Annotated in this window: 102 protein-coding genes, 1 tRNA gene and 1 other RNA gene (1 of these 104 running past the window's edge); 32 read left to right on the top strand and 72 right to left on the bottom strand. The window is 36.4% G+C overall.

Translation table 11 applies throughout. The annotated features are described in order from the left end of the window. The 12 genes from BUA76_RS12625 to BUA76_RS12570 all read right to left on the bottom strand — a co-directional run. Positions 1-331 carry the 5' portion of a nucleotide sugar dehydrogenase gene (locus BUA76_RS12625; RefSeq protein WP_072885160.1) on the bottom strand. It extends 962 nt beyond the left edge of the window, so 331 of the gene's 1,293 nt are visible here — the first part of the coding sequence; it begins with the start codon at positions 329-331; its stop codon lies off the left edge, out of view. After that, positions 328-2,727, bottom strand: a complete 2,400-nt coding sequence (locus BUA76_RS12620) for a GumC family protein (protein WP_072885159.1) — start codon at positions 2,725-2,727, stop codon at positions 328-330. The genes BUA76_RS12625 and BUA76_RS12620 overlap by 4 nt, the downstream gene beginning before the upstream one ends. Positions 2,728-2,732: 5 nt before the next feature. Beyond that, positions 2,733-3,551 carry a polysaccharide biosynthesis/export family protein gene (locus BUA76_RS12615; RefSeq protein WP_072885158.1) on the bottom strand — a complete coding sequence of 273 codons (819 nt, stop codon included), beginning with the start codon at positions 3,549-3,551 and terminating at the stop codon, positions 2,733-2,735. Positions 3,552-3,592: 41 nt separating this feature from the next. After that, positions 3,593-5,521 carry a nucleoside-diphosphate sugar epimerase/dehydratase gene (locus BUA76_RS12610; protein ID WP_072885157.1) on the bottom strand — a complete coding sequence of 643 codons (1,929 nt, stop codon included), beginning with the start codon at positions 5,519-5,521 and terminating at the stop codon, positions 3,593-3,595. 322 nt (positions 5,522-5,843) lie between these two features. Continuing rightward, positions 5,844-6,302, bottom strand: a complete 459-nt coding sequence (locus BUA76_RS12605) for a regulatory protein RecX (protein ID WP_083573230.1) — start codon at positions 6,300-6,302, stop codon at positions 5,844-5,846. A gap of 56 nt (positions 6,303-6,358) precedes the next feature. Next, a complete protein-coding gene (gene glyA / locus BUA76_RS12600; RefSeq protein ID WP_072885156.1) occupies positions 6,359-7,624 on the bottom strand; it encodes a serine hydroxymethyltransferase in 1,266 nt (421 codons plus the stop codon). 208 nt (positions 7,625-7,832) lie between these two features. Then, on the bottom strand, positions 7,833-8,732 hold the full coding sequence (locus BUA76_RS12595; protein ID WP_072885155.1) for an NAD(P)/FAD-dependent oxidoreductase: 900 nt from the start codon (positions 8,730-8,732) through the stop codon (positions 7,833-7,835). A gap of 204 nt (positions 8,733-8,936) precedes the next feature. Further along, entirely contained in the window at positions 8,937-10,133 is a 1,197-nt protein-coding gene (locus BUA76_RS12590; protein WP_072885154.1) for an efflux RND transporter periplasmic adaptor subunit, read from the bottom strand. A 42-nt stretch (positions 10,134-10,175) separates the two neighbouring features. Then, on the bottom strand, positions 10,176-11,447 hold the full coding sequence (locus tag BUA76_RS12585) for an ABC transporter permease (RefSeq protein ID WP_072885153.1): 1,272 nt from the start codon (positions 11,445-11,447) through the stop codon (positions 10,176-10,178). Positions 11,448-11,552: 105 nt separating this feature from the next. Continuing rightward, positions 11,553-12,782 carry an ABC transporter permease gene (locus BUA76_RS12580; RefSeq protein ID WP_072885152.1) on the bottom strand — a complete coding sequence of 410 codons (1,230 nt, stop codon included), beginning with the start codon at positions 12,780-12,782 and terminating at the stop codon, positions 11,553-11,555. A 123-nt stretch (positions 12,783-12,905) separates the two neighbouring features. Next, positions 12,906-13,262 (bottom strand): four helix bundle protein, encoded by a 357-nt coding sequence (locus tag BUA76_RS12575; RefSeq protein ID WP_072885151.1) that lies wholly within the window; start codon positions 13,260-13,262, stop codon positions 12,906-12,908. A gap of 124 nt (positions 13,263-13,386) precedes the next feature. Then, positions 13,387-14,076: an ABC transporter ATP-binding protein gene (locus BUA76_RS12570; RefSeq protein WP_072885150.1), complete on the bottom strand. Its 690-nt coding sequence runs from the start codon at positions 14,074-14,076 to the stop codon at positions 13,387-13,389. A gap of 421 nt (positions 14,077-14,497) precedes the next feature. Here BUA76_RS12570 and BUA76_RS12565 point away from each other — a divergent pair, with 421 nt between their 5' ends. The 4 genes from BUA76_RS12565 (at position 14,498) to BUA76_RS12550 (ending at position 18,946) form a co-directional block, all read left to right on the top strand. Next, positions 14,498-15,472, top strand: a complete 975-nt coding sequence (locus BUA76_RS12565; protein WP_072885149.1) for a ribonucleotide-diphosphate reductase subunit beta — start codon at positions 14,498-14,500, stop codon at positions 15,470-15,472. A 416-nt stretch (positions 15,473-15,888) separates the two neighbouring features. Then, positions 15,889-17,547, top strand: coding sequence for a ribonucleoside-diphosphate reductase subunit alpha (locus BUA76_RS12560; RefSeq protein ID WP_072885148.1), 1,659 nt, complete (start codon positions 15,889-15,891; stop codon positions 17,545-17,547). A gap of 103 nt (positions 17,548-17,650) precedes the next feature. Then, the gene (locus BUA76_RS12555; protein WP_072885147.1) at positions 17,651-18,541 is read left to right on the top strand and encodes a DUF72 domain-containing protein; all 891 of its coding nucleotides are present in this window, start codon (positions 17,651-17,653) and stop codon (positions 18,539-18,541) included. 174 nt (positions 18,542-18,715) lie between these two features. Further along, positions 18,716-18,946: a hypothetical protein gene (locus BUA76_RS12550; RefSeq protein WP_072885146.1), complete on the top strand. Its 231-nt coding sequence runs from the start codon at positions 18,716-18,718 to the stop codon at positions 18,944-18,946. A 53-nt stretch (positions 18,947-18,999) separates the two neighbouring features. Here BUA76_RS12550 and BUA76_RS12545 read toward each other — a convergent pair whose 3' ends face one another. The 7 genes from BUA76_RS12545 to BUA76_RS12515 form a co-directional block, all read right to left on the bottom strand. Next, a complete protein-coding gene (locus BUA76_RS12545) occupies positions 19,000-19,593 on the bottom strand; it encodes a hypothetical protein (RefSeq protein WP_083573229.1) in 594 nt (197 codons plus the stop codon). Between the two features lie 40 nt (positions 19,594-19,633). Continuing rightward, entirely contained in the window at positions 19,634-20,278 is a 645-nt protein-coding gene (locus tag BUA76_RS12540; protein ID WP_072885145.1) for an HD domain-containing protein, read from the bottom strand. Further along, a complete protein-coding gene (locus BUA76_RS12535; RefSeq protein ID WP_072885144.1) occupies positions 20,278-21,117 on the bottom strand; it encodes an alpha/beta hydrolase family protein in 840 nt (279 codons plus the stop codon). Before BUA76_RS12535 ends, BUA76_RS12540 begins: the two co-directional genes overlap by 1 nt. Positions 21,118-21,203: 86 nt before the next feature. Beyond that, a complete protein-coding gene (locus tag BUA76_RS12530; protein WP_072885143.1) occupies positions 21,204-22,094 on the bottom strand; it encodes a ribokinase in 891 nt (296 codons plus the stop codon). A 57-nt stretch (positions 22,095-22,151) separates the two neighbouring features. Beyond that, on the bottom strand, positions 22,152-22,787 hold the full coding sequence (locus BUA76_RS12525) for a DUF4241 domain-containing protein (RefSeq protein ID WP_072885142.1): 636 nt from the start codon (positions 22,785-22,787) through the stop codon (positions 22,152-22,154). 15 nt (positions 22,788-22,802) lie between these two features. Continuing rightward, positions 22,803-23,180 carry a GIY-YIG nuclease family protein gene (locus BUA76_RS12520; protein ID WP_072885141.1) on the bottom strand — a complete coding sequence of 126 codons (378 nt, stop codon included), beginning with the start codon at positions 23,178-23,180 and terminating at the stop codon, positions 22,803-22,805. A 95-nt stretch (positions 23,181-23,275) separates the two neighbouring features. After that, positions 23,276-25,891, bottom strand: a complete 2,616-nt coding sequence (locus BUA76_RS12515; RefSeq protein ID WP_072885140.1) for a valine--tRNA ligase — start codon at positions 25,889-25,891, stop codon at positions 23,276-23,278. Between the two features lie 128 nt (positions 25,892-26,019). Here BUA76_RS12515 and BUA76_RS12510 point away from each other — a divergent pair, with 128 nt between their 5' ends. After that, positions 26,020-26,487, top strand: coding sequence for a DUF1573 domain-containing protein (locus BUA76_RS12510; RefSeq protein ID WP_072885139.1), 468 nt, complete (start codon positions 26,020-26,022; stop codon positions 26,485-26,487). A 124-nt stretch (positions 26,488-26,611) separates the two neighbouring features. Then, positions 26,612-27,490 (top strand): polyphosphate kinase 2 family protein, encoded by an 879-nt coding sequence (locus BUA76_RS12505; protein WP_072885138.1) that lies wholly within the window; start codon positions 26,612-26,614, stop codon positions 27,488-27,490. An 85-nt stretch (positions 27,491-27,575) separates the two neighbouring features. On the opposite strand, the gene rnpB is transcribed toward BUA76_RS12505, so the two are convergent. Continuing rightward, positions 27,576-27,899, bottom strand: an RNA gene (gene rnpB, locus BUA76_RS12500) — RNase P RNA component class A. Positions 27,900-28,087: 188 nt separating this feature from the next. Between rnpB and BUA76_RS12495 the strand changes: the two genes are divergently transcribed. Together BUA76_RS12495 and BUA76_RS12490 are read left to right on the top strand one after the other, a co-directional pair. Beyond that, complete coding sequence (locus BUA76_RS12495) at positions 28,088-28,579, top strand: RNA polymerase sigma factor (RefSeq protein WP_029294680.1); 492 nt, start codon at positions 28,088-28,090, stop codon at positions 28,577-28,579. After that, complete coding sequence (locus tag BUA76_RS12490) at positions 28,572-29,246, top strand: beta-carotene 15,15'-monooxygenase (RefSeq protein WP_072885137.1); 675 nt, start codon at positions 28,572-28,574, stop codon at positions 29,244-29,246. The genes BUA76_RS12495 and BUA76_RS12490 overlap by 8 nt, the downstream gene beginning before the upstream one ends. A 60-nt stretch (positions 29,247-29,306) precedes the next feature. On the opposite strand, the gene rpoN is transcribed toward BUA76_RS12490, so the two are convergent. The 5 genes from rpoN to BUA76_RS12465 all read right to left on the bottom strand — a co-directional run bounded on the left by rpoN (position 29,307) and on the right by BUA76_RS12465 (position 34,301). Then, on the bottom strand, positions 29,307-30,770 hold the full coding sequence (rpoN, locus tag BUA76_RS12485; RefSeq protein ID WP_072885136.1) for an RNA polymerase factor sigma-54: 1,464 nt from the start codon (positions 30,768-30,770) through the stop codon (positions 29,307-29,309). A gap of 535 nt (positions 30,771-31,305) precedes the next feature. Further along, positions 31,306-31,425 (bottom strand): DUF2683 family protein, encoded by a 120-nt coding sequence (locus BUA76_RS19550; protein WP_394332944.1) that lies wholly within the window; start codon positions 31,423-31,425, stop codon positions 31,306-31,308. 77 nt (positions 31,426-31,502) lie between these two features. Next, positions 31,503-32,951 (bottom strand): asparagine--tRNA ligase, encoded by a 1,449-nt coding sequence (asnS, locus tag BUA76_RS12475; protein ID WP_072885135.1) that lies wholly within the window; start codon positions 32,949-32,951, stop codon positions 31,503-31,505. A 93-nt stretch (positions 32,952-33,044) separates the two neighbouring features. Further along, entirely contained in the window at positions 33,045-33,689 is a 645-nt protein-coding gene (locus BUA76_RS12470; RefSeq protein ID WP_228408488.1) for a hypothetical protein, read from the bottom strand. 12 nt (positions 33,690-33,701) lie between these two features. Then, positions 33,702-34,301: a CDP-alcohol phosphatidyltransferase family protein gene (locus BUA76_RS12465; RefSeq protein WP_072885134.1), complete on the bottom strand. Its 600-nt coding sequence runs from the start codon at positions 34,299-34,301 to the stop codon at positions 33,702-33,704. A 107-nt stretch (positions 34,302-34,408) separates the two neighbouring features. On the opposite strand from BUA76_RS12465, the gene BUA76_RS12460 reads away from it, so the two are divergent. Both BUA76_RS12460 and BUA76_RS12455 read left to right on the top strand, forming a co-directional pair. After that, entirely contained in the window at positions 34,409-35,335 is a 927-nt protein-coding gene (locus tag BUA76_RS12460) for a helix-turn-helix domain-containing protein (RefSeq protein ID WP_072885133.1), read from the top strand. A 35-nt stretch (positions 35,336-35,370) separates the two neighbouring features. Further along, on the top strand, positions 35,371-38,445 hold the full coding sequence (locus BUA76_RS12455) for an Eco57I restriction-modification methylase domain-containing protein (RefSeq protein WP_072885132.1): 3,075 nt from the start codon (positions 35,371-35,373) through the stop codon (positions 38,443-38,445). A gap of 43 nt (positions 38,446-38,488) precedes the next feature. On the opposite strand, the gene rimM is transcribed toward BUA76_RS12455, so the two are convergent. The 5 genes from rimM to BUA76_RS12430 all read right to left on the bottom strand — a co-directional run bounded on the left by rimM (position 38,489) and on the right by BUA76_RS12430 (position 41,626). Then, complete coding sequence (rimM, locus tag BUA76_RS12450) at positions 38,489-39,031, bottom strand: ribosome maturation factor RimM (RefSeq protein ID WP_072885131.1); 543 nt, start codon at positions 39,029-39,031, stop codon at positions 38,489-38,491. A gap of 11 nt (positions 39,032-39,042) precedes the next feature. Continuing rightward, a complete protein-coding gene (locus BUA76_RS12445) occupies positions 39,043-39,597 on the bottom strand; it encodes a 30S ribosomal protein S16 (RefSeq protein WP_072885130.1) in 555 nt (184 codons plus the stop codon). A 222-nt stretch (positions 39,598-39,819) separates the two neighbouring features. Continuing rightward, the gene (locus BUA76_RS12440; protein WP_072885129.1) at positions 39,820-40,335 is read right to left on the bottom strand and encodes a nitroreductase family protein; all 516 of its coding nucleotides are present in this window, start codon (positions 40,333-40,335) and stop codon (positions 39,820-39,822) included. Positions 40,336-40,512: 177 nt separating this feature from the next. Next, entirely contained in the window at positions 40,513-40,962 is a 450-nt protein-coding gene (locus tag BUA76_RS12435; protein ID WP_072885128.1) for a GreA/GreB family elongation factor, read from the bottom strand. A gap of 130 nt (positions 40,963-41,092) precedes the next feature. After that, entirely contained in the window at positions 41,093-41,626 is a 534-nt protein-coding gene (locus BUA76_RS12430; protein WP_072885127.1) for an SRPBCC family protein, read from the bottom strand. A gap of 204 nt (positions 41,627-41,830) precedes the next feature. On the opposite strand from BUA76_RS12430, the gene BUA76_RS12425 reads away from it, so the two are divergent. The 4 genes from BUA76_RS12425 to BUA76_RS12410 all read left to right on the top strand — a co-directional run bounded on the left by BUA76_RS12425 (position 41,831) and on the right by BUA76_RS12410 (position 46,527). Further along, positions 41,831-43,900: a M3 family metallopeptidase gene (locus tag BUA76_RS12425; RefSeq protein WP_072885126.1), complete on the top strand. Its 2,070-nt coding sequence runs from the start codon at positions 41,831-41,833 to the stop codon at positions 43,898-43,900. Positions 43,901-43,965: 65 nt separating this feature from the next. Next, positions 43,966-45,078, top strand: a complete 1,113-nt coding sequence (locus BUA76_RS12420) for an AAA family ATPase (protein ID WP_072885125.1) — start codon at positions 43,966-43,968, stop codon at positions 45,076-45,078. Continuing rightward, complete coding sequence (locus tag BUA76_RS12415) at positions 45,071-45,796, top strand: hypothetical protein (protein WP_072885124.1); 726 nt, start codon at positions 45,071-45,073, stop codon at positions 45,794-45,796. Before BUA76_RS12420 ends, BUA76_RS12415 begins: the two co-directional genes overlap by 8 nt. Before the next feature lie 125 nt (positions 45,797-45,921). Further along, positions 45,922-46,527, top strand: coding sequence for a hypothetical protein (locus tag BUA76_RS12410; RefSeq protein WP_072885123.1), 606 nt, complete (start codon positions 45,922-45,924; stop codon positions 46,525-46,527). A gap of 34 nt (positions 46,528-46,561) precedes the next feature. On the opposite strand, the gene BUA76_RS12405 is transcribed toward BUA76_RS12410, so the two are convergent. The 3 genes from BUA76_RS12405 to panD all read right to left on the bottom strand — a co-directional run bounded on the left by BUA76_RS12405 (position 46,562) and on the right by panD (position 48,699). Continuing rightward, positions 46,562-47,137: a TerD family protein gene (locus BUA76_RS12405; protein WP_072885122.1), complete on the bottom strand. Its 576-nt coding sequence runs from the start codon at positions 47,135-47,137 to the stop codon at positions 46,562-46,564. A 179-nt stretch (positions 47,138-47,316) separates the two neighbouring features. Further along, on the bottom strand, positions 47,317-48,345 hold the full coding sequence (locus tag BUA76_RS12400; RefSeq protein WP_072885121.1) for a lysylphosphatidylglycerol synthase transmembrane domain-containing protein: 1,029 nt from the start codon (positions 48,343-48,345) through the stop codon (positions 47,317-47,319). 3 nt (positions 48,346-48,348) lie between these two features. After that, the gene (gene panD, locus BUA76_RS12395; protein ID WP_066433540.1) at positions 48,349-48,699 is read right to left on the bottom strand and encodes an aspartate 1-decarboxylase; all 351 of its coding nucleotides are present in this window, start codon (positions 48,697-48,699) and stop codon (positions 48,349-48,351) included. Positions 48,700-49,099: 400 nt separating this feature from the next. Between panD and BUA76_RS12390 the strand changes: the two genes are divergently transcribed. Beyond that, on the top strand, positions 49,100-49,390 hold the full coding sequence (locus BUA76_RS12390; protein WP_029294646.1) for an HU family DNA-binding protein: 291 nt from the start codon (positions 49,100-49,102) through the stop codon (positions 49,388-49,390). Between the two features lie 175 nt (positions 49,391-49,565). Here BUA76_RS12390 and pdxH read toward each other — a convergent pair whose 3' ends face one another. Beyond that, a complete protein-coding gene (pdxH, locus tag BUA76_RS12385; protein ID WP_072885120.1) occupies positions 49,566-50,210 on the bottom strand; it encodes a pyridoxamine 5'-phosphate oxidase in 645 nt (214 codons plus the stop codon). A gap of 24 nt (positions 50,211-50,234) precedes the next feature. On the opposite strand from pdxH, the gene BUA76_RS12380 reads away from it, so the two are divergent. After that, positions 50,235-50,783 (top strand): YqgE/AlgH family protein, encoded by a 549-nt coding sequence (locus tag BUA76_RS12380; RefSeq protein ID WP_072885119.1) that lies wholly within the window; start codon positions 50,235-50,237, stop codon positions 50,781-50,783. A gap of 279 nt (positions 50,784-51,062) precedes the next feature. Here BUA76_RS12380 and BUA76_RS12375 read toward each other — a convergent pair whose 3' ends face one another. The 9 genes from BUA76_RS12375 to BUA76_RS12335 all read right to left on the bottom strand — a co-directional run bounded on the left by BUA76_RS12375 (position 51,063) and on the right by BUA76_RS12335 (position 62,198). After that, positions 51,063-51,869 carry an aminotransferase class IV gene (locus BUA76_RS12375; RefSeq protein ID WP_072885118.1) on the bottom strand — a complete coding sequence of 269 codons (807 nt, stop codon included), beginning with the start codon at positions 51,867-51,869 and terminating at the stop codon, positions 51,063-51,065. A 74-nt stretch (positions 51,870-51,943) separates the two neighbouring features. Next, positions 51,944-52,330: an START-like domain-containing protein gene (locus BUA76_RS12370; protein ID WP_066433531.1), complete on the bottom strand. Its 387-nt coding sequence runs from the start codon at positions 52,328-52,330 to the stop codon at positions 51,944-51,946. 256 nt (positions 52,331-52,586) lie between these two features. Next, positions 52,587-53,762: an aspartate aminotransferase family protein gene (locus BUA76_RS12365; RefSeq protein WP_072885230.1), complete on the bottom strand. Its 1,176-nt coding sequence runs from the start codon at positions 53,760-53,762 to the stop codon at positions 52,587-52,589. A gap of 434 nt (positions 53,763-54,196) precedes the next feature. Continuing rightward, entirely contained in the window at positions 54,197-55,960 is a 1,764-nt protein-coding gene (locus tag BUA76_RS12360) for an OstA-like protein (protein ID WP_072885117.1), read from the bottom strand. Beyond that, the gene (locus BUA76_RS12355; RefSeq protein ID WP_029294631.1) at positions 55,953-56,426 is read right to left on the bottom strand and encodes a Fur family transcriptional regulator; all 474 of its coding nucleotides are present in this window, start codon (positions 56,424-56,426) and stop codon (positions 55,953-55,955) included. The genes BUA76_RS12360 and BUA76_RS12355 overlap by 8 nt, the downstream gene beginning before the upstream one ends. Before the next feature lie 67 nt (positions 56,427-56,493). Further along, positions 56,494-58,488, bottom strand: a complete 1,995-nt coding sequence (locus BUA76_RS12350) for a KUP/HAK/KT family potassium transporter (RefSeq protein WP_072885116.1) — start codon at positions 58,486-58,488, stop codon at positions 56,494-56,496. Between the two features lie 122 nt (positions 58,489-58,610). Next, complete coding sequence (locus tag BUA76_RS12345; protein WP_072885115.1) at positions 58,611-59,591, bottom strand: pyruvate dehydrogenase complex E1 component subunit beta; 981 nt, start codon at positions 59,589-59,591, stop codon at positions 58,611-58,613. Positions 59,592-59,699: 108 nt separating this feature from the next. Beyond that, the gene (locus BUA76_RS12340) at positions 59,700-60,116 is read right to left on the bottom strand and encodes a DUF2147 domain-containing protein (protein WP_072885114.1); all 417 of its coding nucleotides are present in this window, start codon (positions 60,114-60,116) and stop codon (positions 59,700-59,702) included. Between the two features lie 150 nt (positions 60,117-60,266). Next, positions 60,267-62,198: an LTA synthase family protein gene (locus tag BUA76_RS12335; RefSeq protein WP_072885113.1), complete on the bottom strand. Its 1,932-nt coding sequence runs from the start codon at positions 62,196-62,198 to the stop codon at positions 60,267-60,269. A 130-nt stretch (positions 62,199-62,328) separates the two neighbouring features. Here BUA76_RS12335 and BUA76_RS12330 point away from each other — a divergent pair, with 130 nt between their 5' ends. The 6 genes from BUA76_RS12330 to BUA76_RS12305 all read left to right on the top strand — a co-directional run bounded on the left by BUA76_RS12330 (position 62,329) and on the right by BUA76_RS12305 (position 65,919). Further along, positions 62,329-63,042, top strand: a complete 714-nt coding sequence (locus tag BUA76_RS12330) for a CDP-alcohol phosphatidyltransferase family protein (RefSeq protein WP_072885112.1) — start codon at positions 62,329-62,331, stop codon at positions 63,040-63,042. A gap of 107 nt (positions 63,043-63,149) precedes the next feature. After that, a complete protein-coding gene (locus tag BUA76_RS12325) occupies positions 63,150-63,914 on the top strand; it encodes a 3'-5' exonuclease (RefSeq protein WP_072885111.1) in 765 nt (254 codons plus the stop codon). A 2-nt stretch (positions 63,915-63,916) separates the two neighbouring features. Further along, positions 63,917-64,315, top strand: a complete 399-nt coding sequence (locus tag BUA76_RS12320; RefSeq protein WP_072885110.1) for a putative signal transducing protein — start codon at positions 63,917-63,919, stop codon at positions 64,313-64,315. 106 nt (positions 64,316-64,421) lie between these two features. Next, complete coding sequence (locus tag BUA76_RS12315; RefSeq protein WP_072885109.1) at positions 64,422-64,754, top strand: hypothetical protein; 333 nt, start codon at positions 64,422-64,424, stop codon at positions 64,752-64,754. Positions 64,755-64,815: 61 nt separating this feature from the next. Next, complete coding sequence (locus BUA76_RS12310; RefSeq protein WP_072885108.1) at positions 64,816-65,421, top strand: fumarylacetoacetate hydrolase family protein; 606 nt, start codon at positions 64,816-64,818, stop codon at positions 65,419-65,421. A gap of 60 nt (positions 65,422-65,481) precedes the next feature. After that, positions 65,482-65,919, top strand: coding sequence for a universal stress protein (locus tag BUA76_RS12305; RefSeq protein ID WP_072885107.1), 438 nt, complete (start codon positions 65,482-65,484; stop codon positions 65,917-65,919). Between the two features lie 78 nt (positions 65,920-65,997). On the opposite strand, the gene BUA76_RS12300 is transcribed toward BUA76_RS12305, so the two are convergent. Continuing rightward, positions 65,998-66,231 carry a DUF6341 family protein gene (locus BUA76_RS12300; RefSeq protein WP_072885106.1) on the bottom strand — a complete coding sequence of 78 codons (234 nt, stop codon included), beginning with the start codon at positions 66,229-66,231 and terminating at the stop codon, positions 65,998-66,000. A gap of 42 nt (positions 66,232-66,273) precedes the next feature. Between BUA76_RS12300 and BUA76_RS12295 the strand changes: the two genes are divergently transcribed. Next, entirely contained in the window at positions 66,274-67,179 is a 906-nt protein-coding gene (locus BUA76_RS12295; protein ID WP_072885105.1) for a DUF6427 family protein, read from the top strand. A 5-nt stretch (positions 67,180-67,184) separates the two neighbouring features. Beyond that, the gene (locus BUA76_RS12290) at positions 67,185-67,769 is read left to right on the top strand and encodes a DUF3109 family protein (protein WP_072885104.1); all 585 of its coding nucleotides are present in this window, start codon (positions 67,185-67,187) and stop codon (positions 67,767-67,769) included. A gap of 159 nt (positions 67,770-67,928) precedes the next feature. On the opposite strand, the gene BUA76_RS12285 is transcribed toward BUA76_RS12290, so the two are convergent. The 13 genes from BUA76_RS12285 to BUA76_RS12225 all read right to left on the bottom strand — a co-directional run bounded on the left by BUA76_RS12285 (position 67,929) and on the right by BUA76_RS12225 (position 84,123). Then, positions 67,929-70,790: a M16 family metallopeptidase gene (locus BUA76_RS12285; protein ID WP_072885103.1), complete on the bottom strand. Its 2,862-nt coding sequence runs from the start codon at positions 70,788-70,790 to the stop codon at positions 67,929-67,931. Between the two features lie 276 nt (positions 70,791-71,066). Further along, positions 71,067-71,750, bottom strand: coding sequence for a hypothetical protein (locus BUA76_RS12280; RefSeq protein WP_072885102.1), 684 nt, complete (start codon positions 71,748-71,750; stop codon positions 71,067-71,069). A 110-nt stretch (positions 71,751-71,860) separates the two neighbouring features. Beyond that, positions 71,861-73,195 (bottom strand): trigger factor, encoded by a 1,335-nt coding sequence (locus tag BUA76_RS12275; protein ID WP_072885101.1) that lies wholly within the window; start codon positions 73,193-73,195, stop codon positions 71,861-71,863. Positions 73,196-73,333: 138 nt separating this feature from the next. Beyond that, the gene (locus tag BUA76_RS12270) at positions 73,334-73,897 is read right to left on the bottom strand and encodes a hypothetical protein (RefSeq protein ID WP_072885100.1); all 564 of its coding nucleotides are present in this window, start codon (positions 73,895-73,897) and stop codon (positions 73,334-73,336) included. A 19-nt stretch (positions 73,898-73,916) separates the two neighbouring features. After that, complete coding sequence (locus BUA76_RS12265) at positions 73,917-76,301, bottom strand: TonB-dependent receptor (RefSeq protein ID WP_072885099.1); 2,385 nt, start codon at positions 76,299-76,301, stop codon at positions 73,917-73,919. Positions 76,302-76,490: 189 nt separating this feature from the next. Then, on the bottom strand, positions 76,491-76,847 hold the full coding sequence (locus tag BUA76_RS12260) for a hypothetical protein (protein WP_072885098.1): 357 nt from the start codon (positions 76,845-76,847) through the stop codon (positions 76,491-76,493). 194 nt (positions 76,848-77,041) lie between these two features. Next, positions 77,042-78,973 (bottom strand): ABC-F family ATP-binding cassette domain-containing protein, encoded by a 1,932-nt coding sequence (locus BUA76_RS12255; protein ID WP_072885097.1) that lies wholly within the window; start codon positions 78,971-78,973, stop codon positions 77,042-77,044. Between the two features lie 187 nt (positions 78,974-79,160). Then, positions 79,161-80,504: a T6SS phospholipase effector Tle1-like catalytic domain-containing protein gene (locus BUA76_RS12250; protein ID WP_072885096.1), complete on the bottom strand. Its 1,344-nt coding sequence runs from the start codon at positions 80,502-80,504 to the stop codon at positions 79,161-79,163. Between the two features lie 136 nt (positions 80,505-80,640). After that, a complete protein-coding gene (locus BUA76_RS12245; RefSeq protein WP_072885095.1) occupies positions 80,641-81,318 on the bottom strand; it encodes a response regulator transcription factor in 678 nt (225 codons plus the stop codon). After that, on the bottom strand, positions 81,302-82,015 hold the full coding sequence (locus tag BUA76_RS12240) for a sensor histidine kinase (RefSeq protein WP_178337336.1): 714 nt from the start codon (positions 82,013-82,015) through the stop codon (positions 81,302-81,304). The genes BUA76_RS12245 and BUA76_RS12240 overlap by 17 nt, the downstream gene beginning before the upstream one ends. Positions 82,016-82,065: 50 nt before the next feature. Then, positions 82,066-82,674: a hypothetical protein gene (locus BUA76_RS12235; protein WP_083573227.1), complete on the bottom strand. Its 609-nt coding sequence runs from the start codon at positions 82,672-82,674 to the stop codon at positions 82,066-82,068. Between the two features lie 7 nt (positions 82,675-82,681). Further along, positions 82,682-83,422, bottom strand: a complete 741-nt coding sequence (locus tag BUA76_RS12230) for a hypothetical protein (protein ID WP_072885092.1) — start codon at positions 83,420-83,422, stop codon at positions 82,682-82,684. An 80-nt stretch (positions 83,423-83,502) separates the two neighbouring features. Then, a complete protein-coding gene (locus tag BUA76_RS12225) occupies positions 83,503-84,123 on the bottom strand; it encodes a DUF5715 family protein (protein ID WP_072885091.1) in 621 nt (206 codons plus the stop codon). Between the two features lie 211 nt (positions 84,124-84,334). Here BUA76_RS12225 and aqpZ point away from each other — a divergent pair, with 211 nt between their 5' ends. After that, positions 84,335-85,066 carry an aquaporin Z gene (gene aqpZ / locus BUA76_RS12220; RefSeq protein ID WP_262484275.1) on the top strand — a complete coding sequence of 244 codons (732 nt, stop codon included), beginning with the start codon at positions 84,335-84,337 and terminating at the stop codon, positions 85,064-85,066. Positions 85,067-85,112: 46 nt separating this feature from the next. Here the strand turns inward: aqpZ and BUA76_RS19545 are convergent, their stop codons facing one another. The 6 genes from BUA76_RS19545 to BUA76_RS12190 form a co-directional block, all read right to left on the bottom strand. Continuing rightward, complete coding sequence (locus BUA76_RS19545; RefSeq protein WP_072885228.1) at positions 85,113-85,202, bottom strand: IS3 family transposase; 90 nt, start codon at positions 85,200-85,202, stop codon at positions 85,113-85,115. Positions 85,203-85,208: 6 nt separating this feature from the next. After that, positions 85,209-85,754, bottom strand: coding sequence for a hypothetical protein (locus BUA76_RS12210; protein WP_072885090.1), 546 nt, complete (start codon positions 85,752-85,754; stop codon positions 85,209-85,211). Between the two features lie 207 nt (positions 85,755-85,961). Further along, positions 85,962-86,942, bottom strand: a complete 981-nt coding sequence (locus BUA76_RS12205) for a LuxE/PaaK family acyltransferase (protein WP_072885227.1) — start codon at positions 86,940-86,942, stop codon at positions 85,962-85,964. 158 nt (positions 86,943-87,100) lie between these two features. Continuing rightward, positions 87,101-87,907 (bottom strand): UDP-2,3-diacylglucosamine diphosphatase, encoded by an 807-nt coding sequence (locus BUA76_RS12200; RefSeq protein WP_072885089.1) that lies wholly within the window; start codon positions 87,905-87,907, stop codon positions 87,101-87,103. Between the two features lie 23 nt (positions 87,908-87,930). Beyond that, on the bottom strand, positions 87,931-88,377 hold the full coding sequence (locus tag BUA76_RS12195) for a 6-pyruvoyl trahydropterin synthase family protein (protein WP_066433447.1): 447 nt from the start codon (positions 88,375-88,377) through the stop codon (positions 87,931-87,933). Positions 88,378-88,424: 47 nt separating this feature from the next. Beyond that, positions 88,425-88,808: an acyl-CoA thioesterase gene (locus BUA76_RS12190; RefSeq protein WP_072885088.1), complete on the bottom strand. Its 384-nt coding sequence runs from the start codon at positions 88,806-88,808 to the stop codon at positions 88,425-88,427. A 105-nt stretch (positions 88,809-88,913) separates the two neighbouring features. On the opposite strand from BUA76_RS12190, the gene BUA76_RS12185 reads away from it, so the two are divergent. Further along, the gene (locus tag BUA76_RS12185; RefSeq protein WP_072885087.1) at positions 88,914-89,567 is read left to right on the top strand and encodes a ComF family protein; all 654 of its coding nucleotides are present in this window, start codon (positions 88,914-88,916) and stop codon (positions 89,565-89,567) included. A gap of 145 nt (positions 89,568-89,712) precedes the next feature. Continuing rightward, positions 89,713-90,402 carry an alpha/beta fold hydrolase gene (locus BUA76_RS12180; RefSeq protein WP_072885086.1) on the top strand — a complete coding sequence of 230 codons (690 nt, stop codon included), beginning with the start codon at positions 89,713-89,715 and terminating at the stop codon, positions 90,400-90,402. Here the strand turns inward: BUA76_RS12180 and upp are convergent. Both upp and der read right to left on the bottom strand, forming a co-directional pair. Further along, the gene (upp, locus tag BUA76_RS12175) at positions 90,391-91,044 is read right to left on the bottom strand and encodes a uracil phosphoribosyltransferase (RefSeq protein WP_072885085.1); all 654 of its coding nucleotides are present in this window, start codon (positions 91,042-91,044) and stop codon (positions 90,391-90,393) included. The genes BUA76_RS12180 and upp overlap by 12 nt on opposite strands. A gap of 78 nt (positions 91,045-91,122) precedes the next feature. After that, positions 91,123-92,433, bottom strand: coding sequence for a ribosome biogenesis GTPase Der (der, locus tag BUA76_RS12170; RefSeq protein WP_072885084.1), 1,311 nt, complete (start codon positions 92,431-92,433; stop codon positions 91,123-91,125). Positions 92,434-92,685: 252 nt separating this feature from the next. On the opposite strand from der, the gene BUA76_RS12165 reads away from it, so the two are divergent. Continuing rightward, positions 92,686-92,756, top strand: a tRNA-Gln gene (locus tag BUA76_RS12165). 635 nt (positions 92,757-93,391) lie between these two features. Here the strand turns inward: BUA76_RS12165 and BUA76_RS12160 are convergent. The 6 genes from BUA76_RS12160 to katG form a co-directional block, all read right to left on the bottom strand. Further along, complete coding sequence (locus BUA76_RS12160; protein ID WP_072885083.1) at positions 93,392-93,937, bottom strand: peptidoglycan-binding protein LysM; 546 nt, start codon at positions 93,935-93,937, stop codon at positions 93,392-93,394. A gap of 293 nt (positions 93,938-94,230) precedes the next feature. Beyond that, entirely contained in the window at positions 94,231-95,046 is an 816-nt protein-coding gene (locus tag BUA76_RS12155; protein ID WP_072885082.1) for a GLPGLI family protein, read from the bottom strand. A 542-nt stretch (positions 95,047-95,588) separates the two neighbouring features. Beyond that, positions 95,589-95,888, bottom strand: a complete 300-nt coding sequence (locus tag BUA76_RS12145) for a hypothetical protein (protein WP_072885080.1) — start codon at positions 95,886-95,888, stop codon at positions 95,589-95,591. Positions 95,889-96,030: 142 nt separating this feature from the next. Then, positions 96,031-106,281, bottom strand: coding sequence for a T6SS effector amidase Tae4 family protein (locus tag BUA76_RS12140; protein ID WP_083573226.1), 10,251 nt, complete (start codon positions 106,279-106,281; stop codon positions 96,031-96,033). 8 nt (positions 106,282-106,289) lie between these two features. Continuing rightward, positions 106,290-107,672, bottom strand: a complete 1,383-nt coding sequence (locus BUA76_RS12135) for a T9SS type A sorting domain-containing protein (protein ID WP_083573225.1) — start codon at positions 107,670-107,672, stop codon at positions 106,290-106,292. A gap of 453 nt (positions 107,673-108,125) precedes the next feature. Then, positions 108,126-110,405: a catalase/peroxidase HPI gene (gene katG / locus BUA76_RS12130; RefSeq protein ID WP_072885077.1), complete on the bottom strand. Its 2,280-nt coding sequence runs from the start codon at positions 110,403-110,405 to the stop codon at positions 108,126-108,128. A gap of 290 nt (positions 110,406-110,695) precedes the next feature. Here katG and BUA76_RS12125 point away from each other — a divergent pair, with 290 nt between their 5' ends. Together BUA76_RS12125 and BUA76_RS12120 are read left to right on the top strand one after the other, a co-directional pair. Then, a complete protein-coding gene (locus BUA76_RS12125) occupies positions 110,696-111,157 on the top strand; it encodes a heme-binding domain-containing protein (protein WP_072885076.1) in 462 nt (153 codons plus the stop codon). A gap of 11 nt (positions 111,158-111,168) precedes the next feature. Continuing rightward, complete coding sequence (locus BUA76_RS12120; RefSeq protein ID WP_072885075.1) at positions 111,169-111,582, top strand: thiol-disulfide oxidoreductase DCC family protein; 414 nt, start codon at positions 111,169-111,171, stop codon at positions 111,580-111,582. A gap of 47 nt (positions 111,583-111,629) precedes the next feature. Here BUA76_RS12120 and BUA76_RS12115 read toward each other — a convergent pair whose 3' ends face one another. Continuing rightward, positions 111,630-113,060: an alpha-amylase gene (locus BUA76_RS12115; RefSeq protein ID WP_072885074.1), complete on the bottom strand. Its 1,431-nt coding sequence runs from the start codon at positions 113,058-113,060 to the stop codon at positions 111,630-111,632. Between the two features lie 189 nt (positions 113,061-113,249). Between BUA76_RS12115 and BUA76_RS12110 the strand changes: the two genes are divergently transcribed. Further along, a complete protein-coding gene (locus BUA76_RS12110; RefSeq protein WP_072885073.1) occupies positions 113,250-113,918 on the top strand; it encodes a DUF4290 domain-containing protein in 669 nt (222 codons plus the stop codon). Positions 113,919-113,920: 2 nt separating this feature from the next. After that, the gene (gene murA / locus BUA76_RS12105) at positions 113,921-115,228 is read left to right on the top strand and encodes a UDP-N-acetylglucosamine 1-carboxyvinyltransferase (RefSeq protein ID WP_072885072.1); all 1,308 of its coding nucleotides are present in this window, start codon (positions 113,921-113,923) and stop codon (positions 115,226-115,228) included. Positions 115,229-115,343 lie beyond the last annotated feature (115 nt).

The raw sequence follows: 115,343 nt of genomic DNA, 5'->3' as shown, positions 1-115,343 counted from the left end.
TCGAGGCAGAAATTAAAGGATTAAGATCCGGCGCATTGTACTTGTCAATGGGAGTGGGAACTGTTACAATGTAAACATTTGACGAAGCAATATCGGATAATTCGCTCGTAGCTTTGTAACCTATTGATCCGTTTGTTTCATTGTATTTTTTTAAGCTTTCGTCGAGCTTCTTTTTATCTGCTTCCAGAGTAACATCGTTTCCCTGATTAAGCTGATCAACTCTTATAGGGTTAATATCAAATCCCAGGACAGGATAATGATTTGCAAACTCCAGAGATAGCGGTAACCCGACATATCCCTGTCCTATAACAGCTATTTCATATGATTTCATCTTTGTGTAAATTTATCTTTAATTTTTTCAAACCATGTTTTGTCATGGATATTATTATATCCATATCCGTATTTATTATTATATCCTAAATTTTCTCGGCTTACATCATTTAGTACAAAACCTACATTTTTGATCTTATTTTGTTCAATATTGTTATTGGCAAATTTCAACAAAGACTTCTCTGTGTATTTGGATCTTGAAACATAGATGGTCATATCAGCCATTTCTGCAATAAGGAAAGTATCCGTAACGAGAAGCAGCGGTGCCGTATCCAAAATAATGTAATTGTATTGATCCTTCAATGCTTCCAATAACGCTTCATAACGTCCGTTTGAAAGCAGTTCCGTAGGATTTGGAGGTATCATTCCGGAATAAATAACATCCAGATGAGGATTAAATGAGGATACATGGATGATATCTTCCAGTTTGGCATCATCGGAATAAAGATATTCCGTAAGCCCTGCAAGACCCTTTCTTGCGGGATTATATCTCTGTAACTGAGGGTTTCTGATATCTGAACCGATGATAATTGCTTTTTTCTTCGGATTGGCTAATGTTAAAGCAAGGTTAACCGAAGTGAATGTCTTTCCTTCACCTTTTACTGTAGAGGTAACAAAAATGACTTTTCCTTTATTATCCTTAGGAAGCATAAAATTCATATTGGTAATAAGAATCCTGAAAGCTTCTGCCATAGGTGTTATATCATTTACCTTTACAATTTCAGAATCGCCACTTTCAAGACTTGGCAGCTCTGCAATAACAGGTGCCTTTATTAAGATTTCCAGATCATGTTTGGTTTCAATCTTGTTATTCAGAAGTTCTTTCAGGTAAATGATAAGGAAAGGCATTAATAATCCTATAAATATTGACGCAAGAAGTACAATATTTCTGTTGGGCGAAATAGGTGCTGTAGAGGCATATGCTTTATCAATAACCCTTGCCTTGGGAGCGGTAATAGACTGTGCAATAGCTGTTTCCTCTCTTTTCTGCAAAAGAAGAAGATATAAATTTTCCTTAATTTGCTGTTGCCTTTCAATACTTCTAAACATTTTTTCTATAGAAGGAAGCTTTGAAATTTTTCCTGAAACTTTGTTTTGTTCTCCCTGATATTCATTTCTAGCCAACTCAAGTCCCGTTTTGTTTCTCTGAAGACTTTGCATGATGGAATTTCTCATGGATTGAATCTGCTGGGTAACATCAATAATAACAGGGTTATCCGGTGTTCCGGATTCTAACAGTTTATTTCTTTGTATCACTAACTGATTATAGGCCGAAATTCCTGATACAGCTTCAGTGTTATTAAGCCCGATATTTGATGGCAACACCTGATATTGACCTTGATTAGAAACAAATTTTATTAAAGAGTTCGTAAGCTCCAGCTGGGCATCTACTTCCAGTTGCTTCGCTCTTGCATCAGCAGAGCTTTCGAGGTTTATTCTTGCTTCGCTTTCAAGGTCTGTGAGATTATTTCTTGATTTAAAGCTTTCCTTTTCATTTTCTACTTCACCCAATTCTCCTGAAAGCTTTTTTACTCTATCTTCAATAAAATCCAGCGTTTTTTGGGATTCCAGGTTCTTATCCAGGATCGCTTCATTATTGTAAGCAATTACCAGATTATTCAATACATCTTCTGCTTTTGATATTTGCGGATATTTAAAATCGATCTTTAAAACAGTTGCATCTTTAGTAATTAAAGAAACATTAAGCGCAGACTGAAGATTATTAACTGTGCTTTCTAACGACGAGATTTGTAGCTCAATATTTTTTGTGTCAGCTCCTTTTACCAATGACGGATTGAATTGTTTATTCTTAGTAATAATAATATTTGCGAAAGGAAGTGATATCGTCTTTCCGTATGTTGTTACAATTGGCTTTTTTAACTTTTCTGAATTTAGTGTCAGTTTATCTCCGTCAATATTAAGTTTCAGCGTATTAGTTGATGCGTCGCTTGGTTTTTCAGAAATTATTTTCACCTCAATAGGTGAGCTTAATTTGTATAGCTCAAGCGTTCTAATCCTTCCTTTTGTTATAACAGTTGTCTGAAGGTTCTTGTTAAGAACAACCTCACGCATCAATTTTTTTGATTTAAGAATCTCTATCTCATTAGCAATGCTGTTTGTTTTCAGTCCTCCAAAACTGGTTAAGTCCGGCAATACACCAAGCTCGTTACCTACTGGAGAAACTGAGCTTTTAGCATCTTTAATTAATACGGTAGACTGCACATTATAAACAGGAACCATGAATTTCAATGCAATATATCCTATAACAAATGCAATTATTGCACTTACTATAAACCACGGCCATTTTCTCAAATAGGGTTTTATAATTTCATTTATATCAATACTATTTGATTCGTTATTTGCTTGTAAATTTCCTGTGTTATTTTGGTTATTCATCAATTTTATTTCTTAAATAAACTTACTACAACAGCAATAGCTGTGATACCGATTGAAATTGCAGTTAAATAAAGTCCTGTATTGGGGTTTTGTTTTGCCTGAATATCTTTTGCGTTGCTGGAAGCTACGATGATGGCATCTCCCTGCTTTAAATAATAATATGGCGAATTGATAAGATTAGCGTCCTGCAAATTTACTTTTCCATGAATAACCTGACCGTTTTCAGTCCTGATCACCAATATCTGATCTCTTTTTCCGTACATGGTAAGATCGCCGGCCATCCCAAGAGCATTTAGAATGGTTCCCTGTCCGTTTGATATGATATAATCTCCCTGCCTGTTTACTTCTCCTAATACCGTTACTTTAAAATTAGCTAGCCTGATATTTATAGTAGGGTTAATAACGTATTTCTGCATTTTCTCCCTTAGTTCTTCCTTCAGTTCCACCAATGTTTTTCCTTCTGTATTAATAATTCCTAAAATCGGAAAATCAATATTACCATTGGCATCTACAATATAAGTTGGACCTAAAATTGTGCTAACGCCCTGATTGGGAGTGTTACCTCCCGCAAATGAATTGTTTTGTACAAGTTCTGATGAAGAATAGTTTTGGTTGAACGGTCTTACAACATCCATATCCTTCGCTGTTATCAAAATAACAAGCTGATCTCCTTTTTGTATAGTATTATCAGAATTTCTCGCAGACGATTCAATTGCTACCTTTTCGATATTTTGCAAATAGTTCAGATCATTTTTAGCATTGGGGTTAGTTTTACAGGAAACTATTATAAATGCTGATAATATTATCAATATTTTACCTTTCATCGTTTTTTAAAAATTGTACAAATATATACATTTAAATTATTCTATTTATCCAGTACTTCATATATTGAATTATTACTTCTGAATTCCGGAACAATTATCTTCAGAAGCTTTACCACTTCAACTTTATCCATTCTTAAGGATGCTTTGGTAATAGAATTTACAAGTGTTTCAATTTCCAGAAATTCCATCGTGGGATCTTTAGAAATCATAATTTTTTCATTGTGAGTCGGTAATGTTTTGGCATCATCGCTCAAAAGTTCCTCATACAATTTTTCTCCCGGCCTTAAGCCAGTATAAATAATTTTAATATCAATGTTCGGTTCAAATCCGGAAAGCTTAATCATTCTTCTTGCCAGATCCAATATTTTAACCGGCTCCCCCATATCAAAAACAAATATTTCTCCTCCCTGTCCCATCGTTCCGGCCTGCAATACCAGTTCGCAGGCTTCTGGAATAGTCATAAAATATCTTACAATATCCGGGTGAGTAATCGTAACAGGTCCTCCGGCTTCAATCTGTCTTTTGAAATGAGGAATTACCGACCCGTTTGAACCCAAAACATTTCCGAATCTCGTAGTAATAAATTTCGTAGTATTTCCTTCTACATTCTGCAATGACTGCACAAATAATTCAGCAGCTCTCTTTGATGCGCCCATTACGTTGGTAGGGTTAACCGCCTTATCTGTAGAAATCATGACAAATCGGTTTACTTTATACTTGCTGGAGAGTGTTGCTATAATTTTGGATCCGAGTACATTTACCAGGATTCCTTCGTGAGGATTTTCCTCCACCAGCGGAACGTGTTTATAGGCCGCTGCATGGTATACCATAGAAAAGTTATACGCCTGGAACAAGGGTTCTATTCTGTGCCTATTAGAGACATCCGCCAATACAAATTTGAATCTGACATGAGGAAACTTTTCTTTCATTTCCAATTCAATATCGTACAAAGGGGTTTCTGCCTGATCCAGAACTACAATCAGTGAAGGATTAAACTGTGCAACCTGGCGCACAATTTCACTTCCTATTGAGCCTGCACCGCCTGTTACAAGGATATTCTTATTAAAATGCCTTCTCTTGATTTCTTCATTTTCAATTTTAATAGGTTTCCTGTTCAGAAGATCTTCAATCTGAAGATTACGAATGGAGCCCGCAAAATCACTGTCGCGTAGTTTTTGTACCGATGGTGCTTTAAATATATTGAGATCTTTTTCAAGAAATAAATTTACCCATGAATTCATTTCATCTTTAGACATCATTTCTTTAATGATGATTACCCCGTCAATGAGAAGTTCTTCTTTTGCGTTTTCTTCTATTTTTTCTTTTGCAAAAATAGGCTTTCCCAATAAGTATGCTCTTTTAGAGTCTGTACGCTGCGTGAGAAATCCTACTACGTGATAGGGAAGGCTCGGATTATCCAGAATTGCCCTTGCTATGGCAATAGATTGCTCATCAATCCCCAATACAAGAATTCTTTTTTTCAATGTGCTTCTTCTATATTCTCTCACTATATGAAAAAACTCTTTCACATAAAGCCTGAACAGAAAAAGTCCCATAAAGGAAATTATGAAATACAGAATAAGAAAAGGATTAATAATAAACTCTTTTCCTGTAACCCACTCACAAATGATATTGGCACTTCCTACTAAAAACAAAGTGCAGAAGCATGAAATGAGGAGTTTAAAAAGATCTATAAAAGTAGAATGTCTTATAATACCTGCATATGTTTTAAAAATATACATAAACATGACATTCGAAAATATCACTCCTGCAAATATTATAATCTTATCGTTATGATAAATAAATTCAGATCTCGTAATTTTCTCTATAATATATGTAGATAAAAACAGTGATATTATCAATATGATAATATCTATTACAAGAATTATCCACCTAGGCAGGTATCTTACATCCGAGAGATTGACAACATTATCTCCTCCGAACATTTTCTTTCTAAAAGAGTTGTACATTGTCTTTAATAATATTCATGTGTATAAAAATGTATAGTATAAACCTTCACATTCGAAAGTATTGATGCAAATTTAAAATAAAATTTCATCTATTATCAGTATTTAAAAATTAAATTTAATTTAGAGATGGTATTGTAACCGGAAATTACTTATCAGGATATTCCGCAATTGAAGAAACAACCGGGGCAAAAAATATACCACATTTTGATCTTTCCTTGTAATAGCTTCAACAATTACTGAAATCTGCAGTGAATCAAAGTGTTTTTTTGAAGTAAATTATTAATCATCAGTGTATGTAAAATCTTATTAATGTGTTTTTATTTTATTCAAAAATACCATTTATTTTTTCATATTCAAATCCCCTGCTCATTAAATATTTTATGGTTTTGGATTTGCGCTGGTATTCTTTAAGCCCTTTTTGCTTTGAATAGTAATCATCATAGATTTTGCGGATGGTTTTCTCATAATCATTTTCATCAATTTCATCAAAGCATGCATTAATTAATTTCTCGGGAATCTGCTTTTGTTTCAGGTGAATTTTAATTTTCGTTTTTCCCCAGTGTTTAATATAAAATTTACCCCGAATATAGCTTCGTGTAAACCGTTCTTCATTTAAATAATTTTCCTGCAAAAGATAAAGCATGATTTCCTCCTTCGCTTCGTCAATAAGAAGAAATTCTTTCATTTTTTGTTCAACTTCATAGTGACAGCGATCCTGGTACACACAATAGTTTACCAGCTTTTGTTTTATCTCATCAAAAGTGAACGATTTCTTTTCCATATTCCATAAAAAAGAATGAGCAGATGCCCATTCTTTATATTTTATTTTGATGTTAATTAATAGTTAAATAAAGCTTTTCCTTCCATTAATTCATTCACTTTTTTTCTTACGGAAGTAAGTACTTCTTCATTTTTAATATTATCTACTACTTCGGAAATTAATCCTGCAATGGTATCCATATCATTTTCTTTCAATCCTCTCGTAGTGATTGCCGCAGTACCCAATCTGATTCCTGAAGTTGTAAATGGTGATTTGTCATCAAAAGGAACCATGTTCTTGTTGCAGGTAATATCGGCAAGAACCAGAGCTTTTTCAGTTTCTTTACCGTTTACCCCTTTATTTCTAAGATCCACAAGCATCAGGTGATTATCCGTCCCTCCGCTTACAATATCAAAACCTCTGTCTGTCATTGCTTTTGCTAATGCCTGAGCATTGGATTTAACCTGTTTTGCATAGGTTTCAAACTGTACATCCAAAGCTTCCCCGAAAGCAACTGCCTTTCCTGCAATCACATGTTCAAGCGGACCTCCCTGAATACCCGGGAAAACAGCTCCGTCCAACACCTGGCTCATCATCTTGATTTCTCCTTTCGGCGTTTTGTGGCCATATGTATTTTCAAAATCTTTTCCCATCATGATCATTCCTCCTCTCGGACCCCTCAATGTTTTATGGGTAGTTGTCGTTACAACATGACAGTGCTCAAATGGTGAATTCAACAATCCTTTGGCTACTAAACCGGCAGGATGTGCAATATCTGCCCAAAGTGTCGCGCCGATTTCGTCTGCTACTTCTCTGAATTTGGCATAATCAAGATCACGGGAATATGCTGAAAAACCTGCAATAAGCATTTTAGGCTTTTCTCTCAGTGCAACTTCTCTCATCTGATCATAATCGATAAGACCAGTCTCCTGCTGCACGCCGTAAGAAACCACCTCATACTGAATTCCTGAAAAATTAACCGAAGAACCATGAGTAAGGTGACCTCCCATAGAAAGATCCATTCCCATAATTTTATCGCCCGGCTTTAAAACGGCAAGATAAATGGCAGCATTGGCCTGAGAACCGGAATGTGGCTGAACATTTACATAATCAACTCCGAAAAGCTGTTTTGCCCTTTCAATAGCCAACGTTTCAACCTCATCTACTACTTCACAACCTCCGTAATATCTTTTTCCGGGATATCCTTCGGCATATTTATTGGTAAGCACACTTCCCACAGCTTTCATCACATTATCAGAAACAAAGTTCTCTGATGCAATCATTTCAATTCCGTGAGTTTGTCTTTGTCTTTCTTTTTCAATCAGGTCGAAAATAATATCCATTTTACTTTTAGTTTTTGAAATTTTTCACCCCAAAATTACGAAATTTCCACCGAGATTTGGGTATATATCGATATGATTTTTGGCCTTATCATTAACAATACATCCAGAACATTAGTTCTTTAATGATATTCCGACAGTGCTTTCCAATGATTGCCATCAATTTTTTAAATAGAGAAGACTTCATCAAAATTCGGGAGAATCAAAAAATTTAAAATCCTTCGTCTGACAATTCTTTGTTGATAATGGCTCCGGTAAAGTTTCCCTGTGCAACTGCATTGGCTACCGACCTCATCATGGTGGTATTATCTCCACAGGCGAAAACCCCTTCTGTACTTGTTTTATGGAAATGGTCTATTTTAATAAAGCCATGCTCGGTAAGTTCAAGCTGAAGATCTCCGGTATCGATATTCTGCTCAAAAGGTATTTTTGCATATAACGCTTCCAGCTCCTTTTCACTGCCGTCTTCCAATATAACTTTCTGAATCTGGCCTTTCTCATGAACGATTTCTTTTATTTCGTCTTCAACAATATTGATTTTATTTTGATTGAATTTTTCACTCTGTTCCTCATCCAGTGTGGATTCTCCGTTGGTAAATAATGTGAGATCTTTAGACAAGTTAAAAACCAGTTTTGAAAATTCAAAAGCCAAATCGCCGTTGGAAAGAATTCCTGTTTTCTTATCTTTCACTTCGTAGCCGTGGCAATAAGGACAATGGATGACTGAAATTCCCCAGCATTCTGCAAATCCTTCAATATCGGGAATCTGGTCTTTCACCCCGGAGGCCAGAATTATTTTTTTAGCGGAAAATTTTTCGCCGTTATCGGTTTCCACTTCAAAACTGCCGGAATTTTTAAAGGTTTTCATTACTTTACCTTCCTGAAAGTGTACTGTTTCGTATTTTGAAACCTGATCTTTTGCTATTTCTGAGATTTCTTTTGGCGTTTTACCGTCCTGCGTGAGAAAGTTATGCGAATAGGGAGTCTGTTGGTTGCACGGTTTTCCGCTGTCGATGATTAAAACTTTTCTTAATGATCTTCCCAGAGACATTCCTGCGGATAATCCTGCATAGCTTCCCCCTATTATGATTACGTCAAAGTTATTTTCCATAAGTATTTATTTCTTGATAGTTACTACAAGTAGCGAACCGTTATTATTCAGCAAAGATAAAAATAAATTCATTAATGCAACAAAATTGCATTAATAATTACTATATCTAAAATTTAAACACAGAATACCAAGACATGAATTAAACAAAAAAATCCTGAGAAATTAATTTTCCCAGGATTACATCTGATGTATAGTGTCAGTTTACTATTTTTTTGATTTTTCTTTTAATTCTTCTTTGTCTTTATCGGAAGGATTCCAGACTTTAACATCCGCATTTTTATCAATTCCGGACATGATTTCAACATTGATTCCGTCGCTTGCTCCCAATGTTACATATGCTTTTTTAAACTTACCATCTTTCTGTTTTACCTCAACGAAAGGCACATCTTTACCGTTTTTCTTTTCATATTGAATCAGAGATTCATCAAGAAGCAATGCATTTTTCTTTGAAGTAAGAACAATTTCACCATTGGCAGAAAATCCTGCTCTGATGTATTCGTTATTTGGATTGAAAACATCCCCTTCCACCGGGAATTTGATCGTTCCGTTGTTATCTTTCCCTTTTGGAGCAATCATCGTTAATCTTCCCGGAAATGTTTTATTCTGAAGGGCTCCGATAACGATGTTCATATCCATACCCTGTTTTAGTTTTCCGGCCTGTGCTTCGTCAATTTCTCCCTGAAAAATTAATGAATTAAGATCAGCGATAGAACAAATGGTAGTTCCGGCATTGAAAGAGTTAGCTTCAATCACCTGGCTTCCCACTTTTACAGGAACTTCAAGAACCGTTCCGGCAGCTTTTGAACGGATCTGTGTGGTAGCAAGCCCCTGAAGCTCCGGAGTAGCTCCCGTTTTTGCAATCAGCAATGTTTTCTGTGCAGTTACAAGCTGCTGCTGTGCATTTTTCAGTGCCTGTTGTGTAGTGTACAGCTGCTGTTGTGCATTTAAGAATTCCTGTTTGGAGGCAACTCCCTGTTTGTAAAGCCTTTCCTGCATTTCAAACTGTTTGCGCATATTTTCAACATTCATCCGGGCATTGCTGATCTGGAGCTGCTGATTATTCACATTCTGCTGAGCGTTGTTTACTTCCGCAATATTCGGGACAATTCGTACGGTTGCAATCAGCTGCCCGGCTTCCACCCTGTCGCCTTCGTCTACTAAAATTTTATCAATAATCCCTGCTATGTTTGGTTTGATTTCGATTTCCTCCTTCGGAATGATTTTTCCTGTCGCCATTACTTTATCCTCCATATTCTGAACGGTAGGCTTGCGGGTAAGGAAAGCTTCGTTCTCTTTAGAATTGGATTTTACAAGATACCCGATTCCTGAGAACAGTGCCACTGCAAATAAAAGCCCCAGAATAATATAGATGGCTTTTTTCCAAGTGAATTTCTTTTTCATATGTCTAGTTTATTTTATTTAAAATTAAATGGTAAAAAATTTCTACTCCGTTCTTAATGCTTCAATAGGCCGGATTTTTACCGCTCTCTGCGCCGGGATCATTCCGATGATCAATCCTAAAATCACCATAACCGCCATGGCCGCGAAAACATTTCCATAGTTTACCGTAGGATTGTAAAACGGAAACGAATCCTGCCCCTGCGTTGCTATATTTAAAATCATGAGAACAAAAATCCCGAACATAAAACCGAGAAGTCCTGACGACAGCGTTATCACCACACTTTCAAGAAGAATCTGGTTCCTTACTTCCGAAGGTTTAGCTCCCAAAGCCCTTCTGATCCCGATTTCTTTTGTCCGTTCTTTCACCGTAATCAAAAGGATATTGGAAATGGCAATTACTCCCGCAAGAATCGTTAAAGTGCCGACAATAATGGTAAGGAGCTGCATTCCTGTAAGAAATCCTGTTAATTTTTTAAATTCCTTGCCGAGGTTAAAGCTTCCGAATGCGTTGGTGTCGTCCGGGGAAACTTTGTTTTTAGTCTTTAATTCAAGCTTTACGTTTTCTTCAACGGAATTCACATTGGCATTAGGCTTACTCACAATAGCAAACATATCAATCTGATCTCCTGCATTATACATTTTAGTATAGGTGGAAAGCGGAATAAAAACCGTCTGGTCATTCTCAAATCCCCCACCTTTTTTAACTCTAAAAACACCGATGACGTTAAAAAAAATTCCTTTAATGTTGATAGACTTTCCAAGCGGATTTTCATTCTTTTTGGAATCAAAAAAGTTTTTATAAATTTCTTCCCCGATAACGGCCACATTTTTATTTCCGGAAACATCCGCATCGTTGATGTACCGTCCGAAGATGAGTTTTTTTTCTGAGATCTTATTTCCTACCGGATAATCCCCTGTTAAAGCATACGTTCCGCTTTTACCGTTTCTGGACATGGACTCTCCCGGAGTTCCCGTAAAGCTTCCTCTTGAGTTCTGTGGTGAGATATAATCAATTTCGGAAATTTTTCTTTTCAGCATATCAATATCGGAAAGATGAAGATGCATCTGTCTTCCTTTAGGAAAACCTTCATAAGGAATCGATGTATTTTGCGCCCACAGAAAAATAGAATTGGTGGCAAAACCTGAAAACAATTTATCGAAACCGTTTTCCATTCCTTTGGCGGCACCAAGCAGACTTACATACAAAAACATACCCCATCCCACTCCAATCATGGTAAGGAAGGTCCGAAGCTTATTATTCCTGAGCGAATAATAAATTTCCTGCCAAGTATCTTTTTTAAATAATATATTCATTTCAATGGTCAATCTTTATAATGTCAATGGTCAGTCTCTGCGAGTACATGTTTAATCTTTTAAGACTAAATTCATTTGCGAAGTAAAATTCCACATTCATGTTCTTTATTCCGTTCTCAGCGCTTCGATAGGTTTGATTTTAGATGCTCTGTAAGCCGGCACAAATCCTGCAATCAAACCTGAAAAAACCAGGGCAATGAATGCTGCAAAAATATGCCCCCATCCCACACTCGGATCTTTAATAAAATATTCTTCCAAATTATTTCCTATTAAATAGAGCGCCAGTGCACCGAGACCAACTCCAATTAATCCTGAGATTACCGTAATCACAACACTTTCCTGAACGATCAGCGCTACAATGGTTCTTGGTTTCGCGCCAATGGCTTTCCGCACCCCGATTTCCTTGGTTCTTTCTTTTACGATATACACCATAATGTTGCTGATCCCGATAATCCCGGCAGCCAGTGTTCCAAGTCCAATAAAACCAACAATTCCGGTGAGTACTGCCATAAATGCGAAGGTATCGTTCATATTCTGGGCATTGTTCCAGACCCTTACTCCGTTTTCATCGTCGGGCGCTACATTTTTTCTGGATTTTAACCTTTCTTTTAACTCATCACCGTATTTTATGGCTTCCTGAGGTGTTAATTTTTCATTATAAGCAATATAATTAATGCTCACGGTATCCGAGCCTTTTTTCATCTGCTGCAATGTGGTAATCGGAACGGTGATGTGCCTTTCGTCCCAGTCACCACCGTCGTCTGAAAATACACCTACCACCTTAAACATGGTTCCGTTAATATTGAGCTCTTTCCCGACAGGGCTTCCGTTTTTAATAAGGTCACGCTGAACCATCCTCCCGATTACTGCTACATTTTGTTTTCTTTCCAGATCGGTTGGTGTAAGATATCTTCCTTCAAGGATTTTCCGGTTTTCAATAATCTTTTCTTCAGGCTTAGCTCCGTTAATCTGATAATTGCCGCTCTCTTTACCGTATTTAACCAATAAATTGGAGGTATATCTGGGCGTAGAACTTCCTACCTTTTCTTTGTCGATATTAACCAGAAAATCATAGTCATCATTATTCATCGTCACTTGTCTGTCAGACTGAAGACCATTGTAGGCAATCGTAGTTTTTCCAGTTACAATGGAAATCAGGTTCTGGGCATCTCTGGCAAAACCTTGTGTAAAGGCATTCTGCAGACCTGTTCCTATTCCGAATAGGACAATGAAAATGAATAGTCCTAAAGCTACAGTAAAGCCTGAAAGTACCGTCCGCAATACATTACTGCGAATAGAACTGAATATTTCCTGCCAACGATCTAGGTCGAACATAGTTTTTGTTTTTTTACTTTGTAAAAAAGTGAATTAGCTAAGCTGTGAATTTCCTGAGTCAATTAACTTCGTTGTCAATTTTACCACGCAGAATTCACTTGCAAAGTAAAATTTGACGATTAACTATTCACTTTTTAACATTCCACTTAATAATATAAATGCTGTCCTAATTAATTTTCCGATCTTAACCAAATCCTCCGCTCTAAAATAATTACATTCAATAACCATATCAAAACATGAATCTAATTCGATTACGGAACCTCTTTCTACTTCAAAGTATCTTTTTCTTTCCAGATCAGATTTTCTTGAACAGCCTTCCGTTATATTTAAAACTACAGAAGTAGAAGCTCTTCTTATTTGATCCGTCAAATTAAATCTTTCAGTCTCGGGAAGCTTTGATAAAATTTGATAACATTCAAATCTTAACTGTCTTGCTGATTTATAAACATTAAGTTTATAATGATTCAGATTTAGAAACATTGTTTATTTTTTTGGTATTCATTTGTATTATTTGTATCAATTATTATGGTGAATCATTATACCTATAAAATTAACCTTTACAAAAATTCACTTGCAAAGCAAGATTGACAATTCATCATTCACTTTACAGTACCAGTTGCTTAATAAACTCATCACTTTCGATAATTCCGTCTTTTAAGATGACGTTTCGTTTTGTCTGAGCTGCCACGTCCGGTTCATGCGTAACGACAATAATTGTTTTTCCTTCATTATTAATATCCTGAAGCAGTTTCATAATATCGTGTGTGGTTTTAGAATCCAGTGCTCCTGTAGGTTCATCGGCAAGCACAACTTTTGGATTGGTGATCAGAGCCCTTGCAATGGCAACTCTCTGTTTTTGCCCTCCCGAAAGTTCATTGGGTAAATGGTTCGCCCACTGTGCAAGCCCTACTTTTTCCAGATACTCCATTGCTTTTTTTTCACGCTCTCTCCGAGGAACATTCTGATAATACAAAGGAAGCGCAACGTTGTCCAGAGCAGTTTTATACCCGATCAGGTTGAATGACTGGAAGATAAATCCTAAAAATTTACTCCTGTATTCTGCAGCTTTCACTTCCGAAAGATGCTCTATCGGAACGCCATCCAGCTCATAAATTCCGGAATCTTTCTCATCAAGAATACCGATAATATTCAGCAGGGTTGATTTTCCGGATCCGGAACTTCCCATGATCGAAACAAACTCACCTTCCGAAATCGAAAGGTTAATTCCTTTAAGAACATGAAGCTTACTTTTTCCGGTATCGTATGACTTATGTAAATCCTGAATTACTAACATGAAGCGGGATATGTTTTATCCAATAAGTAGGTATAAATTTTAATTTGTTACGCAGAAAAAAAAAATCTTTAATTAAATTATTGTTTAATTAATTATTCTTTTATTGATAGTAGTCTACGAAATACTGTTTAACTAATAATTCACTTCAAACAAACATTTTTAAACGATACTGCCTTGTAAGCCAGTATTTAAGCGGTTTTGATGTAAATGTGGAAAACTTTTAAGGTTAAAACTCAACCATTTAGTGTTTCGCTCTTTTAAATACAGTTCTTGTTTTCTAACTTTGTACATGTTCATCACCAAAAAATAAATACTTTACCGGGTTAATAACTCCAGCCTGTAAGTGCCAACAAATCAAAATGTTGAATATTTTTTGAACTTTATCCACATCGATCATTATTAATTTTAAGACATTCTAAATATGGGAATTTTTGATAAAAGAGTAAGCTATAAACCATTTGAATACCCTGAAGTCCTTCAATTCGTGGAAGCAATCAACAAGTCATTTTGGGTGCACTCGGAAGTGGATTTTACCGCAGATGTTCAGGATTTTCATTCACAGCTGGAACCGCACGAAAAACACGCCGTAAAGAATGCCCTCCTGGCTATTGCACAGATTGAAGTATCCGTAAAAACATTCTGGGGAAATTTATACAACCATCTTCCGAAGCCTGAATTCAATGGTTTGGGTGCTACGTTCGCGGAGTGTGAATTCCGTCACTCTGAAGCCTATTCCAGATTGCTGGAAGTATTGGGCTACAATGAAGAATTTTTGAATGTTGTTGAAATTCCGGCTGTAAAAAAGAGAATCGACTTTTTATCAAATGTTCTGAAACATGCCAATTCTGCAACACCTAAGGAATACGTTTCTTCTCTTTTATTATTCAGCATCCTGATCGAAAACGTTTCGCTTTTCTCTCAGTTTGCCATCATCCTTTCTTTCACCAGATTTAAAGGATACATGAAGAATGTTTCCAACATCATCGCCTGGACTTCCGTTGATGAGCAGATCCACGCTAATGCAGGAATTTTCCTAATCAATAAAATCCGTGAAGAACAGCCTGATTTATTAACCGATTCTGACATTGAAGATATTTACACTTTAGTAGACCAGTCTGTAGAACTTGAAGGAGAAATCCTGGACTGGATCTTTGAACTGGGAGAATTAAATGTATTCTCAAAAGAAGATTTATTAAACTTTATGAAATACCGTGTTGATGACAGTTTAAAGAAAATCAACATGAATACAAGATACAATGTCTCTCCTGAACAGTACCGTCCGATGGTGTGGTTCGAAGAGGAAGTTTTCGCCAACTCCATGGATGATTTCTTTGCGAAAAGACCGGTGGATTATACGAAGCACGATAAGAGTATTACAGCGAACGACCTTTTCTAATTTTGATTTGCGCGGGCGCGAGCGAAGCGAGCGTCGAAACAGTTAGTATTAGCGATCTGTCATTCGATATAAAATGAAGGTTACGAATGTAGTTCGACAGCGAAGTGAAGAATCTCACAACCTGAGATTCCTCTTTAAAATAATAAAAATAGAACTGTTACAAATAAAACCTAACGGGTTTTGAAAACCCGTTAGGTTTGGAGTCGAAAACTTTTACGATTTGAAAAAAGCTATTAATTTTTGATTGATACAAAAGACAAAAATTCATCTTAGCCCTGATTGAGCGGCATGTCTGAGCTCTTTTTCTTTGAAAAGAAAAAAGCGAGTAGCGAAAGCAGGTACACCAATGAAAGAAAGACAAGATTTTATGCTCCTAAAATAATAAACAATGCATTGGCATTTTACAATATAAAAAAATGGAAGAACAAAGTACAAATATATGGTGGCTCAATGAAGAGTCCGAGCAAATGCTCAACCGGGGCTATTTGCTGAAAGGGGAAACAGTTGAAGGTGCTATCGACAGAATTACCACGGCGGCAGCGAAAAGACTGTACAAACCTGAACTACAACCTGCATTCAAGGAAATGATCACCAAAGGATGGATCAGTTTTTCTTCACCGGTTTGGGCGAACATGGGAACCCAGAGAGGTCTTCCTATTTCCTGCTTTAACGTTCATATCCCGGACAGCATTGAGGGCATTACCCACAAAATGGGTGAGGTGATCATGCAGACAAAGATTGGAGGCGGAACATCAGGATATTTTGGGGAACTTCGTAACAGAGGAACCGCAGTAACGGATAACGGAAAATCTTCCGGAGCTGTTTCTTTCATGAAGCTTTTTGATACGGCGATGGATGTGGTATCTCAGGGTGGCGTGAGAAGAGGTGCTTTTGCAGCGTATCTGGATGTCGATCACGGAGATATTGAAGAATTTTTATCGATTAAAGATATCGGAAGCCCGATCCAGAACCTGTTTACAGGAATCTGTGTTCCGGATTACTGGATGCAGGACATGATTGACGGAGATATGGAAAAACGTAAAGTCTGGGCAAGAGTACTGGAAAGCCGTCAGCAAAAAGGTCTTCCGTACATTTTCTTTACAGACAACGTAAACAGAAATAAACCTCAGGTTTATAAGGATTTAGGATTAACAGTAAACGCCAGTAACCTTTGTTCGGAAATTATGCTTCCTTCCACGATGGAAGAATCTTTCATCTGCTGCTTATCTTCCATGAACCTTGAACTGTATGATGAGTGGAAAGATACCGATGCGGTAAAACTGGCAATCTACTTCTTGGATGCTGTTTTATCTGAATTTATCGATAAAACAGAAGGAAACTATTATCTTCAGGGAGCAAGAAATTTTGCCATGAGACACAGAGCATTGGGCCTAGGGGTTTTAGGCTATCATTCTTACCTTCAGAAAAATATGATTCCTTTTGAAAGCTTTGAAGCGACACAGTTCAATGCAAGAGCGTTCAGAAGAATTAAGGAGCAGGCTGAACAGGCATCAAGAGAGCTTGCCAATATTTACGGAGAGCCGGAATTGCTTAAAGGATACGGACTGAGAAATACCACCACAATGGCTATTGCTCCTACAACTTCAAGTTCTGCAATTTTGGGACAGACCTCTCCGGGAATTGAGCCATTTGCTTCCAATTATTTTAAAGCGGGTCTGGCAAAAGGAAACTTTATGCGTAAGAATAAATATCTTGCCAAATTATTGGCTGAAAAAGGGCTGGATAATGAGGAAACATGGAGAACGATTATGTTAAATCATGGTTCTGTACAGCATCTGAAAGAGCTGACGGATGAAGAGAAGGCAGTATTTAAAACATTTAAAGAAATCTCTCCTATGGAGATTATCTCTCAGGCAGCGCAAAGACAGCAATATATTGATCAGGCACAGTCGCTGAATCTTCAGATTCCTTCTACCATGCCGGTGAAAGATGTAAATTATTTATACATTGAAGCCTGGAAAAAAGGTGTAAAAACTCTTTATTATCAAAGAAGTTCTTCTGTTTCTAAAGAAATGATGGTAAACTTTGTTACCTGTACTGCTTGTGAAGCATAAGACTCTCAAATAATAAACACTACATATTCACTTCAGCACGCTTTTACAGCGTGCTTTTTTATTTTATATTTGTTTAAATAGTTAATCACTAAAAAATTTAGATATGAAATTCGGACAAGTAGAAGATCCTTCAAAAATAGATTTTACATTACCTAAAGATCATCCCAAAACAAAGGAAATTTTAAACCAGAATAAAAAAGGACTGAAAAATATTTCCATTGGATGCGCCAAATGGAATAAAACCGACCTGAAAGGATTTTATCCTAAAGGCACAAAGGATGAACTAACGTATTACGCGACCCAGTTCAACTCTATTGAATTGAATGCGACGTTCTATGGAATGCCCACGCCTGACCAGGTACAGACCTGGAAGGAGAAAACACCTGAAAATTTTAAATTCTTCCCTAAAATTACGAATACGGTTTCTCATTTCAGACGATTAATTGATGTGACTGAACCGGTAACTCAATTTGCTACTTCGGTGCTGAACTTTGATGAAAAGTTGGGAATGGTATTTCTTCAGCTTCATGATAATTTTAAGCCTAAAGATTATGACAGGCTGGGAAAATTTGTGAAAGACTGGCCCAAAGAAGTCCCGCTAGCCATTGAATTAAGAAATACAGAATGGTTTACCAATGAAGAAATCCTGAATACGACCTGCGAACTTTTCGAAAGCCACAACATCACCAATATCATCGTAGACACCGCCGGAAGACGGGATATGCTTCATATGCGGCTTACAACACCTACGGCTTTCATCCGCTATGTTGGAGCCAATGCTGAAAGTGATTATGAACGTCTTGATGACTGGCTGAAACATCTTACAAAATGGAAGGAAGAAGGCCTGGAGAATCTTTACTTTTTTGTGCACCAGAATATCGAAAAAGCATCTCCTCTTTTGTCTGCTTATCTGATAAAAAAAATGAATGAAGAGTGGAAAACGGAGTTTCACATCCCAAAAATGGCAACGGAAAGCACGGGAACACTATTTTAAGGATTGATAAATTTTAATTTTATTCACTATTAAGTGTAATAAAGTTAATTAAAATTCACTATTTTAAGAAAAATAATTCACCGGTTATCCCCTGTAAAAGAAATACTTGCAAAATATTTTTCGTATTGTAATAATTGTTAAATTAGAAAAAAAAGACAATTAAAAAAAACCAATATGGAAAATGAAATTTGTAAAATAAGTATTTCAACAAACTGGTTGGGAGATGAATACATCTTTTATGAAGACGACAAAATTAAAAGAGTGTATGATAGCAATAGTTTAAGCTCTGATAATACAGAATGGATAGAGCCCAAACAGATCAGTAAGCATAATAAAGATAAAATTATAAAAAACTGCCCGGAAGAATTTAAGGAGAGAATAATGCTGATTTTAGATTATCCGTGATCTATACCATCTTAGAAAATAAAACTTCCGGCTTGCTTCGCAAGCCGGAAGTTTTATTTTCTGTTTTTAATCAACAAGATTAAATTGAGAAAAAGCAGCAGAAAATCAAGGGTTACCCAGATCCCAATTTTAATATTCTCGTAATTGTACTCTTCCACCTGCTTTTTTGCAAGATCCGAAAGTTTAACACTCTGGTTGATATAATTCCGGACCTCAATAATCTGATCCATATTTTTATTAGGCAGTGCATGCTGAGAAAAATATACAAGATTTTTTTTGCCCAAATATCCGGCAATCCAGTATTCATCGGAATTATCCATTTTAAGGTATTCTATACGGTAATATTCCGGACGGATATTTCCGATATGCTTAGTATCTATTACCTTACCGGTTTCGGTATCATTAAGCGTTATAACATAAAAATCCAGTGGCTGGGGAAGTTTATTGATAACCTGCAGAGCAACAGAATCTTCCACAATTCCTACCGCACTTTTTTTTATAAACCAATAGGTAAAAATGGAAATAGAAAAGACGATGGTAACTATACGAAAAAGTTTTGCCCATTCGGCTCCCTTTCCTCTTTTAATTTTAGACAAAAAAAGAGAAATCACCAAAGCCCAGAAAATCGCCAGAACAATAAATACCATGTTGCAAAGATACTTAATTTAAAAGGCTTTTAGAAAAATATCAGCTGACATTCCACTCTTTATAAAACTGATCTAGAAATTGCAGCATGAAGCTATGTCTTTCTGCTGCAATTTCTTTTCCTTTCCGGGTATTCATAAGATCTTTCAGCAGTAATAATTTTTCATAGAAATGATTGATGGTGGTACCGTTGGATTTTTTATATTCATCTTTCGACATGTTCAGCTTAGGTTTGATTTCCGGATCATACATCGGATTGTTTTTAAAGCCTCCGAAATTAAAGGTCCTGGCAACTCCTATGGCTCCTATGGCGTCAATTCTGTCTGCATCTTGTACAATTTTGAGTTCAACAGGGAGATTTTCAGGAGCTTCTGCCCGGTTTTTAAATGAAATATTTTTAATAATAAACAAAACTTTCTCAATAACATTTTCTGATGTCTGCTGATTTTCCAAGAATTCACGTGAAACTTTTAGAGCCACGGTCTCATCACCGTTATGAAATTTAGGATCGGCAATATCATGGAGCAGGGCTGCCAGCTCAACAACTTCCAGGTTGCAGCTTTCTGTTTCAGCAATTTTTTTTGAAAGTTTCCAGACTCTTTCAATATGATACCAATCATGGCCGGCTTCAGCGCCTTTCAGTTTTTCTTTTACAAATTCTACCGTGTTTTCAATCAGCTTATTCATTATATCAATTCATTTAAAATAATATTCCAGAGCTTTTTATTATAGCTTCTAAAAAAATTAACATGCCCTATTTCACCTTTATCAGATTCGGAGGTGTTTATCAGTCTGTAGATGGGCTTCAGATTAGGGTAGGTATCATTCAGAAGGCTTTCCACTCCCTTTTTCGTCAACCACACATCATCTTCAGCCCTGATTACCAATACTTTTTGCGTTAACATTTTAGAATAGTCATCCGTTTTCTCCAATAATTTATTGGTCGATTTCCTGTTTAAAATTAAGGTTCTCCAGTCATATGCGCAATTTTTCGGAAGACTTTCTCCCAATCCAAACCATTGTGCAGGGAAATACCCTAATACTGTTGTGGTTAAAGGCTGTACAATCCCGAATCCCAGATACGCTTCAATTTTTGTCCTGAATTTTAAATTCCCAACAAAAGCATTTTGAGTTCCCACAAAAACAAATTCCTGAAAAATATCCGAATTTTTATTCATTCCTAAAATTAAGGCTCCTACAGAATGTCCGAGACAGTACTTTTGATAGTCTTTAAAATGATGTTTTATATATTCTGTAATTGCTTTAAAATCTGCGGATCCCCAAATTCGCATGGAAGCGTGGAAATTTCTCATATTCCGGGGTTTTGAAAGCCCGATTCCACGATAGTCATACGTTATTACAACGTAGCCTTGTTCAGCAAAATATCGGGCAAAAGAAAAGTACACCTGCTGCTTCACCCCTGTTGCGGAATTAATAACCAATAATTTATGATTACTCTGCTCCGGTGAAAACAGATGAGCCGTAATTACAGCCTGATCTTGTGTCGTGATGAGTAGTTTCTCCATAGATAAAAGAAAAATCCACTATAAAAGTGGAAATTTTAGTTTGGATACAGCATTTGTTTTATAACTTTCGATATGTTCCAAATAGTTTATGAAACGAAATCTGACAATCTTGGAAGACCGGTTTGAGAACCTTTTTTCCCTGAAACTCTCACAGAAACTTCATTTCCGAACTTCACACAATCTTCAATATCATTGTTATGGCATAATGCAATGGAAAATCCAACCGTAAAAGCATCTCCCATTCCCATTTTGTAGATGGTGCTGTCTTTTTCATTTCTACAGTATTTCATCTCAGTCCCATCAAAATAAACGGTAGAGTTGATATCATCTCTCACAAAAACTTTATTGAAATATTTTTTAAGAATTTTCTCTCTCTGCTCTTCCCCGAAAAGAATATGCAGCTCGTTACTTTTAACGATAATAAAATCAAGGTTTTCAACAAGTTCTTCGGAAAGTCTTTGAGCCGGAGAGGCGTACAATCCTACTTTTTTGCCATATTTTTTAGCTGTATTAACGGTAAATTCCACAACATCCATAGAAATTTCAAGCTGAAGAAGAATGAGATCTGCCGTCTGAAAATACCGGTCTGCAGATGCTACATGCTCCACATTTAAATAATTATTGGCGGCCGGAACGACGACGATGGCTGAATTTCCCGCTGAAGCTGTTACATAAGCCGTACCGCTTGCATCCTGATCGGTCTCAAAAACGAAATCTACATTTACATTTTCACTGATCATATTTCTCATGATCTGCTGTCCCACGGGATCCTGGCCTACACAACCGATAAAATAAACGTTTGCACCCAGTCTTGCTGCTCCTACAGCCTGATTAGCCCCTTTGCCACCAAAAAAACTTTCAGAATGAGCAGCAATAACGGTTTCGTTTTTTCCGGGAACTTTTTCGGTTTCCAGTACAAGATCTATAGAAGAGCTTCCTACAACGATTATCTGAGGATGTTCTGATGAAAAATTCATTGCACTTAATACATTAATAGTTGTGTTGGTAATACTGAATATTTATCAATTAAAATCTTAACTAATTTCTATAAATTCAGTTACGATTTTTACAGGCCCCCGGTTTTTATCGTAAGCAATATAGCTGGCATAAAATCCTTCGCCGTATCCTGTTTCAAAGGCAAAAATAGTTCCAGGATGATCTTCTGAAGGTTTTAAAAATGCAAACTGATCGATAGCCCCGTTTTCATCAAAGAAATACTCATGAAAAAATTCTTCATAAATTCCCATAAAGTCTGCTCCTTTGCGGTGATATAACAGCTGTTCCAGCTCATTAAGGCTGTTTTGTGTATCAGCATCCATGAAGCATCCCATTCCGCTTTCCACCGGATATCCGAATACTTCACCTTCCGCCAGGTCTTTTAGATTTTGTCCTTCCGTGGTGGCAAGTTTCCAGTCGGCAATAGCTTCCTGACTGAAAATAATTTCAGCGTATGCTACACAATTGCTTTCCCTCTCCTTATGAAGCAGAACAGAAAAATCTCCTTTGGGAAATACCGTTGTGAAGGGTTTCATATCATTTGTGATCACAGGATCACAAGCGATAAGATGACCGCTTGAAAGGTATATCTTCCCAACTTCAAAGCTTTCCAGCAAAGGACTTTCCACAAAGCTTTTGGAGAACAGCTTTTTTATATTTTCTAGGTGTGTCATTTTTAATTCATATTATCAAATTGCAGAGTTGTTCGTAGAATTGTCAGGCTGAGCGGAGTCGAAGCTTTTTTTTACTTTATCTGCCTCAAAATTTTTTGAATGACTTTCATTTTGACAAATAGAAAGTCCTTTCAGCTTTTCCCATTTATCATTAATGATAGCTTCCTTCTTTTTTCTGCTCCAGCCTTTCACTTGTTTTTCAAATGCAATAGCTTGTTCAACAATATTAAATTCAGTATAAAACACCAATTCAACCGGTCTTCTGTAATGAGTATAACTTTCAGGATAATATCCTGATTGATGCTTTAGAAATCTACCTTCCAAATCTCTGGTAATTCCCGTATAATATGAATTATCCGAGCATTTTAATATGTAAACAAAATATTGCTTCATAACAATAAGGCTTCGACTCCGCTCAGCCTGACAAATCTAATACTGTCCCCTCAAATAAGGCTGTTTTACTATAATGCCGAACAGAACCAAAAGTGTTATAAACTTTTCAGCTTTTCTTCCAGAATCGCAATCTTGTCGAGCGCATCTTTTTGTTTTTTGCGCTCCACTTCTACAATTTCCGGTTTTGCATTGGCCACAAACTTTTCGTTGGAAAGCTTTTTATCTACAGAAATCAGGAATCCTTTTAAATATTTTAATTCTTCTTCTGTTTTTGTTTTTTCTTCTCCCAAATCCAGGTTTTCACTTAAAGGAATTGAAATTTCCGTTGCACCAACCAGGAAGGTAAAGCTCGGCTTATCTGTTTTTGTTTCGAAATGGATTTCTGAAACGTTAGCTAATTTCTTTATTATAGATTCATTAGCAAGTGCTGATGCATTGGTATACATTTCAGCCGCTTCTTTTGGCGAAATGCCTTTTGTCTGACGGTAATTTCTAACACCTGAAATAATTTCAGACGCTGTTTCGAAGTTTTTGATAATATCTTCGCTGAAAGCCTCTGCTTTTTTCTGTTGCGCAATAATTAATGCATCTTCAATATTCCTTTCAGAAATAGCCTGCCACAATTCTTCTGTTAAGAAAGGCATGAATGGATGCAATAATTTCATTAATTCTTCAAAAAGAGCAACCGTTTTATGGTAAACTTCTTTAGAAATTCCTTCTCCATAATTTGGCTTGATCGCTTCTAAATACCAAGAACAGAAATCATCCCAAATTAATTTATAAATCAAATGTAAAGCATCAGAAATTCTGAACTTTTCAAACTGATCATTAATTTCAGCGATCGTTTTGTTTAATTTATTTTCGAACCATTCAATTGCCTGAATTTCCGTTGAGTTGGCCGGCTTATCTTCATGATTCCACATGTTAATCAAACGGAATGCACTCCAAATTTTAGACATGAAATTTCTTCCCTGAAGCATTAAATCTTCATCAAAAAGAAGGTCGTTTCCGGCTGCAGAGCTTAATAAAATTCCTACACGAACTCCGTCTGCTCCGTATTTATCCATCAGTTCCAGTGGATCCGGTGAATTTCCTAAAGATTTAGACATCTTTCGTCTCTGCTTATCTCTTACAATTCCTGTGAAATAAACATTTTTAAACGGAACTTCTTTTCTGTATTCCAATCCGGCCATAATCATTCTGGCCACCCAGAAGAAAATAATATCGGGACCTGTTACCAGATCTGATGTCGGGTAATAATAGTTAATGTCTTTATTTTCAGAATCTAGTAAACCATCAAAAACCGACATGGGCCACAACCATGATGAGAACCAGGTATCAAGAGCATCTTCATCCTGTTTTAAATTTTGAATTTCGAGTTCTGCGTTTTGAGTTTTTTCTTTGGCTAAAGCCAAAGCTTCTTCGATGGTTTCTGCAACAACGAAATCATTTTCGCCATCGCCGTAATAATACGCCGGAATCTGCTGTCCCCACCAAAGCTGTCGGGAAATATTCCAGTCTCGGATGTTTTCCATCCAGTGTTTGTAGGTATTTTTAAACTTTTCAGGATAAAATTTAACCTCATCGTCCATTACTACATCCAGCGCAGGTTTCGCAATTTCAGACATTTTCAGGAACCACTGTACAGAAACTTTAGGTTCAATTACCGCACCTGTTCTTTCTGAAGTTCCTACCTTATTTACATAATCTTCAGCTTTCAGCAAAAGATCCTTTTCTTCTAATTCTCTGGCAATCTGTTTTCTTACCTCGAATCTGTTTTTTCCGGCGTAATGTAAGCCATAATCGTTAAGATTTCCATCATCATCCAACGCATCAATCATTTGCAGATTATGCTTTTGCCCGATTTCATAGTCGTTAACATCATGAGCAGGCGTAATTTTTAAAGCACCTGTTCCGAATTCGATATCTACGTATTCATCTTCAATAATCGGGATGACTCTGTTTACAATCGGAACAATTACTTTTTTACCTTTTAAATGAGCATATCTTTCATCGTTAGGATTGATACATACGGCAGTATCCCCGAAAATAGTTTCAGGACGTGTGGTTGCTACCGAAAGAAATTCTTCTGATCCCTCAATGGCATATTTCAGGAAATATAATTTTCCGTTTTGCTCTTTAAAGATGACTTCTTCATCGGAAATATTGGTTTTCGCTTCAGGATCCCAGTTTACCATTCTGTAGCCGCGGTAAATCAATCCTTTATTATAAAGGTCAACAAAGGATTTGATTACCTGCCGGGAAAGTCTGGATTCCATCGTAAAACGGGTTCTGTCCCAATCGCATGAACAGCCTAGTTTTTTAAGCTGTTCAAGAATTGTTCCTCCGTATTTATCAGTCCACTCCCAGGCATGTTTTAAGAACTCTTCTCTTGTAATATCGGATTTGTTAATTCCTTCAGACTTCAGTTTAGCAACTACTTTCGCTTCCGTAGCGATGGAAGCGTGATCTGTTCCCGGAACCCAACAGGCATTAAATCCCTGCATTCTTGCACGGCGGACCAGAACATCCTGAATGGTATTGTTCAGCATATGCCCCATGTGCAAAATCCCCGTAACGTTTGGCGGAGGGATCACAACAGTATAGGGTGGCTTTTCATTCGGTTCTGAATGGAAGTATTTGTTTTCCAACCAGTAATTGTACCACTTTTGTTCTGTTTCCTGTGGATTGTACTTTTCTGAAATCTGCATAAATTCTATTACTTTAATTTACAATTTGCAAAAATAGTCTAAAGAAAAAAAATTTTAAGTATGAATTAAAATAATTTTTAACTTTGTTTCTCAAAATTTATCTAACAACATATTTAATATTCAAGAATATGAAAAAATTAATCGCAGGAATTGCTTTATTCGGGACATTCGCATTGGCATCTGCACAAACGATCACGTTTGATAAAACAACTTTTGATTACGGTACAATCAAGCCAAGTTCAGACGGTACAAGATTTTTTACAGTAACCAATACGGGTGATAAGCCTCTTATTCTTTCAAACGTAAAGGCATCTTGTGGATGTACAACCCCTGAATTCAGCCAGGATCCTATCATGCCTGGAAAATCTGCTAAAATCAAAGTTGGATACAATACTGCCATTAACGGTGGTTTCAACAAAATGATTGAAGTATTTTCCAACGATCCTGTGAACAGCAGAAGCGTAATCTACATCAAAGGAAACGTTGATCCGAACGCTCCGGACCCAAAACCTTTAACTCCTGCTGAATTGAAAGCTAAAGCTAAAGAAGAGAAAAAAGCTGCTAAACTGGCCAAAAAAGCTGCTGCTGCAAAGTAACTCTACTCAAGAAATAGAAGAACCGTCTCCGTGAGGCGGTTTTTTTTATTATGTTGATATCGGTTTGGCTGAAGTTTAGATATAAGTTTAATGTTAATCTTTTATCTTTTAAACTAATAAAAATATGGACACCAATTTCTCTGATGATTTTTTAGTAAAAGGAAAATTTTCTATTAACAATGCTTCAACACAATATAAAGGAAAACTCACCAAAGAAGAAGGTGAGCAACTATTGATTCAGGAAAAAGAAAAGCTTCGTCAACTTCAGGAAAAATTATATTCAGACGGAAGCAAATCTCTTCTGGTAGTGCTTCAGGCAATGGATGCAGCAGGGAAAGACAGTATGATAGAACATGTTTTCGGAGGAGTAAATCCGCAGGGATGTAATGTTACGAGTTTTAAGACACCTAGTTCAAGAGAGTATTCGCATGATTTTCTGTGGAGGCATTATCTCGCGCTCCCGCAAAAGGGTATGATCGGTATCTTTAATCGCTCCCATTATGAAAGTGTATTGGTATGTAAAGTACATCCAGAATATAATCTGAACGAAAAAACATGGAAATCTGTAAAAGATTTTGATGATAAATTCTGGGAGAACCGTTATGAAAGCATCAGAAATTTTGAAAAGCACCTATCTCAAAACGGGACCACAATCATAAAAATATTCTTAAATGTTTCTAAAGACGAGCAGAAGAAAAGGCTTCTCGACAGAATCAACGAACAGGAAAAGAACTGGAAATTCTCCGCGGCAGATCTTCCTGAAAGAGCATTATTCGATAAATATATGGAATGCTACGAAACGGCAATTAATGAAACCTCAAAAGATTACGCTCCCTGGTATGTACTTCCGGCAGATAATAAATGGTTTGCAAGAGTCGCAGCCATACAGATTATTATAGACAGTCTGGAAAAAATGGATCCGCAGTATCCCAAATTGTCTGAAGAAGATCGTAAAGATTTAGAGAAAGCAAAAGAACAATTGGAAAGTGAAAATAATTTTTAATGGAAGATGGAGCCTGAAGATGGAAGTTTTTAGTACAATAATTTTAAACTTGAGCTTCCAGCCTTTAACTTCCAGCTTATAAGAAACCACGAGAAAATCTGTAAGCCGGATTCTGTTCTTCCGAAGAAGCGCCTGTTATTTATCTGCGTCTTACATTGCTGCAAAACTTTAGCTGATTACCCCTCGGCTTTCAGAGCGGGCAACTCCTATTTTCATTGCTGAAAAGAACCGATATACTTATCATTGCACCGCAAAGAGTTTACCTGATTTCACTACAGCCGAACTGTACATCCTTTCTGTTGCACTGGTCCTACCCTCGCGGGTGACGGATGTTATCCGCTTTGCTGCCCTATGGTGTCCGGACTTTCCTACCTCCCGAAAACGGGAAATCAACAAGCCGACTTTCTCGTGGCTGCAAAGATAGCAAAATGTGAACTAAATCTACATTCTGTAGATTGTGAATTGTCAATTAAATTGTTTGTAATTTTAGAGCTTTGAAATTATTTTTCTAAAATAAAATTCACTATTCATTACGAAGTAAAATTGACGATTGACTAATAATTATTATCTTCGTACCACTAAAACTATACATCCACATTGGCCTCAAAGGAAAAAGAATTTGCGCAGCTTATTAAAGATAATCAGGGTCTGATTATAAAGGTTTCGCGTCTTTATACCAATTCTTTAGAGGATGAGGAAGATCTTTTCCAGGAGATTGTGTTACAATTATGGAGAAGTTATGACTCATTTAAAGGAAATTCTAAAATTTCTACGTGGATGTATCGTGTTGCCCTCAATACAGCCATTACCCTTTTCAGAAAAAAAGCCAAAAGCTTACCTACGAATGAGCTGGACATCAATCATGCTGATTTTATTGAAGATGATGATGAAAAGCAGCAGCAGGTATCACTTTTGTATACTGTAATAAAAACGCTTCCCAATGTGGAAAGAGCGATTGTAATGATGTACCTGGATGATTTGCCTTATAAGGATATTGCAGAAAACCTCGGAATTACTGAAGTTAATGCGCGTGTGAAAATGAACAGATTAAAGAAAACCCTTAAAGAAAAGATGGAAAAATATGCCTGAATTTGATTTAGACAGCTTTAAGAAGACGTGGCAGGAACAACCTGTTCAGAATAAATACGGCGACAATGAAATCCTCCAGATGCTTAACAGGAAATCACGGAATTACGTAAAATATATTTTCTGGATCAGCGTAGCGGAATTTTTACTATTTTCCGTAATAGGAATATTCTATTTCTTTCAGAATGAAGAAGATAATGGTTTCCTTAACATCCTGGAAAAGCTGGGTGCACAAAAAACGCCTCAGATTGAAAACAGATTCGATACTATTTACTGGATACTGAAAATATCAAGCCTTATTGTCACTGCCTATTTTGTGTTTAAATTTTATCAGAATTACCGTAAAATCAGAATTGAGGAAAATCTTAAAGGATTAATTACAAGAATTCTTACTTTCAAAAAAACAGTTAACGCTTTTATTTTAATCAGCATCCTTTTATTGGTGGCTTTTACCTCAATCTTCACCATTTTTATATTTTATTCTTTAAATGCACAAAATGTTGAGCCTAAAAGTTCTGAAATGACCATATTTATCGTCGGAATAATTGTAACGACTGCATTTTCAGTATTGCTGATCTGGCTGTATTACAGACTGGTTTACGGAATTATTATGAGTAAGCTTGACAAAAACCTCAAGCAGCTCAAAGAAATAGACTCACAGGAGGTTTGATAAATTAACAAGTAATATCATAAAAAAGCACTTCGTACTGAAGTGCTTTTACTATTTTATTTAAAGTTCTTTTCTTAATCTCGCTACCGGAATATTAAGCTGTTCACGGTATTTGGCGATGGTTCGTCTGGCAATATTATAGCCCTGCTCTTTCAATATCATTACCAGCGCATCATCAGTAAGAGGTTTTCTTTTATTTTCTTTGCTGATCACTTCCTGAAGATGGGTCTTAATTTCTTTTGTAGAAACTTCTTCTCCATCGTCATTTGTAAGACTGTCTGAAAAAAGGTCTTTCAGATATACAATTCCGTTGGGTGTATCGGCATATTTGCTTTTTACTACCCTTGAAATGGTAGAAATATCAAATCCGGTAATATCGGCAACGTCCTTCAGAATCATTGGTTTTAACGACTTTTCGTCTCCGGTGATGAAGTAATCCCTCTGGAACTTCACAATTGCCGTAATTGTCTGCAACAGGGTATTCTGACGCTGATTGATGGCATCAATATACCATTTTGCCGCATCCAGTTTTTGTTTGATAAATAATGCAGCTTGTTTATGTTCTGACGAATTTTTGTCGTGAGAATATGTGGTTAAAATATCTTTATATTCTTCGGAAACCCTTAAAGTCGGTGCGTTTTTGCTGTTCAGCATTGGAACTACCTGTCCGTCTTTTACCTGAATCACGAAATCCGGGATGATTTCCTGATTGATGGTAATCGTCTGCGTATCAAAGTTCCCTCCTACTTTCGGAGATAATTTTGAAATTTCATCCAACGCATCTCTCAGGTCTTCTTCCTCGATATCATATTTCTGAATGATCTTGTTATAATGTTTGTTGGTTAACGCATCAAACTGATATCTGAGAATATTGGCTGCGAGAGAAACCGCTTTATCGGAGCTTACTTTCTTTTCGATCTGTAAAAGCAGGCATTCCTGAAGCCCTCTTGCACCTACGCCCGGCGGATCCAGCTTTTGGATATAATTTTCAAGAATATCTTCTACTTTTTCTTTAGTAGTATAAATTCCCTGGGAAAAAGCAAGATCATCAACAATTGATTTGATTTCTCTTCTCAAATATCCGTCTGTATCGAGGTTTCCGATAAGGTATTCTGCAATTTTTTCATCTTCTTCACTGATGTTTACCAGATGGATCTGCTCCAGTAGATAATCGTAAAGCGATTGTCCTTCCGTTAAAAGGCTTTCGTTATCAAATTCTTCGTCGTCCGGAGAATAATTGCTGGAAGCGGTTTTATAGCTTGGTTCATCGTCATAAAGATATTGGTCTACATCAAAATCCGTTTCAATGCTTTCCGTACCCTCACTTTCATAAGAATCTTCAAGAGAAGAGAAATCATCTTCTTTAGATTCTTCTTTTACAATTTCCAAGGCAGGATTTTCTTCTAATTCTCTTTCAAGTTCCTCTTCAAATTCCAGGGTGTGAAGCTGGATCAGCTTCATCAATTGGATTTGCTGAGGAGCCAACTTCTGTCCTAATTTGAGTTGTAAGTGTTGTTTAAGCATAGTACCAGATAGTATTTAACATAACATATTCCACGAATTTAGGAAAAATATTTTGATAAAAATAAATTTTAGCACGATTTTTGCTGTAGTTGCAGTATAATAAGCTATTTAAAATAAACACAAAAGCCCTGACCAACGGTTGTCAGGGCTTTTTATTATTTATATTTCCAATGTATCCGGGTTTCTTCTGTTGTCCCAAAAAGCGAGAATTTCAACAGTATTTTCAACGGCTCTGTAGTAGATAGAAAAATTTTTATCAATCAGTACATATCGTATTTCTTCAATTTTTGATAAGGTGCCGATGTGTGGATTTTCGGAAATAAGTTTTCTTTCTTTTCAACCTCGATTCGTAATTTTCTGGAATATTTCTGAGAAGAGTTATGAAAATTCCAATAAATTAAAGTATCAGCAAAAGAAAATAAAGCCTTTCTGGTACACCTTATTTGAAACATTGCTTCAAAATTTCTTTAACTTCTTCATCTGTAGCAAACTCTCCTCGGTCTGCCTGCTCAATACCTTCAAGCAAACGCTTTTTCTACCATTGCGTAAGCTTTCCTTCTTTTTCAATCTCGAAATTAATTTTTAATTCCTTTAAAAGTGCCTTTAGCAGATTGATCTGATTTTCGTTATCCGTATGTATTGTAATCGTGCTCATTCCCACAATTTTAGTAAAGTTAATAAAAAAATCCTTCCGTTTTGTTTGGAAGGATTTCAGTATTTTAAGAATATTTTTTAGAATTCTGCATTCTTAGGTGTTCTTGGGAAAGGAATTACATCCCTGATATTCGTCATTCCCGTTACGAAAAGAACCAGCCTTTCCAATCCTAAACCAAATCCTGCATGCGGAACAGAACCGAATTTTCTGGTATCCAGGTACCACCAAAGTTCATGCTCATCAACATGCATATCTGTCATTTTCTGCTTTAATACATCCAGTCGTGCTTCTCTTTCAGAACCACCAATGATTTCACCGATTCCCGGGAAAAGAACATCCATTGCCGCAACGGTTTTCCCGTCTTCATTCAGTTTCATGTAGAATGCTTTGATCTCTTTCGGATAATCAAACAAAACTACCGGGCTTTCAAAATGTTTTTCCACCAGATATCTCTCATGTTCCGACTGAAGATCGGTTCCCCAGTTTTCAACAGGATACTGGAATTTACCTTTTTTATTTTCTTTAGAGTTTAATAGAATCTCAATCGCTTCCGTGTAAGAAACTCTCTTGAAACGTTTGGAAACTACATTTTCAAGCTTTTCAATAAGACCTTCTTTCGCTCTTTCTTTCTCCGGCTTTGATTTTTGCTCTTCCGCAAAACGTTTGTCTAAGAAATCAAGATCATCTTTACAGTTATCCAAAACGTATTGGATCACGTATTTCAGGAAGTCTTCCGCAAGGTCGATGTTATCTTCAAGATTATTGAAAGCCACTTCCGGCTCAATCATCCAGAATTCCGCAAGGTGTCTCGTTGTGTTTGAATTTTCTGCACGGAACGTAGGACCGAATGTATAAATTCTTCCCAATCCCATTGCTGCCGTTTCTCCTTCAAGCTGTCCCGAAACCGTTAGGTTGGTTTTTTTTCCGAAGAAATCCTGTGCAAAATCAATATCTCCCTGTTCGTCTCTCGGAATATTGTTTAAATCGAAGTTGGTAACCCCAAACATTTCTCCCGCTCCTTCTGCATCCGCTCCCGTAATGACAGGCGTATTGATATAAAAGAACTGATTCTGGTTGAAGAACGAATGGATGGCAAAACTCACGGCGTGACGCACTCTGAAAACCGCACCGAATAAATTGGTCCTGAATCTCAGGTGAGCCTGCTCTCTTAATGTTTCCAGAGAATGCTTTTTAGGCTGAAGAATAGTTTTGTCTCTTTCTTCCGTAAAGTTATCTCCTAAAATGGTAATTTTTTTTGCGAGGATCTCCACGGCCTGTCCAGCTCCCTGGCTTTCTACCACCTCTCCTACAATCTTAAGGGAAGCTGCTGTACTGATTTTAGAAATGATCTCCTCGTCGAAATTTTCGAAATCAACAACAATCTGCAAATTATTAATCGTAGATCCATCATTAAGTGCAATAAAACGATTGGCACGGAATGTTCTTACCCAGCCGTAAACCGTAATGTCATGATGTAATACTTTCTTGTAATCCTCAAGGATTTCCTTAATTGTCTGCTTTTTCATTTGTTGATTCAATTTTTTGTGTAAAAATTAATGAGTGCAAAGGTACAAAAAACGTTTTAAGACATAAATAGTTCTATCCGTTTAATTTGATATTTATTGTTGGTAAATTGGGTACTGCATATAATCCAGAAAGCCATTTGTTTCATACAGTATATCGTAGCCCTGATCCGTTAAATAATAATGGCAGACCTTTACTTCATTATTCCGTTTCGGGAATGTTAATACGGCAGGGCACAATTTCGCTTTATCAACCTTCATAGCGATGACTTCATAATCGTCATTTATCTTTTTCCTGCTGAAGATTCCCAATGATCTGTCGTTTATAAATCTAGCTATCATAATATCCTTTATGGAATAGGTAAAAAACTCATAGGGTATTCCTTCGTATTTCGCACAATTTTCATTCATCGTAGAAGAAATGGTAAGAGAATCTTTTGTAATATTTTTAATAACGCCCGATCTGTATCTTTTTCCGTCCCGGAATTCCAGATCATAAATTGCTTCCATTCTCATGGCAAATCCTTCTTTTGCAGGCTTCCAGCTTTTTGTCGGATCAATGGCTTTTCCTTTCTTTTGAACGATTAAAACATAGCCGGGTTCATATTTACAGTCATAGTATTTTTTGTAATGAAGTTCATAATCCAGACTATCTTGAACTGTTTTAAACTGTCCATGTACGTCTATTCCGAATATAAGAATAAGTACAACAATGATGAATTTTATTTTCAGTGTTTTCATATGTTATTAGGTTTAATTAAATAAAACTGTTTTCTTAGTATGTTTTCCTTTTCTTATTTTCCATGCATGGTAAGAACTCGGAACGTCATATTGCCATTTCGGGAGAATCAGGATAATAAGAATCACGTCGATATGTGCTATAAATCCGAGAACAACCGCCAGATACAATGCCCATCCAGCTTCTTGGGATCCGATGAGATAGGTAAAAGCAATCAGCAAACTTATTCCCCACATTTTTGATAAAAAGGCATGGGTACAGGTTTCTTTTCCGAATTTCAGCCAGCTTTCAATATAACATAAAGCTTCCATTCCCAGAATTATAATAACGCCAATCCATTCATTTTTTATTAAATCAGGATTTAAAAAATAAACGGCAAATCCTAAAGAAAGCCAGAAAATCATATCGGTCTGACTGTCCAGCCGTCTTAGTTTTTCGGAAGAAACACCAGTTTTTCGGGCGATTATTCCGTCGAAAATATCGGTGATTAATCCGAAACACATCAAAACCAAAATTAACAACCGGGATTTTTCACCTATGAAATAAGATAAGGAAAGAATGACAGGTGCAAGAATAAATCGTAAAACGATTAACATATAAGGTATTGTTTTCATGATATTGATTGAATTTTAGATTATACTTCAAAAGTATTGGTGAAAAACACTGGAATAAATGCGGAAAAAAATTAAATAAATTTCTAAATTTGTGAAAATCGCAAAATATGCATCAGGAACTTTTACTCAGGCAGATCCGGAGAAAAATCGGGGACAGGTCTTTGAATGATGAAATTGCCAATATTCTCAACATCAGCTATGATGCCGCGCACAGGAGAACTTCCCTGAAAGCAAAATTCAGTTTTGAAGAAGCATTGGAACTGGCCAAATATTATCAAATTTCTTTAGATCAGTTTCAGGTTTCCGATCATCAGATTGTGGCAAGAAAAACTTCAGCCGTAACTCAAACCGAAGATCTGGAATCTTTTTTCAGAAACAACCTTAAAGTTTTTGAAAATCTTCCACTTAGCAGTGAAATGACCATCTATTATTCCGCAAAAGACATTCCCTTTTTTTACACGCTTTCCGACACGCTGCTTTCCCGCTTTAAAATTTATGTCTGGATGAATTTGTTGAATGCCAAGCAGGTCTTTATTCCTTTTCTGGAATTTTCTCCACCGGATTTTGAATGGAATACCAAAGAATTAAGGAAAATATATGAAGAACAGAACGTGGTGGAATTGTGGAACGACATGACTGCTGCCAGTGTTTTACAGCAAATTGTCTACTATCATGAAACCGGACTTCTGAAAAGGGAAGAAGCCGGAATTATTCTGAAAGAATTAAAGGAATTAATAGAATACATCGAGCAAAAGATAGAAATCAATCCGAAATTTCATCTGTACGAAAATGAACTGATGCATCTTTCCAATGATATTTTTTTTCATCATCCGCAACAGTCGCTTTTTGCCATTCCTACCAATATGTTCGGATATCTGTTGATTAATGACGACAAAACCTGCCTAGAAACACATAACTATTTTGAGCATCAGATTAAAAACTCAAAATCGCTGAACACTTCCGGTAACCGGGAAAGAAAGAAGTTCTTCAATAAAATATATCTGCAGATTGAAGATTTACAACAAAAATTGTAATCATTTTTTGCTAAATTTACCGTACAAAATTTATTATGTCTCTTTTCCAAAAAACTGTAATCAATAAATATTTACGAATACTAGACCCGAAAAGGTTAAATGAAAAATGGAGTCTTTTTTGCGCTCATTTTCTTAATCCTGAGATCCAGGAAAACATTAAAAACTCCAAAGAAGAACAATATCAAGGTGAATTCTTAATAGATCTTTTTGTAAATGTTTTGGGTTATACAAAAAATCCAACACCATACTTCAACCTTACTACGGAATATAAAAATGTAAAGGACAGTAAAAAAGCAGACGGAGCGATCACCATCAATGAAAAAGTTCTTGCTATCATAGAACTGAAGGGCACCGACACTACAGATCTGGGAAAAATAGAAAATCAGGCTTTTGGCTACAAGAATAATCAAGCAGATTGTAAATATGTAATTACTTCTAATTTTGAGAAACTTAGATTTTACATAGACAATGCTATTGAATTTTTAGAATTTAATCTGTTCGAATTAAATAAAGAACAATTTGATGTGCTTTATTTATGTCTGGCTCACGAAAACATTGCTGGAGATATTCCTGCAAAAATTAAAAATGAATCTGTAAGCAAGGAGGATGAGATTACCAAAAAACTTTACAAAGATTATTCTGTTTTTAAGAGAAGCCTATTCCAAGATCTTACACAGCAGAATCCTGAATATGACCAGCTAGAACTCTTCAAAAAATCGCAAAAGTTGTTAGACCGTTTCTTGTTTTTATTTTTCGGTGAAGACAGAGGACTTCTTCCACCCAACTCGGTAAGAATGATTTTAGAACAATGGCAAAAGCTAAAAGATTTAGACGAATATGTTCCGTTGTATGATCGGTTTAAAAAGTATTTCGGTTATCTCAATACAGGTTTTAAGGGAAAACAATATGATGTTTTCGCCTATAACGGTGGACTCTTCAAACCTGATGAAATTCTCAACAATATTACGATTGACGACGATCTTCTTGCTCACCATACCATAAAATTGGCAGATTATAATTTTGCCAGCGATGTAGATGTAAACATTCTCGGGCATATTTTTGAAAATTCCCTTAATGAAATAGATGAGATAAAAGCCCAGCTGGAAGGAAAGAAAATAGACAAACCCAAAACAAAAAGAAAAAAAGACGGTGTTTTCTATACCCCAAAATACATTACGAAATATATCGTAGAAAATACGGTTGGCAAACTTTGTGAAGAAAAAAAAGCAGAAATAGGCGTTGTAGAAGAAGATTATTTCACCGATAAAAAACGCCAGCAAAAAACCAAACTCACACTTCTGCAAAAACTACAGGATTACAGAACTTGGCTGCATCAAATTACCATTATAGATCCAGCCTGCGGAAGTGGAGCTTTCCTTAATGAAGCCTTAAACTTCCTGATCGAAGAACACAAATACATAGACGAATTAGAAGCTAAACTTACGGGTTCTTCCATTGCATTTACCTACCATTCTGAAAGTATTTTGGAAAACAATCTTTTTGGAGTAGATTTAAATGAGGAATCTGTAGAAATAGCCAAACTTTCCCTATGGCTGCGAACTGCAGAACCCAACCGTAAACTTAACGATCTAAGCAACAATATAAAATGCGGAAACTCTTTAATTGATAATCCTAAAATTGCAGGAGAAAAAGCCTTTAACTGGAACAAAGAATTTCCTCAAGTTTTTGCAAAAGGTGGTTTTGACGTAGTTATTGGAAATCCACCCTATGGAATATTTATAAGTGAAAAGGAAAAGGAATACTATAATAGTTATTTTCCTTTGACAAACTATAAAACAAATTTATATATACTCTTTATTGAAAGAATGTTACAAATCTTTCACAAAGGAGTTATACATTTCATAATACCTAAATCTTTATTATTTAACAGTCATTATAAGACCATCAGAAAAGAATTACTTAACAAAGTCCAAATTAATGAAATTCATACTATTACCGAAAAAGTATTTGAAGATGCGGAAGTAGGAAGTAGTCTACTATTAAATTTTGAAATTAAAGATCAAATTGACTTAAATAACAAAATCAAATTATTAGAGTCTGAAACATCTGAAATCTTTATATCAGGAATTGGAGTTACTAAAAACACAAAATCTCAACTATCTTTTTTAAATATTCCAAATTATGAGATTTCAATCATTGATGATGATAAAGAATCTATCCTTCAAAAGCTATTAAAATTAGACCCAATAAAAGATTTCTTTAAATTAAAAAATGGATTAAATCCTGGAAATATAAAACATATATTAATATCTAAATCAAAAGATTCGAATAATCATAAACCCATCATTTGGGGAAAAGATATTCAAAGATATATAATAGGATGGAGTGGAGATTATGTAAATTATGATGAAAATATTGAATATAAAATTACGCTCAAAGATATTAAGTCTAAAGAAGGAATGAAGAAACAAAATCGGATAGATTTTGCCTTAAGAAACCCTGAGTTATTTGAGAATAAAAAAATAGTTGTCAGAAAAACTGGTGATAAACTTATTGCCTGTTTAGACACGAACAATTACTATTTTGATACTTTAGTTCATGGCATTTATGAATTTTCAGGTGGAAAAACTCTGGAAGCTCTTTTGGCAATTTTAAATTCTAGACCAGGAACAATATTTTATAGAATACTTCATGATATACAAGGGAAAGTATTCGCAAAAATTAGTCTTGATAATCTCTCCAGTTTTCCAATTCCAAATTTAGAAAAGGAGAATGAAATTAGGCTGTCAAATTTTGTTAATGAAATGCTTTCACTCAATAAAGAATTGCAAGGAATTTCAGCCAAATTCCAAAGAACTTTGCAAAGAGAATTTTCTCTGGAAACGCTTTCCAAAAAACTACAAAATTGGCACGAACTCTCCTTTGCAGGATTTCTGAAAGAACTGGTAAAACTAAAAATAAGCCTTTCTCTTTCCCAAAAAGCAGAATGGGAAGATTACTTTTTACAGGAGCAAAAAAGAGCGTTAGACTGCCAGTCTAAATTAATAGTTACCGATAAAGAAATAGACCAAATGGTGTATCAGCTTTACGGATTAACCGATGAAGAAATAGAAATTGTTGAGAGACAAGAGAATATGAACAAAGTGTAACGAATAGAAAATGATAGAGTGAATTGTTAAAGCTGTTTAAGATTTATTCATCTTTTTTGGAAGGAAACAGAAAAACATCGATAAGTCCTTCCGGAAGCTGCATTTTGATGAATTTTTCTTCTCTGTTCACTTCAAGAATCCAGTCTTTGATAATAGGAATGACTACTTCTTTACCGTCGAGATTGGTAATAAAGTAGGTTTGTGCAGTCTGATCGTTTACGGATCGGATTACGCCGCAGTCATTATCATTTTCATCAAGGATATTGTACCCGATGATCTCATGATAATAGAATTGTTTTCCCGAAAGTTTGGGTAAGGTAGAAAGAGGTAAATAGACATTTTTCCCTAAAGACTGATCAACTAATGCTTCCGTAGAATTTTTGAATGATATATTCAGTGCATCAGATTTGCTCCGGGATGATTTTTCAATAAAAAAAGGAACCAATAATCCGTTGATTTCAACGAATATTGATTCCAATTTATTGTAAAGCTCGGGTTGATCGGTATCCAGTTTGAGGATAACATTTCCCGCAAGTCCGTGTCTGCGTGTGATTTTTCCTAATAAATAGCAATCTTCTTTACGCATACCGGAATCTCTTACGCTTCAGTGTTTTCTTCTGTAGATTCAGCAGCAGCTTCTCCTTCTGTAGTTTCTTCAGCAGGCGCGTTTGCAGCTTCTTCAGCAGCTTTAGCATCCGCTTCAGCTTGTGCAGCAGCAGCAATTCTTGCTTCATTTACTTTAGCTTCAGCATCTAAAGCAGCTTTTTTAGCATCAGATTTAGCTGTAGCCAAACCTTCTACTTTACCTTGAACTTTAGCTTCCTTAGCTTCTACCCAGGCATTGAATCTTTTTTCAGCTTCAGCCTCATCAAAAGCTCCTTTAGCAACACCACCTTGTAAGTGTTTTTTGTAAAGAGCACCTTTGTAAGAAAGAATAGCTCTCGCAGTATCAGTTGGCTGAGCACCGTTGTTTAACCACTTTACAGCAGAATCAACATTTAAATCGATTGTTGCAGGGTTAGTAATTGGGTTGTAAGTTCCTAACTTTTCGATGAATTTACCATCTCTTCTAGCTCTTGAATCTGCAACCACGATGTGGAAAAAAGGTCTTCCTTTAGATCCGTGTCTTTGTAATCTGATTTTTACTGACATAATGTTTGAATTTTAAGGGAACTCGTCCCAGTTAAATATTTTAAGAGTGCAAAGATAACAAAAAAGTTTGAAGTAAAAAGCCTCAATGAAAAAAGTTTTTATGAATTCAATTACTTTTCAGGAGCCGGGAACCTGCTCTCGCTACTCGCTTTTTCGTGTTTCGGCGGCGGCTTTGCCGCCGCCGAAACACGAAAAGAGCTCAAACATGCCGCTCGATCAGGGCTATTCTTGCAGGTTTCCCAAATAAAATAAGCCCAGACACTTCTGGTTTTCTTCAATAGTAAGGGATTCTTTTAAATGATCTGTTAATTTCGGGGAACTCCAGTAACACCCGATTCCGTTTGCCGTGCAGGTAAGATACATATTCTGAACGGCCATTGAAACGGCGGCAATTTCTTCCCATTCCGGAACCATTCCGCTGAAATTCACAACAATAGAAACAACAGCATCTGCTTTATTGATTTTAAAACCGATATCGTTGTATTTTTTTTCTAAAAAAACTTGTTCGGACTGGGTTGCTTTATAGATTGCCTGCATTTCTGAGGCGAGTTTTGCTTTTTCTTCCCCTTTAAAAACCTTAAAACGCCACGGTTTTGTACGTTTATGATTCGGTGCTAATGTTGCTGAATGAAGAATTTCGTCTATAATTTCCTGTGAAATTTCCGCTTCGGTATAATCTTTTGGAAAAATGCTTCTTCTTTGCGCTATGATTTCTTTTAAAACTTCTGCTTTATTCATAGTGCAAAATTACGAAAAAGACGGAGAAGTGGGAGTTAGAAGTAAAAAGTAAGACGTAAGACGTAAGAAGTGAGAAGTGAGAAGTGAGAAGTGAGAAGTGAGAAGCTTATCAAAAATACGTTTCACTTTTTACTTCTTACTTTTCACTTTTCACTTTTTACGTTTCACTTTTCACTATCATAAAACTTCAACAATCTTCTGATGGATTTTATTCAGCGTGAACTCGTCGCCTGATTTCATACCCATCATTTTTTTGGCCATCGGGCTTTCGGAGGAAATGGCATAGAACCGGTCGCCTTCAAAAAAGAATTCTCCCAATGATACAGAAATATAAAATCGGGCTTTATTCGTAATAACCAAAGAACCGAGCTGTACTCTTTCCGTGGAATTATTAAGTACTTTGGCCATGTTTCTTTTTAAATCATTCAGCGCTCCCAACTGACGCTGCATCTGATAGATTTCCTCCTGCATTTCCTCGCGCATGCTGTCATATTTCGGAGTCTTTTTTATATCGCGGCTTGCTTCCTGAGTAAATTCAATAAAGTTTTTAAGCTTTTCTATTTTCTCGGCAATCACGGTTTTCACATAATCTCTTATGTTATTTTTCTCAAATACTATCTTCTCCATACATCGAATCTTTATATAAAGATAATATTTTTAAATAATATTCATTCTGCCTACAATAACAATTATAATTCAATCAATCATAAATAATAGTAAAAAAAGCCCTGCGAATAATTTTCACAAGGCTTTCGTTTTATTTTTCAACTAATTTTTTGAGATTGTTAAGGCCTTCTTCATAGGATTTTCCCATCTGGTAATCCATCATTGGTCGCATTATTTTCATCCAGGTTTCCTGCTCTGTATCTATGGTCCAGGTTACTTTGGTATCGTTACCTTCCGGAGAAAGCGTAATTTCGGAGGTGGCCTGTCCGTCAAAGGGTCTTTTAAAAATCATTTCTGTTTTTTGCTTTTGGCCAGGGATAACCTCTTTAAGTTCCTGACAGCCCGCTCCGGCATCGTCATTTTTACTGTCCCAGCAGTATTTATCACCAACTTCACCGGAAGTTCCGGAATAAGCAATTTTCATATTAGGATCGAGCTTCATCCACGGATTCCATTGATTAAATGCCTGCATCGAGCTTACCTGTTGCCAGACTTTTTCTTTCGGAGCTTTAATCACCATTGATTTTTCGTAATGATAATTGCTGCCGAAAGCAATCATGGCAATTACTGCATATACAACAATAAGTAAAATAATGACACCTAGGATTTTCAGAATTGTTTTCATAGTTCTTTATTTAAAATTAATTTTTTCTCGTGTTTTTATTGCTGTCAAAAGTAATCAATTCCTCATCATCTTTTCTTCGCATATGACAAGATTATTCTCCACCGTCAATTTTGTCACATGTTCTTTCTCAGGCATCATTTTTGAGCAATTTCGGTTTCAGTTCGGCAGAATTATTACATTTACAGGAATTAAAAAAATGAAAATATGAATATTTTAACAGAAAAATTTAATACACCATATCATTCAGCACCATTTAACAAAATCAACAATGAAGATTACCTTCCGGCCTTTAAAGAATTAATAAAGAAATCGGAAGAAGAAATTGATGCTATTGTCAACAATCCCGAAGATCCTACTTTTGAAAACGTGATTGAAGAACTCGCTTATTCCGGAGAGCAGCTTGATGTGATTTCCAATATATTTTTCAATCTGAATTCTGCGGAAACCAGCGATGAACTGCAAAAGATCGCCCAGGAAGTCTCACCGATTTTAACCGAATATTCTGCAAAAATCTCTCAAAATGAAGCCCTTTTCAACAAGATCAAAAAAGTGTATGATGAAAAGGATAAATACGACCTGAACGAAGAACAGCAGATGCTTTTAAATGAAACTTACAAAGGTTTTGTAAGAAGCGGCGCTTTGCTGAATGACGAGGATAAGGAAAAATTAAAGAAGATCAGCATGGAACTGTCTGTAAAATCGCTTCAGTTCGGGCAGAATGTACTGGCTTCAACCAATAATTATTTTAAACACATCACTAATAAGGAAGATCTAGCCGGAATTCCGGAGGCTATTCTTGAACAATACGCCGAAGAAGCTAAAGAAAGAAACCTTGAAGGATGGGTGGTAACGCTGCAGTATCCGAGCTATATTCCTTTCATGACGTATGCCGAAAACCGGGAACTGAGAAAAGAAATCGCCTTAGCCAACGGTAAAAAATCTTTCGACGGCAGCGAATTCGACAATCAGAATTTAATAAAAGAATTGCTGAATTTAAAACAGCAGAAGGCAGAATTATTAGGCTATAAAAATTATGCAGATTATATTCTGGAAGAACGAATGGCAAAATCTCCCGCAAAAGTTATTGATTTCCTGAACGAGCTTTTAACCAAAGCCAAACCCTATGCCGACAAAGAAATTGAAGAATTAAAATCACTGGCAAAAGCAGACGGAATTGAAGAAATACAGGCTTACGATCACGCTTTTTACGCCGAAAAGCTACGAAAGGCAAAATTTGATCTGAATGACGAGGAATTAAAACCTTACTTCCCTTTAAATCAGGTTCAGGATGCCGTTTTTGGATTGGCTGAAAAACTTTTCCATCTAACTTTTGAGGAAAGAAATGATATCCCGAAATACCATGAAGACGTGAAAGTATATGAGGTTTCCGAGATTCTTTCACAAGCTGAGAATGACAATGTGCCAGAAGCCAAAAGCCTGAAGCCAAAAGCATTTAAAGCCCTGCTTTACGTAGACTATTTCCCAAGAAAAGGCAAGAGAGCAGGAGCATGGATGACGAGCTATAAAAACCAATACCAGAAAGCCGGAGAAAATTCCCGTCCGCATATTTCCATTGTATGCAACTTCAGCAAACCGACGAAGGACACACCGAGTTTACTGACATTCCAGGAAGTAACAACTTTATTCCATGAATTTGGACATGCGCTTCACGGAATGCTTGCCGATACGCAATATCCTACTCTTTCGGGAACTTCTGTAAAATGGGATTTCGTGGAATTGCCTTCGCAGTTTTTAGAAAACTTCTGCTACGAACCGGAATTTTTGAAAACTTTTGCAAGACATTATAAAACCGGGGAAGTGCTGCCGGATGAAAAAATTGAAAAAATTGCCCAGTCGAAAAACTTTATGGAAGGATATCAGACCTTAAGACAAATCGGTTTTGGATTGCTGGATATGAATTACCATACGAAAGTTGGAGAGTTGGAGAATAAAAGTGTGAAAGAATTTGAAGATGCTTACACAAAAGCTACACAATTATACCCCGCAAACCCTGAAACAGCGATGAGCCCGAGTTTCTCACATATTTTTCAGGGCGGATATTCTGCAGGTTATTATTCCTATAAATGGGCAGAAGTTCTGGATGCCGATGCTTTCCAGTATTTTAAGGAAAACGGAATTTTCAATCCTGAAATTGCTGCGAAATACAAAGTTCTTCTTTCTTCCGGCGGTACCAAAGACCCGATGGAACTGTACAAGAGTTTCAGAGGAAGCGAACCAAAAGTAGAAAGTTTACTAAAAAGAGCATTTGGATAAAACTACCGTAAAAAAAATACGGCAATTGTTTTTTTTTCTATCTTTGAATAAAATTAATTGATACAATGTTAGCAAAATTCAAAGTTTCAAATTTCAAAAGTTTTAATAAAGATTTCTTATTAGACTTAACGGAAACTAATGGCTACAATTTTAATAGTGAATGCATAAAGAATGGAATTGTAAATAATATTCTTGTTTATGGTCATAATGGCGTTGGTAAATCTAATTTAGGATTAGCTTTATTTGACATAATAGAGCATTTGACAGATCAAAACAAGAATGAAAAAGAATATGAGATATATTTGAATGCATACAACGATTCTAAGTATGCTGAATTTTATTATGAGTTTTTAATAAACTCTAATAAAGTAATTTACGAATACAAAAAAGCGGATTATAAAACAATTATTTACGAAAAATTCTCAATAAACGGAGAAGATTTAGTAATCTTAGATAGAAATGAAAGCAATAATGCAATTATAAAATTTCAAGGTACAGAAACATTAAAAACTACTATTGATAATCAAGAATTATCAGTTTTAAAATATATCAGGAACAATTCTATTTTAGAAGAAAATTCGGTAAATACAACTTTTAATAATTTTTTTAAGTTTATAGATGGAATGCTCTTTTTTAGATCACTCAGAAACAATATGTATCTAGGTTTAGAATTGGGGGGAAGAAATGCTCTTGAAGATATTGTGGAAAAAAATAATGTAAAAGATTTTGAACAATTTTTAAATGAAGCGGGAATTGAATGTAAATTAAAAGCTGTTGAAGAACTAGATAAAAAAATAATAGCGTTTGATTTTGAGGATACTTATATCCCGTTCGAAAAAGCATGCTCTCATGGTACTTGGGCACTCACGCTTTTTTATTTTTGGTTTCAGAGAATTAAAGAAAAGTCCAAAGTATCTTTTGTTTTTATAGACGAATTTGATGCTTTTTACCATCACGAATTATCAGCACTTATTGTTAAGGAATTAAAAAATATTGGAGTTCAATTTGCACTTACAACTCATAACACATCAATTATAACAAATGATTTATTAAGACCTGACTGCTATTTTTTAATGAATAAGAATATAATACGCTCTCTATCAAAGAGTACTTCAAAAGAATTAAGGGAAGCTCATAACATAGAAAAAATGTACAAAGCAGGATCATTCAATGTCTAATAATATATTATTCATCTTCGAAGGTGAGAAAACAGAAGTACAAATTACTGATAATTTGAATAAATTTTTTCTTAATGAAAATACAATTATAACATGTGCTTACTGCTCTACAATTTATCAGATTTATAAAGAAATAGCAGAGGACGAGGATTTAGATACTTTTAATCTTATCAAAAATAGAAATGAGACTAATAAAAAAATATTAGAAGACTTCGAAAGACATGATTTTGCTGAAATTTATATGTTTTTTGATTATGATGGGCATGATATAATAGCAAATGACAGTAAGATAAATGAGCTTTTGGCTTTCTTTAATGAAGAAACAGATAAGGGAAAACTTTATCTAAGTTATCCAATGGTAGAGTCCCTTAAACATATATCTGATTATAAAACTTTTAAAGACTTAAAAGTCCAATGCAAAGTAAAAATTGGTTACAAAAATATAGTAGGTAAAACTTGTTTACAAAATTTACAGGATTTTACAATTTACAAAAAACAAACTTGGAAAGAACTAATTGTTGCCCACCTTAGTAAAATGAACTATATAATCAATAACTCATATACATATCCTGATTATATAGCTTTCCAACAAACTGTTTTCATACATCAACTAAATAAATACATTAGCATTGATTCTACAGTTGGGGTTTTAAGTGCTTTTCCAATTTTTTTGCACGATTATTATGGTTATGAAAAATTAAAAGATTTAATAAAATAGTTTTAATATAATATTTTATTTTAGAATTTATATTATTTTCAATTATATAATTAAAAACATCCTCTAACAATTTTTCACTACCTTTAGTACTGAAACACCAAATAAACAAGGGATTACATAGCATTATGAAAGACAGACTCTATTTCATTAAGACCAATCCTGTCAGCGCCAAGATCAATCTTTACAATAAACTTTGCAGTGAAGAAAAAAGCATGCTTCCGTTCATGGAAGACGATAAAGAAGCAAGCCTGGAAATCATTAAAAGAAAAACAGCGGATAATGTAGAAAACCTTTCAAGGGAAGAATTTATCTGCATTTTCAACTGGTTTGAATCCCGCTATCATCCGGATCCCGAAGAGCTGAAAGCCCAGCTTTTCATTCATGGAATAGATATTTTTTACGAGATTTCTGAGCCGTTATGCGCTGAAAATTTTTCTAAAATATTAGCAGATTATGAGAGTTATGTAGATAACAGGTTTTCTTTCATCATAAATTCTGAAAGCTTCACGCATTTTCTGATCTACGGAATCTTTTTTACCGGAATGGCAAACAGTGAAGAAAAATATCTTTTCGATTTTCTAAAGCAGGATCACAAAGTTCTCTATGCTCTGGCAGAAAAAGGTTACGCGGAAAAAAGATTCGGCTTAGCTCTGCAACCGGAAATGTATCAATACTTTTCTGATCTTTACGACTGTACTAATTTTTATAAGGGCTCTATTATTATAATTTAAAAAGAGACTTCTTATGGGAAGCCTCTTATTTAGTTTATTTTATGATTTGTCCTTTGTAATATTTTTCGAGGAAAAAGCCTAAATCAGCTCTGTACCCGATTCCGGAAGCTTCGAATTTCCAGTTTCCGTTGCGTTTGTAGAGTCTTCCGAACTCAATTCCCGTTTCGATGGAAAAGTCTTCGTCAAGCTCATATTTGGCAATTTCCTGATGGGTAAGATTATCAATAATCCTAATATATGAATTTCTCACCTGCCCGAAATTCTGTTTTCTTCTTTCATAATCCTCTATGGTTACTACAAAAAGAATTTCCTGAACCCGCTCATCAACTTTTTCGAGATCAATGACAATGGATTCATCATCATCACCGTCGCTGTTTTTACCGCTCGGATCATCTCCTGTATGCGTAAGAGCACCGTCGGGAGAGTTTAGATTATTATAAAAAACAAAATATTCTTCACTTACCAGTTTTCGTTCCGCATTGATCATAATTGCAGAAGCATCAAGGTCAAAGTCATATCCCATCCCTTCATTCGGATCCCATCCAAGACCGATGGTCATTTTCGTGAATCCAAGATCAATTCTTTGTCCTTTCTGTAAATTAATTGCCATAACAGTATGATGTGTTTATTGTATTTTGTATCTAATGTATGGCTGTTTTGGGAATTTTCCAAAATATTTTACGATAAAAAAGACAGCCATATTACAGGTTAAAGAATAGAACTTCCTTTTATTCAGGCATAAAAAAATCCGATTCTGCGACCGGATAATATATTTTTACCTAAACTAGTTTATTCTGTAAATTCTTTTTGTGCAACGATCTTATTTCTCTCTTTCGCCAGCATCGGAATGGAAATTAATCCCATTACCAGCATAATGAAAATCTGCAACGGCAATGAAATGAAAGAATAGGTTAATCCTACTTCGCCACCCACTTCACCGCTTTTCCCCATGGATATAAATAAGGCCATAAAACCGTACTTCATCGCCAGGTTAAACGCTCCGATTCCACCGCTTGCAGGGATAATCATCCCGAAGGTACCTACTACAAGAATCAAAAATCCGTCATCAAAAGTAAAACCCGAAGTTTCCGGCAATGCGAAGCAAACCAGATAGGCTGCAAAATAATAGGAAACCCAGATTCCTATGGTGTAAAGGATGAATTTTCCTTTTTGCTTTAATTTGAAAATGGAAGTTAAGCCATCGAGTATCCCGTCTATAAATTTGATGATTTTATCTAAAACTGGAATATCTGCCAGCCTTTTTTTAAATATAAAAAACAAAATTGCACCCACCAATAAAGTCCCTACAATGAAAAAGATTTTATTGGGATTAAAATCAGCTCCTGAATTTTTATAAACAGATGAAATGACATCTCCTTTAAAAATGAGAGTTAGACCTAAAAAACAAAGCATACAAACCAAATCCACTACTCTTTCCAGGATAATCGTTCCGAAAGACTGGTCAACGGGAACTTTTTCCACTCCGTACAAAGCAGTTGCCCGTGCGACTTCACCACTTCTCGGGATGGTAAGATTCATCAAATATCCAAAAGAAATCGACCAGAGTGAATTTGCGTTTGAAATTTTGTATCCCATCGGTTCCAGCATCAGGTTCCAGCGTATTGCCCTGAACCAATATGCTGCAATTCCGAAGCATGCTGCAAATGCCACCCACCAGTAATTGGCCTTGGACAATGATTTCTGTATAACTTTAAAGTCTAATCCTTTTAAGGCAACCCATAAAAAAAAGCCTGCAAAAGCAAGCGAAATCACTATTGTAAGAATTGATTTTAAGGGGTTTTTTGTTTTTTTCTCCATAGATTACGTCAAAAGATTTGTTTTTTCATCCGGGAAAACAATTTTTGGCTGAAAATCTCTGGCTTCTTCAGGAGTCATTTGTGCATAAGCGATAATGATAATGATATCGTCCCTCTGTACTTTTCTGGCAGCCGGCCCATTAAGACAAACTTCTCCGGATTTTCTTTTTCCTTTGATCACATAAGTATCAAAACGCTCACCGTTATTTACATTTACGATATATACTCTTTCTCCAACAACAAGACCTGCTGCTTCAATAAGGTCTTCATCTATGGTAATACTGCCGATATAATTAAGGTCAGAAGCCGTAACTCTCACCCTGTGAATCTTAGACTTAAAAACTTCTATTAACATAATGCAAATTTATTAATAAAAATCAATAAAACGACTTTTTGCAATGATTTTAAAACCATCAGTGAGACAGACATTTAATTCATTAAAATGTAATAGTTATCATTTTTAATTATAAATTCGACAAATAATAATAAAAAGTATTATTACTTTACATAGAATTTAGGATTTAATAAATACAAAAAACAATGAGCCAATTTTCATAAAGTCAATATACATAAGCATTTGGCATGATTTTAGTGGCGTGTATCCTACATTTTACGTGAAAATGTAAATTATCATATTTTAACCAAATTAAGTTAAAAATGAAAAATTTGCTTATTTTTTTATAAAAAAATTGCACATATAGAAAATAGTATTATATTTGCTATTATAACGAACTAACTTTAATATTAAAAAAATTATGAACAAGTCTGAATTAATCGACGCAATCGCAAAAGATGCAGGTATCACTAAAGTTGCCGCTAAAGCTGCTTTAGAATCATTCATCAACAATGTAATGACTACTTTAAAGAAAAAAGACGGAAAAGTTTCTTTAGTAGGATTCGGTACTTTCTCAGTTGCTGAGAGAGCTGCAAGACAAGGTATTAACCCTGCTACTAAAAAGCCAATCAAAATTGCTGCTAAAAAAGTTGCTAAATTCAAGGCGGGAGCTGATCTATCAAACGCAGTTTCAGGAGCTAAGAAAAAATAATCATTCAGATTAATGAAACAAATTAACCTCATCAAATGATGAGGTTTTTTTATTGTGGCTTCGAGAACCTCAGCTTCCATTTTGGGGAGGTTCAGTCACCGTTTTCGGGGCTATAGTCCTACTTACAATTATTGGTACTGAAGATTAGAAAGTAATCAAAGTTATTCAGAAAAAATTAAGGCGCTAAACGTGAAATCTTCCAATCCAGACCATCAATTAATTCATAAATAATCCTGTCGTGCAAACGATTTGGTCTTCCCTGCCAAAATTCTATTTCATAAGGTTTTGCAATGTAACCACCCCAGTTTTCAGGTCGCGGAACCTCGGTATTTTCGTATTGTTTTTCCAGCTCTGCTAACTTCCGTTCCAGAAACTTTCTATCCGGAATTTCCTGACTCTGCGGTGAAACTACCGCACCTAGCTGGCTGCCTTTCGGACGTGAATGAAAGTAGCCGTCGCTTAGATTTTCAGCAATGCGCTCCAGACTGGCTTTAATTATAATCTGTCTTTCCAGGGTGGGCCAGAAAAAGTGAAGACATGCTTTATGTGTTTTTTCAATGGCTTTTCCTTTCCTGCTGTCGTAATTGGTGTAGAAAATAAAACCTTCATAAGTATAGGCTTTAAGCAAAACCATTCTTGTACGCGGACAGCCGTCTTGCTCTATTGTAGAAACCGCCATAGCATTAGCTTCAGAGATTCCCGGATTGTCGGAAGCTTCGGTAAACCAATCCCTGAATTGCTCAATGGGATTTTGTTTTATCTCACTTTCAATAAGTTGGGATCTCTCGTACACTTTTCTTTTATCGTGCAGGTTTTCCATAAATATTTTTTATTAAATTTGAGTATGAATTACTCCTACAAAGGTAAAATATTAATTTCCACACCTGATATTTCCGGTGATATTTTTTCCCGTTCGGTAGTATTGGTCATTGAACATAATGAGCAGGGTGCATTCGGCTTGATTCTGAATAAGAAAAACAGTCAGATGAGCGATAAATTTAAAGATATGTTCGAGTTTAAGATTGAAGTATATGATGGCGGTCCTGTAGAAAATGATAAAGTTTTCTTTATCGTTAAAGGCAAAAAGGTAACGGAACATTTTATAGAAATTACTCCGGATTTTTACCTTACGGAAGATATTGAAAATATCATCAGCGCCGTTCTCAATAGTGAGTTAAGCATCAATGATATTAAAATATTTTCAGGATATTCGGGATGGACTTCCATGCAGCTTGACGAAGAGATTCAGCGTAAAATGTGGACTGTAGTAGATGTTTATAATCTTGACTATACTTTACCGAATGATCAGACGCTTTGGAAATCTATTATGCAGAATCTGGGTGGTGAATATCTGCTTTGGGCAAACTCTCCGGAAGACATTTCTCTCAATTAGAACAGGTTATAGCTTTAAGCCTATCAATTTTAACAAATATTTAGGATATCTTAAATCCAATTTTATCAAATTATTTCCGTTATTTGTATAACCAAAAACTTAACCGCTATGAAAGGAATCAGACCGCTTGTTTTATCAGTACTTTCTACCGCTATCTTGTCTCAAAAATCTTTGATATTCCCACTGGATATCTATAAACGATACAATTTCTGATTATTCAGAATAAAACCCGGTAAAGGACTTTTTGGAACTTTTGTTGTTTACCGGGTTTGTCAATTTCTAAAAACTTTTCCTCCAAGCCTCCGTTAACTCTAAAAAACGGTTTTTTCCGAAAGTTTTATTTCTTATTTTACCAACGGAAAATATTCCTTTTTCTTCCGAAATCAATAAAATCTCTTCCGCTTTCTGAGACTCAAAAGCGATAATTTCATGCTCCTGAATATCTGCAAGATTATTTTTATGTAAAAACGTAACAAAGTTTTCCATTAAAGGCGAGATATAAGCCCCTTCAGTCTGTTTTGGAATTTTAATAACATCACCTTCCAGAAACAGAAGGTTCCCGGTTCCTGCCCTTGCAATCCTTTTTGACGGATTTAAGAAAATCACGTCGTCAAGATCATTCTCCTGAGCGTAAATTTCACCGTAAATATTTTCGGGACTATGAACACGGATATTACTCAAAAGATTATTATTAACATTAATCTCCTTGATCAGATCCAGCTCCAGCGGTCTTTCGTGAACATACAATACATCGTTCATTTCCACGATTTCATAATAATAAGACACGGAGGATTTCGATAAGGTAATTCCGTCCATATTCCGGAATACCTGAAAATTGATGATCCCGTTTTTCACACCTCTTTCAATAACCTCTTTATTGAAAACAGACTGGAAAAATTCCAAGGTATAAGAAAGCGGGATATTCATTCTCATTTTTCTCATGGAGGCCATAAGAAAAAAATAGCATTCTTCATCCATGATTAATTTTGCATCTCTTACAAAGAATGAAACCTTCACTGTATCTCCCGATAGAAATGCTCTGTTCTTAACATCCAATTCTCCTGATGTAAAATATTGATTTTCCAATTTATTCTGATTTATTATAAAAAAATAATGAACGATAAATCGTTCATCAGTTTTATCTGCAATACGGCTTACATTTAAGCAGCACCCAATTTTATTCTAAGGTTTTCAATAAGGTTTTCCCAATACATTGCATTTTCTTCTTCATCTCCTTCTTCGCAGAAGTCTGTAATATTCAGCGCCAGATCTTCAGTAATATCGTCGATTGTGATTGTCATTTCAAAGAAATGCTTCGTTCCTTCATCTTCTTCCCATCTGAAACGTACGAAACCTTCAGGCTTATATCGTATCAAAGTCGCCTTTTCGGCAGGGCCGCCTCCCCAGCTAAAATAGAAGTCATCCCCTTTCTCTGTCACCTCATCCGCAAACCATTCAGACAACCCCTCCGCAGTTGCCAGATATTCATATAAAATCTCTGATAAACAATGCATTGGAAATTCGTAATGGACTTTATGTTTCGCCATATAATCTTTGTTTTAATCGTCCCGCAATATATAAATTAATTTTTTTATTACACAAAAATGTATTTACTTTTTTACATAATCTTCATGATATTTGTCAGAATTTTTAAATAATTCAATGATCTTATTTTTGCAATAAATATGGGTGCCGGATAAGATTTTTCAAAATCCTTTTTTTATTGACATTTTTCTCTAGCCGAATATTTTTTTTAATCTTATAAAGCAGAAAGCACCGAAAAAATTCGATGCTTTCCGTTATTTAATTTTCATTTAAAACATCAAGAATAATCTTACAGCCTTCTGTAATTTCTTCCTTTGAAATCGTAAGTGGAGGAGATATCCTGAGATATTCATTTCTGTACAGTTGCCAGAAAACAATAAGCCCTTTTTCCATACATTTTTTGGCAACATCAAGGGTAAAGTCGGGAGATCCAAGATTTACCGCCAGCATTAAGCCTTTTCCGTTAATATTTTTAATTTTAGGGTGAACGAGAAGTTTTCTGTATAATTGTTCTTTTTCATCAATTTCATTCATCAGTCCGCTTTCCAGAACTTCTTTCAGAGTGGCGTAACTTGAGGCTGCAATAAGCGGGTTTCCCCCAAAAGTAGTGATATGACCAAGCTTTGGAGAATGCGCCAGAGTTTCCATGATTTTTTTAGAACTCATAAAAGCGCCTACCGGCACTCCGCCGCCCATTCCTTTTCCCATAACCAGAATATCCGGAACCACTCCGAAATGCTCAAATGAGAAGAGTTTTCCGGTTCTACCGAATCCCGGCTGTATTTCATCTAAAATTAATAAAGCGCCTACCTCTTCACATCTTTTTTTTAATCTTACTAAATAATCCGGATCAGGAACTAAAAATCCTGCTGCTCCCTGAATGGTTTCCATGATTACACAGGCCGTTTTTTCCGTTATTTTATCAAAATCATTTTCGTTATTGAACTCAATAAACGTCACCATAGGTAACAGCGGACGAAATTCTCTTTTGTGCGTTTCGTTTCCGGAAACACTTAATGCTCCATGGGTATTGCCGTGATAGGAATTTTTAAATGAAACGATTTCTTCTCTCCCTGTATATCTTTTAGCCAATTTAAGACTCCCATCTATTGCTTCCGCACCGCTGTTGACGAGGTAAGTGATTTCCAGCGGATCCGGAGTTGATTCTGCAAGAAGCTTACATAAAGCAACCGGTTTTTCTTGTGCATATTCGCCGTATACCATTACATGCAGATATTTCTCAGCCTGTTCTTTAATGGCACTTACTACTTTAGGATGGGAATGTCCCAGTGTATTTGCAGAAACGCCAGCTACAAAATCAAGATACTTTTTTCCATCGGTTCCGTAAATATAGCTTCCTTCTGCTTTTTCCACTTCAAATCCTGCCGCAAATTTTGTGGTCTGAGCCTGATATATAAAAAAATCTTTTTGCATTTCCATTATTGAAAAATTTCAGCAAAGCTAAAAAACATTCATTAAATGCCGAAATTAAAGCGGTAAAATAAAAACGCTTACAGCCAAAAGCTGTAAGCGAAACCACCAAATCACAAAATATTAATATAGATTAACAATATTTTACGGTTTAAATATATGAAAAAAAATATTACAAATACATATTTTTCAAAAAAAATGCATTTTTTTTCTCATATAGTGACTCAATTCAACAATTGATGAAATGATTATATCATTAAAACTCAATTAATATGAGAATTTAATATTCACTAAATAATGAAATAAAATAATTTGAATAAATTGAATTTTTCATAAAAAAAGGAGCGAACATGCAATATCAAAAGATTCGTAAAAAGTAACTCACCATTTTAGCTGTAAAATGGTGAGTATGCATTAATCAATTTTATACTTTAAATTTATCTGCGGGCTCTTTTTGGCTTTTTAGCTTCCTCTTTAGCCTTTTCATCATCAATCACTTTCTGTGCAGAATCATAAAGGGCAGTATCTGATTCATATTTTATTTCAGGGTAATTAGGAGTATCCACCAGAATATCCTGCCATTTCAATATTCTGTCTTTGGTATTCCAATTAAAGTCAGGAAATTTACGTTTTGCAGGTTCAATCATACTCATCGGATAAGTATCCGAATTGGCACCGATATTACATTCTACCACATATAACGCTTTCTCTTCAAAGATCGCATCAATTATTCCGCATGTGCTGAGCGATATCCCTATTCTTTCCTTTTGCCTGGTCTGTGCATTTACATCATCTGAATAGGTAATAGCCTGTGCATTTCCGATTACTTTTGCTTCTTTGATATTATTATCTTCCCCATAATACACAGTCATCAGTTTCCCTTTTACCTGATTGAATTCGTCTTTCATATTCAGTGAGTCTACTTTACTGATGGCAAAAGCATTTCCGACAACCTTCAAAGAATCGATGTTTTCTTTTCCGGTATTAAAATAGGCTTCAATTTTATCTCCGGTTACCTGCTTTCCGTTGCTCCATAAAATAGGCTCTGTATACATATGCAAAACGCCATCTGTTTCATTGAAAGCGATAGAATCGGCTCTTCCCTGTGCATTGGATTTGTAAAACCTCCCTTTCCTGAATGCGCGGAGAAAGCTTTTTTTAGCATTAACATTAGCAGAATCCGGTCTTTGAAACGATATGATTTTTTCTGCTGCAAAATACATGGAATCTTTTTCCAATGCTTTCACTGCGTAAGGATTTTTCGTCATCATGGCAGAATCTTTCTTTTCAAAAATCTCTCCATATCCGCCTTTTATCCATCGTTGTTCATTCGGATCATCGATCGTTACATTTCCTGTTGCTTTACCGAATCCTGTGAGCTGATTATAATACATTTCATCTCCGGTGAGAATTTTATCATTGTAATACACTCTGGAATTCTTATATAAAAAAGCTTCCTTCGTATTGGTATTGTAGTTTCCTTTATCAGTAACAATACGGTTTTTAGGATTTTTTTTGTTAATAATGGTAGTGGGACCGTTGATGTTTACGATATTGGTATTCTGATTCTGAACCACATTATCTCCTTCCAGAACATATTGTGCGTCTTCGATTTTTACTCTTCCGGAAAGGTCAATGGTTCTTGTGGCGAGAAAATAGGTTGCAGTTTTGGAATAGGTCGTACTTTTCCCATCATTGATTGTCCCGCCGGTGTTGTAATACGCCTGATTGGAAACCCTGTCATAATACATGGTTTCCGTTTTGATCACTGTCCCTTTCGGATCTGTAAGCACTACATTTTTCCTAGCAATTCCGCGTTGGGTATTGCCGTCGTACTCCATTTCATCCGCAGTAATTACGGAACCATCTGCATTTTGAAGCTTTACGTTGCCAACTGCTTTTACAAAATTCTGTCCTTCATACACAATCACGAGATCAGCATTCAGCAAAGATCCCTGATGCTCAAACTGAACATTGCCTGTAAAATAATTGTTGCCATCATATTTAGCAGGATCTTTACGCAGTTCATCGGAATGGATATGCTTTACTTTCTCCGGAGGCGGCGCATTTTTCTGCGGAACTGTATTGGGAGTAAAATAAGGATCTTTCTGCAAAGGTTTCTGATTGTTGTCCTGTGCATAAATAAAAGAGGAAATGCAGATAAAAAGGCCTGTAATAAGGCGTAATGATCGGTTAGTCATTCTTTGTACCATAAAAATACAGCGAATGAGAATCGATCTTCACCCCGAATGCTTCTTCAATAGCTTCTTTAATTCCCTGGATTCTCGGATCGCAAAATTCTATAATTTCCTCAATTTCCTTATCAGAATCTTTTTTATAGATCACCAGGTGATCGTGCTGCTTATCAAAATAAGATTTTTCGTAGGAAGAAGAAGTTAATGTTTTCTCTCCGAACTGATGCTTGCGGATCAGGCCAGCATCAAGAAAGATCTCAATCGTATTGTAAATGGTTGCTTTGGAAACGTGATATTTTTTCTGCAGCATCAAAAGGTACAGATCATCAACATTAAAGTGATGATCCATACTGTATATTTCTTCTAATATTGTATATCGTTCAGGAGTGTTTCTGAAACCCTTTTCAAGTAAATAGTTTCTTAAAACATCTTTAATCAGTGCAATATTTTTTTCTTTTTGTATTGTATCCATCAAAAAAATTATATACAAATTTATTGATTTTTATTTAAATACATATTGTACCGGAATGTTAAAGAATTTAACTATTATGACGAATGAAGCCACATTGTTCTATTCTCGATTTACTAACGCAGTCTTCTGTCATCGGTGCAGATTCCACCACTACATTGTGTGAAGTGATTCCCCAGGCTTTGAAATCATCACTTCCGATATACTTAACAAAGTTATAAATATTAAGAATAATTTTCTCTTTTACCGTAAGAAGAATATCGTTGATATAGGTATTATCTATGATCACATATTTAAGATCGGGAGGAATATTGTGAGCCCTTAATGAAGGATGGCTGCTTCTTGAAGGAATTGTTCCATCTGCCATCATGTCTCTTAACACCATATCAAAATAATCATTGATTCTCCTGTCTATTTTGAAGCCTAACATGAAATTAATCTTATAAATTGTACCCGGAAGAACTTCATCCACGGTATATTTGAAAGTATAAGGATCTTCCTGATTAGTAATAGCCAGGATGAAATAATGATCAGCCCTTTTAGGTTGTTTTTTAATAATGGAATAGATAATTTTTGATTCTATTTCGTCATTCTTTTTAGCACGGCTCAGGTAAGCAAGATTGGTAGCATATTTCGGTATTGTTTCATCAAGCTTCATATCTTTAATGATTGGGATATAAGTTTCCAGCTTAATAAATTTGATAAATTTTGTTTTAATAGATCTTCCGTTATACCATGCGTACATACAAATTCCTATTGAACCCGCCAATACTACGGTAATCCAGCCCCCATCCATAAATTTGATCACATTTGCACTGAAGAAACCAAGCTCAATAGCCATATACACCAGTGCAAAAACCAGGATCAGCAATTTGTTGATTCTCTTTTTCAACAGCCAGAACACCAGCAAAACAGTGGTCATCAACATCGTTACGGTGATGGATAAACCATATGCGGCTTCCATTTTCCCGGATTCTTTAAAGTGCAATACTACAACAATACAGAACAGCAAAAGTCCCCAGTTGATTCTCGGAATGTACATTTGTCCTTTTACCCCGGAAGGATAATCAATTTTCTGGTTCGGCCACAGATTCAGAGACATTGCTTCTGAGAAAATGGTAAATGAACCTGTAATTAAAGCCTGGCTTGCAATAATTGCAGCAGCCGTTGCCAGAATAACTCCCGGAATTACCATCCACTCTTCCATAATTCCGAAGAAAGGATTAACCACCGAAAAGCCAGGTTTATTATAATTGGTTAAAAGCCAGGCTCCCTGGCCGAGATAGTTTAAGATCAGCATGATTTTCACAAAGCCCCAGCTTACCCTGATATTTTTTGCACCGCAGTGTCCTAAGTCAGAATACAATGCCTCAGCTCCTGTTGTACAAAGGAAAACAGCTCCCAGAATGATAATAGCACTCGGAGAATTAACAATCAGTTTATAAGCATAATACGGATTGAATGATCTCAGGATTTCCATATTTTCGCTTAAATGCGACAAGCCCAGCCCGCCTAAAACAAGGAACCAAATCACCATTACAGGCCCGAAAAATTTTCCTATAAAACTTGTCCCGAACTGCTGAACAAAGAAAATAACAATCAAAATTCCAATGGTAATGGGAACTACCGGAGTGTGCGGATTGTAGATTTCGAGACCTTCAATAGCCGACATTACGGTAAGAGAGGGTGTAATAACCCCATCGGCGATAAGTGCTGCCGCTCCTACAATCGCAATGAGATAAAGCCAGCCCTTTTTAAGGTTTTTCACCAATGAAAATAAGGCAAGAATTCCGCCTTCTCCTTTGTTATCTGCCCGAAGCGCAATAATAACGTATTTGATGGTGGTCTGAAGGGTAAGTGTCCAAATAATACATGAAAGTGCTCCTTCAATATATTCGTTAAAAGGTAAGGTATTTCCTTCTTCTCTTGCGTTGACGATCGCTTTCATTACGTAAAGCGGTGAAGTACCAATATCTCCGAAAACAATACCCAGAGAAACCAAAACTCCAATGAAAGAAAGCTTTTTAATGTCAAAGTGATGACCGCTTTCTACAACTTCTGCCATATCAGCTCAATTTATTTAAAAGCGCAAATTTAAATCAAATTTACAACCCCAAGAACTTTTCTTCATGAATATAATAAATGAAAAAACTTCCTTCCGGAAGTTTTTCTCTATAATTATGTTAATTATTTTACGTACATCGCTTTTTTGATTTCTTCTTTTACTTTTTCAAGTTTTGGGAACCATTCTGCAAATAAAGCAGAAGAGTAAGGAGCTGGTGCATCAGGAGTTGTAATTCTCTTAATAGGTGCATCAAGATAATCAAACGCTTTCTGCTGTACCATGTAAGTAATTTCTGAAGCTACAGAACCAAACGGCCACGCTTCTTCCAGTACAACCAATCTGTTTGTTTTCTTAACGGAAGCTAAAACAGTATCATAATCCAGAGGACGAACCGTTCTAAGATCAATCACTTCTACAGAAATTCCCTCTTTAGCCAAATCTTCAGCTGCCTGAATCGCAAGCTTCATGATTTTCCCGAAAGATACCAAAGTTACATCACTTCCTTCTCTTTTAATGTCAGCTTTTCCGATTGGTAAATAATATTCTTCTTCAGGAATTTCCATTTTATCTCCGTACATCTGTTCAGACTCCATGAAAATTACAGGATCATTATCCTGAATTGCTGTTTTCAATAATCCTTTTGCATCATATGGGTTTGATGGAACCACTACTTTTAGCCCCGGAATATTTGCAAACCAGTTTTCGAAAGCCTGAGAGTGAGTAGCACCCAATTGACCTGCAGAAGCAGTAGGACCACGGAAAACGATAGGACAATTCCATTGTCCACCACTCATCTGACGGATTTTTGCCGCATTATTGATAATCTGATCAATACCAACCAATGAGAAATTGAATGTCATATACTCTACAATTGGTCTGTTACCATTCATCGCAGCTCCCACAGCAATTCCTGTAAAACCAAGCTCTGCGATTGGGGTATCGATTACTCTCTTTGGACCAAATTCATCAAGCATTCCTTTTGAAGCTTTATATGCACCATTGTATTCTGCTACTTCCTCCCCCATTAAAAAGATGGATTCGTCTTTACGCATTTCCTCGCTCATTGCCTGTGCAATTACCTCACGAAAAGTATATTCTGCCATATTTATTTGAAAAATTTAGAGTACAAAAATAGTGTTTTTTTATTATTACATAACAAAAACGGCATTTCATTTCTGAAATGCCGCGTATTATTTTTTATTTAATGCTAATTAGTTAACTTTATACCATGTCTGTGTTCTTCCGATAAGAGAAAAACCAAGATATCCTCTTACGTTTAGCTTATCTCCCTCTCTTTTGATGGTACATTTATAGGTTTTACCCGTTTTTGGATCAGTAATCGTTCCTCCGGTGAATTCATCCCCTTCTTTTTTCAGTCCTCTGATAATTTCCATGCCCAGAATAGGCTTGTTTTTTCTGTCATCTTTACAATCTACGCAGTTCGGGTTGGCAGGTTTTATCAAAAGCTGTGACACTTTCCCGTAATACTGGTCTCCTTTCTTATAGATTTCCACAATAGATTTTGCCTGTTTTGTCTCGTCATCTATTGTTTTCCATTTTCCTTCGATCTGAGCGAATGATAAAACACCGACAAAAGAAAGGATGAAGGTTAATAATAATTTTCTCATATTCTTATAATTTTAATTTCAAAAACTTTATTTTGTTATCTATATCGTTAAAAATAGAAATTAATTTTCACATAACAAAAATTTTTCTTATCCTGAACATATATTATTATAGATTCACTTTAAATCAAATAGTTAAAGCATTTTATACATTTAATATAGTTTTCTGTTGATGACTCTGTCCATATAATCCTGATACCATGCCTTGGCAGAAAGCATTCCTTTTTGGACTTCAGGTTTATTTTTTAACTGATTCAGGAGATTTTTCTCAAGTCCAAGATCTGTTTTTTCAAAAACACCTAACACTTCCTTACCATCAAAGCGGTAAATATAATTCCCGATAATAAACTGCTCTACGGCCCCATCCGAATTGGCAATAATCGGAGCTTCCTGTTTTTCACTTACCAGACTTCTTCCCCAGCTCCTGATTTTTTTATTATATCCTATGAGGTCCGCTAATGTAGGATAAATATCAATCTGCTGGGCAAATTCAGGATTTACGCCTTTTAAATGATATTCAGAATTAGGAGAGTAGAAAATCAAGGGAACGGCAAACCGGTTCATCATTTTTTCGTATTCGGGATAATAGACTTCATTGGTGTGATCTCCCGTGAAAACAAATATTGTATTTTTAAACCACGGCTGTTTTTTAGCCGTTTCAAAATATTTTTTTATCGCATAATCCGTATATTGAATCGGCTCATGCATCTGGTTTTTTCCTTTCTTGAATTTTCCGTTATATTTTTCAGGAATTTTAAAGGGATGATGAGAAGATGCTGTAAAAACCGTCGTCATAAAAGGCTGTTTTTCACCCGTATTTTTAGCAAAATATTGTAAAAACGGCTCGTCCCAGATCGACCACATTCCGTCAAAATCATTATCATTATTGTATTCCGTCTTACCGAAATAGTGTTTAAAGCCCAGAATATTTCCAAAACCTAAAAAACCCATTGAACCGTTCGGAGCACCATGATAAAAAGAGGTATCGTAACCCATTTCATTACAAACCGAAACAATAGACTGTATTTTCTGGTTGGAATACGGTGAACTGGTAAAGGCATCCGTAAGACTTGGAATTCCGGCCAACACGGAACTCATTCCGTGGATGGATTGCCGTCCGTTGGCAAACGTATTTGGAAAAATAAGACTTTGATTAGCAAGACTGTCGATAAACGGAGTGTAGGAAACATAATCTTTAATATTCTTATCCCTGTTGAAGGCTCCCGAGTATTCTCTCCCGAAGGATTCTACAATAAAAATAATGATATTGGGATGATTCTCAACTTTCCTTTCATACAATTTGTAAGGATGAATATTTTCTGTAATAAATTTTTCATCAACGAAATGAACTTCGTTAAAATTGTTTGTATTCAAAGTTCTGAAGAATGAAAAAGTACTGTTCAGCACCATGTTTCCCTGGGAAGGCAGCCTGGCAAAACGATTGGCATCTACCAGATTGATCGGTCTTGTGCTGTGTTTGAAGTCCCCCCGTATTCCGCCAACAGCAAGAACAGTGGTTACACAAAGCAGTACAACAGACCAGATAAAATACGGAACCAGCTTTACCGGTCTGTGCTCTGTTATTTTTACTTTTTTATAGAGGAAAACCCATAATGTCATGAAAAGTACAAATCCAATAAGCACAAAAGGATTCTGTACAATTGAAGATGTAAAAACCTTAAAGATATTATTCTCATGCTGTGCCACCTGAAGCGCAGCAGAGGTAAGCCTCATCTGCGAAAACCTGAAATACACCATATCTCCGAAATTCATGGCATAGGCAATTCCATTGGTTATAAAATACAGCAGGAAAAGAAATTTCTGGTAATTTTTTTTGGTGTTAATGATAACAGGAATGATACTTAAAAGAATAAAAAGCGCATTGACATATAAAATAGCCGTGGTATCAAATGCGATTCCGTGGAAAGAAAGACTGAAATAATCCGACAGCGAATCAACCTTTATTAAATCCCTGTTGAAATACCAGAACAAAAACCTTGCGATCTGATAGAAAAAATAGGCTAAAAAGATCCTGTATAAAAGCACCAGAAACTCCTGTTTTCTAAACTCTTTAAAAAAATTCATGCGCAAATTTACACTAAATTCGAATTAATTTAGCAATATCTCCCTGCAACGGCAACGGCTTAGCAATCTGCTTTAATTGATGTGCCGTTTAATTAATGCTTTGTTACTTTAATTTATTAATTTTGTGTCCATGAATTTTATTAAAAATAACCTTGCCAACGCGATAACGTTAGGAAACCTGCTTTCCGGATGTATCGGTGCTATTCATCTTATCTCAGGAGATTATCAGACTACTGCGTTTTGCATCGTACTTTCTCTGATCCTGGATTTCTTTGATGGTTTTACGGCAAGAGCGTTAAAGGCAAATTCCAATTTGGGAACCCAGCTTGATTCTTTGGCGGATATGGTAAGTTTCGGCCTGATTCCAGGGCTTACCATGTTTAAGATACTGGAACCGTTCGGTCATGAAATATCAGGATTGCAGCTTCCTTTTGAAATTAAATATTTTGGATTTTTAATTACTCTTTTTTCCTGTCTGAGACTGGCTATTTTCAATCTTGATGAAGAGCAGAAATATTATTTCAAAGGATTGAACACGCCCAGCAATACCATACTTATTTTTGGATTATATTATGCTTTCAGGCATGAAGAAATCTTTGTTCATTTAGTGAACAACAGCATCTTAATGATCATTTTAACCATACTTTCATCATGGCTTCTGATTTCACCGATCAAAATGATTGCGATGAAATTCAAATCGATGAAATTGCAGGATAATTATCCGAAAATAGCTTTCCTGATTGGCGCTATAATCATTTTAATAATTTTTAAAGCTGTCGGAATTCCTTTAGTCATCATTTATTATATTTTAATTTCTCTTATCTTTCAAAAACAATTAAAATAAGATGATTGAAGATGGAAACTTCCGTCCTCAATTCATATATCTCAATTATAAAATAAATACAGGCGAGAAAGCAATGCCAATCGCCATTAGCTAAAAGCAATTTAAAAATGAACTTAAAATTACATAAACCGCTTTGCATTTTTGATTTAGAAACAACAGGAACCAACATTGGAAGAGACCGGATTGTTGAGATCTGCATTTTAAAGGTAAATCCTGATTCTTCAAGAGAAAGCAAAACCTGGAGGGTCAATCCGGAAATGCCAATTCCTAAAGAATGCAGCGAAATCCACGGAATTTATGATGAAGATATAAAAGACGCTCCCACTTTTAAAGAAATTGCTCCGAAGATCATGGAAATGCTTGCCGGAAGTGACCTGGGAGGTTTTAATTCTAATCGTTTTGATGTTCCGCTTCTTGCTGAAGAACTATTGAGAGTGGGAATTGATTTTGATTTGAGCAAATTCAGATTAGTGGATGCACAGACCATCTTCCATAAAAAAGAGCCGAGAAACCTTAGTGCCGCTTATCAGTTCTATTGCGGAAAGACTTTGGAAAACGCTCATTCTGCGGAAGCAGATGTTATGGCAACCTTTGAAGTGTTGGATGCACAGGTTGGAAAATATGACGACATCCCGAATGAAATCGGGCCGCTGAGTGAATTTACCTTCCATAATAAACATGCGGATCTGGCAGGATTTATCGGGTATAACGAAAAACTGGAAGAAGTTTTCAACTTCGGGAAGTACAAAGGACAGTGCGTAAAAGTGATATTCCAGAAAGATCTCGGGTATTACGGATGGCTTCAGAATGCTGAATTTCCGCTGTATACGAAAAAGGTATTTACAAAAATTCAGTTATCAAGCAGATTTTAACGATGAGTAATCTTGTACAATTCAAATTCTACGAAACGGCACTTCAGGCGAACCGTGACAAGCAGATCCTGGCGGAAAGCGGGATCAACAGCTTTATTGCGAACGAGCAGCTGATCCAGTCGGACTGGCTGTTGTCTCAGGCTGTTGGCGGAATTCAGCTGCAGGTTTTTGAAGAAGATCTTGAGAAAGCGCACCAAGCTTTGGAAGAATATAAAGAAAATGAGCAGTTTTCCCTGGAAGTGGAACATACGATCTCGGATCCCGAATTTGATTTTGTCTGTCCGAAATGCAGTTCGAATCATATTTACAGAGATGACAGCGCAACGAGCTTTTTTGGAATTTCAATTCTGACAAGCCATAAATTTGTGTGCTATTATTGCGGAAATGAATTTATGCATTGATAAGAATCTTTAACGCAAAGACGGCAAAGATTTTGAGATTTTGATAGGTATATTTTTCGTTCACAAAGGCGTTTGAGTATGTCGAATCTTCGATTTCACTCAGCAAATGAGCAATGGCTTTGTTTTGTTTATTACTTTAAAAAGATTATATCAAGATAAGACGTTACCATTCCCCTCCTTTGGAGGGGTGGCGAAAATTCAAAGAATTTTTGACGGGGTGGCTTTTAAAATAGTAAATGGTGAATTTTTTACAATTGGTTCGCAGAGACTGACGATTCACTCTCCTAGCCCCGATTGCAACGGCATCCTTTTTGGCGGCGGGCGGAGCAAAGCGGAGCCCGTCGCCAAAAAGATACAGTGGAAAGCGGGAAAAAGCTTCAAAAAAAGAAAGAAAGTTGAAAGATGGAAGCTTAGTATCAATGAAAATAAAGTTTATTAAATAATGTGAAGTTGAAATTGCTTCGTCGCATTCGCTTCTCAGAATGACAAAATAAAAAGTTATGAAAATAATCTGTATAGGAAGAAATTACAGCGAACACGCCAAAGAACTGGGAAATGAAATACCGGAAAGGCCGGTTATCTTTATGAAACCGGATACGGCAGTCCTGAAAGGAAATGATTTTTATATTCCCGAATTTTCAAATGATGTTCATTATGAACTGGAAGTGGTGGTGAAAATTGCAAAGGGCGGAAAATACATCCAAAAAGAAACGGCTCATAAACATTATGAGGAAATCGGGTTAGGAATTGATTTTACAGCGAGGGATTTGCAAAGCGAGTTAAAATCAAAAGGCCTTCCGTGGGAGCTTGCTAAGGGATTTGACGGTTCTGCAGTTGTTGGAAATTTCTTTAAAAAAGAGGATTTTAATCTGGAATCTTTAAGCTTTTCATTATTAAAGAATAATGAGAAAGTTCAGGACGGAAATACGAAAGACATGATGTTTACGATTGATGATATTATCGCTTTCGTATCACAGTATTTCACTTTAAGAGTAGGAGATCTTATTTTCACAGGTACTCCGAAAGGTGTAGGAAAAGTTGAGGAAAATGACATTCTGGAAGCCTATCTTGAAGACAAAAAAGTGATTGATATCAGAATATTATAGATAATTTAACGTTGTTTTGTGCCATATTTTTCTTAACTTTAGTAGACAAAATTAAAGGTTATGGTAAATATTGTATTGCCCGTAGATTTTGGGGACAAAACAGAGCAGCTTGTAGAAGGTGCGGTGAAATTTGCAAAGCAAATCAACGGAAGAATTTTTCTGATCCACGTAGCACCGTCGGATATTGGTTTTGCCATCGGTGATATGGGATTCCAGTATTTTCCGGAGGTTGAGGAAAACGAAATCCGGGAAGAACTGGTACAGTTAAATAAAATCCAGCAAAGAATTCTTGCTCATGATGTAGAGTGCGAACACATCCTAAAGCAGGGTATTGCCAAAGATATTATTTTGGAGCATGCACAGGATAAAAAAGCAGATTTTATTGTTATGGGCTCCCACGGAAGAAGCGGGATTTACGATGTTTTTGTAGGAAGCTTAACCAAAGGAATCACTAAAGACTCCAACATTCCTGTACTGGTATTGCCTGTTCATGAATAAAGAATAAATTTTAATCGTTAGTAATAAAAAAGCCGACCAAACAGAATTTGATCGGCTTTTTACTATATAACCAATTAATTAACCTTCTTTTTTGTAGATGTTCGGATCATAGTAAGGAAACTTACCTTCCGTTGGAGAATAGTAGTCTTTGTCTTTATTGTTACCAAGGGTTTTTACCAAAACATAGCACCAGTAGGTAAACAATGCGCAGCAAACAATAAATAAAACCCAGTTTAATACGTTCCCGAATGCATCAAAAAAACCAAACGACCATTTGAAAACTTTGCTTAAGAATAGAAAGAAAGACGTCATTATTTTCCTTTTTTAAATTAACTTTGTACAAATTTATAAAAAATGTTTAAATTACTTTCAAAAGAAAGCAATATTTTTTCAATCCCGGTTTATATTGGTTTCCTTCTTTTAATAGTAATAACTTTTAATTTCCTGAATTTCAACACCTATGAAGCCATTGTAGCCGGAATTACTTTTCTGGGGATTGCACTGGGATATTTTTGTTTTCACAGCATTGCACTGAATTACCAGACGCACCTGCCTTTATTTTTATATACATTTTTCATTTTTGGTTTATATCCCGGGAAACTGGACATCGGACTGGCCGTTGCACTGCTTACCAATTCCTTTCTGCTGCTGCTGCTTACCAGCACCAATGAAGACATCAGAAAAAAATCATATGTTCTGGTAGGCTCGATTGTAGCGCTGAATTTTATTTTCCTTCCTACTACATGGCCCATGGCTGTTTTCGTAATCATCCATGTGATTGCTACTTCTGAAAGAATAAGCCTGAATATTTTCAGGTTTCTATTAGGAATTCTCCTGATTGTTCTGAGTTATTTTTCAGTAATGTTTTTCCTGAATTACAATTCCTGGAATACAGATTATTTTCCTTTCGGAAAAATGAAGCTGGTTACGGAGTATGAAAGGTTACTGCCGTTAATTCCCATTATACTGATGCTCATCTATGCAGTATATGATCATTTCAGTAATTACAATAAGAAAAGCCCTGTGAGCAGGTACAAATATACTTTTCTACTGGTTTTTTCGTTTGCCCAGCTTATCACTATTATCCTGTATATGAATACAATGTATGAATATCTGTTACTGCTCGCATTTCCATCCACTATCATTCTAAGCAGAATGTTACGATTTCTCCCGAAATACTGGATGCAGGAAGTGAGCCTGTGGCTGATTATTTTTAGTTTAATCGGTTTTAAAGCCGGAACTTATTTTGATTTATTTTAAAGATTATGATTCAGATTGACGATAAATTGATCTCCGAGGAAATTTTTTCCGAAGAGTTTGTCTGCAACCTTACGAAATGTAAGGGTGCCTGTTGTGTAGAAGGGGATGTTGGCGCTCCTCTCGATAAGGATGAGCTGGAAATTTTAGATGGTATTTTTGATAAGATTAAGCCTTATCTCACTGCGGAAGGTATTAAAGCTCTGGAAGAACAGGGAACATGGACCACCGATCCTATGGACGGAATGTATGTGACCCCAATGGTGGAAGGCCGCGAATGTGCTTATGTGACTTTTGATGAAAAAGGTATTACCAAATGCGGTATCGAAAAAGCATATGAAGACGGTGCCGTAGATTGGCAAAAACCTATTTCCTGTCACCTTTACCCAATCCGTGTTACGGAATATTCTTCTTTTACGGCTTTAAATTACCATGAATGGAGCGTTTGCAGCAATGCATGCACATTAGGGAGAGAGCTTCAGGTTCCGGTGTACAAATTCCTGAAAACACCTTTAATCAGAAAATACGGCGAAGAATTTTATGAAGTACTGAGCGGAGCGGCTGAGGAATGGAAGAAAGAGTACGGCTCTTGATGGTTGTTTGAGCGTATATGTGTTTGAGGGTTTGAGAGTTTGAGGGTTGATTTATAAATGTTCAAATAACCTTAAAATTCGACATTAACCTTAATGAATTAAATAAAAAAGCCCGTCCGGTAAGTAATCGGACGGGTTTTGTTTGGAATATTAGATTGATTATTGAGCAGCTCCGGTTTTGATGACTGACGCTTCAGGTTTCGTTTCATCTTTTTTGGCATTTTCCCAGCCATCTTCCGGCATTAATGTAGCTACAACTCTTCCTTTTGTAAGATACTTTTTACCTACCTCCTGAAGATCTTTTGCGGTTAAAGCTTTTACTTTTTCTTCATAATTCAGGATTTCGTATTTGTCGCTTTCGCTCATCTGATTTTTGGTAAGCGCATTCATCCAGTACATATTATCTTTCATACTGGTTTTATGATCATTGTATTCTCCTTCTTTATATTTGTCAAGATCTTTCTGTTCCGGACCTTTCTCAATAAGCTTCTGAAGTTCCGCCAATGCACTTTTGGTAAGTTTCTCCGCGTTTTCAGGGCCACAAGGGAAACTGATGCTGAAATAGTAATTTCCATAAGGAACTTTTATCATTCCGCCTCTTGCTCCGCCACCGTAGATTCCGCTCTCATCTTCACGCAGCTTTTCAATTACTTTAATGGTTGCCACCTCTCCTAAAGCTTCCAGAGCCAGGGCTTCTTTTTCATTATAAGGCGTTTCACCTGCATAAGAAATGGTCACCATACTTTTAGGATCTTTCCCTTTCTTATACACTTTGGTGAAATCTCCGCTCATTTGCCTGTAACCTGTATCTTTGAAGTTGGTAGATTTCCCTGTTGAAGGAAGGCTTGCAATATACTGCAGCACTTCATTTTTAAATTTAGGTTCATCAATATTTCCTACAAAATAAAAGTGGAAGTTTCCTGCATTGCCGAACTTTTCTTTATAAATGTCGTATGCCTTTTTATAATCGGTATTGGCCCACTCTTTTTCCAACGGAACAATGCCTATAAATCTAGGGTTTTTCTGATTCATGAATTTAGCATGCTCACTGGAGAAATAAAACTGCGGATTCGACAATAAATTATCCAGCATGGCAGACTGCTTGATTTTATAAGCATTGAATGCATCAGGATTATAATTCAGCCCTGTAAAATAAGCATACATGAGTTCCATTGCCGTTCCCAGGTCTTTTTGGGTAGTACGTCCGGAAATCCCTTCAAACAATGAACTTACCATTGGGTTTACACTTACCTGTTTTCCTGCAAGATAGTTGGTAAGATCAGATTTTGAAAAACCGTTTACTCCAGCTTCCGAAAGCGCAGGAAAAGCAAACTGCGTTTTGTTATAATCTGCGTCGTTAATTAATGAACTTCCGCCCAGGCTTCTCGCAGAGAACACAATTTCATCGTCTTTAAAATCAGTTTTTTTGAATGTTACTTTTGCTCCGTTGCTTAAGGTCCATGTTGTTGTTCCCAGTTTGGCATCAGTTTCCGTTTTGGCAATTTTACCTTCTGATTTGAATGGTTTTACCAGATTTTTAATGGTTTCTTTTTCCTCATAAGGTTTGAGATCTGCCATTTTCACGCTTTCAAACATATTTAAAACCATAGCTTGTGAAGGCATCTGAACATTTTCTTTTTGAGGGCCGGTTATTACTACCACTCTGCTGTCATCCTTAACAAATTTTTTAATGACTTCATTCGTTTGAGCCAGTGTCACAGAAGGTAAGAATTTCTTTGTATCTTCATATTCCCATGCAATTCCGGGGATCGGTTCTTTTTCAAGGAAGTTTCTTACATATTCATCCACCAGCATATCACTTTCCGTTTTGTCACGGTTATTGTATGATCTTTCGAGATTTGATAAAATCTGTGCTTTTGCTCGGTCCAGTTCCGTTTGTGTAAAGCCGAATCTTTTTGCCCGCTCCGTTTCTTCGAGAAGAACTTTCAATGCGTTAAGCTGGCCGCCGTCCTTTACCATTGCAAATCCCTGGAATCCTTCTTTACTTCTTGCATACGTGCCTCCGTGGTAAACAGATCCGTAAGTAAAAGGAGGATTGGTAGAATTTACAAGCTCTCTCAACCTGTTATTGAGCATCGTTGATGTAAGATTTTCGATAATACTCTGGTTGTACTGCTCAACGGTAACATCCGGCTGATACGCTTCAGAATCTTTCATGATAAACTGAACCATTGAGTTTGTAGCGTCAGGGTCCGTTTCAACAGCTACTAACGTTTCCTTATGATTGGGTAAATCGAATGTTTTTCTTTCCCTCGGTTTTGCCGGATTTTTATATTTGCTGAAATTATCTTTAATTTTCTTTTCAACTTCATCTACATTGATGTCTCCTACTACAACAATCGCCATAAGGTCCGGTCTGTACCAGTCTTTGTGGAACTGTCTGATTACTTCAGGCTTGAAGTTCTCCAGCACTTCTTTTTTACCTATCGGAAGACGTTCTGCATATTGAGAATTGTACAGCAGTTTAGGAAGATATTTATCTGCCATCCTTTTATCAGCGCCAAGACCTAATCTCAATTCTTCCAGTACGACACCTCTTTCCTTATTGATTTGCTCATCGGAAAGTGTAGCGTTGAAGGCCCAGTCTTCCATTACTTTCAGACCTGCGTCAAGATTTCCTGGTTTATCCAAAGGAACAGGAAGCATGTACACTGTTTCGTCGAAACTTGTATAGGCATTAAGATGCTGCCCGAATTTCACCCCGATCGACTGCAGGAAATCTACCAGCTTGTTATCCGGAAAATTTTTTGTCCCGTTGAAGTTCATATGCTCCATGAAATGGGCCAGACCTCTCTGATTGTCGTCTTCAAGAATAGATCCTGCATTGATGGCCAATCTGAAATCCACTTTCTTTTCCGGCAATGTATTTTTCTTGATGTAGTACTTCATTCCGTTTGAAAGAGTACCGATTCTTACAGAAGGATCCGTAGGAATATTCTGAGCGAAAGCATTTGCAGAGAATAGAAAAATTACTGCAAATGAAGATAGCATTTTCTTCATAGGTTGATTATTAATTTTTATGGTTCAAAAATATCATTTATTCACAAAACGAAGAAATAATAAAAATAGTATTTAAAGTTAAATAGCGTTAAATACCGTTAAATTTAAATAGCTATTGAAGAATACGTGAGAGAAATTGGCAGTAAATTAATTATAAATTATATTTTTCATTAAAAATTATTAATTTAAACATACAGAGATATAGACTTTTAGGAATATTTCATTTGCATAAAAAAACCGGGACAAGCCCGGCTGAAATTTTATTTATAAGCAATTCTATTTAAAATCTGCATCCGAAACTCCTGAATTCAGGGTAACTTTTGTAGTTTTAATGATCACTTTCTGGCCATTTCCTTCCGCCTCAATTTCCTGTGGGAATTTTATACCGTCTACAGTCATATAGCTTTTTACAACTGCTGTTCCTTCCTCGGCAGAAGACTTATAAAGCAATCCTGTAGAAGCATCAAAATAGAACGTCCCTTTACTTGAGGTCAATACATTATAATCTTTTCCATTAATTTTTTCCACGGTAACAGTTGAGAAAGTTGCAGGATCATAAGACAATGCGTCAATCACTTTGCTTTTCTTTAAATCCGGGATTTTATCAGCCGGGATATCCATTTTCTGACCTCCCTGCTCAAAATATCCTTTTTCACCATCAAAGAACTGAACCATTTTCTGGCCCATTACAGATTGTTCGGACTTGAATTTGTTTCCCATTTTCTTTGTGGTCATCATAACATCCATTCCCTGAACGGTAAGGGTATTTTCGATAAGGGTTGTTTTAATACCTTCGAGTTTATCTTTTCCTCCCAAAGCTTTCAGATAGTTATCAATAACTTCTTTGGGGGTTAATTTCGATTTTACGGCCTCCGATTTAGCGGGAGCGGTTTTTGTCTGTGCAGCCATTGGAGCAGCATAAAGCACTACACAAAAAAACGGAATGATGATCTTTTTCATATATAAAGTTTAGATGGTAAAGATATGAATATTGAATGATAAATTTTCAGGATATTTTCATAAAAAAAACCACCAAATTGGTGGTTTTAAAATATTTATAATGAAATAAATTATTTTTTAAGCTCTTCTAAAAACTCATCGTGAGAGATCGCAGTTTCTTTTTTCGTTGCTTTTTCAAGAATGATATCTTTAAGCTTTGTCATGGCAACTTCAGAAGAGATCTGTCTTACCTGCTCCTGATCTTTCAGCATTTCTACTGCATATTTCTGGATTTCTTCGTCACCTAAATGGTGGATTCCGTAGATCGCCAATTGGTTTCTTACCAACTGCTCCGCCTGAGCCAATACATCTGCGTAATCTAACTGGATTTCGTTTTCCGACATTAGTTTACCTTCGATGATCTGGTATTTCAGCTGGTTTTTCTCAGACTCAAGGATTTGTTTAGCCTGCTCTTCAGACTGGATATTCTGATTAGAGAATAATAACCATTTTACAAGGAATTCTTCAGGAAGTTTTACTTCTTCTTTTTCAGAAACCTGCTCCAATACTTTATTTACAAAGTGTACGTCTGCATTTTGCTGGAAGTATTCGTCCAGTTCAGCTTTCACTTTTTCTTTTAATTCTTCTTCAGATTTGATATTTCCTTCACCGTATACCTTGTCGAAAAGATCCTGGTTAAGTTCAGCAAGATTCAAAGAATAAAAATCTTTTACTTTTACTTCCACTTCATTGTGGTGTAAGTGCTCTACTTCTTCTTTAGAAAATCCTAATTCTTTAGCCAATTCTTCGTTTTCAGCAAGCGTTTCTTTAGAAACTTTGACAGACCCGTCCATTTTCAAACCTTTTACCAATTTGAAAGCTTCTTTATTTTCAGCAGTAATGGTAGCGTTTTTAGGATGGTGGTGGTGTTCTCCTTCCGCATCTTCTTCCACAACCTGAGAAATTTCTAAGGCGATGTAAGAATCTTTAGTGATTTTATCCTGAGGAACCTGCTCAGCGAAACGCTTCTGCATGTTTTCAATACTCTTGTTGATTTCTTTTTCAGAAGCTTCCACTTTATAGTGAGGTGCTTCATACTTAGAAAGGTCTATGCTAAATTCAGGCTCGAAACCTACTTCAAAAGCCACTTCCAACTGATCAGCATTGTAATCAAATTCGTTTACAGGCTGAGGAACAGGCTGACCCACTAATCTCAATTTGTTTTCGTTGACGTAGTTGTTTAAAGCATCAGAAACCTGCTTGTTGATTTCTTCAAAAGCAATACCTGCTTCATATTGTCTTCTAACCATACTTAAAGGCACTTTTCCTTTTCTGAAACCAGGAACTTGCGCATTTTTAGCATAATTAATCAATTGCTTTTCAACTCTTTCTTTATAGTCAGATTTTTCCAATGTCACTGTAAGCAATGCACTTACATCATCATGGTTTTGTGCGGTAACCTTCATTATTGATTAAAATTTTAGGTTGCAAAAATAGGAAAATTTTATGAAAATCACTCATCCATTTTGTTATAATCCGTTAAAATACAAAAGACATCAAAAATTGATGTCTTTTTACTATTAAAATTTGTAGAGGAAGCTGTATTAATGAAGATCAATAATCGCATCTACATCAGATTCACCTCCTACTACTGTTCCCTGCTGATTGTCTGCTGAAGGAGAGTTTTGGTTTACCGAAGTTGGCGCATGTACCAATTTAATGTTTACTTTCCCTGTTGAAGAAGCGCTTACAACTGTCCACTGGGTTTTTAGTCCAAGCTTATTACCATCTGTTCTTGTAATATCATTAGCTGCTCTTTTTACGGTAACATTTGCTCCTGTGAAACTAAAAGTGATAAAATGCTCATCCTTTTCTTCAATAATTTCATCATTTGCGCTGTGATAGTGGTCATCATGTTTTACCTGAAAATCAAGTTCAACATTAAATACCTCTCCAGCTTCGGCATGAATGTGCTGATCGGCAACTCCGCCAATGTAATTAATGGTTTGTATATCCGTTGCATCATTTACATTGGTTAATTTCACCACCAGTTTTTCTATTTCCTCATGATCATGAATATCTTCCGGAATATCGGTAGAATCATTTCTGCAAGAGAATACTAAAAGTGCTGTAAAAAGTATCAGAGTTATATTTAAGAATTTTTTCATTGTATGTAAATATTAATAATTAAAAATTGTATTTAAGAGTTATAATAAAGTTTCTGCCATTTTCGGGCATGAAAAAACGGAGCCTGTTAAGATACTCCCGATATTCGGTATTGAATATATTGTTGATCCTGAAATTGATATTGAAATTTTTAGCCACATCTGCACCCACAGAAGCATTGAAAACCGTGTAAGCCGGAGGCGGCGTACTCAGATCCAGTTCTTCGCTGAAAAAAGTCCCGTTTTCTATAAAATCTACATTTTGATTTCTGATTGGGAAACGGTTTTGTCTGAATACACTTACATTTTCAAGTCTTAAATAAAAGTTATCCGGAGTATTCATTTTCCATTCTATTGAATTTCTAAGATTGGAAGGCATCATCAGGATCAGCGGTTCATTATTTGATAAATCGTCACCTTTTAATGCACTGAATCCTGTATTCCATTTTAAATGGTCGGAAATTTTAAGTTCAGCATCTGCATCTATCCCAAAAATTCTCGCTTTAATCTGTTTATAGCTCCAGATCGGAAAAACACCCCGATTTGAATTCTGTACTCCTGTTGGGATCTGATTGATAAAGTTATCGGAAAACATCATATAAGGAGCTGCTTCTATGCGAAGGCCTTTGAGGACATTAATTTTAGAAACCAAAGAAAGGTTTGCCTGATAGAGCGTTTCTCTTTTGATTCTAAGATCACCTTCTTCTACAATTGCCGCAGAATGATGCAATCCATCAGCAAACAATTCGGCCGGATTAGGCGTTCTGTCGGCTCTTGACACATTAAATTTAATTTCAAGATTGTTAAAAGGTACATAATCCACTCCTATATTAGCCGAAAAATTGTGATAATCCAGAACTGGCCTTGCTAAAATTCTGCTGTCACTCTTCTGAATAAAAAATTCCGGGAAAACAGCTGCAAACCTTGCATTCCAGTCTGATTCGTCATAATATTTGTAAGCATCATATCTGCTGAAATCATACCGTATTGCCGCTTCTGCATTTAATTTCGCATTTAATTTATATTTAAATACAGAAAATGCACCTGCATCATACCGGTAATAATCAGGAATCAGACGCCTTGCACGCGTTGCAGGATTGGGATAATTGTCCTGAAAACCTCCGGAAATTCCGCTTTCTAAACTCCAGTCCGGACGTTCTATCAGGTGAACTAAACTTGCAGAATGCGTGATAAGCCTCAAATCCATAGAAGGAAGCGCATTTAACTCCCCTCTTCTGATGTCAAACTCTTTTCTCCTATTCAATTGAAAACTGTACTGAAAAGTGAGTTTCCCAAAGTTTTCAAATCTTTTATAAGCAGAAATTTTAGCAATGTGATGCTCTACTTCCTGCTTCGGACTGCCAATTTCGTAACTGAAATCATCCAAAAAATAAGGCTGTCCCAGATTGATTGCTTTGTAAAAATCTGACGGGCTTCCCAAATGTGCGCCTCTGTAAATTCCAAATTCCTGCCGGATTCCGCTGTAAGACACATCAAAGCCCTGCAAGAAACTATGATTCCCGAAAGAAAAATTAAATGAATTAACTTCCGCACCAGTATTCTGTAAGGTGTGGTGAGGAATATAAAGGTCTCCCAACTTTCTATAACTGCCGCCTGTTTTTATAAACCATGCGTTCTTCCATGATTTTAAAAGATTGGCAGCAATCTCGCCTCCTCTCCCGTTAGAAATTCCGGAAAGCTTTATATTTCCCATTAAAGTATCTTTCTTAGGAATTGTTGCCGGCTCTAAAATGACTACTCCTCCTACTCCTTCATTTCCATATTTTAAAGCAGATGCGCCTTTAATCACATCAATATGTTCAAAATCATTGACATCAATATTCGGGGCATGCTCTACGCCCCATTCCTGCTCTGCCATTTTTACGCCGCTGTTCAGGATGGATACACGACTTCCGTACAGGCCGTGAATAACGGGTTTTGTAATATTGTTTCCGGTTTTCAATGCGGTGACTCCTGAAATCTGTGACAATAAATTACCAAGATTTTCGGTAGAATTTTTCTCAATTTCAGATTTGTCAAGCGTTTTAATAACCAGAGATCCATTGCTTTTGTGGCTTCCGTGAATGGTTACCGTTTCGATATCCTGAACATGATGTTCGAGGGTAATCGTTATATGTAAATCCTGTGTAACTCCTATATTTTCAGTATAATCATTACAATCAGGATGTTTAGCAATGAGTATATATTTCCCCGCGGGAATTTTATTGAATGAAAACTTGCCGTTTTTATCGGTCTTAGTGGAAAACTCACCGATTTTCACTACCGCATTTTCCAGCATGGTTTTGTCGTGAAAATCCTGAACAGTTCCCTCTACCGTGTAAGCCTGCTGTGCGTTTGTAAATGCAAATCCACACAGGATGAGCATAAAACTATAGATCAATTTCATTGTTAAATAGATTGATTGCGTACTTTTAAGGGTACTTTTTCGAAAAATTGTTATTTGGATTTTTTTGAAATGCTCATAAGAACGCATTTATCTTTGTATTTTTAACAACTTAATTACATCTTAATATTGCATCAAGAAATATTTAAATTTTAAAAAATTTAAGCCAAAAATCCGAAAAGAAACTATGATTTACGAAATTGCGGGTGGACCGCGAAGCTGAAAGGTAAATTTTGCCTGAGACCAGATTCTCTCCTGAACCGCAATGATCTGCTTTACCTCATGCGTGTAATTTTCAAAAGAAAGACTAAACTCTTCAGGAACCAATGTATGTCCCGTAGCTAAGAAATGACAGGCGAGACAATCTGCTGCTTTTTCTTTCGCTATATTTTTAGTAATGGTATTTTCTGATTTTTTAAAGCTGAAATTTTTAAAAACATCTTCAGAGCTGTGGCTGTGAAAATTTTGGGAAAACAGCGCAAGAAAGTAAATCCCAAACAATAGCTTGGAAATAAAATTTCTCAGATTTCTGCTTTCTTTAAAAATCATTTGTCAAAATTATAAAAATAAATTAAAAACTCAGATTAAAGTTTTCTTAAAATATTTTGATTGATAAGTAGTGTGAATTGAAATTTTGTTACAAACTGTTATTCAAACCTTATAGGTTTTTGAAACCTATAAGGTTTATAATAGAATCTAAATTTCTGAAATCCATTAATAAATTTCCAGAAATACATCTCAAATTAATTCAACTGCGAACCCAGATATTCCCACTCCTGCAATGCAAGATCAAGGTCTTCTTTTGTTTTATTGTATTGTTCCAGGGTTTCTTCAGAAGGATTTTCTTTAGTGAAAGAAGCTTCAAATTCCTCAACTTTTGTTTCAAGCTCGGTGATTTTTTCTTCTACCTTTTTCAGTTTATTCTGAATATTCTTCTGTTCTTTGCTTACAATGACTGATGATGGCTGACTTTCTGCTACAGGATCTTCCTTCTTAACCTTCACCTCAACCTTAGCATCTTCTCCGTGAAGTTTTGCTTTTTCCGCAGAAATTTCTCTAATCGATTCTTTTTGTCTGAATTCAAGATATTCATTGATATCTCCTAAGAATTCTTTCATTTTACCATCGCGGAATTCATAAATTTTATCGCAAAGGCCTTGTAAAAACTCTCTGTCGTGAGAAATTACAATCAGCGTACCTTCAAATTTCTGAAGCGCCAGCTTGATGATTTCTTTAGACTGAATATCAAGGTGGTTCGTAGGTTCGTCCATGATCAGTGTATTGAAAGGACGCAGCAACAATTTACAAAGTGCGAGACGGTTTCTTTCTCCTCCGGAAAGCACTTTAGTCTTTTTGTTCACGGCTTCCCCCTGGAAAAGGAAAGATCCTAACAAATCACGGACTCTTGGTCTCGTTTCTTCTGTGGCGGCGTCTTCCGCTTCTTCCTGAACCGTTTTATTCGGGGTTAGTACTTCTTCCTGATTCTGGGCAAAGTATCCAATGTTTACATTATGCCCAAGATTCCAGGTTCCTGAATAATCTTTGATGTCTCCTGCAAGAATTTTGGCCAGCGTTGTTTTACCCTGTCCGTTTTGGCCAAGAAGCGCGATACGGTCTCCCCGCTGAACGATAAAATCCACATCATCAAAAATCTGTTTTTGGCCGTAAGCTTTCCCGAGTTTTTGTGCTTCAAAAATTACCTTTCCGGGAACTACGGATTGTACGAAGCGAATGTTGAATTTTGAAACATCTTCATTATCCACTTCAATACGCTCGATTTTATCTAACTTTTTAATAAGTGACTGTGCGAAAGATGCCTTTGTGGCGCTTGCACGGAACTTATTAATATTGTCTTCCATCTGCTTGATTTCCGCATCCTGATTTTTTTTAGCCTGAATCAGTTTTTCACGGCGGTCTTCACGCATTATCAGGTATTTGGAATAATTGGCTTTATAATCATCAACCTTTTTATTGTTGATATCGAAAGTACGGTTGCAGACTGCTGTCATGAATTGTTTGTCGTGACTTACCAAAACGATGGCTCCCGGATAATCTTTTAAGAAGTTTTCCAGCCACATGATGGATTCCATATCCAGGTGGTTGGTAGGCTCATCAAGAAGCATAATATCGTTTTTTTGAAGCAGAAGCTTTGCCAGCTCGATTCTCATTCTCCATCCTCCGGAAAATTCATCGGTGATTTTCTGAAAATCATCTGCTTTAAAACCGAGTCCGAACAATACCTTCTCCATATCGCCTTCCAGATTATAGGCGTCATGGTTCATCAGAAGATCATTCAGCTCGGTCATTTTATTGATCAGATCGGTGTAAGAATCGCTTTCGTAGTCGGTTCTTGTGGCCATCTGATGATTCACTTCTTCAAGTTCATTCTTCCAGGCATTGATCTGCTCAAAAGCCTGCATGGTTTCTGCCCAGACGGTTCTCCCTTTCACAAAATCAAGATCCTGCTTCAGAAAACCGATGGTGATATTTCCTTCAGGCACTACATTTCCTTCATAGAAGTTGATTTCGCCTGAAAGCATTTTCAATAAAGTGGATTTTCCCGCTCCATTTTTACCAACCAAACCTATTTTATCATCCTTTTTAATCGTGAAATTAACGTTTTGAAACAAATATGTTCCCGAATGATGTAATCCTAAACCTTGAACCGAAAGCATGCTAAATAATGATTAATAGTGAATAATGAATTTTCGGGTGCAAAAATACGGAAAATAAAAGAACTGGTGTAAGAAAAATAACTTCTTATGAATGTGAATCTTAAAAAGACTTCTTTAGAGAGCAGGGATAAAAAAAGAGCTGCCTTACCAGGACAGCTCCACACCTAAATTTAAAACTGAAAAAGTACTAACATTTATTATATAAATTTTCCTTAATCAATATGGTCCGGTTCCAATTATCATTATTAGGAATATTGGTTCCGTATGCGTAATCCACTATAGAATCTTCGATATGATGTATTTCCACCTGTAGTTTTGACGGGTTCGCGGTAAACTGATCGTCGGAATTTCCCGGTACGTTCAGCCCGTTGTTGATGAATTCCGTAAGGTCTTCTTTTGATGAATGTTTCGGAATTGCAGGATGATATAATCCGAAATTGGCCGAAATATGGATATAATCCGCAAGTGTCCTGTAATTGTAAACGGGCTTCAGTTCCGGTGATAGCTTTTCCGTATATTGCTCCATCTCAGCTGAAAGCCGGAACAGGTAAGGGTGTTTTTCAGGATTAATTAAAAAATCGGAATCATCAAATTCAGTATTAAAAACCTTTTTTTCAACATTTGATTCTTTCAGCATGAGTTTACCATACACTTTAGAAAGCTCATTAAAAACAAGATCCCTTGAAAGGTAAGCCTGACAAAAGACTTCTCCCGGATCTACTTTATAATCTCCGAGAATATGATCCCATATTTTATTTCCTTCGGCGTCGGCTGCCGTCATTCTGATATTTTGAATGTAGCTGTTCAGCTCCCCTTCAAGTAAAAAATTCGGAGATATATAAACAGACTGTGGCCCTTCCAGGTATCCTCCTCCAATGTCTGCGTGAGATCCCGGAACAAAAATTTTTTTCCAGACAGTGTTTCCTGTGTCGGCTATTTTATCCTCCATCGAGCCTGAATCTTCAAAAAGTCCGGTTAAAGGAAAGAAGAAACGGCATTCGTTTGCGGCACAAATATGAAATGCCCGTTCTGTTGAGGGATGCACTCGAACGTTGTACTCATTGAAGGGCGCGGATTCTACGGTATCGAAAACCCCGAGAAATTTTACGGTGATATTCCTTGCGAACCCAGTATCGGCTTTCAGCAGCTCATGGCAGAAATTTCTGGCAAGCATGGCTCCTCTGCTGAATCCGTAAATATAGAATTCGTAGTGATTTGCAGGATCATACATTATCTGCTCAATAAAAGAAAACGCCTTCTGCAGTTTGTCGTCGGATGAATACCCACGGTATCCGGCAGGATTTTTACAGGTTGCCATGGCAAAATCACTATCTTCCATGTGCGTAACTGTCCCGATGCCTTCTATGTAAATTTTCTCTCCCGTAAAGAGTTGAAATAATTTATAAATATTGGTAGTATTTCCATAATAACTTTCATTGTTTTTCGGAGGTTTTTCGGGAGAGGCTGCATTAATCCCGTTGTTTCCGGTACCGTCAAAAAAAATTCCAACGGAGATGATGTTGCTTTTCATGTCACTTTGTAGTTTTATTTTAAACTTTGTCAAACATTTTCAACTTTGACAAAGTGAATTCATCAAAGTAACGATGAAATAAACCGGCATTATAGAGTATAAAATACCAAATAAAAAATTCCGTATTTCTACGGAATCATATTCTTTCTAAAGGATGAATATTGTTAATGATGGCATAAATAACAATTCCAACGGTGTTTTTTGCGCCTATTTTTTCTACGATTCTCTGCCTGTGGCTTTCTACGGTTCTCGGGCTGATGAATAGCTTTTCGGCAATTTCATTATTGGTACATTCCTGGCAGATGAGTTTTACGACGTCTTTTTCACGGTCGGATAGTTCATCATCCATTTCAAAAAGTGTTCTTTTTTTAGTGGGGCTGTTCATGTAGGAAAAGATCATCTGATGATCTTCCGGTGTAAAGAAAATGCCGTTTTTATAGACCATGGTAATGGCTTCCATAAAGGCTTCCCGGTTTGAGTTTTTAGGTAAAAATGCAGAAACCCCCAGTTTTACCATGTATCCCAGAATGGTTGTTTTATAGTGGGAAGAAAGAATGATGATCTTTAAGCCTGGATATTTTTCTTTAAGAATTTCTACGAGCTCAAAGCCGTTCATGGGCTGCATCTGAACATCTACCAAAGCGATATCCGGAAAATCTTCTTCTGAAGTTTTTTCCAGCAAACCGAGAAAATCCGGTCCGTTATTGGAAGTAAATCCTACGGAAATATTCTGTTCGGATGAGAGCAGCATTTTCACCCCTTCCAGAATGAGCTGTTCGTCGTCAATTAATGCTACTTTAATTTGAGAATTCATTGGTGTACGGAATTTTAATAATTAGCCGGCTTCCTTTACCTAATACGTTTTTCCATTTGTGCGCCGCGTTCATGGATTTTATTCTGGATTCTATATTTTTGATCCCCATACCTTTCTTAACATCTTCATATTCAAAACTTTCGCCGTTATCAGAAATTACTACTGCAAGATTATTCTGATTGTCTTTGATATAGATCCAGACTCTTGATGCTTCCGAATGTTTGAGAACATTGGTGGTAAATTCCTGAATGATTCTGTAAAGCTGAACTTCTATGAAAATATCTTTTTTCTGAAATTTCGGGCTTACATTCAGGGAAATATTTATTCTTCCCGATAAATTGGCAATCAATTCCTCGATATACAAAACCAGCCCTACGGTTTCCAGATTTACCGGATATAATGAATGTGAGATGCTCCGCGCAGAATCTATAAGCGAGGACATCTGGGTAGTGATATTTTTTTTGATAAGCTCATCTCCTTTCGTATCCAGGTTATTAAGCCATAATGATAAAATATTAAGCCTGTTTCCGATATCATCATGGATCATTACAGCAATTCTTTTTCTTTCAGATTCCTGGGCTTTTATGTTTTCGAGAACAAGGTTCTTCTGATGCAGAACTTCTGCTTCATGCTGTACGTTTTTTTCTTCAATTATTCTCTTAATAAAACTTCTGTACGCAAGCAAAATAAAAGACATGATAATTACCAGGACGACAATTAACGTAATAAAAAAGCTGATATTGAGTGTTACTTCTTTAATCTTAAAAAGGTATAAATCATTGATATATATAAAAAACTGCTGAGTATGTTATTAATACTCCAGATCATATTAGCTTCTTCTTTCCCCAGATCCGAAAGCTGCCTTAAAAGGAAAAATAAAAAAACCGACAATGCATAATAGAGGAATATGAAACTATCCGCAATTATAAAACGTCCATTGATTTTGCTGTTCTTAATTTCCGTAAGCAACGCATAACCTGCGAAACAAATAACAACTATATTGGAGATTACTTTTTTTACATCAGAGGTAAGCATCTGAGAATCCGTAAACAATAGAGCCGCAAGAAGGACTACGGGAATATACCAGTAAACCGACATATTAAGCTTTCTTATGTATAAAACTCCCAGCAGCAGCAGTTCTCCCGCAACATAGAAAGGAAAGACAAAATTAACATCTCTCAGGTTGAAAACATAAAGACAGAGTTTAACAACAGCTTCTATCAAAAAAAGAAAAATGATATAGTAAGCATACCATTTTTCTGTATTTTTAAAAGATTTGTACCGTATAAGTCCTGTAACAGCACAAATGAAAAGTAAACTATTATTAAGATAAAGTATTACTTTGTAGGTATCCACGATAAGTTTAGTTATTATAATTAAAAGGGCACAGAGGCGGACAAGGCTGAGACCAGTCGTATGTATTGGAAGTGCTGTCTATACTTCCCGAATTTTGCAGATCCTGATAAAATGAAATGAAAATAAGGGTCGGCAACATTCTCTGATATACTTGTGAAAACTTCAGCCCGAATGAGCACACGATTTTATAAAGCCCTGGCTTGGAAGCGATAAGATCTTCTGATGGCACATAGAACTTTCTGAAAATCCTGCTTCCTTTAAATTCGGAACATTCTCTGTAAAACCAGGTCATTGCGTCATTTCTCCATGATTCTATTGCTTCAAGCGCCACGTCCTGTTCCAGCATCGGCTTGTTGGAAATTGGAAAATAGGTATCAGAATCATAATCAATTCTCTGCAGATCCTTTGAAAGAATGGCATTTTTAATAACCTTATACTGCTCAGTTTCTACCAATCTCAGATCTCCTTTAAGTTCACTCAGGATGCTATAAGGGAATGCGTCTACAATAAGCTTCTGCCCGTTTGCATCCATAGGGCATAAAATAGCTACCAGCTGGCCATTGAAAACCCCTATTTCCGCACAAAATTCGTTGTAATCATTATAGTTCTTAAGCCAGGTTACCTGTTCGGAATCAAAAGTGAAAACATAATTGGTGGGAATAAGGCTTTGGATTTTCTGATAATCTGAACAGCAGTTTGTCCATTCTGCAACGGCTACATCAAATTGATTTCTGTTGAATATATTCATATTTCACGGTTTTTAAAGTGCCATAAAATTATAGAAACTAAATTATCTGTGCAAGTATATCACATATATTAGAAAACTAATTAATAATTCTTAACCGTAATATGAAAACAACTTTGCTGTCTTTCTTTGATATAGAAAATTCGCCCCGCATTATAATAATATTTCAAAACCTTTTCAAGAGACGCTTCCAGGGTGGGATTATTGCGTAAAACCCCGTTAAAACGCACGTAAGAAATATCAAAAGAATTACCGTAATTGTGAGAACTGATCCCCAAAGAGGCATTTGTATTAACTTTTCTTAATCTGCACTGATCTTCAAGAGTTCTTGTAATGGATGAAACTGTAAACACATTTCCTTTTGTTTCCTTACTAAAGCGGGCTCCTATTCTTTCCAGCATCAGCTTTCCTTTGGAGACCATCCAGGCTCTGCTGTAATCAAGTTTTTGCACCCGGTACCCCTTTCCTGATTTGTTTATTTTGTGAAATTTTCCATTGTTGATGTATTTCTGTACTGCTTTTGAATCATTCAGAATCTTAATTCCGAAACTTTTAGAAGCATCCAAATGAGGTTTATAAAGTACAGTGGGCTCTACTTTTAAAACTTCTGTAAGATCATAACATGGTAACTTTTTTTTGGTTTCCTGAGAATGACAAATCCCCTGAATAAAGAAAGCAATTGTCAGGCATAAAAACTTTTTCATTACAAACGTTTTAATTATCCAACTAAAAATAATGAATTATCTTTTATTATTAAAACTCCATAATAATTTAGCACTTCTAAAACATCAAAAAAAACCGACAAACATCACATAATTATTTATTATTTTGCTTATTTAACAAATTAATCTCAATTAAATTTACTTTTTATTTCGAAATATAAATTATACATTTGATTACATTAAAACAACAGAAATGATTAAAAAATTTTTCGCTGAATTTTTCGGCACATTCTGGCTCGTATTCGGTGGTTGTGGCAGTGCGGTATTTGCCTCCCAAATTACACCTTCTGCTAACGGACAAGTGGGGATTTTACTTTTAGGAGTATCTTTCGCTTTCGGACTTACCGTTCTTACAATGGCTTATTCGGTAGGGCATATTTCGGGCGGGCATTTTAATCCGGCCGTAAGTTTCGGATTGATGGCCGGCGGAAGATTCTCTGCCCGTGATCTTGCGCCCTATATTGTAGCACAATGTTTCGGAGCAATAGCAGCTGCCGGTGCTTTGTATATGATTATAAACGGTTCAGGAGGCGCGGATTTTTCCGCACCGGGCGCTTTTGCTACCAATTTTTATGACGCTCCGGTTTATTTTGAGAAAAGCTACTCTATGAGTGCGGCATTCCTTACCGAGTTTTTACTGACCGCTTTTTTCCTGATCATTATTATGGGAGCAACCGATAAATATGCCAACGGAAAATTTGCAGGTATTGCAATCGGGCTGGCTCTTACCTTAATCCATCTTATTTCAATACCTATTACCAATACATCGGTAAATCCGGCCAGATCACTATCACAGGCAATTTTTGTACAGGGCACTGCCCTTACCCAGCTTTGGCTGTTCTGGATTGCACCAATTTCAGGAGCAGTTTTAGGAGGATTAATATATAAACTCTTACTTCAAAAAGAATCTGTAATATCAGAATAATTCAATCAAACAAAAATGCTGTTTAATCTAGACTGCACAAAAAATTTTAAACAAAGTTAAACATAAGAGTTCGGTACTGTACCGGACTCTTTCCTTTTGGATTAAGTCTTACCCTATCGTGGTTGTAATAATTAATGTATGTTTATTTAAATTTTTTAAGATCAAAAGGATTCTTAAAGATCAGCTCTTCATGTTTTCCTTTGATTTCCATTTTCCGATGCAGTAAATTAAGAGCCATTTTCCGAATGAACAAATCCTTGTCATTCAGTGTCCAGTAAGAATCTTCATGAACTTTTTTCGGTTTTCTGATGGTATAAAATTCAGTGTCCCAAGAATCTACATTATGATAAAATTCAATAATACCACAATGCTCCGGAATAAGAACATGATCTACCATTCCCATCGGAAGCAGGAAACTAAATGCATTGCAGACATAATCTCCGCAGGAAATTTTATCATGCTTCAGGAATTTTTCTCCGGTACTGAAATTGGTGTACGATTTTTTAAAATCATTTTTAAAATCACTTTTTGAAAGCTTGATTTCGATTTCATGGCTGAACCCTTCCTGATCTACAATCAGAATATCAGCTTCCCAATCCGCCTGAAAATGATTGGTTAATACAATTTCCTTCTCAAAATCACATTGAGAATAAATAAATGCATGCACCAATTCTTCTATTTTTAACATGTTTTTCTAATTTGGTTCCGGATTCCGTCTATCCTGACACATCCTGTCAGAATGTTTTTAATTTATGTTAATTGGATACATCCTATTCTTATTTAAGTCGTCCCTCCTGGACTTCAATTTTTATTTTTCTAATAATAATCAGCATTCATTCAGAATAAACAGCCAGGTATCAATTACTTATACCCTATTACTCTAAAACGTTCCAACCTAACTTACCAGCAGGCTGCAACCACGAATATCAGAATGATCAATTCTGCCCAGAACCTGAAATTGATCTCCCACTATTTTCCCTAAATCCTGCGTTGCAATAAATGCACAGGTATGAACATTTGCCAGGTCGATAATATTGATCGCACCGGTTCTTCCTTCTTTTTCATAATTAAAAGGATCTTCTGCATTTCTGATCATAACCTTCATCCAGTTTGGACACCGGTATTCATTATTTCCCAGTGAATAAGCTTGGGAAAGAAGTTCTGTCATGGAATATTCGGAATAAATTTTTTCCGTCTTAAAGCCTTCCTGTAAAATTTTCAGAAGTTCATCTTTGGTCATTTCTTCTTTTCTCCCCTTCATTCCTCCGGTTTCAATCACCGTTAGAGAGTCGGAGAAATTAAGTATTTGAGCGTTTGAGTCGCAATAATCAAGAAAATCCAATAAGGCAAAAGATACTCCAAAAAGAATGACCTTTTTATTTTCTAATTCCTTTAAAAGTTTAAATAAATCTTCATGATTGTAAAGAAAATATCCGTTTTCGGGTTTTCCGGATGTTTTCATTAAGTAATCAACCATATAAATCAGGGAAGAATTCTGGCGTTCCAGATAGCTGGGCAGCAACCCGAGGAAGATAAAATCTTCCGGCTTTCCTATAAACTGTGCAAAACTTCTGTAGATACTTTCCTTATAAAGATTTTCATCCGCAATAAAATGTTTTGAAAGATTCATCCGGGTGGTTCCCGAACTCTGAAAGAAAAGCTCTGCCTTCACATTCTTATCAATAATCTGATGGTTTTTAAACATTTCTATGGGAAGAAACGGTATTTTGTCAAGCTCATCCACCTCATCGGGATTAATATTCAGATAATCTACAAAACGTCTGTAAATTTCAATATTTTTATATTGATAACGAAAAGTCTTAAGCGTTTCCGACAGAAATTCCTGCTCAGTTTTTATGTTAAATATTGTATCCACTGCAAAGAAGTTTTTCACTTGTTGTCTCACTATAAGCCGATTAAAAAAACAATTTCAGCTTTTTAATATTTTTTTAATATAGAATTTAAATTTTGGTCAGATTATTGCAACTACAAAACCGGAATATGGATTAAAAACAAGAGTGAACATTGTTTCGCTCAAAGAATTACCTCTTTATGGGGTAATTCTTTTTTGTTCATTTCAAAGGTTTTCAGCTGAAAATCATGTTCGAATACTCCGTAGGTAAAGTAAGAAATCCAGTCCCCCAGATTAATATATTTTGCTTTTCCTTCCAGCTCCATAACCATAGGAAGATGTCGGTGTCCGTAAATAAAATAATCTATTCTCTGTGTTCTAAGTTTTTCTTTGGAATAAATAATCAGAAATTCTTTATCCTCGCCTAAAAACTCTTTGTCTTCATCACCGGAAATCATTTTATTTTTCTGAGACATATACAATGCAATTTTCATGGCTATATCCGGATGCAGCCATCTGAAAAACCATTGTGCAACAGGATTGGTAAAGACTTTTTTCATTCTTTTATATCCCTTGTCGCCCGGCCCGAGGCCATCCCCGTGGGCAAGCAGAAACTGCTTTCCGCCCATTTCAAAATATTGTTTTGTATAGAAAACAGTACATCCTATTTCTTCCTCAAGATAATCTTTCATCCAGAGGTCATGATTGCCCACGAAAAAATAAATATGAATCCCGCGGTCTTTCAGTTCGGCAATTTTACCCAGCACCCGCACATAACCTTTCGGGATTACGTGTTTCCATTCATGCCAGAAATCAAAAAGATCACCCATTAAGAATAAGACCTGTGCATCATGCTTGATTTCATCCATCCAGCGGATAAAGTGCTCTTCACGCACTTTGCTCGTCTTTGGATCCGGTGCTCCGAAATGCTGATCGGAAGCAAAATACACTTTCTTTCCAGGTTCTAAGTTAATGGTCGTCTTTAACACTTCTGAATATTTATTGATCTAAATTACTGATTATCTTCCGCAAACCATTCCCCATAGGAGTTTTCCGTTTCGTGGAGCTTAAGATAGGCAAGAGAAATTCCTTCCGGAAGTTTTGATTTTATTTTTGCAGCAATCGCATACAGCATATTTTCGCAGGTTGGCTGGAAGGTACAGTAAATTACTTTATGTCCTTTTCCTTCAAGGTCTTCCCCCAATTCTTTATGAGGAGAAAGTCCGTTAATCAGCACTGCATGATCCCAGACGTCTACAATTTCAGATTTTACGATACTCTTAATGTCCCCAAAATCTACTACCATCCCATTTTTAGGGTGTTCCAAATCATTGATTGGTTTTCCTTTCACCGTTACAAACAGCTTATAGGAATGTCCATGCATATTTTTACATTTTCCATCGTAATTGTACAGTACATGGGCTGTTTCAAATGTGAAAATTTTTGTAATTCGTATCATGGTGCAAAGATAAGGAATTTGCTTTGAGTTTTGGTTTTGTAAAAAAACTACAAAATATCCAGCCAGCTATTTTCCAGCCTTATAATCCGTTGCGTTTCTTTATCAATAAAAACCCAGAGCGTCAATGAGTCTACTACCAGCTGATCGTTACAGTAGAATTCCACTTTTCGGGGCTGCCGGATTCCTTCGGGAGTTTTCGGAAAGGTCTTTATGGTAAGTAATTCTCCGAGATACACCTGTTTTTTATATTGAATATGGTGATCCAGAAGCATCCAGATATCCTCCGGATTATTGGTTTTATGCTTTACGAAATCCCAGTGTTCTCCGGCTATCTCCTCCACCCATTTTACATACTGAACATTATTGACGTGGTTATTCCTGTCGATATGCTCGTCAGTTACCACAATCTGTTTTTCATAAATCAAACCCATTTCTTTACTATTTATTCAAATAAAATATAAAATTACGGAATCTGCCGAATTTTAAAATTAAATAACAAATTTCCGAAGTTAGTATATTAGCAGAAAATTACACAAATGATTTTAGATATTTTATTTCCTAACCGTTGCCTGGGCTGCAATTGTACTATATCTGCTGATCTTCTGGTTTGTGAGCTGTGTTTCGGCCGTATTGATTTTATCCATTCCGGTTATTTTGATGACAATTTAATTAAAGAAAGATGCAGGCTTCTTTTTCCTGTTGAAAACACCTTTGCTTTGATGCAGTTTGAAAAAGAAAATCTCAGCAGGAAAATCATCCATGAATTAAAATACAAAAGCAGAGCAAAAGCCGGAGAAATTCTTGCTGAATGGACTATGGAGCGACTTGATTTTAAAGATCAGAAGCCGGATTTGATGGTTTCCGTTCCGCTGCATCCCAAAAAACTGAAAGAACGAGGGTACAACCAGCTTCATGTATTTACAGAAAAACTTTCTGAATTTTATGGAATTCCCTTTGATCATGATTTAATCAAAAGAAATCAATACTCAAAAGCGCAGGCGTTGAAAGATAAACAGAACCGGCTAAAGTCAGAAAATGTATTTTCTGTCACAAAAAGCATTAATCAAAAAAATATACTTCTTATTGATGACGTATTCACAACCGGAAATACGATTGCTTCTATCGCATGGGAAATTCTCAAAGCGGGTAATAATACCGTTAATGTGTTGGTAATGGCTATGGATGTGTAGCAACATGATCCAAGATTTAGAGTTTGAGAGTTTAAGAGTTTAAGAGTTTGAGGGTTTGAGGGTTTGAGGGTTAAAAACAAGCTAATTTCTGTCATATAATCAATACAATAAATTTTAGTAATTTTCCGAAAAATCAACTGTCACCATGCTGCATCTTATTTTACTTCACGGCGCTTTAGGACATAGCCAAATCTTTGAGCCTTTCAAAGCGGAGCTTTCAAAATATTTTACCATTCATACCCCTTTATTTTCGGGACATGGAAATTCTGAACTTCCTGAAGACGGAATCAGCATTGAAAAATATTCAAACGAACTGAAAGAATTTATCGAGAGTAATAATCTGAATGATGTTTATATTTTCGGACACAGCATGGGCGGTTACGTGGCCCTTTGCTACGCCGCACAGTACCCTGAAAGACTGAATTCTGTGATAACAATAGGAACAAAATTCAACTGGACGGAAGAAGAGGCATTAAAAGAAAGCAAAATGCTTAATCCTGAAACCATCGTCGAAAAAATCCCCAAATATGCAGCACTCTTGGAAGCACAGCATGGAAAAAAATGGAAACAGCTATTACATTCCATTGCTGATCTAATGGTTTCTTTAGGCAAAAAACCTCCTTTAAAAAATAATCTTTCAATGATAAATATTCCTGTACAGATTATTGTAGGAGATCAGGATAATATGGTAACGCTTGAAGAAAGTACAGAAGCTTACAGAAGCCTTCCAAATGCAAGACTGGCCGTACTTCCGGATACAAAACATCCGATGGATAAGATAAGAACCGATCTTTTGCTTCCTGTAATGAAAGATTTCTGGAATTTATCTCTGTAATTTTTCTCCGTAGCTAAGATCCCCTGCATCTCCTAAACCAGGCGTAATATATCCTTTTGAAGTAAGATGCTCATCAATGGCACCAACCCAAATTTTCGCTTCAGGATAGGCTTTTTCTATGGTTTCAACCCCCTGTTTTGAAGCAATTGCTGCTACGATATGAAGCTGGGTGGGTTTTCCGTGCGTTAATAAATCTTTGATGGCTTCAATTAAAGATGCTCCGGTCGCCAACATGGGATCGCTGACAATAAGAGGTCTGCCTTCGATATTCGGGCACGTTAAATAATCCTGTTTGATAGAAAAATAATCATTGGCATCGTGTTTTCTGTAAGCCGCCACAAAACCGCAGTCGGCTTTATCAAAATAATTCAGTATTCCTTCAAACAGAGGAACTCCGGCTCTCAATATGGTTGTAATAACCGGCTGAACAGCAATCTCTTTAACCCTGATTGTATCCAGCGGCGTCTGAATTTCCATTTCTTTCAACTCAAGTTTTTTGCTGATCTCGAAAGCTGCTATTTCGCCAATTCTTTCCATGTTTCTGCGAAACCTCATCCTGTCATGCTGAATATCAACATTCCTGAGCTCGTTAATCCATGAATTAACCAAAGAAAACTGTTCTGATAGTACCACTGTATTCATTATTGGGAAAACTTTTATCTAAAATATGAATAATTAAGAATAAAACCCCTTCCAAAAAAATCTGAAAGGGATAATCATTTATTTTTGTCTGAAATACACTTCAATAGGAACTCCGGTAAACCCGAATTCTTTTCTCAGCTGATTTTCGGTAAATCTCTTGTATGGTTCTTTTACGTATTGTGGCAGGTTGCAGAAGAAAACAAACTGCGGCGACGGCGTAGGAAGCTGCACACAATATTTTATTTTGATATATTTTCCTTTGTTTGCAGGCGGTGGTGTTCCCTCAAAAATCGGAAGCATAACTTCGTTTAACTTTGAAGTTTTAATTTTTTTCTTACGGTCTTCGTACACCTGCATGGCCACTTCCACTGCCTTTAAAATTCTTTGCTTGGTTAATGCCGATATAAACAAAATCGGGATATCCTGGAACTGACCGATCTTATCTTTGATCTGCTTTTCGAAATCACGCATTGTATTGGTCTGCTTATCTTCAATAAGATCCCATTTATTCACAAGGATTACAATTCCTTTCCTGTTTTTCTGTGCAAGACTGAAGATATTCATATCCTGAGATTCCCAACCCTGAGTGGCATCCACCATAATAATCACCACATCTGAAAATTCGATGGAACGGATAGAACGCATTACGGAATAAAATTCCAGGTCTTCATTTACTTTAGATTTTTTACGCATTCCTGCGGTATCTACCAATACAAATTCGTGTCCGAATTTATTGTAAAGCGTCTGGATACTGTCTCTTGTAGTTCCCGCAATATCGGTAACGATATTTCTTTCCACATCCAGCAATGCATTCGTAAGGGTGGATTTTCCTACGTTCGGACGTCCTGCGATGGTAATTTTAGGAAGCCCTTCGAAAGGATCTTTGTAATCTGTAGTGGGGAAATCTTTTACAATATCATCCAGCAAATCCCCTGTTCCGGAACCCGTTGCAGAAGATAAGGTGTAATATTTATCGATTCCGAGCTGATAAAATTCCGTTGCCGGAAGTTCTTCTTTTGCAGAATCTACCTTGTTGATAACAATATATATAGGCTTGTTTGATCTTCTTAGAAGCCTGTAAATTTCATGATCTGTATCGGTAAGCCCTTCTTCCACGTTCATCATAAAAATAATAGAAGTCGCTTCATCTACGGCCAGCTGTACCTGTTTGCGGATTTCTTCTTCAAAAATATCATCCGTTCCTACATCATACCCACCGGTATCAATTACGGTAAAATCTACCCCGTTCCAGTCGGATTTTCCGTAATGACGGTCTCTGGTAACTCCTGCAGTAGAATCTACAATAGCTTCCCTTCTTTCTAATAAACGATTAAATAACGTGGATTTTCCTACGTTGGGACGACCAACGATTGCGACTATATTCGACATAAAAAAAATGTTTAATAATCCTGAGACAAAGCTCAGGACAGGTTATTAATGGGTTTCTCCAACTTTTGGAGCCCAATTTTTTTGCAAAGATACAGTTTTAATTTAAATTAGATTTTATTACATCACTTGGATGTACATTTCCAAAAAAATAATTCTTTGAATATCAGTGAAAAAACGATTGTTATCCGCAAATATTCGCTATTTCATTTTTATTTTTAAAATAATTTATATAATTTCGCGACACAGAAATACAGACCCATGGTGTAGCGGTAACACTACTGATTTTGGTTCAGTCATCTGGGGTTCGAATCCCTGTGGGTCTACATTCAAAGAGAAATGATCATTTTGATCATTTCTCTTTTTTTATATATCGGTTAACTCATGATTAACCTGAAATATATGGTGTGCTATTGAGCGAACTCGAGCGGTTCGATAATGTTTTCCATCAAATTCAATTTTTCAGGAAATATTGAACTAATTATTTCCCGCTTCGTCCCGATTCTTTATTGTAGGGTTTTCCGATATTTTGAAGTGTATCTAAGGCTTGTTCGAGCAGTTTATCTATATTGCTAATCTCAGTTACTGAAAAGTTATTTAAATTTTCTCCCAATCTGGAAACTTGCTCTTAGATTCTTTTTAATTTTCAAATATTCATTATCGCCAACTAATACTCTTTGCAACAAAAACTTTATGAATTCTATAATTCAAATTATTCCATGTTAAATTATAAATTATCTTGAGCTCATGCAGGATGTACTAATTGTCCAAGCATTTTTTTAGTTACGCATTATTGCCTTATTAGTATTTCTGTTTGGCTAACGTTTAAAAAACATTATAAATGATAATTCTTCCTAAGGCACATTTCTCTATATCGGTATTAATACAAACAAAATCAAAGGCCTCCCGTAGGAAGCCTTTGAACACCAAATCACAAAATATTAATATGAAAAAAATTTATTTATAATGCTGTTGCAGTATAGGTTACCGTTTGTGTATACGTTCCGGCCGGCTTACCTAAAATATCAGAAGAAGAAGATTTCGCTGCAGGAATCGTGTAATCCAGATTCAATGTCAATGCGCTTCCAAGTGGTGCATTTGCTACTAAAGTCTGATCAGCAGCAGATAAAACAACAGCGCTTTTTGTACCGCCCATCGTTCCGGCAGCTGCAGAAGCTTTGATGGTTAAAACATTTACAGGAATCAAGTTGGTTCCATTCATGAAATTAGCACCTCCTGCTTTTACTTTTACGTTAAAATTCTTGGTTGAAGTTACTTTTAGAGAATTAGCTTTACTAATGGTCTGATCCGAGTTATAATCTGCTGCAGTTACATAGTTAAAGTCAACGGTATTGCCAATTGCGGTACTTCCTGTATCAATAGAGATGACATCGTTCAGGGTAATGTTTACCGTTGTAGTGGCAGTAGTATTCTGAGCCTGAACAGTATTAGTTCCTGATACGAATGCTCCGATGGTTAAGGCTGCGATTACTATTTGCTTTTTCATAATGATATTATTTTATTTTTATTCTTATTTAATTGTTCTCTTTTGAACATTACAAATGTACAGCGGCAAAAAAAGTTTCTTTGTAGTGGAACATGTAAGTTCGTGTAGTGAAATCGCCACACGTATTTAGTTTCATTCGGTTAAACAGAAAAGCCCTCAACACCAGAAATGTCGAGGGCTTATAAATTTTACTTTTGTTTTTATTATAAAGCTGTCGTAATATAAATTCCGTTTTAAAACATTGAATTATATTATTTAAGAAAAGATGATTTGTAACTTGATGAAGTTAACATTTATTTCAGCAAATTCAGCTCAATCAAATTATTGTCGTGAGCCAGTTTTGCCATAATCTGCTGATTAATTTCCCTGATAACTTCTGCTGATGTACGCATGGTTCCGTCAATATTTGATTGGTCGGGAATCCGTCCCACCAAATCTGCAGTTGGATTGGCGCGGTAATCCTTAAATTTTTTAAGAAACTGATTGTAATTTAACTCAATAATTTTGTATTGGCCAAGGTCTGGATAGGCAAATTCTTCCTGATTGGACCGGATGCCTTTGAGTTCCCAACGGTGGCTTTTCGTCGAATCTTCAATCTTTAAAATCAAGCCAGGCAAACCTTTAAATTTGTACGGACCATCCTGAATTGGGATTTCTTTGGTAAACCACGCCGTCCATTGTCTGCCGCCAAATTGGGTGGTTGCTTTTTGAACGTTGTAATTCAGGATCTTGGAGAATTCTTTGGTGAGCTTCCACTTCAATTCTACATCCTGCTTCACTTTATATTTGTCCCAAACCAGAAAAGTAGTGTGCATCAATTGATTGGAATTCGAATATTTGGTAACCCATTCATTGACTGATTCAACATTAGCGGGCATTGAAACAATACCTTTTTTAAAATCCGCCGCCTGAGCAGAATCCGAACTATATCGTACGGAGCTGTAATATTCAGACCGGCCTTTCAATACATTAAGAATCATTATTTCTGACTTCACATCTGCTTTTTTCGTAGAGTCGGGAATAAAATTATATTCGTAAAGAAACTGTTTGTTTTGACCGTAAGTCAGGATTGAAATCAGTACTAAAAGTAAAGTCTGTGCAAGCTTCATTGTTATTAGGTTTGGAAGGTAAATATAGCATTAATTCTTAGTGATCTGATATAATTTAATAGCTTCAGCCTATTTGCATCTGAAAGTAAGCCAATAAAATCATCCCTTTCGTAATAATACTAGTTTTTAGATGCTTTTCCTTAAGCTCAATCAGAAGCTGTCGGAACAAACACTTTACCCATAACACGCATTCTTTTATCTGCTCTCCTATGATTTATCTATGAGCTCAAAGTTATAACCATTAATATATTCTACATTTCAATTACCGGATAATAAAGATACGCACTCCTCAATGTCTTTTTGAGAATAAGAAAGACTATATACAAATTATAACCTGATGTGAACAGGCTTACTACTAATTTTGAGATTCTGCAGTTGAAAGAAAACCACAGGGATTTCCTGTTTGAGCAATCATTTTACAAGTTTTTTGAATCACCTCCTAATTGTTTCTATGGAACTGCGGAAATAGTCATAAAAAATCCGGAAAATATTAATTTTCCGGATCAACACTTTAATTTTATAAAACAGCCATCAGCCGTATGTTAATGATCATTAATCACTGAAGATGAAAGTTTCAATGTAAAACTATTTTTACTATTTTCAAATAAAGAAACAGAGGAGCCGAATCTTTTTTCCGTTATCTGAATAATCTGATTTTGAAACGCTTTGATATCAGCGATTTCATAATGGTCAAGAATGATGTATCCTGACTTATCTTTCAGATGCTCGTAATCCAAATCTAGATAATTAGAATAGTTTCTCAAATACACCTCTTCTTTCAGACTTTTACAGCTGCCCGATAGAGAATATTTTAAAAGATAATCCCCTTCTGAAAATCTCATTTGAAATAACGTACAGTCATTAGATATTCTATTTTCAGTCAGAATATAATTTTCGGATTTTCCAAAGTCATCATTATATTTCTTGCATTGGATTGTGGAAAATAATATAATTATTATTCCATAAGCTATAAAACGTAATCTATTATTTGTCATATTCTTGTACCCATATATACACTTTGATTGTTGTTTTAGGTAAAACGTTTTCTTTTAAGTGAGAATCAACATCTTTTCCTGAATAAAAAGATAAATCCCAAAACATATCTTCATGGATTAAATCTGCATGACCAGTGGCACCGTACGATTTCGGATCATCAGCAACATATACAATAATACCTTTCATATCATCATATTTTTTGCGTAGATCTGCAATCATTATATCCACCCCTTTACTGCTCTTAATGGTATATGTTTCTGTGGGTTTTTCTATGCTCTTAAGATAGTTTGCCATACTTGCTGCATCTAAAACAAAATTTCCACTGTCATTTTTTTTACCGGTCTGAACCCTAACATTATTAGGAGTCTTAGAACTTTTAGGAATTGGATATCCTGATTGGTTTGCAGCATCTGATAATTTAATAGCACATGTGTTTGTCCCTTTATTTGCCAAAAAGTTAAGACTTTTTTCTCTTTTCAAAATCTCCTCTCCATTGCTATTATAGTTCTTCTCTAGACTGCTGTAACTCATATCTGTCACTTTAACCTGCTTTCCATTCGGATCAATATATGCAATCGGGTTTTGGTAGGTATAAATATATGGATTAAGGTTACCCCAAAAATAAACTCCGCCATTATGTTCACCATCCCCATAGAATTGACTTTCTCTTACCGGATTGAATACTGCCAGCGGATCCACTCCATACCAAATACTTAGTCTTGGATTATAGTATCTTGCGCCATAGTAGTACAAGCCCGAATCCTCATCCAATTCTTTCGCATTAAACTTATAAGGGTTATCATATGATCCATCCATCCTTTCGTACATGGTCTCCCCAAATGGTAAATTTACAAAATATTGTGTTGCTTCCGATTGCGAATTGGTCACAAAAGTTGCGGTTCCCAGATGATCGCCATGTAAATAATACAGACCTGTTTGCCATGGTCTTTCTCTCAATTCTATTGACACCTGATCTCCAAGACCTGATTTGTCGAGATATTTTTCGAAATCTGATTTTACATCTGCCGGTTTTTCTGCCAGTTTATCATCTGCTTTACGGTTGGTGTACAGCACTGCAGGATCTTCGAATCGATTGGCTCCATCCATCAATCTGCTGGCAAATCTTCTTGAACCTTCAAAATAATGTTTGGTATATTGCCCGGTTGAACTTACCGTCACATACGGGTTTGGATAAAGTTTATATTCAAAAAGCTTCAGCTCATTGATCTCGACCGGCACTCCGTTCTGATACAACTGTGTAGGCATTTCAAGCCCATATTTTATAACACGCTCTCCCTTATCATCATAGGTATAATATTGATAGATACCATTCCCTTCATTGTAAAATGCTCTCAATCGGTCCTGCTCATCCCAAAACATCCGTCTTGTACCATTAGCATCCCCATGGATTATTGCATTCCCGTTGTAATCATATTCGAAGGCATCATAGTTTCCTGTCTGAGTGTCATTTACTACGCTTACTTTATGTGTTTCAGAAATATATTCGTATTTATTATCGTACGTATTTTCCGGCACAACATTTTGATCCCTTTCATGATACTGTCTTTTTTTAACAATCCCTCCCGAACCGTTATATTCCATTCTTAAATTGTAGGTTGATGGAACATAAGAAGTTATTGGCATAGGCTGCTCTTCTTTATCGCGGATAATGACCTGTGCGGTCTCCGTTCCAATCAATCTGTTTAAAGTATCGTAATTCAAATTAAACTGGTAAGCACCTCCCAGGCCATTTGCCAACGGTTCAGCCTGATTCTGAATCATGATGATATTGGAATACTGATCATATTTGTACGTATTATTCAGCATCATCTGATTAGAATTATTCAAAAGATAATAATTATTTAATCTTCTGTTTTGGTAATTATAGCCATAATACTGTGTAGCACCGTTACCATTCTTTAACTTCAGTCGTTGTCCATAATAGTCATATGTAATATTTTCTATAAGGGTTTCACCATAATTATTATTAACGCTTTTTAAATTACCCCCTTTGTCATAATGATATGAAACAATTTCATCGTCCGGATATTTAATCTTGGTTATGCGATTCCAGCTGTCATAGTTGAAGTAAGTTTTGAAATACATCTCCGGAATATGTTGGCCGCGTACCGTCCTTGTTTCTGAGATCACTTCTCCCATTCTGCCATATTTATAATAGGTATCTCCTGAACCATCATATTTTGCAGTCATTCTTCCTGCATTATTTCCCGCTGTAGATAACCCATATGAGTAGCTTATATTGTTTGGATTGCTGTTTCCGTTTGGAAGATCAGGCAATATTATTTTCTCCAACCTGTTGTAGCTATATAAGTACTCTATATAATTTGAACTGATCGTAGTATCATTCAGTAAATTATCCGTGGTCATCCTACTGAGATTACCGGCTTGGTCATATTGATAAGTTGTTGTGCCTTTGTCAGGATGTCGCTGTTCTGTACGTTTGCCCGCAAGGTTGTAAGAATATCTTGTTACAATTCCTTCAGGGTCCTGAACAGCAATGAGCTCACCAATACTATTGTACTTAAACGCTGTCGAAAGTGGCTGGGTATATAGATAGTCATCTTTCTGAACTATTTTTCCTTCGGCATTTTTATATGATTCTGTTTTCTGATCAATAAATGCTTCCGTTGTTTTCAATAAATTGTTGGTAATCTCATAATGCGTTGTCTGAGTATTACCATCTTCATCGGTAGCGGTTATTACTCTATCTTTGCTATCATAAGTCTGAGAGGTACTTGGACCGCTAAAGCCATTCACATTCAAATTATTATTGCCCATCATCTCATATTTTGGATGATACTGTCTGGTTGTTCTTCCCAGCATATCATAAACAGCCGAGCCTGAAACGGAACGTCTTTCAAAGCCGTCAATCTCAATATCTTTTTTAACCTGTACCACTCTTCCTAAAAAGTCGGCATAGGTATCCGTCATAATCGTATTATTAGTACCGGCATATTCCGGATCAAAATTTGATGTTGAAGCACGGTAAATCTTAACCGCAGTGTTATTGTTCGGAATTCCGGCATGATCTGTCCAGTATTTGTATTTAACAGTCGGAACTGTTGAATTGCTTGCGATTTCATTAGGCCCCATGATAGAAGATGTTCTTCCGAAGCCGTCATAATAAAATACCATTGCGTTACCACCAGCATCCACTTTTCTTGTTACAACATCAAATAAAGGGTTGTACGTGGATGTCGACTGAATATTATGCACATCTTTTATCATCGTTACATACTTACCGGTAACCGCATCGTCATACGTATATTCAATCCAGTATCTTTGGTTAAAACTATTGGGCGGATACGTTATTTTTCTAATGTTTCCGGAAGGATGATACTCCACATTTGTTACTAAATCATTGGTTCCGTCATAGGTAATATATTGGCCTATATCTCCATTATACTGATTTACTGCTCCAATTCTTCTTTGTCTAAATAATGTTCCGTTTCCTGTACCTTCGTAAACCTCTATTGTCGAAGGAAGGACGATATTATTATTCAATGACATATATGAGATGGTGCTATTGTAACTCGTAGAAGGGCTTACATACTGATAATTTGAAACTTTCCCTGTAGGAGTATACTTGAATTGTTCTATTGTAGCAATACTTCCACCAGACTCATGTATCGTTCTGGTTTTCTTGTAAAGGAGTGCGATCGCCATTTTTCTGCCTTCCCGACCACCGGTGTCATAATCTGTACCCAGGTCAGAATTTAAATCTATCTGCGTTGTATTGTTGATAAACCTTTGCAGTTTATATTCAAAATGAGTTTCAGAAATCATATTGCCGCTGCCGTCCGTTACAATGCTTTTCTTCGGCATCCCATTCATTAAGTAACTATTATTGTAGTAATAATCCGTAGATGTTCTCTCCGTCGAACTGCCGTTCATCTCTTTTTTCGTAACGATCTCAAAACCAAAATCATCTCTTTCTCTCCTGTCATACTTTCTTTTGCTGAAAGAATATCTGGTTTCCATTTTGCTGCCCTGGTCTGTAGTATAATTCTGAGAAAATACATCAGGTTCTGCAACAGTTATTTTATTTACAACCAATTTTGCGTGGGGGCTGTCATAATTTGCTCTTGAGAATTCGTAATCTAAATTATATCTGCCTTTCGAAATGGTATTGGTAATCGATTTCAGTTTATTGGTTCTTCCTATCTGTGAATAGTTCACTGTAAAACCACTGTTGTTGTCCACTACCAAATCAGCAAAACCGTCACCATTCATATCTTTAAATGCTTTTCTGGTCTCGGAAACATTCAGGCCTATATTGGCGGTAGCGCCTCCTCCTGCTTTGATCCAGAGAATTAACAATACAATCGGCGGTATAAGGGTTATGGGTCCTATATTGAACATATACGTTCCTCCAAATGAAAAAGAACCGTTAAAAGATCTGGTCTCATCAGTAAAATCAATTGATCCGGAAGATTTAAGAAGCGGTGTGGGAGTATCGAATTTACTTCCCAGATTATACCTAACCGTTGATGAGTTATTGGAGTTGTTCACTTCAATAATATCAACCAGCCCGTCACCATTAACATCTTCATATACTGTTTCTGCCGTCCCGGTAGATGCCGATGCACCTGCACTGGCACTGATACCAAATCCAAAACTGCTTAATGCACTTAAGTTTGCAGAACCTCCCAGTGAAGCCCCGATTCCAAGGCTGAAACTACCTTTAGGCCTTGAACGGTAGGTGATCAGGTTTTCAAAAGATGAATAACTACTCAGGCTTTTTCCCAAATTTAAGGCATAAGCCATATACTGCGAATCTCCATCTTTGATCCTGTCCGGAAGACCATCACCGTTTAGATCCATCCAGAAGGTTTTACCCGAATCATAAGAATCGTAATAGTCATTTACCCCGGCACTCACAGAAGCTCCTGCCGACCATGGCATTCCGGTATCCGGCTGTGTACTTGTTCCAAGACTCCCTTGTGATTTGATTCTTCCTGTTGCCGAAAATGCATTATAAGAAAAACCTAAGGAATTCACTTTCTGATAACTGTTTGATCTGGTAGGGAAATCACCCGAGTCAAGAACAAGCATGTTATTTAAACTTCCGGTAGAATTGGTAAACTGAACGGATTGAGGATACACAATATCCGGGTACCCATCTCCATTAAGATCTGAAAACGTTTGAGTTTCGACACTGCCTATTCCGGAAAGCTGAGTAACAGAGTTACCGGCACTTCCCATTCCATAACTCAGGCCGTCTGTATTATTATAGGAGCTGCTTTTATTAACTTTGTTAATACCCTTCATCGTCGTATCAACAGAGAGCTGACCTGACGTGTACGTTACCGGAGTTACCGGTGGCAAAACAGGAACAGGACTATTGAAATAGCTAACGGTTTCATCATTATTGAAACCTAATTCAGTAGAAAACTGATTAGGCCCAACTCCCACCCAATATCTTCTAAATGTATTTCTTGCCTGCACCAAGCTTGGCTTCATTATAGAAACCGTATTCGATACTGTATTGTTTCCTGCATTTGGATTACTCGTTGCATTAAGTATACATTGTGCCAAATCTGCATTATTTGTAATACCCTGACATTGCGGATAGGTATTTTGGGTGGTAACTGTTGAAGTAAATGCAGCTGTTTGTATGGGCGGACCGTAGGTGTAATCGCTAAAACTTCCAGGCTGATACAGGAACTGACCCCAGTTATTGTAGAAAACAGATTTTGTGTTATACATCGCAGTATTAACTGCTGTTGCAGAAGTATTGGAATATATATTTACAGAATCATAGTACACTACAAATGGTTTACCCTGAAATTGAGCATTATAATTATTGAACAATGCAAAGTCACCTCCTGTTTTTGTATAGACCTGAACTGTTATCAGATCATTGCTATTTCCGGACGCCGGATCTCCTGTATAAAACTCAATTGGCGACAAGCCACTGATCACCTGCCCATTGGACATATCGTGTTCTTCAATAAGATTATTGCTGGCTGATATTGTTATTTTACGCTTAGCTAAGATGGCGTTTCCTTTTTTTATAATATAGTAGAAAGACCCTGTTCCAAGACCGGAAAAATTCGGGATGTTCTTATTGATCTGGATTCCAAAATTGTGTGTACCGGAAACCCCTGGGTTTGGCAGCTGGTTTACATGCAGTTTGTTGTTCAGCTGTGTTACTACAAATGAAGGATATTCAGGAACAGGTATGTGATGCACATATATATTCGGGTTATAACTGGTAGACGCCTGATAATCTACAGAAATTTTCCCATTCCAGTTGACATTGTAAAAATTTGTATGTGAATCAGATTCCACCACGAACTTTAAATGTACCGGATCCGAAGCACTGGTCGTTAAATTAATAGAATGCGCTACAGTGGTAAGATTTGTTGAATCATAAACTTCAGGAGTAATCAAATCAGTAATGGTTCCAACAGCATTTTCGGTATAAACCCTGAAGGTTACTTTATCTGTTAAATAAGAAAAATGTAAACTTGGTATTTCAATTGAGGCCGTTCCGTCAGCATCAAAATAGATAGGCGCTGATATATTATTTAATAACATATTACTTCCGTAACTTCCGTTATTTAATTGAAACTGATCCTGAGACAGTACGCTATTATTATTGATTTGAGCACCCGTATTCGGATCAACATAAGTAATCAGAGGATTTGAGCTTACCTGGTAATTCTGCTCTGTATTTTTATGCAGTCTTACATAAATCTTATCGCCACTTTTCACAAATAGCCTATTGCTGCTATTGATACCATAATGGCTGTTTACTCCATTCTGGGGAAGTGTCTGAATTTGGCTTAAATAATCGTTGTACCTTTCAATATAAATATTCTGAGTCATCGCTCCTGCAACAACTTCGGATAAATAAATTCTGCCGTTATTATAAGTAGCAGGATTTCCAGTAGGTGTAGGATTGAGGATTTCAACAGAATAGTACATTTTCTGTGGCGGAGATTGCAGCTGACCATATGATGACAGCGTCACGTTATCAGTAAATCTTACATAACCATCTTTTGGGGCTACCCATATTTTAACCACATCTGTTATCGGAACCGGCGGAAGCACAGGATCTTGCGGACACCTTTTAGGATCGGGACATGCACTTAAAGGGTTTTGTACAGCTTTAGCCTTCACAATCATATTTTCTGTATGCTCAGAGTGCTTAGTCATTTCAGACTTACCTGTACTTCTGTCAAATCTGTTAAACCATACTTCACCGTTATGCACAATATCCGTAAGGCCGTCTGAATTGGCATCGATAAGATATGTTTTGGTCGTACTCGTGGAAGAAGAACTGATTTGGGATTTACTGTATATAATTGCTCCCATATCCCAGCCGTAATTACTGGTTTTCGTTTCCGTAAATGAGAAGTCTCCACTATAATTCCCAATCGGCAGCGAAGAATTAAAGCCTAAATTTCCGGAAGTATCAAGATAACCGGTCCTTAAAAAAAGGCTTTCATTGGGTACCCTGTATATCATATCCTGAATACCATCACCATTAAAATCAATCAGCTGTTGGGCATTTCTGGCTTCGGCATTGGAATATCCGAAAGGAAAGCCGAACATTAAATGGCCATAACCGTCATTAGAGGGATAATAAAAGTTTAATCCGGCTGCAATTCTGAAATTCAGACCTTTTTCTGAACTGATATTTCCATTAATTTTTGAGGGGGTAATTAAGCTGTTTACAATTCCGGGATAGGTCGTTTTATCATTTTGTAATCCGATATGAGTATCAGGACCGTATATTCTTACGTTCCCCTGACCGTCACGCACATCATTATAATATTCAAATGAGTAACTATCAGTTATTTCATTGCAGGTGGGTTCAATACCTCCGCTGGTGCCACCGTTTCCGCCACTTCCGTCATCAATATCTTCTCTTTCGCTTCTGGCAGTATTATCACTGTTATTCTCTTGTTTGCTTGCTAACGTTGTTGAACAGGGGTTGTGAGGAACAATATAGATGCGTTTGAGAAGCGTTTTGAAAAACTCCCCGTTCATATAATCCATCTTGTAAGTTCTTACAAGTTCTGTTTTATATTTAACTTCGATGTTATCCAACAGGTAAGGCTCGGATCTGGCAAAACCTTGTTTAGCATTGATATTAATATCTTTTCTGGTAACAGAGGCCTGTCTGTTAAAATTTACCGTGTAATCTTTATTTTTACCATACGCTACTTTTTTAATCTGGAAAAAATTTCCGCCAACCGCTCCTTCATTATAATAGGTAAATTCAATTGTGTTTCCGTGAGCGTCTTCAATCATTCTTAGGCCCCAATGTACAAGACCTCCTGAACCAGACAGCATAGAATCCGGTGAACCTCCGTAGTAGCTTTTCGTTCCGTCTGTAGAGGTTACCTTCCAGGTATAGTTACCCGGGCTTGTTCCTATTCTTTCAATTACACTGAAATTATGGTTTTTTCTCAGGTAAAACTGCTTAACTCCGTTGTTCGTAAAAGCAGTTCTTTGCTGACGGTCTGTTGTAATTGCAGTGTTATTTTCATTAACATCATTATGTCTGTGCGGAAGGTATGAATTGGGATAAACAAGCATTTCTCCGTCTAAAGAATACAATTCCGTCTCACCAGCACCGTCAAATTCAGGGGTGCCCCAGCGTGTATCAACAGTTATCGAAGATACACCGCTAATGCTCCAGCCATCTCCCATCCATCCGTTTCCACCACCGCTGGTGTAGCCTATAGACAAGGAAGGCTGTAATCCGCCGATACCGCTAGGCACTCGGATAGGATAGCTTGCAGAGGCATCTCCTTTCTGGGTCGCTGTGGGAACATCCATTAATTGTAAGCCGGCTGTGGGGTCAGCTGCCTTGAGGTCACTGATGGTTGTGGAAGTAAAAGCTTCAAGTGGAGAAGATTCAGGAACAGAAATAAGCCCGTTGATGTAGTCTGTATCACCATCCCCTTCCACAGTGATCACTTTATTTTCAGGATCTACTTTTCCTGTAGGATCTACTTTCCATTTTTTAGAAGCATAATCAAAATAGAATGCTTTCAGTTCTTTTGCCGATCTGGCACCCAGTTTTTTATCATCATATGGTATGGACAACTTTATTTTTTTTGTCAAAACTCCGGAAATCCTCTTAAAACGATACGCATATGAATTTGGTGTCGTATTTTTGATTTCGCTAATGATGGCAGGAAAATCCTTTTTTCTAAGCTTTAAAACCTGAATAGCTGCAGATTCTGTAACTGAATTTTTTTCTACATGGATGGTAGTTCCTTCATAATTTTTTGTAAACTCAGAATCTTTACCTAACTCAATAGTCACAGGACTGAATTTTTCATCGGCAATCGTTTTAAAAGATGTGGTATTTTGCGGGATTTTATATTGTTGAATCCCACTACCGTTTGATACCGAGACAAACCCTTTAGCTTTGTCATCGTCATTTAAATTAATAACCGCTTCAAACTCACCGCTTATCTTTGAAACGGATGCATTGTTAATTTGAAGTGAATTTTGATCGAACGAGCTTCCCACTCCCTTAAGATATAACTGATTACCCGATAACAATGCCGATATTGCATTTACTGAGCGATCAGCTTTTTCGAAAATTATCTTTACATTTTTTACTTTGTATTTTATACCACCTATTGAAGAAGTGAATAAAATGCTGTTCTTACCTCTTTGCAGAGAATGAATACTGATCTGTTCCTTCTGCGTGGTCCATTTATTTGAAGGAACAATAATATTTCCTCCAAACGCTATATTCCTGTTAATAGAACGGGATACAGAATGATAACTATCCAATCCAAACAATTCATACTGCAAAAAAACTTTTGCTGAAGAATTATTTATTTCAGGAATATTGACGGTGAAGAAGTTATCTGATGGATTATCCGAGTCTTCTTCCGAAAATTCTCCGATCAGTCCTTGTTTTTCTATAGATTCAAATTGTGCTGAAATGTCGGGCGGAACATTAGCAATACTAGAAGATACCGTTTCAAACTGCATATAACTGGTAGCATTTGCAGCATTTATCGGTGAAATATCTTTTTTGATAAGTTCCTTTGTTTCAGTTTCTTCAGAGAAAACCTTTTCTTCATGAGGGAAATATTTTTCCACCATTTTAAGTTTGAATGCTCTTATTTTTTGCCTATTCGCTTTCGGTAAGCTTGCAAATAGAAACATGCTTGCAAAAAAACAAATAAGCAATACCGACCTTTTTGTAAAAGGAAGTTTATTGAGTTGTATTTTCATGATTATAGTTAGTTAACAATAAGTTTAAATGTTTTGATGACCTTCCCGTCTCTCGTGAGTGTAATCAAATAAGAACTCTGGACAGAAAGTGAACTGGTGTAAGATTTTGCTTTATGATCGATTTTTTCCAGCCTTATCAGTCTGCCTCCGCCATCATATATTGAAATATTCAGATTTTCCATTGCCGGAAATTTCACCGTAAACAATTCGCCTTTTTTAACAGGGTTAGGATAAAGTATAATCTGCTCAAGATCCAGCGACATTTGTTCTGGTCTAATTTCTGTAGTTTCAGATCCTTTAATATTTTCTTTTATCTCCGAACGCAATGGCGTAACGGCAAAGGTGAATGTATTGTAATAATCATCATTTTTATCCTGGAGAAAATCTACTGCAGAAAAGATTACATATTTTTGGGCGGCCACACCCTGAATTTTGGTGGTTTCTCCGCTTTTATTCTTTAAAATCATCCAGTATGTCAATGGCACATTATCAGGATTGATTGTCTTTTTGTCAATTCTTATCTTGTAGTTATTCTTTGTTATGGTTGAACCAATGAAATTAATTTCCCAATTTCTTTCCAAAACATTAAAATTACCATCTCTTTTAAGAGACATTTTCTGGTCGTCATCAGACCATATCACAAAGTTGTTGTGATCAAATACACTTTGATTTTCAGCATTAAGTTTTTTAATATCGGTCTTTCCTATGCTTAAAAACCCATCTTCCTGATTACAAGACTGCTTTTGATAAAGTTCATATCCGTCGTCCCTACCCAAACCTGTAGGCCTATGGGTAAATTTTTTATGTTTTTCAGGATCCCAGATAACTTTTTCGTCACTACCGTAATACTTCCCTCTCTCCAAGGATATTCCATATTTTATCGATAAATAAGAATGGAGCTTATTTAAATCCATCGGTTTTGATTTCTTAGGAATAAAGATGAGCTCAAAGAGGTTACGGTCATCAAAAGAAATCTCAAGGCTATCACTCTTCTTTTTATCTCTCTCAGCATTGCTGTTGAGGGTAAATATACTAGGCTTCTTTTTGATTCTGAAAACTTCCTGACCGGCATCTATTTCATAAGCATTATTGCTTAAAGCACTTTTCTTTTCTTCTCGTTCCCATATCTTTTCATCCTCTTTTGAAGTGTGAACTAAGCTTAAAGTATGGCTCTTTTCTTTACTGTGTTTAATATACTTTTTGAATAGTCTGTTTTTAATCCCGGGATGAAAATTCAGGAGATTTTCTTCAGGAATCGCATTTGCCTCCCTGATGCCAGGTATATATTTTTCCCAGATTTTCACATCTGATCCTACAAGTTGAGAGTAGGCACTGGATGAGCACATGATAGTGACCAACAATGCCATTTTTACGCATGGAAGTTTTGACATAATGAGATTATGTAATAGTTATATTATTAAAGTAGAATTGGTTCTTAAAAAAGAGATCGTGAGATTTTCGGGAAATACAGAAAATGTGTGAAAATTTGGAATTTCATAGTATGGTATTAGTTTTGATTTTCCAAAAGTAAAGAAAAAATTTCAACAATAAACAGTTAATATTAAACAATATTCAATTAATTGAATTTATTAGTGAAGAAAAACCGACATTTATGATTTATGATATGAAAGGTGAAATAACACCTGCAAAGCTTTAATATTAAATTTGTGTTACATACTATTTAGCTTAAAATCTTGAAATGACCACCCAGGCAGAACCATTTGCTTCGCACAAATAATTCCCTTGGAAAATAATTTTATCATAATATTTTTCACTAAAAATATAAAAAACAAAAAAAAGACAGTCAATATCAACTGTCTTTTTATCAATTTTAAAATGTTAAATTATACCAGATCAAACCGATCCAGATTCATAATTTTCACCCACGCGGAAATAAAATCATTCACAAATTTTTCCTGAGCATCGGAACTTGCATAGACCTCAGCAATGGCTCTTAATTCGGAATTAGATCCGAAAACAAGATCTGCGCGTGTCGCAGTCCATTTCTTTTCTCCGGTTTTACGGTCTGTGCCTTCATATAATTCTTTATCATCAGCAACCGCTTGCCACTTTGTATTCATATCCAACAGATTGACAAAGAAATCATTGGTAAGAATTCCCGGTTTTTGCGTGAAAATTCCATGTTGTGAACCATCAAAGTTGGTATTCAGGGCACGCATCCCTCCTATCAAAACGGTAAGCTCAGGAGCGGTAAGTGTTAACAGTTGCGCTTTGTCAATCAATAAAGATTCTGTGGAAACGGAGAATTTTTTCTTTAGATAATTTCTAAATCCATCGGCCAGAGGCTCAAGATACTGCATTGATTCTACATCGGTCTGCTCTTGTGAAGCATCCGTTCTTCCCGGAGAAAATGGAACAATAATATTGTATCCCGCATCTTTTGCCGCTTTTTCAACGGCTGCACTTCCTGCAAGAACGATGAGATCAGCCAATGAAACTTTTTTGCCACCGGTCTGATTTTCGTTAAATTCTTTCTGAATATTTTCAAGCGTGCTTAAAACTTTTTGAAGCTGAGCAGGATTATTTACTTCCCAGTTTTTTTGAGGAGCCAGGCGGATTCTCGCACCGTTTGCTCCTCCCCTTTTATCGCTTCCTCTAAATGTTGACGCCGAAGCCCATGCCGTAGATACCAATTCTGAAATACTTAATCCAGAATCCAGAATTTTTGATTTCAACGTTTCTATATCAGAATTATGAATGAGGACATGATCTACTGCTGGGATCGGATCCTGCCAAATCAGTTCTTCTGACGGAACATCAGGTCCCAAATAACGGGCTTTCGGACCCATATCTCTATGAGTAAGTTTAAACCATGCTCTTGCGAAAGCGTCGGCAAAGGCATCTGGATTTTCATAAAATTTTCTTGAAATTTTTTCATATTCCGGATCAAATCTCAGGGAAAGATCTGTTGTAAGCATGGTTGGTCTATGCTTTTTATCAGGATCAAAAGCATCCGGAATGGTTTCGCTGCCGTTTTTCGCAACCCACTGATGAGCGCCGGCAGGACTTTTGGTGAGCTCCCATTCGTTTTCAAAAAGATTTTTGAAAAAGTTATTGCTCCACTGAGTCGGGGTTTCTGTCCAGGTAACTTCAAGCCCGCTGGAAATAGCGTCTTTACCTTTCCCGGAATTATAGGTACTGTTCCATCCGAATCCCTGGGCTTCAATGCTTTCCGCTTCCGGCTCTTTTCCTACATGATCTGCCGGACCTGCACCATGCGTTTTTCCGAAAGTATGACCTCCTGCGATGAGCGCTACTGTCTCTTCATCATTCATCGCCATTCTTCCGAAAGTATCGCGGATGTCCTTTGCTGCTGCTATGGGATCAGGATTTCCGTCCGGTCCTTCAGGATTTACATAAATAAGTCCCATTTGTACTGCAGCCAGGGGTTTTTCAAGATCTCGTGTATGGATATCGCCATCTGCATCGTCATCAGAAGGCAATACACCGCGATTTTCAACCACTCCGTCTGAGCCGTGCGCATAACGAAGGTCTCCGCCTAGCCAAGTTTTTTCAGACCCCCAGTATACATCCATATCCGGTTCCCAGACATCTTCACGGCCGCCTGCAAATCCGAAAGTTTTAAAGCCCATCGATTCCAAAGCTATATTTCCTGTAAGAATCATCAGGTCTGCCCAGGAAATTTTCTTGCCGTATTTTTGTTTAATCGGCCAAAGCAGTCTTCTTGCTTTATCTAAGTTGACATTGTCCGGCCAGCTGTTCAAGGGTGCAAAACGTTGCTGGCCTGCGCCTGCGCCTCCTCTTCCGTCTCCTACACGATACGTTCCGGCACTGTGCCATGCCATACGAATAAACAGGGGTCCGTAGTGTCCGAAGTCCGCGGGCCACCAGTCCTGCGAATCAGTCATTAAATCATGAAGGTCTTTTTTTACTGCGTCAAGATCAAGGCTGTTAAATTCTGCTGCATAATCAAAATCTTTATCCATTGGATTGGATAGTGAAGAATGCTGACGGAGAATATCTACTTTCAGCTGATCCGGCCACCAGTCTGAATTCTTGGTACCGCCGCCGGCAACATTTTCTCTTTTCATAGTTCCGTTGTGAAACGGGCATTTACTGATGTCATTCAAATCTTTTTCCATTGTCGTTTAATTTTATGTTGATTAATTTATTAATTCTTCGTAAAAACAAACTTACGCAAGTTTTTTAATCTATTTAATCTATTAATAATATTATTCTGATAGCTAAAAACGATTACTAAATTAATATGTTCATTATGTTAAATGTAAGAATTAATCAAAATATATTGTCTAATATCTTTAGATTCAGATAGAATAAAAAGAATAACCGTTTAGATTTTAATATTTCAAAAAATGATTACTCATAGAATTAAAATTTTATGGTACATTTATTTATTCTTAAACATTGAAATATGAAAAAAGTTTTAACTGTTATTCTGGTAGCATTTATTATTATTCAGTTCTTTCCTATCGACAAGACCAATCCTGCATCTACCCCCGGAATGGATTTTTTAAAAATAAAGAATACACAGCCCGAAATTGCCAAACTCATTAAAGTGTCATGCTATGACTGCCATTCTAATGAAACAAGTTACCCCTGGTATTCTAATATAGCACCAGCTTCATGGATTATGAAAAATCATATAGATGAAGGACGGAAAGAACTTAATTTTTCTACGTTTGCGATGTATGAGCAAAAAGATCAGGCACATAAATTGCAGGAATGTATAGAAATGGTTGAAGGCAAAGAAATGCCTCTCGATTCTTATTTTATAGGGCATCAAAATGCAAAGTTAAGTGATGAACAGAGAAAGATTCTGATAGATTATTTTAAAAGAGAGAAAACGGAAACAGAAAGGAAAATGTTTTATTAAATCTTAACATCATGGAAGAAAACTTGCAAAACAGACACATTGTATTTTTCGACGGCGACTGCGGGGTCTGCAATTTCTGGGTACAGTGGATTCTTGAAAGAGATAAAAATGACCAGTTCATGTTTGCTTCTCTACAATCTGAGTTTGGCCAGAAATTCTTATCTGAAAGAGGACTGAATACAAAAATTTTCAACACGATGTATCTCTGGAAACCCGGCCATTATTATCTTGAGAAATCCAAAGCGGTTTTGAAAATCGCCAACATACTTGGAGGCATCTACAAACTTTCAGTTTTAGGAAAAATTATTCCTTCTTTTTTAAGCGATAAAATGTATGATCTGGTTTCTAAAAACAGAATGAAACTTGCCAACCAGAAATGTTATTTACCTACTCCGCATCAGCGGGCAAAATTTATTCAGGTTTAATAGTATAATAAAGACTGCTTCTTTCGAACCAGTCTTTATTTTTTAAATTATTGATTTAAAGACCATATAGAATATGATTTTGGCGCACACTGGATTTTCACCCATTTATCAGACTGCGTCGTAGGATACCAGTTTGAACTTCCGGTAAAATCTTTAATCTGCTGGCTTGTCCAGTTGGTTTGAATCCAGCGTTCCTGCCAGCTTGAAGAATTATTGATATACACTACCAGTCCCGGATTTCCGTTATACCCGTTTCGCCGTGCAATATATTCATCATTATCGGTATAAAGGATGGAAGTTGTTCCTGTCGCTTTGTTATTATGAATCCAGATGAGATTATTTAATCTTTCTTTATTAAGCCATTCTTCATAATCCCTGTAAAAAATTGTAGGATACCCTTCATGCGTTAAAATATAAGCATACGCCAGCATTTTATTGTAGATAATATCCGTATCATGATTGGCAACAAAGGTAACCGCTTTAAAAGGATTTCGTTTCCACATCATATCATCATTCAAAACATTTAAGTTGCCGTTGTCAAATGCATCATCCATTTTGTAATAAGCCGCAAAATCAAACACCGAACTATTGGCATTATTGGCCCACCATTCCAGTGTATTGACATTTGAGTCCCAAAGCTCACCAACAGAAAATCCGCCGACATTGGAATTCCATGTACTGACCACCCAGGGCCCGAAACCTTTCACATAATCGAATCTCCAGCCATCGAACTTCATGACGTTTTTATAATATTTTCCAACAGAATCATCCCTTCCCCAAAGCCAGTCCTGGACATACGGATTGGCGTGGCACAAATCCGGAAATCCTCCGAAAGCACCTTCGTCATTATTTCCGTAAGCATTTTTATAAAAATCATTATAATTTCTCGTAAACTTTCCTGAAGCGACCCCTGAAAAATTCGTCCAGGTATTGGAACCTACATAAGGATTATACTCCGACTGGCCGCCGCTGTTGTGGTTAATGACAATATCCGCATATACCTGCATGTTTTCTGCGTGGGCTTTTGTAATTAACGCTTCGAGTTCTGCCCGTGATCCGAAACGGGTTTCAATGCTTCCGTTTTGATTGTAATTTCCAAAATCATAATAATCCGTAGGATCATAACCCATTGAATACGCTCCGTTCTGTGCTTTTGAAGCGGGTGGAAGCCATACGGCACCAATTCCGGCATTCGACCAGTCGGTGAGCTTTCCTTTTACGGTATTCCACCAGTTTCCTCCATCGGGTACATCCCAGTAAAATCCCTGCATGAGAACACTTCCGCCCGGACCGGCCACAAATTTCGCGTAGGAAGACGTTCCGGTACTGAAAGGTCGTCCGTCGTGACTGGTTACGTTTACAATTTTGCTGTGAACTTCCTTCTGATCCGGAGTTTCATCTGTGATTCCATCATTCTCCCTGCATGAAAAAACAAATCCCAAAGCCAGTGCTACAAGTAAAAATTGAGTTTTTTTCATATCTTATTTTTTGATTATTAAAGTGTTACCTAAATTACAACTTTATTAAAATAATTTCAAGTGATTGTGAAATAATTTTTATTTTCACCATCTATTCTTTTGTAAATCTTATTTAAAACATCATTAAAAATTGATAAACTTTAAAGATTTTCGGTACAATTTTTCTATTAATCCATATATTTGCATACTATGGAATACAATACCCAAAAAAATAAGCTTCAACTGCCGGAATATGGCAGAATCATACAACAGTTGGTTGAACGTTGCAAAGAGCTTCCTTCAAAAGAAGAGAGAAGCGAGATGGCAATGGGCATCATTGATTTTATGGGTCAGAGAAACCCGCAGCTTCGCGATGAAGAAAATTATAAGCATAAACTTTGGGATCATCTTTTCATTCTTGCCGATTACGACCTAGACGTAGATTCACCATATCCTTTCCCTACAAGAGAACAACTGGCAGAGCGGCCTAAAAGAATGGAATACCCTAAACTTCAGGGAGATTTCAAATTTTACGGGAAAAGTATTCTTCAATTAATAGAAAAAGCCATCGAACTGGAACAGGGAGACGAAAAAGAAGCCCTGATTGAGGTGATTGCCAATAATATGAAGAAGTCTTACAACGTATATAACAAAGAACACGTTACCGATGATGTTATTTTCCGACACCTGAAAGAACTTTCTGAAAACAGGCTGGATCTTACGGGAATAGATACACTTGAAAAAAGTAAAATCTATTATACAACCAATAACAACAACCGTAATAATAACAACCGAAACCAGACTAACAACAGAAACCAATCTAACAACAAAAGAAGACACAACAATAATAACAACAATCATAATAAAAACAGAAAGTAGATATGAGTGGAACATTTCAGATAAGAGGAGGAAAAAGACTGCAAGGCGAAATTACTCCACAAGGAGCAAAAAATGAAGCTCTACAAATTCTTTGTGCCGTCTTATTAACTGATGAGGAGGTAAGAATTAAAAATATTCCCGATATCCACGACGTTAATCGATTAATTGAAATTCTGGGCGATTTCGGAGTGAAAGTTACCAAGAACGGACACGGCGATTATACTTTCAAAGCAGACAAAGTTAATTTCGATTATATCAAATCCAATGAGTTCAAAAAAGACGGGGCAAAGCTAAGAGGTTCTATCATGCTTATGGGTCCTATGCTGGCAAGATACGGCGAAGCGTACATGCCGACTCCGGGAGGTGACAAGATTGGAAGAAGAAGATTAGACACTCATTTTCAAGGACTTGTGGAACTGGGTGCAGAGTTTCATTATGATGAAGAAGAGTTTTTCTATTCCTTAAAAGCAAAAGAACTTAATGGAAAATTCATCCTGCTGGAAGAAGCTTCCGTAACAGGTACTGCTAATATCGTAATGGCTGCTGCATTGGCAAAGGGAAAAACCAGAATTTACAATGCAGCTTGTGAACCTTATTTACAGCAGCTTTGCAAAATGCTGAACAGAATGGGCGCGAATATCTCCGGAATCGGCTCTAATTTACTGACCATCGAAGGGGTTGACTATCTTCACGGAACAGAACATACAATGCTTCCGGATATGGTGGAAATCGGTTCATGGATTGGTCTTGCAGCCATGACAAAATCTGAAATTACGATTAAAAATGTCAACTGGAACCAGCTTGGTGTTATTCCAAATACATTCAGAAAGCTGGGTATTCAGCTGGAGCAGAGCAATGATGATATTTTCATTCCGACTCAGGAAAATTATAGAATCCAGAAGTTTATTGACGGTTCTATTCTTACTGTATCTGATGCGCCATGGCCGGGATTCACACCAGACCTACTTTCCATCATCCTTGTTGTGGCAACACAGGCGAAAGGAAGTCTTTTGGTTCATCAGAAAATGTTCGAATCAAGATTATTTTTTGTGGATAAGCTGATTGACATGGGCGCTCAGATCATTCTTTGTGATCCGCACAGAGCAACAGTAATCGGGCTGAACCAAGAAACACCGTTAAGAGGAACAACGATGGTTTCTCCGGATATCAGGGCAGGTAATGCACTTCTGATTGCCGCTCTTTCTGCAGAAGGTAAATCAATCATCCATAATATCGAGCAGATCGACAGAGGTTATGAAAATATTGATGGTAGATTGAAAGCCATCGGAGCAGATATCGAAAGAATTTAATCCAGAAATTATACATTATAAAGAAGCCGTCTCATTTCACGAGTCGGCTTCATTTTTTGATATTATTGTTATTCAAATTATTTTGGAAATTTTCTTTGCGATCATTGAAAATGGC

The sequence above is a fragment of the Chryseobacterium takakiae genome (assembly GCF_900129385.1).
GTDB classification, from domain to species: Bacteria; Bacteroidota; Bacteroidia; order Flavobacteriales; family Weeksellaceae; genus Chryseobacterium; species Chryseobacterium takakiae.
This window is presented reverse-complemented; position numbering and strand designations above follow the sequence as displayed.

What these genes read in the sequence shown, in the direction of transcription:
- BUA76_RS12505 (WP_072885138.1), top strand. Translation starts at nt 26,612, where the DNA reads ATGGACACCAATTTCTCTGATGATTTTTTAGTAAAAGGAAAATTTTCT.
- BUA76_RS12110 (WP_072885073.1), top strand. Translation starts at nt 113,250, where the DNA reads ATGGAATACAATACCCAAAAAAATAAGCTTCAACTGCCGGAATATGGC.
- BUA76_RS12310 (WP_072885108.1), top strand. Translation starts at nt 64,816, where the DNA reads ATGAAAATAATCTGTATAGGAAGAAATTACAGCGAACACGCCAAAGAA.
- BUA76_RS12115 (WP_072885074.1), bottom strand. Translation starts at nt 113,060, where the DNA reads ATGAAAAAAACTCAATTTTTACTTGTAGCACTGGCTTTGGGATTTGTT.
- BUA76_RS12300 (WP_072885106.1), bottom strand. Translation starts at nt 66,231, where the DNA reads ATGACGTCTTTCTTTCTATTCTTAAGCAAAGTTTTCAAATGGTCGTTT.
- BUA76_RS12180 (WP_072885086.1), top strand. Translation starts at nt 89,713, where the DNA reads ATGCTGCATCTTATTTTACTTCACGGCGCTTTAGGACATAGCCAAATC.
- BUA76_RS12425 (WP_072885126.1), top strand. Translation starts at nt 41,831, where the DNA reads ATGAATATTTTAACAGAAAAATTTAATACACCATATCATTCAGCACCA.
- BUA76_RS12435 (WP_072885128.1), bottom strand. Translation starts at nt 40,962, where the DNA reads ATGGAGAAGATAGTATTTGAGAAAAATAACATAAGAGATTATGTGAAA.
- BUA76_RS12245 (WP_072885095.1), bottom strand. Translation starts at nt 81,318, where the DNA reads ATGAATTCTCAAATTAAAGTAGCATTAATTGACGACGAACAGCTCATT.
- upp (WP_072885085.1), bottom strand. Translation starts at nt 91,044, where the DNA reads ATGAATACAGTGGTACTATCAGAACAGTTTTCTTTGGTTAATTCATGG.
- BUA76_RS12520 (WP_072885141.1), bottom strand. Translation starts at nt 23,180, where the DNA reads ATGAAGCAATATTTTGTTTACATATTAAAATGCTCGGATAATTCATAT.
- BUA76_RS12615 (WP_072885158.1), bottom strand. Translation starts at nt 3,551, where the DNA reads ATGAAAGGTAAAATATTGATAATATTATCAGCATTTATAATAGTTTCC.
- BUA76_RS12275 (WP_072885101.1), bottom strand. Translation starts at nt 73,195, where the DNA reads ATGAAGGTTACCGCACAAAACCATGATGATGTAAGTGCATTGCTTACA.
- BUA76_RS12155 (WP_072885082.1), bottom strand. Translation starts at nt 95,046, where the DNA reads ATGAAGCTTGCACAGACTTTACTTTTAGTACTGATTTCAATCCTGACT.
- BUA76_RS12410 (WP_072885123.1), top strand. Translation starts at nt 45,922, where the DNA reads ATGAAAGACAGACTCTATTTCATTAAGACCAATCCTGTCAGCGCCAAG.
- BUA76_RS12125 (WP_072885076.1), top strand. Translation starts at nt 110,696, where the DNA reads ATGAAAAAAGTTTTAACTGTTATTCTGGTAGCATTTATTATTATTCAG.
- BUA76_RS12305 (WP_072885107.1), top strand. Translation starts at nt 65,482, where the DNA reads ATGGTAAATATTGTATTGCCCGTAGATTTTGGGGACAAAACAGAGCAG.
- BUA76_RS12460 (WP_072885133.1), top strand. Translation starts at nt 34,409, where the DNA reads ATGCATCAGGAACTTTTACTCAGGCAGATCCGGAGAAAAATCGGGGAC.
- asnS (WP_072885135.1), bottom strand. Translation starts at nt 32,951, where the DNA reads ATGAAAAAGCAGACAATTAAGGAAATCCTTGAGGATTACAAGAAAGTA.
- BUA76_RS12345 (WP_072885115.1), bottom strand. Translation starts at nt 59,591, where the DNA reads ATGGCAGAATATACTTTTCGTGAGGTAATTGCACAGGCAATGAGCGAG.
- BUA76_RS12545 (WP_083573229.1), bottom strand. Translation starts at nt 19,593, where the DNA reads ATGGTATTTATTGTTCTGGCGATTTTCTGGGCTTTGGTGATTTCTCTT.
- BUA76_RS12270 (WP_072885100.1), bottom strand. Translation starts at nt 73,897, where the DNA reads ATGAAAAAATTCTTAAATATAACTCTGATACTTTTTACAGCACTTTTA.
- panD (WP_066433540.1), bottom strand. Translation starts at nt 48,699, where the DNA reads ATGTTAATAGAAGTTTTTAAGTCTAAGATTCACAGGGTGAGAGTTACG.
- BUA76_RS12535 (WP_072885144.1), bottom strand. Translation starts at nt 21,117, where the DNA reads ATGGAGAAACTACTCATCACGACACAAGATCAGGCTGTAATTACGGCT.
- BUA76_RS12195 (WP_066433447.1), bottom strand. Translation starts at nt 88,377, where the DNA reads ATGATACGAATTACAAAAATTTTCACATTTGAAACAGCCCATGTACTG.
- BUA76_RS12240 (WP_178337336.1), bottom strand. Translation starts at nt 82,015, where the DNA reads ATGTCTTTTATTTTGCTTGCGTACAGAAGTTTTATTAAGAGAATAATT.
- BUA76_RS12330 (WP_072885112.1), top strand. Translation starts at nt 62,329, where the DNA reads ATGAATTTTATTAAAAATAACCTTGCCAACGCGATAACGTTAGGAAAC.
- BUA76_RS12365 (WP_072885230.1), bottom strand. Translation starts at nt 53,762, where the DNA reads ATGCAAAAAGATTTTTTTATATATCAGGCTCAGACCACAAAATTTGCG.
- BUA76_RS12325 (WP_072885111.1), top strand. Translation starts at nt 63,150, where the DNA reads ATGAACTTAAAATTACATAAACCGCTTTGCATTTTTGATTTAGAAACA.
- BUA76_RS12335 (WP_072885113.1), bottom strand. Translation starts at nt 62,198, where the DNA reads ATGAATTTTTTTAAAGAGTTTAGAAAACAGGAGTTTCTGGTGCTTTTA.
- BUA76_RS12135 (WP_083573225.1), bottom strand. Translation starts at nt 107,672, where the DNA reads ATGTCAAAACTTCCATGCGTAAAAATGGCATTGTTGGTCACTATCATG.
- BUA76_RS12280 (WP_072885102.1), bottom strand. Translation starts at nt 71,750, where the DNA reads ATGAAAAAGATCATCATTCCGTTTTTTTGTGTAGTGCTTTATGCTGCT.
- BUA76_RS12580 (WP_072885152.1), bottom strand. Translation starts at nt 12,782, where the DNA reads ATGTTCGACCTAGATCGTTGGCAGGAAATATTCAGTTCTATTCGCAGT.
- BUA76_RS12290 (WP_072885104.1), top strand. Translation starts at nt 67,185, where the DNA reads ATGATTCAGATTGACGATAAATTGATCTCCGAGGAAATTTTTTCCGAA.
- BUA76_RS12575 (WP_072885151.1), bottom strand. Translation starts at nt 13,262, where the DNA reads ATGTTTCTAAATCTGAATCATTATAAACTTAATGTTTATAAATCAGCA.
- rpoN (WP_072885136.1), bottom strand. Translation starts at nt 30,770, where the DNA reads ATGCTTAAACAACACTTACAACTCAAATTAGGACAGAAGTTGGCTCCT.
- BUA76_RS12415 (WP_072885124.1), top strand. Translation starts at nt 45,071, where the DNA reads ATGTCTAATAATATATTATTCATCTTCGAAGGTGAGAAAACAGAAGTA.
- BUA76_RS12250 (WP_072885096.1), bottom strand. Translation starts at nt 80,504, where the DNA reads ATGAAAAGCAACATCATCTCCGTTGGAATTTTTTTTGACGGTACCGGA.
- BUA76_RS12595 (WP_072885155.1), bottom strand. Translation starts at nt 8,732, where the DNA reads ATGGAAAATAACTTTGACGTAATCATAATAGGGGGAAGCTATGCAGGA.
- BUA76_RS12295 (WP_072885105.1), top strand. Translation starts at nt 66,274, where the DNA reads ATGTTTAAATTACTTTCAAAAGAAAGCAATATTTTTTCAATCCCGGTT.
- BUA76_RS12230 (WP_072885092.1), bottom strand. Translation starts at nt 83,422, where the DNA reads ATGAATATATTCAACAGAAATCAATTTGATGTAGCCGTTGCAGAATGG.
- BUA76_RS12190 (WP_072885088.1), bottom strand. Translation starts at nt 88,808, where the DNA reads ATGGGTTTGATTTATGAAAAACAGATTGTGGTAACTGACGAGCATATC.
- BUA76_RS12420 (WP_072885125.1), top strand. Translation starts at nt 43,966, where the DNA reads ATGTTAGCAAAATTCAAAGTTTCAAATTTCAAAAGTTTTAATAAAGAT.
- BUA76_RS12225 (WP_072885091.1), bottom strand. Translation starts at nt 84,123, where the DNA reads ATGAAAAAGTTTTTATGCCTGACAATTGCTTTCTTTATTCAGGGGATT.
- BUA76_RS12510 (WP_072885139.1), top strand. Translation starts at nt 26,020, where the DNA reads ATGAAAAAATTAATCGCAGGAATTGCTTTATTCGGGACATTCGCATTG.
- katG (WP_072885077.1), bottom strand. Translation starts at nt 110,405, where the DNA reads ATGGAAAAAGATTTGAATGACATCAGTAAATGCCCGTTTCACAACGGA.
- BUA76_RS12560 (WP_072885148.1), top strand. Translation starts at nt 15,889, where the DNA reads ATGGAAGAACAAAGTACAAATATATGGTGGCTCAATGAAGAGTCCGAG.
- BUA76_RS12355 (WP_029294631.1), bottom strand. Translation starts at nt 56,426, where the DNA reads ATGGATACAATACAAAAAGAAAAAAATATTGCACTGATTAAAGATGTT.
- BUA76_RS12400 (WP_072885121.1), bottom strand. Translation starts at nt 48,345, where the DNA reads ATGGAGAAAAAAACAAAAAACCCCTTAAAATCAATTCTTACAATAGTG.
- BUA76_RS12380 (WP_072885119.1), top strand. Translation starts at nt 50,235, where the DNA reads ATGAATTACTCCTACAAAGGTAAAATATTAATTTCCACACCTGATATT.
- BUA76_RS12145 (WP_072885080.1), bottom strand. Translation starts at nt 95,888, where the DNA reads ATGAGATTTTCAGAAGGGGATTATCTTTTAAAATATTCTCTATCGGGC.
- BUA76_RS12620 (WP_072885159.1), bottom strand. Translation starts at nt 2,727, where the DNA reads ATGAATAACCAAAATAACACAGGAAATTTACAAGCAAATAACGAATCA.
- BUA76_RS12350 (WP_072885116.1), bottom strand. Translation starts at nt 58,488, where the DNA reads ATGGCAGAAGTTGTAGAAAGCGGTCATCACTTTGACATTAAAAAGCTT.
- BUA76_RS12120 (WP_072885075.1), top strand. Translation starts at nt 111,169, where the DNA reads ATGGAAGAAAACTTGCAAAACAGACACATTGTATTTTTCGACGGCGAC.
- BUA76_RS12565 (WP_072885149.1), top strand. Translation starts at nt 14,498, where the DNA reads ATGGGAATTTTTGATAAAAGAGTAAGCTATAAACCATTTGAATACCCT.
- murA (WP_072885072.1), top strand. Translation starts at nt 113,921, where the DNA reads ATGAGTGGAACATTTCAGATAAGAGGAGGAAAAAGACTGCAAGGCGAA.
- BUA76_RS12455 (WP_072885132.1), top strand. Translation starts at nt 35,371, where the DNA reads ATGTCTCTTTTCCAAAAAACTGTAATCAATAAATATTTACGAATACTA.
- BUA76_RS19550 (WP_394332944.1), bottom strand. Translation starts at nt 31,425, where the DNA reads ATGAGCACGATTACAATACATACGGATAACGAAAATCAGATCAATCTG.
- BUA76_RS12550 (WP_072885146.1), top strand. Translation starts at nt 18,716, where the DNA reads ATGGAAAATGAAATTTGTAAAATAAGTATTTCAACAAACTGGTTGGGA.
- rimM (WP_072885131.1), bottom strand. Translation starts at nt 39,031, where the DNA reads ATGCGTAAAGAAGATTGCTATTTATTAGGAAAAATCACACGCAGACAC.
- BUA76_RS12530 (WP_072885143.1), bottom strand. Translation starts at nt 22,094, where the DNA reads ATGAATTTTTCATCAGAACATCCTCAGATAATCGTTGTAGGAAGCTCT.
- BUA76_RS12265 (WP_072885099.1), bottom strand. Translation starts at nt 76,301, where the DNA reads ATGAAATTGATCTATAGTTTTATGCTCATCCTGTGTGGATTTGCATTT.
- BUA76_RS12210 (WP_072885090.1), bottom strand. Translation starts at nt 85,754, where the DNA reads ATGTTAAAAATAGAAGAATTGGTGCATGCATTTATTTATTCTCAATGT.
- aqpZ (WP_262484275.1), top strand. Translation starts at nt 84,335, where the DNA reads ATGATTAAAAAATTTTTCGCTGAATTTTTCGGCACATTCTGGCTCGTA.
- BUA76_RS12285 (WP_072885103.1), bottom strand. Translation starts at nt 70,790, where the DNA reads ATGAAGAAAATGCTATCTTCATTTGCAGTAATTTTTCTATTCTCTGCA.
- BUA76_RS12555 (WP_072885147.1), top strand. Translation starts at nt 17,651, where the DNA reads ATGAAATTCGGACAAGTAGAAGATCCTTCAAAAATAGATTTTACATTA.
- BUA76_RS12340 (WP_072885114.1), bottom strand. Translation starts at nt 60,116, where the DNA reads ATGAGAAAATTATTATTAACCTTCATCCTTTCTTTTGTCGGTGTTTTA.
- BUA76_RS12570 (WP_072885150.1), bottom strand. Translation starts at nt 14,076, where the DNA reads ATGTTAGTAATTCAGGATTTACATAAGTCATACGATACCGGAAAAAGT.
- BUA76_RS12255 (WP_072885097.1), bottom strand. Translation starts at nt 78,973, where the DNA reads ATGCTTTCGGTTCAAGGTTTAGGATTACATCATTCGGGAACATATTTG.
- BUA76_RS12605 (WP_083573230.1), bottom strand. Translation starts at nt 6,302, where the DNA reads ATGGAAAAGAAATCGTTCACTTTTGATGAGATAAAACAAAAGCTGGTA.
- BUA76_RS12185 (WP_072885087.1), top strand. Translation starts at nt 88,914, where the DNA reads ATGATTTTAGATATTTTATTTCCTAACCGTTGCCTGGGCTGCAATTGT.
- BUA76_RS12515 (WP_072885140.1), bottom strand. Translation starts at nt 25,891, where the DNA reads ATGCAGATTTCAGAAAAGTACAATCCACAGGAAACAGAACAAAAGTGG.
- BUA76_RS12315 (WP_072885109.1), top strand. Translation starts at nt 64,422, where the DNA reads ATGAGCAATGGCTTTGTTTTGTTTATTACTTTAAAAAGATTATATCAA.
- BUA76_RS12360 (WP_072885117.1), bottom strand. Translation starts at nt 55,960, where the DNA reads ATGACTAACCGATCATTACGCCTTATTACAGGCCTTTTTATCTGCATT.
- BUA76_RS12370 (WP_066433531.1), bottom strand. Translation starts at nt 52,330, where the DNA reads ATGGCGAAACATAAAGTCCATTACGAATTTCCAATGCATTGTTTATCA.
- BUA76_RS12590 (WP_072885154.1), bottom strand. Translation starts at nt 10,133, where the DNA reads ATGAAAAAGAAATTCACTTGGAAAAAAGCCATCTATATTATTCTGGGG.
- BUA76_RS12525 (WP_072885142.1), bottom strand. Translation starts at nt 22,787, where the DNA reads ATGACACACCTAGAAAATATAAAAAAGCTGTTCTCCAAAAGCTTTGTG.
- BUA76_RS12140 (WP_083573226.1), bottom strand. Translation starts at nt 106,281, where the DNA reads ATGAAAATACAACTCAATAAACTTCCTTTTACAAAAAGGTCGGTATTG.
- BUA76_RS12470 (WP_228408488.1), bottom strand. Translation starts at nt 33,689, where the DNA reads ATGAAAACACTGAAAATAAAATTCATCATTGTTGTACTTATTCTTATA.
- pdxH (WP_072885120.1), bottom strand. Translation starts at nt 50,210, where the DNA reads ATGGAAAACCTGCACGATAAAAGAAAAGTGTACGAGAGATCCCAACTT.
- BUA76_RS12445 (WP_072885130.1), bottom strand. Translation starts at nt 39,597, where the DNA reads ATGTCAGTAAAAATCAGATTACAAAGACACGGATCTAAAGGAAGACCT.
- BUA76_RS12260 (WP_072885098.1), bottom strand. Translation starts at nt 76,847, where the DNA reads ATGATTTTTAAAGAAAGCAGAAATCTGAGAAATTTTATTTCCAAGCTA.
- BUA76_RS12610 (WP_072885157.1), bottom strand. Translation starts at nt 5,521, where the DNA reads ATGTACAACTCTTTTAGAAAGAAAATGTTCGGAGGAGATAATGTTGTC.
- BUA76_RS12585 (WP_072885153.1), bottom strand. Translation starts at nt 11,447, where the DNA reads ATGAATATATTATTTAAAAAAGATACTTGGCAGGAAATTTATTATTCG.
- BUA76_RS12160 (WP_072885083.1), bottom strand. Translation starts at nt 93,937, where the DNA reads ATGAAAAAGCAAATAGTAATCGCAGCCTTAACCATCGGAGCATTCGTA.
- BUA76_RS12320 (WP_072885110.1), top strand. Translation starts at nt 63,917, where the DNA reads ATGAGTAATCTTGTACAATTCAAATTCTACGAAACGGCACTTCAGGCG.
- BUA76_RS12540 (WP_072885145.1), bottom strand. Translation starts at nt 20,278, where the DNA reads ATGAATAAGCTGATTGAAAACACGGTAGAATTTGTAAAAGAAAAACTG.
- BUA76_RS12465 (WP_072885134.1), bottom strand. Translation starts at nt 34,301, where the DNA reads ATGAAAACAATACCTTATATGTTAATCGTTTTACGATTTATTCTTGCA.
- der (WP_072885084.1), bottom strand. Translation starts at nt 92,433, where the DNA reads ATGTCGAATATAGTCGCAATCGTTGGTCGTCCCAACGTAGGAAAATCC.
- BUA76_RS12405 (WP_072885122.1), bottom strand. Translation starts at nt 47,137, where the DNA reads ATGGCAATTAATTTACAGAAAGGACAAAGAATTGATCTTGGATTCACG.
- BUA76_RS12440 (WP_072885129.1), bottom strand. Translation starts at nt 40,335, where the DNA reads ATGAATAAAGCAGAAGTTTTAAAAGAAATCATAGCGCAAAGAAGAAGC.
- glyA (WP_072885156.1), bottom strand. Translation starts at nt 7,624, where the DNA reads ATGGATATTATTTTCGACCTGATTGAAAAAGAAAGACAAAGACAAACT.
- BUA76_RS12390 (WP_029294646.1), top strand. Translation starts at nt 49,100, where the DNA reads ATGAACAAGTCTGAATTAATCGACGCAATCGCAAAAGATGCAGGTATC.
- BUA76_RS12430 (WP_072885127.1), bottom strand. Translation starts at nt 41,626, where the DNA reads ATGAAAACAATTCTGAAAATCCTAGGTGTCATTATTTTACTTATTGTT.
- BUA76_RS12490 (WP_072885137.1), top strand. Translation starts at nt 28,572, where the DNA reads ATGCCTGAATTTGATTTAGACAGCTTTAAGAAGACGTGGCAGGAACAA.